Origin of the sequence: Devosia soli (assembly GCF_000970455.1) — a bacterium.
Classification (GTDB): domain Bacteria; phylum Pseudomonadota; class Alphaproteobacteria; order Rhizobiales; family Devosiaceae; genus Devosia; species Devosia soli.
Window position 1 is genome coordinate 282952 of record NZ_LAJG01000014.1, and the last position, 114533, is coordinate 397484.

The 114533-nt window shown below is 60.9% G+C and carries 108 protein-coding genes, 1 tRNA gene and 2 other RNA genes (2 of these 111 only partly in view); 26 read left to right on the top strand and 85 right to left on the bottom strand.

The annotated features are described in order from the left end of the window. On the top strand, positions 1–805 hold the 3' end of the coding sequence (locus tag VW35_RS05475) for an apolipoprotein A-IV repeat region-like domain-containing protein (protein ID WP_046141989.1). 5069 nt of this gene lie to the left of the window's left edge; the window shows 805 of its 5874 coding nt (coding positions 5070–5874); its start codon lies off the left edge, out of view; its stop codon occupies positions 803–805. Positions 806–931: 126 nt separating this feature from the next. Here VW35_RS05475 and VW35_RS05480 read toward each other — a convergent pair whose 3' ends face one another. The 5 genes from VW35_RS05480 to acs form a co-directional block, all read right to left on the bottom strand. Further along, complete coding sequence (locus VW35_RS05480) at positions 932–2275, bottom strand: MFS transporter (protein WP_342016402.1); 1344 nt, start codon at positions 2273–2275, stop codon at positions 932–934. Beyond that, positions 2161–3366: an MFS transporter gene (locus VW35_RS05485; RefSeq protein WP_046141991.1), complete on the bottom strand. Its 1206-nt coding sequence runs from the start codon at positions 3364–3366 to the stop codon at positions 2161–2163. The genes VW35_RS05480 and VW35_RS05485 overlap by 115 nt, the downstream gene beginning before the upstream one ends. A gap of 208 nt (positions 3367–3574) precedes the next feature. Continuing rightward, positions 3575–4375, bottom strand: a complete 801-nt coding sequence (locus VW35_RS05490) for a UDP-2,3-diacylglucosamine diphosphatase (protein ID WP_046141992.1) — start codon at positions 4373–4375, stop codon at positions 3575–3577. A gap of 90 nt (positions 4376–4465) precedes the next feature. Next, positions 4466–5548, bottom strand: a complete 1083-nt coding sequence (locus VW35_RS05495) for a glycoside hydrolase family 3 N-terminal domain-containing protein (RefSeq protein WP_052951521.1) — start codon at positions 5546–5548, stop codon at positions 4466–4468. A 211-nt stretch (positions 5549–5759) separates the two neighbouring features. Further along, positions 5760–7703 carry an acetate--CoA ligase gene (acs, locus tag VW35_RS05500; RefSeq protein WP_046141993.1) on the bottom strand — a complete coding sequence of 648 codons (1944 nt, stop codon included), beginning with the start codon at positions 7701–7703 and terminating at the stop codon, positions 5760–5762. 159 nt (positions 7704–7862) lie between these two features. On the opposite strand from acs, the gene VW35_RS05505 reads away from it, so the two are divergent. After that, positions 7863–8429, top strand: coding sequence for a GNAT family N-acetyltransferase (locus VW35_RS05505; protein ID WP_046141994.1), 567 nt, complete (start codon positions 7863–7865; stop codon positions 8427–8429). A gap of 120 nt (positions 8430–8549) precedes the next feature. Here VW35_RS05505 and VW35_RS05510 read toward each other — a convergent pair whose 3' ends face one another. The 5 genes from VW35_RS05510 to VW35_RS21245 all read right to left on the bottom strand — a co-directional run bounded on the left by VW35_RS05510 (position 8550) and on the right by VW35_RS21245 (position 12535). After that, the gene (locus VW35_RS05510; RefSeq protein WP_046141995.1) at positions 8550–9872 is read right to left on the bottom strand and encodes a lipopolysaccharide biosynthesis protein; all 1323 of its coding nucleotides are present in this window, start codon (positions 9870–9872) and stop codon (positions 8550–8552) included. Then, a complete protein-coding gene (locus VW35_RS05515; RefSeq protein WP_046141996.1) occupies positions 9869–11041 on the bottom strand; it encodes a lipid II:glycine glycyltransferase FemX in 1173 nt (390 codons plus the stop codon). The genes VW35_RS05510 and VW35_RS05515 overlap by 4 nt, the downstream gene beginning before the upstream one ends. 134 nt (positions 11042–11175) lie before the next feature. Continuing rightward, positions 11176–11871 carry a TerC family protein gene (locus VW35_RS05520; RefSeq protein ID WP_046141997.1) on the bottom strand — a complete coding sequence of 232 codons (696 nt, stop codon included), beginning with the start codon at positions 11869–11871 and terminating at the stop codon, positions 11176–11178. A 199-nt stretch (positions 11872–12070) separates the two neighbouring features. Further along, positions 12071–12146, bottom strand: a tRNA-Lys gene (locus VW35_RS05525). A 191-nt stretch (positions 12147–12337) separates the two neighbouring features. Further along, positions 12338–12535, bottom strand: a complete 198-nt coding sequence (locus VW35_RS21245) for a hypothetical protein (protein ID WP_152662492.1) — start codon at positions 12533–12535, stop codon at positions 12338–12340. 264 nt (positions 12536–12799) lie between these two features. Here VW35_RS21245 and VW35_RS05530 point away from each other — a divergent pair, with 264 nt between their 5' ends. Next, positions 12800–13912, top strand: a complete 1113-nt coding sequence (locus VW35_RS05530) for a pyridoxal phosphate-dependent aminotransferase (RefSeq protein WP_046142523.1) — start codon at positions 12800–12802, stop codon at positions 13910–13912. Here the strand turns inward: VW35_RS05530 and VW35_RS05535 are convergent. The 17 genes from VW35_RS05535 to VW35_RS05610 all read right to left on the bottom strand — a co-directional run bounded on the left by VW35_RS05535 (position 13897) and on the right by VW35_RS05610 (position 30738). Further along, the gene (locus VW35_RS05535; RefSeq protein ID WP_152662493.1) at positions 13897–14844 is read right to left on the bottom strand and encodes an endonuclease/exonuclease/phosphatase family protein; all 948 of its coding nucleotides are present in this window, start codon (positions 14842–14844) and stop codon (positions 13897–13899) included. The genes VW35_RS05530 and VW35_RS05535 overlap by 16 nt on opposite strands. 7 nt (positions 14845–14851) lie before the next feature. Further along, on the bottom strand, positions 14852–16411 hold the full coding sequence (locus VW35_RS05540; protein WP_046141999.1) for a 2-isopropylmalate synthase: 1560 nt from the start codon (positions 16409–16411) through the stop codon (positions 14852–14854). 115 nt (positions 16412–16526) lie between these two features. Beyond that, on the bottom strand, positions 16527–16652 hold the full coding sequence (locus VW35_RS22125; RefSeq protein WP_280136756.1) for a hypothetical protein: 126 nt from the start codon (positions 16650–16652) through the stop codon (positions 16527–16529). Positions 16653–16753: 101 nt separating this feature from the next. Continuing rightward, entirely contained in the window at positions 16754–17635 is an 882-nt protein-coding gene (locus VW35_RS05545) for a PhzF family phenazine biosynthesis protein (protein ID WP_046142000.1), read from the bottom strand. 1 nt (position 17636) lies between these two features. Continuing rightward, a complete protein-coding gene (locus VW35_RS05550; RefSeq protein WP_046142001.1) occupies positions 17637–18128 on the bottom strand; it encodes a heme-degrading domain-containing protein in 492 nt (163 codons plus the stop codon). Positions 18129–18131: 3 nt separating this feature from the next. Beyond that, positions 18132–18596 (bottom strand): GFA family protein, encoded by a 465-nt coding sequence (locus tag VW35_RS05555; RefSeq protein ID WP_052951522.1) that lies wholly within the window; start codon positions 18594–18596, stop codon positions 18132–18134. A 62-nt stretch (positions 18597–18658) separates the two neighbouring features. Continuing rightward, complete coding sequence (locus tag VW35_RS05560) at positions 18659–19378, bottom strand: hypothetical protein (RefSeq protein WP_052951523.1); 720 nt, start codon at positions 19376–19378, stop codon at positions 18659–18661. Positions 19379–19445: 67 nt separating this feature from the next. After that, entirely contained in the window at positions 19446–20465 is a 1020-nt protein-coding gene (ilvC, locus tag VW35_RS05565) for a ketol-acid reductoisomerase (protein ID WP_046142002.1), read from the bottom strand. 25 nt (positions 20466–20490) lie between these two features. Then, complete coding sequence (locus VW35_RS05570; RefSeq protein ID WP_046142003.1) at positions 20491–21144, bottom strand: TetR/AcrR family transcriptional regulator; 654 nt, start codon at positions 21142–21144, stop codon at positions 20491–20493. 267 nt (positions 21145–21411) lie between these two features. Continuing rightward, entirely contained in the window at positions 21412–23319 is a 1908-nt protein-coding gene (locus VW35_RS05575; RefSeq protein WP_046142004.1) for a glycoside hydrolase family 127 protein, read from the bottom strand. 154 nt (positions 23320–23473) lie between these two features. Then, the gene (locus VW35_RS05580) at positions 23474–24529 is read right to left on the bottom strand and encodes an ABC transporter ATP-binding protein (RefSeq protein ID WP_046142005.1); all 1056 of its coding nucleotides are present in this window, start codon (positions 24527–24529) and stop codon (positions 23474–23476) included. Continuing rightward, positions 24526–25353, bottom strand: a complete 828-nt coding sequence (locus tag VW35_RS05585; RefSeq protein ID WP_046142006.1) for a carbohydrate ABC transporter permease — start codon at positions 25351–25353, stop codon at positions 24526–24528. Before VW35_RS05585 ends, VW35_RS05580 begins: the two co-directional genes overlap by 4 nt. After that, positions 25350–26252: a carbohydrate ABC transporter permease gene (locus tag VW35_RS05590; protein WP_046142007.1), complete on the bottom strand. Its 903-nt coding sequence runs from the start codon at positions 26250–26252 to the stop codon at positions 25350–25352. The genes VW35_RS05585 and VW35_RS05590 overlap by 4 nt, the downstream gene beginning before the upstream one ends. 122 nt (positions 26253–26374) lie before the next feature. Continuing rightward, positions 26375–27604 (bottom strand): ABC transporter substrate-binding protein, encoded by a 1230-nt coding sequence (locus tag VW35_RS05595; RefSeq protein WP_046142008.1) that lies wholly within the window; start codon positions 27602–27604, stop codon positions 26375–26377. A 71-nt stretch (positions 27605–27675) separates the two neighbouring features. After that, complete coding sequence (locus VW35_RS05600; RefSeq protein ID WP_046142009.1) at positions 27676–28722, bottom strand: LacI family DNA-binding transcriptional regulator; 1047 nt, start codon at positions 28720–28722, stop codon at positions 27676–27678. 73 nt (positions 28723–28795) lie between these two features. After that, positions 28796–29692 carry a sugar phosphate isomerase/epimerase family protein gene (locus tag VW35_RS05605; RefSeq protein WP_046142010.1) on the bottom strand — a complete coding sequence of 299 codons (897 nt, stop codon included), beginning with the start codon at positions 29690–29692 and terminating at the stop codon, positions 28796–28798. 11 nt (positions 29693–29703) lie between these two features. Further along, the gene (locus tag VW35_RS05610; protein ID WP_152662495.1) at positions 29704–30738 is read right to left on the bottom strand and encodes a Gfo/Idh/MocA family protein; all 1035 of its coding nucleotides are present in this window, start codon (positions 30736–30738) and stop codon (positions 29704–29706) included. A gap of 145 nt (positions 30739–30883) precedes the next feature. On the opposite strand from VW35_RS05610, the gene VW35_RS05615 reads away from it, so the two are divergent. After that, positions 30884–31909 carry a LacI family DNA-binding transcriptional regulator gene (locus VW35_RS05615; RefSeq protein ID WP_046142012.1) on the top strand — a complete coding sequence of 342 codons (1026 nt, stop codon included), beginning with the start codon at positions 30884–30886 and terminating at the stop codon, positions 31907–31909. A gap of 6 nt (positions 31910–31915) precedes the next feature. Here VW35_RS05615 and VW35_RS05620 read toward each other — a convergent pair whose 3' ends face one another. After that, positions 31916–32800: an alpha/beta hydrolase family protein gene (locus VW35_RS05620; protein WP_046142013.1), complete on the bottom strand. Its 885-nt coding sequence runs from the start codon at positions 32798–32800 to the stop codon at positions 31916–31918. Beyond that, complete coding sequence (locus VW35_RS05625) at positions 32801–33703, bottom strand: hypothetical protein (RefSeq protein ID WP_046142014.1); 903 nt, start codon at positions 33701–33703, stop codon at positions 32801–32803. A gap of 199 nt (positions 33704–33902) precedes the next feature. On the opposite strand from VW35_RS05625, the gene VW35_RS05630 reads away from it, so the two are divergent. Both VW35_RS05630 and VW35_RS05635 read left to right on the top strand, forming a co-directional pair. Further along, complete coding sequence (locus VW35_RS05630) at positions 33903–35030, top strand: NADH:flavin oxidoreductase/NADH oxidase (protein ID WP_046142015.1); 1128 nt, start codon at positions 33903–33905, stop codon at positions 35028–35030. A gap of 149 nt (positions 35031–35179) precedes the next feature. Continuing rightward, the gene (locus tag VW35_RS05635) at positions 35180–35599 is read left to right on the top strand and encodes a hypothetical protein (protein ID WP_052951524.1); all 420 of its coding nucleotides are present in this window, start codon (positions 35180–35182) and stop codon (positions 35597–35599) included. Positions 35600–35636: 37 nt separating this feature from the next. Here the strand turns inward: VW35_RS05635 and VW35_RS05640 are convergent, their stop codons facing one another. The 7 genes from VW35_RS05640 to VW35_RS05670 form a co-directional block, all read right to left on the bottom strand. Then, entirely contained in the window at positions 35637–37559 is a 1923-nt protein-coding gene (locus VW35_RS05640) for a potassium transporter Kup (protein ID WP_046142016.1), read from the bottom strand. 175 nt (positions 37560–37734) lie between these two features. After that, positions 37735–38319: an NADPH-dependent FMN reductase gene (locus tag VW35_RS05645; protein WP_046142017.1), complete on the bottom strand. Its 585-nt coding sequence runs from the start codon at positions 38317–38319 to the stop codon at positions 37735–37737. A 233-nt stretch (positions 38320–38552) separates the two neighbouring features. After that, positions 38553–39299 (bottom strand): pyridoxine 5'-phosphate synthase, encoded by a 747-nt coding sequence (locus tag VW35_RS05650; protein WP_046142018.1) that lies wholly within the window; start codon positions 39297–39299, stop codon positions 38553–38555. A gap of 157 nt (positions 39300–39456) precedes the next feature. Beyond that, on the bottom strand, positions 39457–40011 hold the full coding sequence (ilvN, locus tag VW35_RS05655; RefSeq protein ID WP_046142019.1) for an acetolactate synthase small subunit: 555 nt from the start codon (positions 40009–40011) through the stop codon (positions 39457–39459). Positions 40012–40034: 23 nt separating this feature from the next. Beyond that, positions 40035–41804 carry an acetolactate synthase 3 large subunit gene (locus tag VW35_RS05660; RefSeq protein WP_046142020.1) on the bottom strand — a complete coding sequence of 590 codons (1770 nt, stop codon included), beginning with the start codon at positions 41802–41804 and terminating at the stop codon, positions 40035–40037. 391 nt (positions 41805–42195) lie between these two features. Further along, positions 42196–42471, bottom strand: coding sequence for a glycine zipper domain-containing protein (locus VW35_RS05665; protein ID WP_046142021.1), 276 nt, complete (start codon positions 42469–42471; stop codon positions 42196–42198). A gap of 79 nt (positions 42472–42550) precedes the next feature. After that, a complete protein-coding gene (locus VW35_RS05670) occupies positions 42551–42916 on the bottom strand; it encodes a DUF423 domain-containing protein (protein WP_046142022.1) in 366 nt (121 codons plus the stop codon). Between the two features lie 67 nt (positions 42917–42983). Between VW35_RS05670 and VW35_RS05675 the strand changes: the two genes are divergently transcribed. Beyond that, positions 42984–44405 carry an MATE family efflux transporter gene (locus tag VW35_RS05675; protein WP_046142023.1) on the top strand — a complete coding sequence of 474 codons (1422 nt, stop codon included), beginning with the start codon at positions 42984–42986 and terminating at the stop codon, positions 44403–44405. Here VW35_RS05675 and miaA read toward each other — a convergent pair. Next, complete coding sequence (gene miaA, locus VW35_RS05680) at positions 44402–45298, bottom strand: tRNA (adenosine(37)-N6)-dimethylallyltransferase MiaA (protein WP_046142024.1); 897 nt, start codon at positions 45296–45298, stop codon at positions 44402–44404. The two genes, VW35_RS05675 and miaA, sit on opposite strands and share 4 nt — an antisense overlap. Before the next feature lie 27 nt (positions 45299–45325). On the opposite strand from miaA, the gene serB reads away from it, so the two are divergent. After that, positions 45326–46198: a phosphoserine phosphatase SerB gene (gene serB, locus VW35_RS05685; RefSeq protein ID WP_046142025.1), complete on the top strand. Its 873-nt coding sequence runs from the start codon at positions 45326–45328 to the stop codon at positions 46196–46198. A gap of 93 nt (positions 46199–46291) precedes the next feature. On the opposite strand, the gene hflC is transcribed toward serB, so the two are convergent. The 8 genes from hflC to VW35_RS05725 all read right to left on the bottom strand — a co-directional run bounded on the left by hflC (position 46292) and on the right by VW35_RS05725 (position 52451). Then, positions 46292–47416: a protease modulator HflC gene (gene hflC, locus VW35_RS05690; RefSeq protein WP_083982468.1), complete on the bottom strand. Its 1125-nt coding sequence runs from the start codon at positions 47414–47416 to the stop codon at positions 46292–46294. A gap of 2 nt (positions 47417–47418) precedes the next feature. After that, positions 47419–48555, bottom strand: a complete 1137-nt coding sequence (gene hflK, locus VW35_RS05695; RefSeq protein WP_046142026.1) for an FtsH protease activity modulator HflK — start codon at positions 48553–48555, stop codon at positions 47419–47421. 63 nt (positions 48556–48618) lie between these two features. Next, positions 48619–49143 (bottom strand): dihydrofolate reductase, encoded by a 525-nt coding sequence (locus VW35_RS05700; protein ID WP_046142027.1) that lies wholly within the window; start codon positions 49141–49143, stop codon positions 48619–48621. Beyond that, on the bottom strand, positions 49140–49628 hold the full coding sequence (locus VW35_RS05705) for a GNAT family N-acetyltransferase (protein ID WP_425283746.1): 489 nt from the start codon (positions 49626–49628) through the stop codon (positions 49140–49142). Before VW35_RS05705 ends, VW35_RS05700 begins: the two co-directional genes overlap by 4 nt. A gap of 38 nt (positions 49629–49666) precedes the next feature. After that, positions 49667–50674: a DUF4424 domain-containing protein gene (locus tag VW35_RS05710; RefSeq protein ID WP_046142028.1), complete on the bottom strand. Its 1008-nt coding sequence runs from the start codon at positions 50672–50674 to the stop codon at positions 49667–49669. A gap of 74 nt (positions 50675–50748) precedes the next feature. Beyond that, complete coding sequence (locus VW35_RS05715) at positions 50749–51078, bottom strand: nucleoside triphosphate pyrophosphohydrolase family protein (protein WP_046142029.1); 330 nt, start codon at positions 51076–51078, stop codon at positions 50749–50751. After that, on the bottom strand, positions 51075–51869 hold the full coding sequence (locus tag VW35_RS05720) for a thymidylate synthase (protein ID WP_046142030.1): 795 nt from the start codon (positions 51867–51869) through the stop codon (positions 51075–51077). The genes VW35_RS05715 and VW35_RS05720 overlap by 4 nt, the downstream gene beginning before the upstream one ends. Positions 51870–51878: 9 nt before the next feature. Then, the gene (locus VW35_RS05725) at positions 51879–52451 is read right to left on the bottom strand and encodes a DUF1003 domain-containing protein (RefSeq protein ID WP_046142529.1); all 573 of its coding nucleotides are present in this window, start codon (positions 52449–52451) and stop codon (positions 51879–51881) included. Between the two features lie 125 nt (positions 52452–52576). Here VW35_RS05725 and VW35_RS05730 point away from each other — a divergent pair, with 125 nt between their 5' ends. The 6 genes from VW35_RS05730 (at position 52577) to VW35_RS05750 (ending at position 55796) form a co-directional block, all read left to right on the top strand. Then, positions 52577–52993 (top strand): RidA family protein, encoded by a 417-nt coding sequence (locus tag VW35_RS05730; protein ID WP_244465834.1) that lies wholly within the window; start codon positions 52577–52579, stop codon positions 52991–52993. Further along, on the top strand, positions 52990–53229 hold the full coding sequence (locus tag VW35_RS05735) for a YdeI/OmpD-associated family protein (protein ID WP_046142031.1): 240 nt from the start codon (positions 52990–52992) through the stop codon (positions 53227–53229). The genes VW35_RS05730 and VW35_RS05735 overlap by 4 nt, the downstream gene beginning before the upstream one ends. 86 nt (positions 53230–53315) lie before the next feature. Further along, positions 53316–54572 carry an alpha/beta hydrolase family protein gene (locus tag VW35_RS05740; RefSeq protein ID WP_052951525.1) on the top strand — a complete coding sequence of 419 codons (1257 nt, stop codon included), beginning with the start codon at positions 53316–53318 and terminating at the stop codon, positions 54570–54572. A 45-nt stretch (positions 54573–54617) separates the two neighbouring features. After that, positions 54618–54974, top strand: a transfer-messenger RNA (tmRNA) gene (gene ssrA / locus VW35_RS20915). Positions 54975–55089: 115 nt separating this feature from the next. Then, positions 55090–55572 carry an SspB family protein gene (locus tag VW35_RS05745; protein WP_046142532.1) on the top strand — a complete coding sequence of 161 codons (483 nt, stop codon included), beginning with the start codon at positions 55090–55092 and terminating at the stop codon, positions 55570–55572. Positions 55573–55583: 11 nt separating this feature from the next. Next, a complete protein-coding gene (locus VW35_RS05750) occupies positions 55584–55796 on the top strand; it encodes a ribbon-helix-helix domain-containing protein (RefSeq protein WP_046142032.1) in 213 nt (70 codons plus the stop codon). On the opposite strand, the gene VW35_RS05755 is transcribed toward VW35_RS05750, so the two are convergent. Both VW35_RS05755 and VW35_RS05760 read right to left on the bottom strand, forming a co-directional pair. Then, a complete protein-coding gene (locus VW35_RS05755; RefSeq protein ID WP_161796861.1) occupies positions 55781–59398 on the bottom strand; it encodes an AsmA family protein in 3618 nt (1205 codons plus the stop codon). The two genes, VW35_RS05750 and VW35_RS05755, sit on opposite strands and share 16 nt — an antisense overlap. 151 nt (positions 59399–59549) lie before the next feature. Further along, positions 59550–61724, bottom strand: coding sequence for an esterase-like activity of phytase family protein (locus VW35_RS05760; RefSeq protein ID WP_046142034.1), 2175 nt, complete (start codon positions 61722–61724; stop codon positions 59550–59552). Between the two features lie 193 nt (positions 61725–61917). On the opposite strand from VW35_RS05760, the gene VW35_RS05765 reads away from it, so the two are divergent. The 4 genes from VW35_RS05765 (at position 61918) to VW35_RS05780 (ending at position 66453) form a co-directional block, all read left to right on the top strand. Then, positions 61918–64251: an ATP-dependent helicase gene (locus VW35_RS05765; RefSeq protein ID WP_046142035.1), complete on the top strand. Its 2334-nt coding sequence runs from the start codon at positions 61918–61920 to the stop codon at positions 64249–64251. A 58-nt stretch (positions 64252–64309) separates the two neighbouring features. Further along, complete coding sequence (locus VW35_RS05770; RefSeq protein WP_046142533.1) at positions 64310–64627, top strand: heavy metal-binding domain-containing protein; 318 nt, start codon at positions 64310–64312, stop codon at positions 64625–64627. A gap of 80 nt (positions 64628–64707) precedes the next feature. Continuing rightward, positions 64708–65280, top strand: coding sequence for a hypothetical protein (locus VW35_RS05775; RefSeq protein WP_152662496.1), 573 nt, complete (start codon positions 64708–64710; stop codon positions 65278–65280). A gap of 36 nt (positions 65281–65316) precedes the next feature. Further along, positions 65317–66453 carry a GGDEF domain-containing protein gene (locus VW35_RS05780; RefSeq protein WP_046142037.1) on the top strand — a complete coding sequence of 379 codons (1137 nt, stop codon included), beginning with the start codon at positions 65317–65319 and terminating at the stop codon, positions 66451–66453. Here VW35_RS05780 and VW35_RS05785 read toward each other — a convergent pair whose 3' ends face one another. Further along, the gene (locus VW35_RS05785) at positions 66454–66747 is read right to left on the bottom strand and encodes a putative quinol monooxygenase (protein WP_046142038.1); all 294 of its coding nucleotides are present in this window, start codon (positions 66745–66747) and stop codon (positions 66454–66456) included. Between the two features lie 120 nt (positions 66748–66867). Between VW35_RS05785 and VW35_RS05790 the strand changes: the two genes are divergently transcribed. Beyond that, positions 66868–67737 carry a 50S ribosomal protein L11 methyltransferase gene (locus VW35_RS05790; RefSeq protein ID WP_052951526.1) on the top strand — a complete coding sequence of 290 codons (870 nt, stop codon included), beginning with the start codon at positions 66868–66870 and terminating at the stop codon, positions 67735–67737. Between the two features lie 133 nt (positions 67738–67870). Here the strand turns inward: VW35_RS05790 and VW35_RS22130 are convergent, their stop codons facing one another. Next, a complete protein-coding gene (locus VW35_RS22130) occupies positions 67871–68002 on the bottom strand; it encodes a hypothetical protein (protein WP_280114011.1) in 132 nt (43 codons plus the stop codon). Between the two features lie 120 nt (positions 68003–68122). After that, a complete protein-coding gene (locus VW35_RS22135; protein WP_280136757.1) occupies positions 68123–68257 on the bottom strand; it encodes a hypothetical protein in 135 nt (44 codons plus the stop codon). A 106-nt stretch (positions 68258–68363) separates the two neighbouring features. On the opposite strand from VW35_RS22135, the gene VW35_RS05795 reads away from it, so the two are divergent. After that, positions 68364–70181, top strand: coding sequence for an aminopeptidase P family protein (locus VW35_RS05795; RefSeq protein ID WP_046142039.1), 1818 nt, complete (start codon positions 68364–68366; stop codon positions 70179–70181). 118 nt (positions 70182–70299) lie between these two features. On the opposite strand, the gene VW35_RS05800 is transcribed toward VW35_RS05795, so the two are convergent. From VW35_RS05800 to ftsZ, 10 genes are all read right to left on the bottom strand, one after another. Then, positions 70300–70758 (bottom strand): DUF3828 domain-containing protein, encoded by a 459-nt coding sequence (locus VW35_RS05800; RefSeq protein WP_046142040.1) that lies wholly within the window; start codon positions 70756–70758, stop codon positions 70300–70302. A gap of 64 nt (positions 70759–70822) precedes the next feature. Next, entirely contained in the window at positions 70823–71332 is a 510-nt protein-coding gene (locus VW35_RS05805) for a hypothetical protein (RefSeq protein ID WP_046142041.1), read from the bottom strand. Further along, on the bottom strand, positions 71332–72609 hold the full coding sequence (locus VW35_RS05810) for a hypothetical protein (protein ID WP_046142042.1): 1278 nt from the start codon (positions 72607–72609) through the stop codon (positions 71332–71334). The genes VW35_RS05805 and VW35_RS05810 overlap by 1 nt, the downstream gene beginning before the upstream one ends. 16 nt (positions 72610–72625) lie before the next feature. Then, positions 72626–74827: an NAD-dependent DNA ligase LigA gene (ligA, locus tag VW35_RS05815; RefSeq protein ID WP_046142535.1), complete on the bottom strand. Its 2202-nt coding sequence runs from the start codon at positions 74825–74827 to the stop codon at positions 72626–72628. A gap of 78 nt (positions 74828–74905) precedes the next feature. Then, positions 74906–76576, bottom strand: coding sequence for a DNA repair protein RecN (recN, locus tag VW35_RS05820; protein ID WP_046142043.1), 1671 nt, complete (start codon positions 76574–76576; stop codon positions 74906–74908). 165 nt (positions 76577–76741) lie between these two features. Then, positions 76742–77407: a class I SAM-dependent methyltransferase gene (locus VW35_RS05825; RefSeq protein WP_046142044.1), complete on the bottom strand. Its 666-nt coding sequence runs from the start codon at positions 77405–77407 to the stop codon at positions 76742–76744. A 72-nt stretch (positions 77408–77479) separates the two neighbouring features. Next, the gene (locus VW35_RS05830) at positions 77480–77779 is read right to left on the bottom strand and encodes a hypothetical protein (protein WP_046142045.1); all 300 of its coding nucleotides are present in this window, start codon (positions 77777–77779) and stop codon (positions 77480–77482) included. Positions 77780–77904: 125 nt separating this feature from the next. Beyond that, positions 77905–78696: an outer membrane protein assembly factor BamD gene (locus VW35_RS05835; protein ID WP_083982548.1), complete on the bottom strand. Its 792-nt coding sequence runs from the start codon at positions 78694–78696 to the stop codon at positions 77905–77907. A gap of 142 nt (positions 78697–78838) precedes the next feature. After that, positions 78839–79795 carry a UDP-3-O-acyl-N-acetylglucosamine deacetylase gene (lpxC, locus tag VW35_RS05840; protein WP_052951527.1) on the bottom strand — a complete coding sequence of 319 codons (957 nt, stop codon included), beginning with the start codon at positions 79793–79795 and terminating at the stop codon, positions 78839–78841. Between the two features lie 112 nt (positions 79796–79907). Continuing rightward, entirely contained in the window at positions 79908–81590 is a 1683-nt protein-coding gene (ftsZ, locus tag VW35_RS05845) for a cell division protein FtsZ (protein WP_046142047.1), read from the bottom strand. 239 nt (positions 81591–81829) lie between these two features. Between ftsZ and VW35_RS05850 the strand changes: the two genes are divergently transcribed. Continuing rightward, positions 81830–82291 carry a VOC family protein gene (locus tag VW35_RS05850; RefSeq protein WP_046142048.1) on the top strand — a complete coding sequence of 154 codons (462 nt, stop codon included), beginning with the start codon at positions 81830–81832 and terminating at the stop codon, positions 82289–82291. Positions 82292–82337: 46 nt separating this feature from the next. Here VW35_RS05850 and VW35_RS05855 read toward each other — a convergent pair whose 3' ends face one another. From VW35_RS05855 to rsmH, 13 genes are all read right to left on the bottom strand, one after another. After that, a complete protein-coding gene (locus VW35_RS05855; protein WP_046142049.1) occupies positions 82338–82817 on the bottom strand; it encodes a hypothetical protein in 480 nt (159 codons plus the stop codon). A gap of 88 nt (positions 82818–82905) precedes the next feature. Then, the gene (gene ftsA / locus VW35_RS05860) at positions 82906–84204 is read right to left on the bottom strand and encodes a cell division protein FtsA (RefSeq protein ID WP_244465835.1); all 1299 of its coding nucleotides are present in this window, start codon (positions 84202–84204) and stop codon (positions 82906–82908) included. Between the two features lie 11 nt (positions 84205–84215). After that, complete coding sequence (locus VW35_RS05865; protein ID WP_161796862.1) at positions 84216–85100, bottom strand: cell division protein FtsQ/DivIB; 885 nt, start codon at positions 85098–85100, stop codon at positions 84216–84218. Beyond that, positions 85088–86008 (bottom strand): D-alanine--D-alanine ligase, encoded by a 921-nt coding sequence (locus tag VW35_RS05870; protein WP_046142051.1) that lies wholly within the window; start codon positions 86006–86008, stop codon positions 85088–85090. The genes VW35_RS05865 and VW35_RS05870 overlap by 13 nt, the downstream gene beginning before the upstream one ends. Positions 86009–86162: 154 nt before the next feature. Beyond that, entirely contained in the window at positions 86163–87584 is a 1422-nt protein-coding gene (gene murC, locus VW35_RS05875) for a UDP-N-acetylmuramate--L-alanine ligase (RefSeq protein WP_046142052.1), read from the bottom strand. After that, positions 87581–88696 carry an undecaprenyldiphospho-muramoylpentapeptide beta-N-acetylglucosaminyltransferase gene (gene murG / locus VW35_RS05880; RefSeq protein WP_046142053.1) on the bottom strand — a complete coding sequence of 372 codons (1116 nt, stop codon included), beginning with the start codon at positions 88694–88696 and terminating at the stop codon, positions 87581–87583. Before murG ends, murC begins: the two co-directional genes overlap by 4 nt. Continuing rightward, entirely contained in the window at positions 88693–89859 is a 1167-nt protein-coding gene (locus VW35_RS05885; RefSeq protein WP_342016453.1) for an FtsW/RodA/SpoVE family cell cycle protein, read from the bottom strand. The genes murG and VW35_RS05885 overlap by 4 nt, the downstream gene beginning before the upstream one ends. Positions 89860–90078: 219 nt before the next feature. Beyond that, positions 90079–91164: a phospho-N-acetylmuramoyl-pentapeptide-transferase gene (gene mraY, locus VW35_RS05890; RefSeq protein WP_046142054.1), complete on the bottom strand. Its 1086-nt coding sequence runs from the start codon at positions 91162–91164 to the stop codon at positions 90079–90081. A 28-nt stretch (positions 91165–91192) separates the two neighbouring features. Further along, entirely contained in the window at positions 91193–92584 is a 1392-nt protein-coding gene (locus tag VW35_RS05895) for a UDP-N-acetylmuramoyl-tripeptide--D-alanyl-D-alanine ligase (RefSeq protein WP_046142055.1), read from the bottom strand. A 156-nt stretch (positions 92585–92740) separates the two neighbouring features. Then, entirely contained in the window at positions 92741–94183 is a 1443-nt protein-coding gene (locus VW35_RS05900) for a UDP-N-acetylmuramoyl-L-alanyl-D-glutamate--2,6-diaminopimelate ligase (protein ID WP_083982475.1), read from the bottom strand. A gap of 3 nt (positions 94184–94186) precedes the next feature. Next, positions 94187–95923, bottom strand: a complete 1737-nt coding sequence (locus VW35_RS05905) for a peptidoglycan D,D-transpeptidase FtsI family protein (RefSeq protein ID WP_046142056.1) — start codon at positions 95921–95923, stop codon at positions 94187–94189. After that, positions 95920–96303, bottom strand: a complete 384-nt coding sequence (gene ftsL, locus VW35_RS20455; RefSeq protein WP_052951528.1) for a cell division protein FtsL — start codon at positions 96301–96303, stop codon at positions 95920–95922. Before ftsL ends, VW35_RS05905 begins: the two co-directional genes overlap by 4 nt. Continuing rightward, positions 96300–97301, bottom strand: coding sequence for a 16S rRNA (cytosine(1402)-N(4))-methyltransferase RsmH (gene rsmH, locus VW35_RS05915; protein WP_046142057.1), 1002 nt, complete (start codon positions 97299–97301; stop codon positions 96300–96302). The genes ftsL and rsmH overlap by 4 nt, the downstream gene beginning before the upstream one ends. 250 nt (positions 97302–97551) lie before the next feature. Between rsmH and VW35_RS05920 the strand changes: the two genes are divergently transcribed. From VW35_RS05920 to VW35_RS05930, 3 genes are read left to right on the top strand one after another with little or no spacing between them, the layout of a single operon-like run. Continuing rightward, positions 97552–99048, top strand: coding sequence for a sensor histidine kinase (locus tag VW35_RS05920; RefSeq protein ID WP_046142058.1), 1497 nt, complete (start codon positions 97552–97554; stop codon positions 99046–99048). Continuing rightward, entirely contained in the window at positions 99041–99484 is a 444-nt protein-coding gene (locus VW35_RS05925) for a response regulator (protein WP_046142059.1), read from the top strand. Before VW35_RS05920 ends, VW35_RS05925 begins: the two co-directional genes overlap by 8 nt. A 3-nt stretch (positions 99485–99487) precedes the next feature. Further along, positions 99488–100522: a histidine kinase dimerization/phosphoacceptor domain -containing protein gene (locus VW35_RS05930; protein ID WP_046142060.1), complete on the top strand. Its 1035-nt coding sequence runs from the start codon at positions 99488–99490 to the stop codon at positions 100520–100522. Between the two features lie 59 nt (positions 100523–100581). On the opposite strand, the gene VW35_RS05935 is transcribed toward VW35_RS05930, so the two are convergent. The 10 genes from VW35_RS05935 to katG all read right to left on the bottom strand — a co-directional run bounded on the left by VW35_RS05935 (position 100582) and on the right by katG (position 111198). Continuing rightward, entirely contained in the window at positions 100582–101862 is a 1281-nt protein-coding gene (locus VW35_RS05935; protein WP_046142061.1) for a saccharopine dehydrogenase family protein, read from the bottom strand. A gap of 45 nt (positions 101863–101907) precedes the next feature. Beyond that, a complete protein-coding gene (gene nspC, locus VW35_RS05940) occupies positions 101908–103008 on the bottom strand; it encodes a carboxynorspermidine decarboxylase (RefSeq protein ID WP_046142062.1) in 1101 nt (366 codons plus the stop codon). Between the two features lie 191 nt (positions 103009–103199). Beyond that, a complete protein-coding gene (locus VW35_RS21505; protein WP_161796863.1) occupies positions 103200–103346 on the bottom strand; it encodes a hypothetical protein in 147 nt (48 codons plus the stop codon). 145 nt (positions 103347–103491) lie between these two features. After that, positions 103492–103876: RNase P RNA component class A (rnpB, locus tag VW35_RS20550), an RNA gene on the bottom strand. A gap of 32 nt (positions 103877–103908) precedes the next feature. After that, the gene (locus tag VW35_RS05945; RefSeq protein ID WP_244465836.1) at positions 103909–104646 is read right to left on the bottom strand and encodes a J domain-containing protein; all 738 of its coding nucleotides are present in this window, start codon (positions 104644–104646) and stop codon (positions 103909–103911) included. A gap of 119 nt (positions 104647–104765) precedes the next feature. After that, positions 104766–105620, bottom strand: a complete 855-nt coding sequence (locus VW35_RS05950) for a hypothetical protein (protein WP_046142063.1) — start codon at positions 105618–105620, stop codon at positions 104766–104768. Positions 105621–105739: 119 nt separating this feature from the next. Then, the gene (gene metF / locus VW35_RS05955; protein ID WP_046142064.1) at positions 105740–106636 is read right to left on the bottom strand and encodes a methylenetetrahydrofolate reductase [NAD(P)H]; all 897 of its coding nucleotides are present in this window, start codon (positions 106634–106636) and stop codon (positions 105740–105742) included. After that, positions 106633–107592 (bottom strand): ArsR/SmtB family transcription factor, encoded by a 960-nt coding sequence (locus tag VW35_RS05960; protein WP_244465837.1) that lies wholly within the window; start codon positions 107590–107592, stop codon positions 106633–106635. The genes metF and VW35_RS05960 overlap by 4 nt, the downstream gene beginning before the upstream one ends. 79 nt (positions 107593–107671) lie before the next feature. Then, positions 107672–108808, bottom strand: coding sequence for a DUF2336 domain-containing protein (locus tag VW35_RS20460; protein ID WP_052951531.1), 1137 nt, complete (start codon positions 108806–108808; stop codon positions 107672–107674). Positions 108809–108978: 170 nt separating this feature from the next. Next, a complete protein-coding gene (gene katG / locus VW35_RS05970; RefSeq protein WP_046142066.1) occupies positions 108979–111198 on the bottom strand; it encodes a catalase/peroxidase HPI in 2220 nt (739 codons plus the stop codon). Between the two features lie 95 nt (positions 111199–111293). On the opposite strand from katG, the gene VW35_RS05975 reads away from it, so the two are divergent. Next, positions 111294–112196, top strand: a complete 903-nt coding sequence (locus VW35_RS05975; protein WP_052951532.1) for a hydrogen peroxide-inducible genes activator — start codon at positions 111294–111296, stop codon at positions 112194–112196. A gap of 12 nt (positions 112197–112208) precedes the next feature. Here the strand turns inward: VW35_RS05975 and rarD are convergent, their stop codons facing one another. After that, entirely contained in the window at positions 112209–113156 is a 948-nt protein-coding gene (gene rarD, locus VW35_RS05980; RefSeq protein WP_052951533.1) for an EamA family transporter RarD, read from the bottom strand. A 188-nt stretch (positions 113157–113344) separates the two neighbouring features. Between rarD and VW35_RS05985 the strand changes: the two genes are divergently transcribed. Continuing rightward, on the top strand, positions 113345–113794 hold the full coding sequence (locus VW35_RS05985) for a host attachment protein (protein ID WP_046142545.1): 450 nt from the start codon (positions 113345–113347) through the stop codon (positions 113792–113794). A gap of 83 nt (positions 113795–113877) precedes the next feature. Here VW35_RS05985 and VW35_RS05990 read toward each other — a convergent pair whose 3' ends face one another. Beyond that, a protein-coding gene (locus VW35_RS05990; protein WP_046142067.1) for an alpha/beta fold hydrolase crosses the window boundary here: on the bottom strand, positions 113878–114533 show its 3' portion. 205 nt of this gene lie beyond the right edge of the window; the window shows 656 of its 861 coding nt (coding positions 206–861); its start codon lies off the right edge, out of view; it ends in the stop codon at positions 113878–113880.

Sequence of the window (114533 nt, forward strand, 5' to 3'; positions counted from 1 at the left end):
CGTGGCCGAGCAGATCGAGGCCCTCAGCGAACTCAACGCCATCGTCCGCAACCAGCCGGCGACGCACGATCTCACCGACCGTCGCAGCACTCAGCCGCGCCAGTCGGCCCCGGCCCGCCAACCCGAGCCGGCGCCGTACCAGCCACGCCAGCCAGAACCCGCGCCCGAGACCTACCGTACCGAGCCACAGCCCACCCAGACGCTTGTCGATCCGATCCGCACACGTCCCGCTATCGACACTGTGCGGCCGACTGTTCGTGCTGCTGCACCGGTTCAGCAACCTGCCCCGGCTCGCGCCGACGTGCAGCCGCGCCAGGCCGATCCGATCCGCACCGAACCCGTGCGCACTGCGCCGGCTACCCCAGCCCCTGCACCCCGTCAGGAGCCGGAAGCTGGCGAAGGCAGCGGATGGCTGCGGGACGTTTTGCGCAACGCATCAGCAAGCCAGGCCGGCGCCCAGCCGGCCCAACAAGGTCTTTCGACGCTGACTGAGGAAATCGCCCGCGCCATCGACGATAGTGCCCTGGCAGACGCCTGGGCCCGCTATCAGGCCGGGGAATCTAACGTCTTCTCGCGCCGCATCTATTCGCTGACGGGCCAGAGCACCTATGACGAAGTCCGCAAGCGCCTGCAGCGCGATCAGGATTTCGCCCGCACCGCGCAGGCCTATATGAGCGATTTCGAGCAACTCCTTAAGCGCGCCGCCGCCGGCCCGCGTCCGGCTGCCGAAACCCGCGAATACCTGTTGTCCGATCGTGGCAAGGTCTACACCACCCTCGCCCATGCGAGCGGCCGCCTCAGCTGAGGGCGACCAGCTCATGCGAAAGGCCCCGGAGCGATCCGGGGCCTTTTTTTATATCTTGAGAACGGCGAGATCTGGAACGTCATCCTCCAGCCCATGCCACTGATATCATCAGTGCATCCAGATATTTCAGCTCGCCCGGGCAGCCTTCATCTGCATCGACACCCAGATGCATCCCGCCCCTGCCAGTGCGAACCCTGCAGCCACGAAATAGGCTTGTCCCCCCATGGACGGCACCAGCCAGCCGAACCCAACCAGAGCCACCGCCGACAATAGCTGTTGTCCGACGACGAATAGGCTTTGGGTTTCCGCCGCGATATTCTCGCTGGTCCAATTGGCGATGAAGTGAACGCAGCCAAGATATCCTACGGCAAAGGTGATGCCGTGCGAAAGCTGCAGCGCAATGAGCACGGCGACATTGGGCTCGAACCCCATCAGCAGCCACCGGAAGACCGATGCCACGGCAGATACGAGCATGATGCCACGAGCCGAAATCCGCCCGCCGAGCCGCTTCCACAAAAACATCACTGCCGCCTCCGAAGCTGCGCCCAGCGCAATCAGCGGTCCGATCACATCCTCTGGGATACCCTGTGCCTTCCAGAGGAGTGAGCCGAAGGCATTGAGCACGGTGTGCGTGCCATAGATCATGCAAAAGCCGAAGAGAGGCAGGATGAACCATGGTTTCGCAACCTCCCGCAGGCTGCCGGTTTTGGGAGCGGCAGCAGCAACCGATATAGTCAGCTGCTCCGCCGGCGCGCGAAACGGGGGCAGTTGCAAGGACGCTGCCGCTCGCAGGATGGCCAGCCCGACAAAGAGCGGCACGAAGATTGCCGCGCCGAACCAGACGACAAGATAACCCGTCAAGCCGTTGAAGAGCATGTAGCCGACCGTACCCCAGGCCCGCATGACGCCAAAATCGGTGCCGTTGCGCCGCGCCAGTCGCATGCTTGCGGCATCGAGCACGGGGCCGATCGCGCCGCCAGGAAGGCTGGCCAGCGTCCAGAACAGCAGGATGCCCCAGAATTCGTTGACGAAGAACAATCCTATGGGGACGATGCCGCCAATCAGCGCCCCGATAACGATCACTTGCCGCCAGTCCCTGGCGCGATCCGCCACGCGACCAACGATCAGGTTGAAGGCAAGGATGACGATGATCGGCACCGCATTGATGAGTCCTGTCTGCTCGGCGTGATGCCCTTGCCACTCAGCCAGATCGGCAGAAACATCACGGCTGCGCCGCTGCCGGTGAAGAAAGTGCCATAGAAGATTGACGTGCGGACTTCGGGCGTCAGGCGGGCGGAGCTCTGGCTCATGCGTATGACCGGCAGGTGAGGTTCGAGGCGATGCTGCCTCGGCAATCAATTGGCGCGAACAGCGTCCTTGGGGGGACGGAGCCGCAGCGAGACGATCACGCAGACCATGGCGATCGAACACGTCACCGTTGAAGCGAAGAACGCTCCAGAGCCAAACCACTCCATCAGCCAGCCAAAACAGATCAGCATGACCATGGCTGCGCCCTGGTTGAGCATATTCGCAAAGCCCTGTGCTTCGGCTGCATTGGATTCGTGAGTCCAGTTGGCGATGAAGTGGACGACCCCGAAATAGCCCATGCCGAACGTGAAGGCGTGAAGAAGCTGCACAACGAAGAGAATCTGAACCGGCGGCGCAAACGCCAGGATGGTGAAACGCAGGACACCCGCGACTGCAGCGGCAAGAATCATGTTTCGTGCCGTGACGCGCCCACCAAAGCGCCGCCAGCCGAGCATTAGCGCAGCTTCGCCCACGGCCGCAATGCCGAGCAGCGGACCGAGGAAGTAGCTCGGCACGCCATGCTGATTCCAGAGCAGCGCGCCAAAGCTGCCGATCACCGCATTGCTCGAGTTGACGAGCGAAAAAGCCACGAGTGGCAGTACGAACCAGAGCTGCAGGGAATCCTTGAGCCGCGGCCGTGCCACGGGCGACGCCGCCGGCACGTCTGCAAGAGTCACTTCTGGTGCCGGGGCACGAAAACGGGGCAGCAAAAAGCCGAGCAGAGCCCGCAGGATCGTCATGATTAGGTAGAGCGTGACGAACGCTCCGGCCCCCAAGAAGGTGATGGACGCACCGATACCCGCAGCACCAACCACATAGCCGATCGTGGCCCAGGCACGGACGGCGCCGAAATCGGTGCCATTGCGGCGCGTCATACGGACGGTCGCTGCGTCGATGATCGGAGCTATGAGGCCGTTCGACATGGCTGTCAGCGCCCAGATCAGCAAGATCCCCCAGAATTCCGAAACAAAGTAGAGTCCGACAGGCGCGAGCGATGCGACAAGCGAAAGCGCGATGATGGCCGTACGCCAGTCGTCTGCCCGGTCGGCAATCCGCCCTATGACCATGTTGAGCAGCAGGAGCCCAAGCATCGGCAAGGCATTGATGAGACCGATCTGATCGGCAGGAATGCCATGCTGGCTGAGCCAGATCCCAAGAAAAACGGACTGCACCGCGCCCGGAAGATAGACCGAAAATTGGTATAGCGATGCGCGCGCTTCGGGCGTCGTGAAGCGCGATAAGACGGCGGACATGGAAAAGACTCCGGGCACAATAGCGCCCCGAAACTCTCAGTGCCTCGCTAGAGCACACATTGCAAGCAGCAAATGCCCACACTGTGCAACGATACAAAAAGCGCGACGGGCTGTGGCCCGCGGGCGACAAAAGGCGCGATATCAGCCGGCTTGTCCTCGCGCCACCAACGCGGCAATCTTTGCTCGCGAGGACGAAGCCAACCGGACTCTACTCGGTGGCAGCCCGACGAAGTCTGGCCTTGCGCGGCTCGCCGACGATCATTTCGGTCCATTTGATCATCTCGAAATGCCCGTCGTGATTTTCGACCACTGCCGTGCAGCTCTCCACCCAATCGCCGGTATTGATGTAATGGATACCGAGGCGATCGTGCATGTCGGCAAAGTGGATATGGCCACAGATGACGCCATGAACGCCTGACTCCTTGGCCTCGTGCACCAGCGCTTCCTCGAAGCGCCCGATAACGGAGACGGCGTTTTTGACCTTCTGCTTGGCCCAGGCGCTGAGCGACCAATATTGAAGCCCCAGCCGCCGCCTCACCCAGTTGATCAGGATGTTGACGCGAAGCGCAAAGTTGTAGGCCCAGTCACCCACATGGGCGAGCCACTTGGCGTTCATGACGACGACGTCGAACTGATCGCCGTGAATAACGAGATAGGTCCGCCCTGTCGCCGAGGTGTGTACGGTTCGGTCCACGAGCTCGATCTCGCCAAAGTAGGTGCCGAGATATTCACGCAGAAATTCATCGTGATTGCCGGGCAGATAGACGACGCGCGTTCCAGCCGTGGCCTTATCGAGAAGAATACGCGCCAGCACATTGTAGTCCTCGGGCCAGTGCCAGGCCTTGGCCAGGCGCCAGCCATCCAGGATGTCGCCGACGAGATAAATCGTCTCGGCATCATGAACACGGAGGAATTCGATAAGCTGCTTGATCCTGGTTGGCTTCATGCCCAGGTGCACGTCGGAGAGGAACAACGCCCGGACTTGCCGGACCTCGCGGTCATCCGTCATTGCCCTCAAGTCCTCCAAATCGCCCGCGCACCTTAGCTTCGGACGTTGCAGGAGGAAACTGGCATCATTAGAAAGACGTGGAAAGCCAGGCTATTTCAGCCTTTCCTTGAGCGCCACGATCCGTCCATAGCTTTCCTCGATCCGCGCTTTGAATGCTGGATCGGCTGCAGCTTGCGTGAGAAGAATGTCCAAAACTTCCTTTGACAGGGTCGGGCGCTGATAGCCGGTGTTGGAAAACAGCAGGATATCCATTCCCGCCCTCACACCCTCGACCACAGTCTGTTTCAGCGTGAAATGATCGCGGATAGCACCCATTTCGAGATCGTCGCTGATCACCACACCATCGAATCCGAGATCGGTCCGCAGAACGCCGTCGATCCAGCGCTTCGATAAGGACGATGGCGTCTGTTCGGCACCATCGGCGTAGTCCGCATGATAAAGGTGACCGACCATCACCATATCCACAACCCCCTCGCCGATCAGCGCGCGATAAGGTTCCAGTTCGTCCTCGCTCCAGGTCTTGGTGATATCGACGAAGCCCTCATGGCTATCGGCCGTCGAGGATCCGTGTCCCGGAAAATGCTTGAGCGCCGTGGCCAATCCGACCGCATGGTGCGCCGCGATAAAGGCCCGATCGTAATCGACGACCGTCTTGGGATCGGCACTGAAAGCCCGGCCAAACTTGGCGATGACCTGATTATCCGGGTTGCTGTTGAGGTCCGCCACCGGCCCGAAATTGACGGTGAAACCCTCTTTGACGATCCCCTCCGCCATCTTGCGATAGATCGCCTCGGCCTCATCCGGCGTATTTTCGGCGGCGATGACGACGGCGCGCGGAATTTCGGTAAAGCCGACATCCTCGGTCAGCCGCTCCACCGCCCCGCCTTCCTGATCGAGCGTAATGAATGGCGGCAAGTCCGGCGAGGCGCCACGGAAAGCCGCATTCATCTGCTCGACCGCAGCAAGGCTCGCGACATTCTTCTTGAGATACATGACGCCGCCTAGCCGCCCGGCCTTCAGCTCCGCCGCAACGGCCTTGACGCTCGCGTCTCCAGCGTCATCGCCGTCAAAGCCCACGACGATCATCTGCCCCGCCATCTCCTCGAGCGTTGCAGCATGTGCAGGCACCGCAACGGTCAGGCATGCAAGGGCGGCAAAAAATAGCGTGCGCAAATCAGGGCTCCGGCAATCGAATCTGCCCGCACATTGCTCACGGAAAGCGGGCGAGACAATGACTGAGGTGACCGACCCAAGGCCACCCAAGTCCAGCCTCGCCCCAAAGGGGGAGGTGCACATCACGTTTTGGATGAGATCGAGTCCCAATCACCGGCCGACACCTCCCTCCTAGATCGGGTAGGCTGGCAGGAGATGATGGCCCATCGACCTACTTATTTTGCCGATTGCTGATCAGATCATCCACCACGGCCGGATCTGCCAGCGTCGACGTATCGCCCAAGGACCCGAAATCGTTCTCGGCCACCTTACGCAGGATGCGCCGCATGATCTTGCCCGAGCGCGTCTTCGGCAGGCCTGGCGCCCACTGGATCAAGTCCGGCGTCGCAATCGGCCCGATTTCCTTGCGCACCCAGTTCCGGAGCTCGCTGCGCAATTCGTCCGAACTCGCCTCGCCCGCCATCAGCGTCACATAGCAATAAATGCCCTGCCCCTTGATGTCGTGCGGATAACCGACGACTGCCGCTTCCGACACTTTCGGATGTGCCACGAGCGCGCTTTCGACCTCGGCGGTCCCCAGCCGGTGCCCAGAAACATTGAGCACATCGTCGACCCGCCCGGTAATCCAATAATAGCCGTCGCTATCCCGCCGGCAGCCGTCGCCGGTAAAATAATAGCCTTTGTATTGGGAAAAATAGGTGTCAACGAAGCGCTGATGGTCGCCATAAACGGTCCGCATCTGCCCCGGCCAACTGTCGGCAATCGCCAGCACGCCCTCGGCTTTGGTCTGGTTCTGGACCACCCCTTCCGGCGACAGCACGACCGGCCTGACGCCAAAGAATGGCTTGGTCGCCGAACCCGGCTTGGTCGGAAAAGCGCCGGGGAGCGGCGCAATCATGTGCCCGCCCGTTTCCGTCTGCCACCAGCAATCGACGATGCCGCACCGCTCCTTGCCGACGTGCTTGTAATACCACATCCAGGCTTCTGGATTGATCGGCTCGCCCACCGTGCCCAGAAGGCGCAGGCTCGGCATGTCGTATTTGTCGGCGAATTCGGCCCCGGCACCCATCAACGCGCGGATCGCGGTCGGCGCCGTATGGAACACGTTCACCTTGTGCTTTTCGACGACCTGCCAGAAGCGGCTCGCGTCCGGATAGCTTGGCACGCCTTCGAACATCAGCGTCGTCGCCCCGTTCGCCAACGGCCCATAAACGATATAGGTGTGCCCGGTGATCCAGCCGACATCGGCCGTGCACCAGAACACTTCGCCATCGCGATAGTCGAAGGTCAGCTCATGGGTCAGCGACCCATAGACGAGATAGCCTCCCGTCGTGTGCAGCACGCCCTTGGGCTTGCCGGTCGAGCCCGAGGTGTAGAGGATGAAGAGCGGATCTTCCGCATTCATCGGTTCTGGCGGGCAATCCGCACTCACCTTGGCCGCCTCGTCGTCATACCAGACGTCGCGGCCCGCCTCCATGGCGACGGCATTGCCGGTCACCTTGGTGACGATTACCCGTTCGACGCCGCCGACCTTGGACAGCGCCGCGTCGACATTCTTCTTGAGCGCAATGGTCTTGCCGCCGCGGCGGCCTTCGTCGGCCGTCAGAATGATCTTCGAACCGCAATCCTCGACGCGGCCGGCGATGGAATCGGGCGAGAAACCGCCAAAGATCACCGAATGCACCGCGCCGATGCGCGTGCAAGCCAGCATGGCGACAGCTGTGTCGATCACCATCGGCATATAGATCGTGACGCGATCGCCCTTCTTGACGCCATTGGCCTTGAGGACATTGGCATAGCGGCAAACGCGCTCATGCAGCTCGCGATAGGTCGCCTTGCCATCCGTGCCCGGCGTGTCGCCTTCCCAGATGATCGCTGTCTGGTCGCCGCGCTTTTCGAGATGCCGGTCGAGGCAATTGTAGGAGACGTTGAGTACCCCATCCTCGAACCATTTGATCGAGATATCGGGATAGGCAAAGCTCGTGTTCTTGATGGTCTTGGGGAAAGTCACCCAATCGAGGCGCTTCGCCTGCTCTGCCCAGAATCCATCGGGATCGTCGATTGAGCGCTGATATTGCGCTTCGTAGTCGGCTTCCGTGGTTCTGGTATGCGCGAGTGCAGCCGCATTGGGCTGGAACAAGAGCTCGTCGCTCATTGTCGTCCTCCTAGTCTCTCCCGGCCCCCGTTCTAAAGAGCCCGGCAACTGCCCGCAACCCCTTGACCATTCGAGGCAAAGCTGCGGGCAAATGCCACGGTCCATTAACGGCCCTCGGCTATTCTTGCCTCTCGCAGGTATGCGCAAGGGAAGAGATCAATGGCAGAAATGACCATCCGGGCCGCCGAGCCCAAAGATATCGACCTCATTCACGCCGAACTGGAAGACGTCATCGCGACCTCCCCATTCTATAATGACCGCTTCAAGGCCTATGAAACGGCACGGCTCAACAAGACCTATCTGCAAAATCTTCTCGCCATCGATCCCTGGCACATCATGATCATGTGCGCCGATGGCGTCCCCGGCGGCGCGATGGTTTCCGGCCCCGAATTCGGCGCCGTCTTCCGCTATTGGAGCTGGGTGTTTCCATCCCATCGCCAGACAAAGCTGGGCATGTTCGGCATGCGCGCCTTCGACGAGCACTGGAACGAAAACCGCTTCCATAAGGCCTTCACCTTCGTACGTCCCGAAAACGAAGTCGCCCGCATGCTCCTCAAGCGCTACGGCTACAGGGAAACGGCACTGCTCGAGCAGCATATTTTCGGCCAGGATTATCTCTTGATCGAAAAATTCTACACCAAGGTCGGCGACGACTACGACAACGGCGTCAACATCGGTCGCCTCGGACGCTTGAGAAACAGCATCAAGGGTTTGGTGGGAGCCTAAGCACTTCCCGGCGCAGCCGCGCACATCCCTGGATCCATAAAAGTACTCACGAGAGGTGGCTTTAACGCTGTCTCAAGATCGATCCCAGCCTCCGCCGGCATGAAACCTAGTCAGCTCCCGCTACTCGGCAGCTACCACGACGCGACGGGTTCTGAACCACTGCATGATCGACACATCGACATGCGCGGTCCGCAACGCTGTTAGCCACAGCACCACCGACCAGATGCTGATCGCCAGGATCGCCGCCAGCGACGCGCCAATCAGCCCGAATTTCGGCACCAGCACCAGATTGCAGACGAACAGCGAAACGATTCCCATAGCGATCGCCGGCAGGCTCGCCCATGGCCGATCATGGATCGACAGCACGATGGCAGCCGGCCCAGTCACAGAACGCACCACCAGCGATAGACAAAGAATCGCCAGCGGCATTGCGCCGGCCGCAAATTCCGGTCCGAAAAGCGTCAGGGCGATAGGCGCCCCGATGATGGTTATAAGGAACAGCATGATAGCCACGCCGCTCGCCACCGCATTGGCCTCTCCCACCTTGCGGTTGAACGCCAGGCGATCGGCCTTTGCTTCGCTTTCGAACATATCCGGCATAGTCACGGCATAGACCGCCGCGACGCCGAATGACGCCAGCGAGAAGATGCGGGTGCAGACCCCGAAAATCGCGAGGTCCTCGCGGCTCAGTTGATGGCTGAGCAGCAGCAGGTCGATATCGAAAAAAAAATCCGTCGCAAGGCTGATGATCACCCATGGCAACGCGAAGCGCCACCAGCGCCGGCTTTCCGCCGTCTGCCCCGCTTCAGCTTCCGGAATGGTCTTGAGCCCGCTTAGCACGAACCCAAACTGAACCAGGGACACCACTATATAGCCGACCCCGATGATCCAGAGCATCTGGGTAAAGCCGGCATCGGCCACGCCGGCGCCAAGCGCGATAAGAAAAGCGCCAAGCACGATCATTGGCCGCAAGAGAGTGTCGGCAAAGAAGCCGGCAAACGGACGCTTGATACCCACCAGCACGGCGCCATTCACGTAAACGATCGCCGTCCCGAACGTCAGGAGCGCAAACGGCACGAAGTGCAGCGCCACCGCGCCCTGCCCCTGACCGATCCATTCGAGCAACATCGGTCCGGCAACGACCAGTCCGGCAAAGGCAAGGACCACATAGCCGTAAGCTCGGATCAGGAATGCGATAAGCTGTTGCCTGTTGCCGCGTGCCCGGTACTCGGCCGCAAAATAGGTACCGACGGTATGAAAGCCGAGCGGCATGACCACCGACACGAGATTGACCGTTGCTACCACCAGCAGGAATTCGCCCAGAAGTTCGGCGCCCCAGAGCCGCGCGATCAGCGCCTGCGTGACGAAGATCAGGCCAGCGCCGAACAATCGCGCGCCGAAAATGACCGAGGATTGCGACGCCAGTTTCCGCGCAAGACTCATTTGAGGTACTCGGGCCAGACATAGGGCGTCTGGTCCGCCCGCGCCTTGCTGCTGATGAGGCCGTTGATGTGCCGCCGCGCATGCTGGGCCACATCGCGCGCCGTGAAGGCGGCAGTGCCGAGGAGGCCCGACCACTCCGATCCGGCATAATTGAGCACCGGTGGCACGGGGCGGATGATTCCCGCAGTACCCACCATCCCCGTCTTGAATTGATGGAGGCCTTGGAACCCATCGGTTCCACCCAAGTCATACCATTGCGCCCGTGTATGGTCGCGCAGCCAGCGGATCACCTGCCAGTGGAGGAAGTAGCCTGCCCGAAGCGGCAAGGCCTTATCGTTGGTCGCCCCATAAAGGTAAACGGCCCGCTCGCCAGCCTTGAAGATCAGTGCGCCGGCGACAGTCTCATTGCCTTGCCTAACGAAAAACAGCTCGGGCCGCAGTGGCTCGTCGAGCGTCATCAGAGCATCGATGGTCTCGTAGGCGGAATGATCTGGAAATTGCTTCCGCTCGGTCATTGCCGCATAGAGCGCCTTGAACGCACCGATCTGATCCGGCTCGGCCCGGCTGAACTCAAGCCCGGCTTTGTCTGCCTTATTGAGCTGGCGGCGCCACGTCTGGTGGAAGCTTTTCCGCTGCTCTTCGTCTGAAAGCCTGAGTTTGACCAAATAGCGATCGGGAAACAGCAGGGTCGAGCCGCGCTTGAATCCGCGTGCCCGCAAATCGAGGTAGCCTTGGTTGATGTCGCCCGGCGCGGCATGCAGCAGCACCGAAAGCATCATCCGCCGCTTTTCGGCATAATCGGCGACCAGTGCTTCTGCCATGGCGAGCCTCAGGGCATCCGCATCGGGCTGGCGGCTGGACGCCAGCATCGGCGCCCACTTGACCACGGCAATCTCGCCGAGCCCGAGAGGCAATGGCTGGATCATCACAAGGACGCCACCGACGACAGCGCCGTTGCGCGAAAAGATCAGCGGCTCCTGGCGCACGCCTGGCCAGCGGATGGAGGCGAAAGCGTGCATCTGCTCCTGGCACACCTCGTCGAAGCTGCCGATGATCGCATCCCATTCGGTGCCGGAAACCTGCTTGACCCCCAGCATCAGTCCAGCGCTCGCAGCGCGCGGCTGCGCAAAAGGTAGCGGCTCCAGCGTTTGTTCGGCGATGACGGACATGAAAATCCCCGCAGCGTAGATATCTGTGGGGACGCTAATGGGTGCAGGTGTGCAAATCCCTATCGCCAAATGCGCACGGGGCCAAAACTCGGCCCCGTGGTTAGCGAAAGATCAAACGCTGGCCGGTAATTGCATCAATGCGCCGCGGCTGCCGTTGCGTGCGGCGTGTAGAGCAACGGAATTTCCGGAATGGTCACGAAGGCTCCAGCGCCCTCAAGCACCATGCGCACGGCAACGAACAGGATGATGAGCAGGCCGATCCAGGCAATCCAGCGGAACCGATGCAGCAACCGCGCAATGAACGTTGCCGCAACGCCCATCATGACGACAGACAACGCCAGACCGAAAATCAGCGCTTCGGTGTGGTGCTGCGCAGCGCCGGCGACGGCCAGCACATTGTCGAGCGACATCGAGACGTCGGCGATGATGATCTGGGTGACTGCCTGGCGCAGCGTTTTGCGCGGAGCCTTGCCGGCAACGGTGCCATCGGCGTTGAGATCGTTGCCCGAAAGCGCTTCGGTGGCCTCGCCCTCTTCTTCGTGGCTGACGCTCAGCTCGCGATACATCTTCCAGCAAACCCAGAGCAGCAGGATGCCGCCGGCGATCAATAAGCCGCCGCCGAGCGCCAGAAGCTGGGAAGTGATGAGGGCGAAGATGATGCGCAGGACGGTTGCGGCAGCGATACCGACGAGAATGGCCTTGCGGCGCAGGTCGGCCGGAAGCCCGGCAGCCGCGAGACCGATGACCACGGCATTGTCCCCCGCCAGCACCAGGTCAATCATGATGACCTGCAGCAGCGAGCTGAAGAAACTCGGATCGAGACCGAACATATGAAGATGACTTTCAGGTGAGCTAATCTGTTGCGGCTATACGACGCGCGATCCGCTGAGAAAAGCGCCACCTGGCCGAATTAGCCCAATTATCTATCTGCAAGGTCAGATGTGAACAGGCAAAGGCGGCCCGAAGGCCACCCAAGTGACCCCGCCTGTTACGGCAAGATTTTCCACGATAATGGAAATTGGGAGACTTTGGTGGGCGCACAAGGGCTCGAACCTTGGACCCGCTGATTAAGAGTCAGCTGCTCTACCATCTGAGCTATGCGCCCGTCTTTGAAGACCGGCACCAAAGTGGCGCCTCTCTACCAAGCGAGTTTTCGCCTGTCCAGCCCATACCGTCACATTCTGTGGATAAAATTCTGGGAGTGTTCTTCTCCCGGCTCACGCAGCGAGGCCCGCCCCCAGCGCTGTCGCTAAAAATCCCCAACCTGACGCTTCTTTCGGGCTGGGGATAAATGTTTCAGCTGCGCAGATGGCGGTATTCGGAGAACTGGTAAACATTGGCGGGCGGTTTGGGCTCGTCTGGCAGGGCATCTTCCATCAGCCCGATCGTGCGCTCGATAATGTGGCGCAACTGGCGGGATCGCTGATCCGCGCCCTGCAGGATGACCGCTGCGCGCTGTAGGTGGTCGCGTGCGAGCAGGTAAGTTGGGTTCACGCTATGCTCCTTTCTGTCCGGCTGAGAATCGGCCGTTGTCCGGCGCCCTTTGAGGGTGAACCCGCATAGTTGTCGGTAACTTGCTGAATTGTTGGGGTTTTATTTCAAATGCCAGATATCGCCAGACGCCCACCCCATGCGGCTCTCGCGGGTCTCCACAGGTTTCGCGCCTGTGCAGAACCCATCGGGCTCGTCCAATATTCTCCTCTCCACCCGGAGCGAAGATGGGCTAGAACACACCAAGCCCTAGTGCGGAGCAGCCGAGTGACTGGCCCCAGACTGACCGATATTGCCGAAAACCTGCCCGAAACCGTGCCCTTCGTCGGCCCGGAAGCGATCGAAAGGCGCACCGGCATCAGGACCCGCGCGCGAATCGGCGCCAACGAGTCCGGCTTCGGCCCGAGCCCCAAAGTCATCGAAGCGATCAAAGCCGCGACCGAGTGGATCTGGAAATATCCCGACCCGGAAAACTATGACCTCCGCGTCGCCATCGCCGATTTCCATAACGTCTCGCCCGATGAAGTCGCCATCGGCGAAGGCGTCGATGGGTTAATGGGCCTGATCGTCCGGCTTTTCATCGCTCCCGGCGAAACGCTTCTTACTTCGCTTGGCGCCTACCCGACCCTCAATTACCACGTCATCGGCCACGGCGGCCGCCTCGAATTCGTGCCCTATCGCGGCCCCTTTGAAGATCTCGACGCGCTCGCCGAGGCGGCCAGGCGCCTGAAGCCGCGAATCGTCTATGTCGCCAATCCCGACAATCCCATGGGCTCCTTCTGGTCTGCGGCTGATATCGAACGGTTCATAGCCGCCGTGCCGGATGAAACGCTCATCATGCTCGATGAAGCCTATGGCGAACTGGCGCCCGACGGCGCCCTCCCGGCCATCGATACCGGCAAGGCAAACCTCCTCCGCCTCCGCAGCTTCTCAAAGGCCTACGGGCTCGCTGGCATTCGTGTGGGTTATGCCATCGGCCCCAAGCGCCTCATCGGCGCCTTCAACCGCATCCGCAATCACTTCGGGGTCAATCGCCTCGCCCAGGCCGCCGCCATCGCCGCCCTTGCCGATCAGGACTATCTCCAGTCAGCCAGAGCCTCGATCAGCGCCGCCCGCGAACGCATCGCCGGCATCACGCGGGCGAACGGCCTCACCCCACTGCCCTCCGCCACCAACTTCGTCGCCGTCGATTGCGGCCGCGATGGCGCCTATGCGCTAAAAATCCTCGAAGGCCTCGCGCAGCAGGGCGTCTTCATCCGCAAGCCGGGCACGCCCGGCCTCGATCACCATATCCGCATCAGCGTCGGCCCGGAGCCCGATATGGCACTGCTCGAAGCGGCGCTGCCAAAGGCCATCGAGGCGGCTCAGGGCGCTGCGTAAAGTCCGATCTTGGCGAGCAGATAGCGGTGGTTCGAGCCGAAACTGTTCTCGCCAGCCGCGATCTCGAGAATGCGCGCTTCACCCTTGGTGAAAATGTTGTCGATCGGCACGCCGAGCGCACCAAGCTCTACCGGCCAGGTCGCCGGATAAGACGGTCCAGGAATGAGATCCTGCGTCCGCCCCAGCCGCGCCAACGGCGCCGACCAGATCGACGCATTGAAATCGCCTGAAAGAATAATCGGCCCTGTGATTTTCGACAGCACGTAGCGCAAATAGCCAAGCTCTTGCAGCGACGCCTCGTCGAAATACGGCTTTGAGAGGTGGATGCCGACCACGGTCACCTTGGTCCCCTCGATCGTCATCGGCGCAATCACGAGACGCGATCGGTTAAAGGGCGGTATCGTCCGCAGCTCTCCGTTCTCGATCGGAAAGCGCGAGAACAGCGAAATATCGCAGGACGCGACCCGATCGCAGCCGAGCCGATTGGGCATGGCCCTCTCGATCTCGGGCAAGTATTCGACGACGCCCGGCGTCTCGAGAATCAGAGCCACATCCGGCGCTGACCTTACGATAAACTCAGCCGCCTGATCCGCTGTCTGGTTGGATGCGAGTACGTTGTAATTGAGAAACTTAATCTCGGCCTTGAGCGGCCCCACCGGCGCCTCGCGCCGCATCTGGAACTCGCGGACGTAATAGGCGCCATGCACGAAGGCGCCTGCCAGGAAAACGAGGAACAACATCGCGCGCCAACGCGCGCCAAACAGCGCCATGGCGAGCGCCAGAACCACACCCAGTGCCACAAGATGGAACCGCAGCGTCTGCAACAGCAATTCGCCGGGAATACCCGGCGAAAACGAAGTGATCAGAAGAATGACGGCAAGCACGCCACTCAGGGCGAGGGCCGCGCCTCGAAACTCTGCCCGGCCCCACATGCCCCGTCTAACCGGCCAGCGCGCCTTGTGCGGCCGCGCCGCGTTCTATCATCACGCGGTTGAGCGCATTGAGATAGGCGCGGGCAGAAGCCACCAGCGTATCCGGCTCGGCGGCATTGCCCGAAGCGATCCGGCCGTTCATTTCGAGACGCACATGCGCCGAAGCCTGGGCATCGGTGCCGCCGGTAACGCCATCGACGGCATAGAGCACGAGGTGCGGATCCTGTCCGGACGCTTCCTTGATGGCATTGAAGATCGCATCGACCGACCCGGTGCCTTCATAGGATACGCTGGTCTCGACCCCATCGATCGTCACCACCAGGTTACACTTGTGCACGCCGCCGGTCTTTGAAACGACTTCCATATCGACGAGCTTGATGCGATCACCCACCGACCCCACTTCGTCGTCGACCAGCGCGATAATATCAGCGTCATAGACGTGCTTCTTGCGGTCGGCGAGGTCCTTGAAGCGCTGGAAGGCTTCCTGGAAGGCGTTGTCGCCCAGTTCGTAGCCCAGTTCCTTGAGCTTGTCCTTGAAGGCGGCGCGGCCGGAATGCTTGCCCATCACCAAGGTCGTTTCCTTGATGCCGACGCTTGCCGGGGTCATGATCTCGTAGGTTTCGGCATTCTTCAGCATACCGTCCTGGTGGATGCCGCTCTCATGCGCAAAGGCATTCTTGCCCACGATCGCCTTGTTGTATTGCACGGGGAAGTTCGACGCGGCCGAAACGATGCGGCTGGCGCGCGAGAGCTGAGTCGTCTCGATCTCGGTGAAATACGGCATGGCATCGCCGCGTGTCCGCAGCGCCATCACCACTTCTTCGAGCGCCGCATTGCCTGCTCGTTCGCCCAGGCCATTGATCGTGCATTCGATCTGGCGCGCGCCGCCGGCAACACCGGCCAGCGAATTGGCGACAGCCATGCCCAGGTCATCGTGGCAGTGCACCGAGAAGATGGCCTTGTCAGCGTTCGGCACGCTTTCGATGATCGTCTTGAACATGCGGAAGTGCTCTTCCGGCACCGCATATCCCACCGTGTCGGGCAGGTTGATCGTCGTCGCGCCGGCCTTGATCGCGGTATCCACGCAGCGCTTGAGGAATTCGAGCGGCGTGCGCGTCGCGTCCATTGCCGACCACTCGACATCGTCGACGAGGTTCCGCGCCTGCGCCACGGTGCGCGCAATGATCTCGATCACCTCGTCCTCGGTCTTTTTCATCTGGTGAGCCAGATGGATCGGGGATGTCGAAACGAAGGTATGAATGCGCCCCTTCTGCGCATGACGCACGGCCTCTCCAGCGCGGTCGATATCGGCAGTGATTGCACGTGCGAGGCCGGCAACGGTCGCGTTCTTCACCTGCTTGGCAACGGCGACAACGGCTTCGAAGTCACCATTGGACGCGATCGGGAAACCGGCTTCGATGATATCGACGCCCATTTCGTCGAGCGCGTCGGCAACCTGCAGCTTTTCTTCCAGCGTCATCGTCGCGCCGGGCGATTGCTCGCCGTCGCGCAGCGTGGTGTCGAAGATGAAAACGCGTTCTTTGTTGGAGTTCGCGGTAGCGGTCATGTCAGGCTCTTTCCTATCGGCCCCGAGGCAATGGCTCGTCGGACCGGACATTTTTGATGTTCGGTTTGTGGCGATATCCCCTGACGACCCGCTCGCTAATCCGAGCTGCCGGTGATCAGGGGCTGATAAGAAGGAGGAGAAGCGCGGCCGGAAGCAGCAACATGCCGGCAGCAATCATCAAGGCGCGGTTACGCTCCTGAGTCTGTGCGATGGCAATAGCTTTGGCGCGGCGGCGCTGCATGGAGAAACTCTCGATTTGTGAATACAATGATCCAAATCACTGTCTGAGGCAAGTGCGGAGACACCAAAGACTTTGATTTTATCTATCGGCACCAGACCCCGTCAGAGGTCGAGCGCCCCTTCCCCGACAATGACCGCATAACCACCGATCGCCCCATGCGTCAGCATTTCGGCTTCCTTCCGCAGCTGCAGGGTAATGCGGCAAAGTCGGCCCATTTCCTTGCCTTGCCGCAAAATATAGTCCGCCTGCCCCGTGCCAAAATCGGCGTTGTCCGAGAGAAGTCCGATCAGCGCCGCGGCAGCAGAGCCCGTGCCGGGGTCTTCCCCCAGATTCATCCCGAACATGCGCGCCGCGATATCGTTGTCCCTTTCCTCCGGCGTCAGCGTGAACAGGTAGGCCGAGTTGTGGTCATGCGAGAAAATAGTCTTGAATAGGGCCTGGTTCGGCTTGGCTCGCGCTAGCACTCGGGCATTGCGCACCGGCACCAGGTGAAACGTCACGCCGGCCGTGTAGACCGCCGGCGCAAACACGTCGCAGCCGATATCTTCCGGTTCGATTCCCAGCGCCTGGGCCATTCCGAGACGATCATCGAGATCGGCCAGCTTGAGCGGCAAGCGCGGAAGCGTAAACCGCGCCTCGCCGGAGCGCTTGTCGGCCTTTTCGAACAGCGCCGTGACGAGCCCGACCTTTTCTTCCATGCGCAGCGCCGTCCGCTCGCCCTGCAATCCGAGCACCACGGCAGCTCCCACCGTCGGATGCCCAGCAAACGGCAGCTCCTGATAGGGCGTAAAAATGCGAACGCCGGCCGAATTGCGCTCGTTCTTGGGCCTGGTCAAAAACACGGTTTCGCTGAGGTTGAATTCCCGCGCGATTGCCTGCATTTCATTGTCCAAGAGGCCATCCCCCTTCAGCACGACGGCAAGGGCATTGCCCTGCAGCCGTTCACGCGTAAAGACGTCGAGCAAGAGATAGTCGAGCTTCATTTCAGGCCTCAGGCAAAGCAAAATCGGCGCGGTTGCGGCCGAGATGGTCGCAGAGGGCGTCCACAGCCACGGCGTGGTCTTTCCGTCCGGGAAGCCCGGAAATCGTCAGCGCGCCGATGACGCCTGCGCCGGGCACGCGGAGCGGGAAACCGCCGCCAGCAATCACATAGTCTGCCGGATCGGCACCCGACTGCGGCGAAAAAGGCGCCTCGCCACGTTCCAGCACCATGCGGTAGCTCGCCCGGTGAAAGCGCTTGACCGTATTGATCTTGCGCCGCACCCATTCGGCATTGTCCGCGCTTGTGCCCGCCGTTGCGGCAAAGAAAAGCTGCCGATCCCAGGTGCGAATGTCGACCACGAGCGACAGACCCTCAGCCTGGGCTCGCGCGCGGATTGCGGAGCCGATTTCGAAAGCGACGGTCTCGTCGAGCGCCGGCAGAACCAGCTCCATTTCCTGGCGCTTCACCTGCGCGATATCGTCTTCGGTGCTCATCGATCAGTCCTGATGCAAACGGGTAAAGGCTTCGAATAAAGGTGTCCGGTCCACTGCGCCTTTTGAAAATTTGACCTGCGCCGGGTCGATCTTGGCCCATGCAGCCTTGCTGTCGGTCCAGATATTGCCCACCGGCTCGGCCCAGTCGATATCGTCGAGCGTTCCAGCGCGCACGACCTTGATGCCTGGCGCGGGTGGGTCGTTCCAGAGCCAGCCGTGGCAATGCGCGCAAAAGTTCATGACAATGATATTGCCGCTGTCGGCTTTGCGATCGTACTGGTCAATATCGCCCGAAATCAGCTCGAAATTTTCTTCGGTCACGATCATCGACGTCGACCAGCCCGCGCCCGAAAAGCGCTGACAGTCCTTGCAGTGACAATTATAGACCGAGCGTGGCGCGGCAGTCAGCCGATAGCGCGCCTGGCCGCATTGGCAGCCGCCTTCGACCGGAAAATTCGGCAGAGTCATCCGTACTCCTCCCCACCTGCTTGCAGCAGTTTTACTGCAAGCGTCCATTGAGGCAAGCGCGCTTAAAGCGCGATCCGTCCATCCTGCCAGGCATCGAGAATTTCCGCAGCATAGGCCATCACGTGTCCCCTGCTCGCGGCATCGGCAGCGCGTCGAAGCGCCACGACGTCGGCAAGCTCACGGTGCTCCTGCTGCTCGAGATTGGCCCTGATCCGCATGACCAGTTCGTCAGCGGTATCGCTGAAATGAAAGGCCTGGCCGATCGAGATGCGTGGACCATCGAGAACAGCCACAAGATTGCCCCGGCGTGCCTCGGCGTGATCGAGTCCCGTTTCCTCTTTCAGTTCCCATTCTGTCGATCGCGCCACATCGATCCTCCCGTCGGGTAGAACGTCGCGCGGCTCCAGTGATCCGCCGGCCGGATAGATTCGTCCGGCATTGGCGGTATTCTTCCCCATCAACCCATAGAGCATGAAACCGTCCGACGAAATGATCAGCGCCGACCCGAAGAGATTGCGAATGCCGATCTCGGGAAACCCGGCTTCGCGCCAGGTCAGGAACGCGGAAAAGGCATCTTCCCGCGCCGATGCGCGCAAATGGCCATCCTCGTCGATGACAGGTGGCGTCACCCCGATAATCCGCCCATCCCAAAGGTGTGGATTTTCGGCCAGCATGGCCGCCCAGCGCTCGCCGACGGAGGCCCGCAGATCTCGGGGCAGTTCCCACGTCCCTTCGACAAAGCGGATGTCGACGCCCTTGATGGGGACGATGCTGATGCTCATGAAATCACCTGGCTGAGAAACAAAAACGGGGGCCGAGGCCCCCGTCGCTAATGACCAATTATGGCAATTAGTTCTTGGCCTTGTCGACCAACGCACCAGCCTTGATCCACGGCATCATGTCGCGGAGCTTGGCGCCGACTTCTTCGATCGGATGCTCGTCGGCGAGGCGACGGGTCGCCTTGAAGCGCGAGGCGCCGCCCTTGTATTCCTGCATCCAGTCCGAAGTGAACTTGCCCGACTGGATGTCATGGAGCACGCGCTTCATCTCGGCCTTGGTTTCCGAGGTGATAATGCGCGGGCCGGTGACATATTCACCCCACTCGGCCGTGTTTGAGATCGAGTAGTTCATGTTGGCGATGCCGCCCTGGTAGATCAGGTCGACGATCAGCTTCACTTCGTGCAAGCACTCGAAATAGGCCATTTCTGGCGCATAGCCGGCTTCCACCAGCGTCTCAAAGCCGGCACGGATCAGTTCGACGAGGCCACCGCATAGCACGGCCTGTTCGCCGAAGAGGTCGGTTTCGCATTCTTCGCGGAAGTTGGTTTCGATGACGCCCGAACGGCCGCCGCCAACGCCCGAAGCATAGGCAAGCGCGATGTCATGGGCATTGCCCGAAGCGTCGTGGTGCACGGCGATGAGGCACGGCACGCCGCCACCCTTCTGGTATTCACCGCGCACGGTATGGCCCGGACCCTTCGGCGCAATCATGATCACGTCGACGGTCGACTTGGGTTCGATCAGGTTGAAGTGCACGTTGAGGCCGTGCGCGAAAGCGAGCGCTGCGCCGTCACGGATATTGGGCTCGATGTCCTTCTTGTAGATATCGGCCTGCAGTTCGTCCGGGGTCAGCAGCATGATCACGTCTGCCCATGCGGAAGCCTCGGCAACGCTCATGACCTTGAGGCCTTCGCCCTCGGCCTTCTTTGCCGACGGTGAGCCAGGACGCAGACCCACGGCGACATTGGTGACGCCCGAGTCGCGCAGGTTAAGCACATGGGCATGGCCCTGCGAGCCGTAGCCGATGATGGCGACCTTCTTGGCCTTGATGATGTTGATGTCAGCATCACGATCGTAATAGACGCGCATGGGTATCTCCCCTCAACTGCGATTTTTAGATGTTTGCCTTGGCCCCGTAGAGGGCCAAAAATTGATCCGTCGCGGCCTTCACATCGGCTTCGATATTGGCTTCGACATTGGATTGGGTCAGCGCCTTGTCCCCGAGCAGCAGACGGATCTGTACGTCGCGGACGACCAGGCCGAAAAAAGTGCGATAGGCATCTTCGCTGGAATTGAAGCGCAGCAGCCGCGCATCCCGCGCCGCCTCGAGGATCGGCTTCAGCCGCCGGCGAATAGCCAGCGGCCCATTCTCGAGCACGATATTGCCCAGGCTATCCTTCTCCTGCGCCGCATGCGTAATCGCCGTGCGATTGAGCGTAATGGAAACCTCGCCGACAATCGTCGTGAGAAGATCGCGCGCAAACTGCTCGAGGCTTTCGCGCAGCACTTTCGCGCTGAGATGGCTCCGGTCGACCGTCGGCATACGCACCTTGGCCGCCTGCCACTGCACGGTCGCCGTGAGCAGCCCATCGCGATCGCCGAACCACTTATAGAGCGTTTCCTTCGAGCACGAAGCCCGCCGCGCCACCGCGGTCATAGTCAGCCCATCGCCATTCTCGACCAAAAGATCGAGCGCTGCCGTCAGCACCGCCTGCTGGCGGGGCGTGAAGGTCTCTTCACTGATCTTGATCTGCACAGGCACGCGCAACCCTCAACGAACAGCCGAACGTTTTCGGCATTTTCCGTCCGCTGGCGTACCGTACGGTACGGTTCCGCGCAAGAGGGATTCTGCGTCGGCTCGATAGATTTTGGTGGGTGCCGAAGTCACCCCCTCCCAGCCTCCCCCATTATGGGGAGGTGCAGGAACAGAGTTCTTGGCGAGATACTGCGTAAGACTCGATGCGGCACCTCCCCCTGGATGGGGGAGGCTGGGAGGGGGTGTCGGCACACACAGCGGTGCGGGACTGCCCAGACCTCACACCACCTCCGGTATCCACACCACCATGCTACCCCGCCCGCGATTGGCCCAGAGATAATACGGAATCGCCGTCAGGCTCGACTCCCTCTCGACCGGCGGCTTGCTCCGGTAGAGGCCTGACCACTCACTCTCGTCGATCGCGGTCGCCGGAGCCTTGAGCGTCACGACACCATCGAACAGGCCCGGATCGGTCTTCACTTCCACTTCAGCATCGCGCTTGATCTTGAGCCGCTGCACGCGTCCGCCCGGGTTGTCTGCCTCCTCGATGCAATAAACGAGCGGTCCACGCTTCAGCGCCACGCGCCCGGCATTCATGATCACGCCCGGATGCGAATAAAGCCGCTCCGCCGGCATCGGCTGGTCCAGCGCAATCGTATCGCCCTTGGCCCAGGTGCGGTGAATGGTGACATACCCCTTCTCCGCCTTCTCTTCGACCGCCTGCCCATTCACCGAAATGGTCGCCCCATGGCACCACCCCGGAATGCGCAGTTTTACGTCGAACGCCGCCGGCGTCTCCGGATCGAGCGAAATCCTGATGTCGCCCGACCACGGATAGTTCGACACCTCCTTGAGCGCCACGCGCGTCCCGCCGATTTCGACCGTGGAGCCGATCCCACCATAAAGGTGGAACGCCACGCCGTCCTCGGACGTCGACAGAAAATACCCGCCCACCGACGCCACCAGCCGCGACACGTTCATCGTGCAACACGGGCAGGTGTGCCATTCCCACCGCGTCGGCGTGCCGTCGCTTTCGAGCGGATTGGCATAAAAATAGTGCTCGCCATCCCGGCTCAGTCCCGAAAGCGCGCCATTGAACATGGCAAGCTCGAGAATGTCTGCATACTTCCCGTCGAGATCGAGATGCAGCATCCGCTGCGCCCAGAAGATCAGCGCCACCGAGGCACAGGTCTCGGCATAGGCCGTCTGGTTCGGCAGGTCGAAATCATCGGTAAAACCCTCGTTATGCGCCGAGGGCCCAAGGCCCGCCGTCACATACATCTTGGTTTCCATTACATCGTCCCACAGCACCTCGCAGGCCCGCTTCAGCGCCGGATCGTTGAGTTCGGCCGCCAGATCCGCCATTGCCGTATAAAGATACATGGCGCGCACCGCGTGCCCCACGACCTTATCCTGCTCGCGCACCGGCTTGTGGCTCTGCGAATATTCGTAATTCGCAAAGACATAGCGCTGCTTGGCTTCTGCCCCCTCGCGCGCCTCCCGCTCGATGTCGAAATAGTGCGGCGGCTGCTGCCCGCGCTCGTTGATGAGGTAGGTGGCGAAGTCGAGGTGCTTCCGCTCCCCAGTGAGGTAGTAGAGCTTCATCAGCGCCAGCTCGATTTCCTCGTGCCCGTCATAGCCGCGCTTCTTGCCCGGCTCGGTGCCGAAGGTGGCATAGATGTGCTCGAGATAGCGCTCCATCACGTCGAGAAACCGTCGCCGTCCGGTTACGCGAAAATAGGCGATGGCGCCTTCGAGCAGGTGCCCGGCATTATACATCTCGTGATTATCGCGCAGGTTCGTCCAGCGGTTCTCCGGCTCGTGGCCGAGATACCAGCAGTTAAGATAGCCATCCGGTGCCTGCGCCTTTTCAAGATCATCGATCGCCGCCTCGATCTTGGCCTCGATATCCTCATTGCGTCGATGCGCCAGCGCGTAACTTGCCGCCTCGATCCACTTGCCCACGTCGCTGTCCCAGAAGACCTGCACCGTAAAGCCATTGGCATGGCGCGGAAAACGCAGTGGCGGCGGCGGATTGGGCAGCTTCAGCGAGTCGAGAATGCCAACCTCGGCCAGCTTCTTGTGCTGGCTCGGCACTGTGCGGTCGAGCACCGTTTCGAGCCGCTCGTGCCAGAATTGACCTTCCAGCCGCACATCGGGAAAGGGAACGGGCGAATAGCGAGACATGAGAAAACCTTTTCTCTTTCAGACCTTTAGACGTGAAGTTCCAAACAACCCGCCCCCGATTGTCACCCCGGTGAAGGCCGGGGCCCATCTTGAAATCTCAGGATGGATCCCGGCCTTCGCCGGGATGACACGCGGTGGGAGTTAAAAACTGTAGCTAAATCCGCTTCCCACTCTGCGGATCGAAAAGATGGATCTGCGCCGGATCGATCGACACGCCAACCCGATCGCCCACGGCGCGATTGGCACGCTCGCTCTGCACCAATTGCAATGCGCCATCGTCCGACGTCAGATACGTCGCAGACCCGGTCGACTCGATATTGCCGATGGTAAAGTGGAAGCTCGGCGGTCCATTGGCAATCGTCAGGTTTTCCGGACGCATGCCGGCGGTCACCGCTCGATTGGGCTCGACCTGTCGCGGCAGTGCGATCCTTTCGCCGGTCTTGAGCACCAACGTCGTTCCGTCTTCGGCAATTTGCGCCTCGACGAAATTCATGGCCGGCGAACCGATGAACCCAGCAACGAACCGATTGACCGGGTGATCGTAGAGATCGAGCGGCCGCCCCTGCTGTTCGATGATGCCATCGCGCATGACGACGACCCAGTCCGCCATGGTCATGGCCTCGATCTGATCATGCGTCACATAAACCGACGTCGCCCCCAGCCGGTCGTGCAGCGCCCGGATTTCCTTTCGCATCTGCACGCGCAGCGCCGCATCGAGATTGGAGAGCGGCTCATCGAAAAGGAAGGCCTTGGGGTTGCGGATGATCGCCCGCCCCATCGCCACGCGCTGCCTCTGCCCGCCCGAAAGCTGGCGCGGATAACGCGGCAGCAATTGCGAGAGGCCCGTTGTCTGTGCCACCTCGGCGGCCTTTGCCTTAGCCTCGGCTTTCCCAACGCCATGTAGTCGTAGCGAATAGGTCAGGTTTTCTTCCACTGTCATGTGCGGATAGAGCGCATAGCTCTGGAACACCATGGCAATGTCGCGATGGCGCGGCGGCACGCCGGTCATGGTCTTGCCCGCGATGGACAGTTCGCCAGAGCTGATGGTTTCGAGCCCGGCAATCGAGCGCAGCAGCGTTGATTTCCCACAGCCAGAAGGCCCGACCAGCGCGACGAAGCTTCCCTTCTCGATCCTCAGGCTCACGTCTTTGAGGGCGTGAAACGACCCATAGTGTTTCTGGATATGCGAAAGTTCGATCTGGGCAGTCATTTGAGGGCTCCCGAGGTGAGGCCGGAAACGATGCGGCGCTGCAGCAGCACGAAGACAGCAAGGATCGGCGTCACATAGATCGCCGAGTAGGCCATGATGGAGTTCCAGTCGGTCGAATTAGGTCCGAGGAAGCCGGAAAGCCCGACGCTCGCCGGCTGCAAGGCTGGGCTCTGGATAATCGACTTGGAATAGATGTATTCGCCGAAAGAGCTCATAAAGGTGAGGATGGCGCAGACCAGAATGCCGTTCCGCGCTAGCGGCAGGACGATGGAAAAGAACGCGCCGACGCGCGAATTACCATCCACCAGTGCCGCCTCTTCGAGCTCGCGCGGCACGGTCATGAAGGTCGCACGGACGAGGACGACGAAGAACGGCATGGCCTTGGCCGCAGCTGCCAACACCACCGCCGTCCGCGGATAGTTGAGCAGGCCGAATTGGTTGAAGGCCACAAAGAGCGGCGTCACCATCACGGATGCCGGCAAAACCTGAAGCATCAGGATCGAGAAAAGCCCGATATCGACCCACACATTGCGATAGCGCGCCAGCACATAGGCGCATCCCGTGCCGAAGATCACCGTGATGGCGGTGACGCCGGCAGCGATCAGCGTCGAGTTCCAGAGAAACACGTGCATCGTTCGCCGCGTCCACACGTCGGGATAGATCGACGCATCGATGTCGCGCGGCCAGAAGGTCGGTGGATTGGCGAAGATTTCCGAGCCCGATTTGAAGCTCGTGACATACATCCAGTAGAGCGGGAAAAGGTAGACGGCGGCCAGCGCCAAAGCGACGGCAAGCAGCAGCCAGGGAATAAAAGGCCGGGTCATCCGCGCACCTCATGGCGGGTCGAGCGCACATAGATGATCGAGGCGAAGAGCACGAGCACCAGCATCATCACCGAGATCGTCGCGCCCTTGGCGAAATCGTAAAGCTGGAAGCTCATTTGCCAGGACCAATATTGGGCCACCGTCGAGGTATTGGCGGGGCCACCCTCGGTGATGGCGGGAAAGAGGTCGAACTGCTGCAGCGTGCCGATCAGCCCGAGAGAGAGCACTGCGCCAATGGTCGATCGCATCATTGGCAAGGTGATGGTCCAGAAGCGCTGGAAGGCATTGGCGCCATCGAGTTCGGCAGCCTCATAAAGGTCGCGGGGAATAGCGGCGAGCCCGACCGAGAGGAGCAACATGTTGAAGGCAAGACCCAGCCAGATATTGGCGATGACCACGGCCCAGATGGAAAACGCCGGGTCCGACTTCCAGAAGACGGTCGATTGGATGATCCCGAGGTTTCTGAGGATCGTGTTCAGCACGCCAAAATCGCCAGCCAGGATCCAGCTCCAGATAGCGCCGACGACCAGCCCAGGCATAACCCAGGAGACGAGAAACAATCCGCGAATGGTCGAGGCACCCGGAAAATTCTGCGCAAAGAACAGCGCCAGCGCAAAGCCGAGAACGAATTGCCCGGCCATGGAGAAGAACACGAAGATGACCGTATTGCGCGTCACGAGCCAGAACTCGGGTGCCCGCACCACGTCGATATAGTTCTGGATTCCTGCAAAGGGACGAATGAACGAGCCCAGGGTGAACATGTCCACCTGCTGAAAGCTCATCAGCACGTTATAGATCAGCGGTAGGCCAGCCATGGCGACGAGAAAGATCATCGCAACGGTCACCAGCAAGATATCGAACCCGACGCCGTCGCGCAGGCCAGCAAAAAATCGTCCCACAAATCCTCTCCTGATCGGTTGATCGCGCAATCGCGTCACAGGCGCGATCGGCACCTCCCCTTGATGGGGGAAGATGGGAGGGGGTGTTGCCGCGGCAACAATCCCCTCTCACGTTGCAACCGTTACTTCCCGAGAATGCCGTCGATCGTGGCCTGGGCTTGGTTGAGTGCGTCCATGGACGACATCTGGCCGGTCAAGGCAGCCTGCTCGGCGTCATAGATCGCCTTGGAGATCTTCTGCCATTCCGGATGCGGACCGCGCGGCTGGGCATATTGAAGCTGGTCGAGGAACACCTTGAGCGCCGCGTCCTTCTTCTCGTTGCCGGTCACCGGCAGGTCGATGTCGCTGCGTGCCGGGATCGAACCGAATTCTTCAAAGATGCGGTTGTCCTGGGCAGCAAAGTATTCGAGCGCGCGGAAGGCTTCATCCGGGTGCTGGGTGGTAGACATGATGCCCCAATCGAACCCACCGAGAGCCGACGAACGCTCGCCGCCTTCAGTGATGGTCGGCAACAGCGCCACGCCCCAGTCAAACTTGGCGTCTTCCGACATGCGGTCCACTTCCCAAGGGCCGGAAATCGCCATGGCGGCATTGCCCGAGTTGAACACACCGGTCGAGTCCCACTGGCCAAGGCTCAGCACATCGCGCGAAGCATAACCCTTGTCGATCAGGCCCTTCCAAAGGTCCAGTACTTGAGCTGCGCCTTCGGTGTTGACCTTATCGTAGCCGCCGCCGGACATCTGGATGATCGGCAGGAACTGGAATGTGCCTTCTTCGCCGGCACGCGCCGAGAAAGTCACGCCATAGACGTTGTTGGCCGGGTCGGTCAGCTTTTCGGCGTATTCTGCCAGCTGCGCCCAGGTCTTCGGTGGCTCGGTGATGCCGGCCTTGGCAAACAGGTCCTTGTTGTAGAAGACGCCGATCGTGTCGGTATATTTCGGAATGCCGAAGAGCTTGCCGTCCCATTTGACCGAGTTCAGCGGGCCTTCGAAATAGTTGGCTTCCTTAATCACGCTCGAATTGGCGACGCGATCGGTGATGTCGAGCATGGCGCCGCGCGAGGAGAAGAGCGCGAAGTCCGGATTGTCGAACGAAACGATATCGGGCGCGTTGCCGGTTGCGAAGGCGCGCAGCGTTTCCTGCACCAGATCGTCGAACGGGACGGCGCGATATTCGACGACGATGTCGTCATTGGCCTCATCGAACTCCTTGGAGAACGTATCGGCGATGCCGACGCGGTCGACGCCGTCGATCGACCAGATCTTCAGCGTCACCTGCGCGAAAGCGGGCGATGCCAGTGTCATCGCGCCAATGCTGGCGGCAGCCATAAGAGCAGCTAGATGCAGTTTCATGTGGTTCCTCTCCCAAGCGGCACAAGCGCCGCGAAATGCGCTGAAACGGGCCCTCCTGCCCTGCCCAGCCTTTACTCGACGGTGGCTTCTACCCCTCCGCGTCGATGCGTAACCGCGGCGCTACCGCCGCATGATTGTCTGACAACGAGACTGCACGGCAGCTTCCGGATCCCCGGCTCGACTGCCCTGCCCTCCGCCAATTCCAAAACCAGCCGCCCGGCCTCACGCCCGATGGCCTTGAGATTCATGTCGACCGAAGTCATCGGCGGCCGTGTCTGGCTCGCAACGATGTCCCAATTGTCGAAGCCGACCACAGCGACATCCTCCGGCACCCCGACGCCGCGCTCGCGCAAAGCATCGACGACGCCGCGCCCAATCTGGTCATTGCCGCAAAAAATCGCATCCGGCCGCGCGCCTTCCGCGGTCCACAACAGGTCGACCGCCGCATGCCCCCAATGCTCGGACCACTCCCCATGGAGCACGATACCCTCGCCGCCCACAGCCGCCCGATACGCCGCCGCACGCTCCCGAACCGAAGCAAAACTTTCAGGACCCGTAACATGCACGATACGCTTCCGCCCGAGCCGCTTGAGGTGTTCGACCGCTTCGGTCGACCCCTGCGCATCGTCGGACACCAGCGTCACCGATCCCTCATGCCCCTCGGTAAAGGCATAGACCACCGGCACCGGCAGATTGCTGAGATCGACCGGCAACTTCCGATCCACGCGCTTGCCCGAGGCGATGATCCCATCAACCTGCTTGTCGAGCATGGCATCGAGATGCAGCTTTCCAAGCGCCGGGTCATCATCGACCCCACAAAGGAAAACCGACACGCCCTGATCGACCAGTGCCTCCGAAATCCCCGCCATCACCGGCAGCGTAAAGCGGCCATAGGTGTCATTGGTCAGTAGCCCGATGGTAAAGCTCCGGCGCTGGATCAGCCCCCGCGCCATGGCGTTCGGCCGGAACCCCAACTGCGTCGCCGCAGCCTTCACCTTGGCCCGCGTTTCATCGGTCATCCGTCCGGTGTCGTTAAGCGCCTTGGAGGCCGTCGCAACGCTCACGCCAGCGAGGTGCGCGACATCGTAAATGCGAACTCGACCTCCCCCAGCGCTCACGACATCCTCCCGAGAAACCGTTTTCTCAATGCAGAGAAAACGTTTTTCTTGCCCACGTCAAGTTAAGTATGACTTATCCTGCGACAAATTCTCCACCCCGGCTCGCCTTGAGATAATTGAGCGCGTGCACCTGCCCCGTCATCTCAAGCTCGCCGCGATAAACCGGGTCATGCCAGCCCTCGATATCGATCGAGCCCTGGTATCCCGCGAGCCGCAATTCCGAGATCACATCGGTCCAGTTGCTATCGCCAAAACCCGGTGTGCGCATGAACACGAACTTTTCCTTGCCGAAGACGCCATGCTCCTTGATGACCTCCCAGCGGATCGTCGCGTCCTTGCCGTGCACGTGGAAGAACTTGTGCGCCCATTTCCGGATCTGCGGCATCGGGTCGATCAGATAGACCATCTGATGGCACGGCTCCCATTCGAGCCCGATATTGTCGTCCGGCGTCTCATTGAACATCAGCTCCCACGCATCGGGATTGTGCGCGATGTTCCAGTCGCCGCTCGCCCAATTCCCGTCCATGGCGCAGTTTTCGAAGGCGATCTTGACGCCCTTGTCCGCCGCGCGCTTGGCCAGTTCGCTCCACACTTCCTTGTAGCGCGGCAGGCTATCGGTAAGCACCTTGTTACGAATACGCCCGGTAAATCCGGCAACGCACGTCGCCCCAAAGTGGTGCGCATTGTCGATACACTGCTTCCAGCCTTCGAGCGTTTGCTGATCCATCTCCTGGTCTTCCAGCGGATTGCCGAACATGCCGATGGTCGAGATGGTGATGTCGCGATCGCCGATCGCATCGAGACAGCGCTTGCCCAATTCGGCCAAGTCCTGGCCGTTGGTCGTCTGCCAGAAGAATGGCTCAAAGCTCTCAAAGCCCAGGTCGGCGATTTTTGCGATATTCTCCGGCGCCTTCCCCTCCGTGGATTGGATCATGGTGCCGATGCGGATGGATTTGGCGGGGTTGGACACGAACGAAAACCTTAAGCTGAAATCTGAACACGTTGTTTGAGCCGCGCGCTTTCGATGGCCCCAAAGACCATGGCGAGGCTGCTTATGTTGTCGCTGCCCACCGTTTCCGGCGCAGCCCCGGCCTCGATGGCGTCGAGGAAATCGGCAATGACGCTGGCATGCCCCTCGGTCTTCGACGCATCCGGCATTTCGGGAATGTCGAGCGGCTGCAAGTCGCGGAAGAAGCCTTCGGTGCCCACCACCTGGTGCGCTTCGAACCGGTCAAAACCGTCCCAGAGCAGCGTACCCTTGGTGCCGACGATCCGCCAGGAGGCTTCCCAGCTCGTATTGGCGCCCTCGGCGCTCCAGCTGCCGCGATAGTTGAAGACGATATCGTCTTCGAATTCGAAGATCGCATTGGCCGCCGCCCCATGGGCATACCAGGAGCCCGGCGGATTGACCTCGAGGCAATAGACCGCCTTTGGCGCCGTGCCGGCCATGAACCGCGCTGCGTCGAGCGTATGGATCGCCATATCGAGCAGCAGCACGTTTTCCATCTGCTCGCGGAAACCGCCGAAATGCGCGCCAACAAAGAAATCGCAATTGATCGACGTCAGCTGGCCAAGCGCCCCGCTCTCGATCAGCTGTCGAATGCGCCGCACGCCCGGCACATAGCGCCGGTTTTGTACCACGGCATGGATTTTCCCGGCCGCCTTCGCCTCGGCCACCATCTGCCGCGCGCTTTCAAGCGTCGGCGCCATCGGCTTTTCCGTCAATACGTGACAGCCATGGCGCAACCCCGTCGACACCAGCGCCGGCCGGGCATTAGGCACGACGACGTCGAACAGCAGGCCTGGCTTGGTCTCGGTGAGAACCGTATCGAGATCGCTACCGATCACCACATCGGAGAGAGCAAATTCCGCTGCCCGAGCCTCGGCCACCTTCCGGTCGAGATCGACAAGCCCGACAATGCGCACGCGCCCTTTAAGCAAGGGGTGCTCGGTCAATGCGTTGAGCCATCCTTTGGACATGGCTCCGCAACCCGCGAGAACGGCCGTAAACTGCAAAGATCCTCTCCCCTGCAACAATCGGCGAGCCCCTTATGGGGCATTCTGCAAGTGTTGCCGTAAACGTTTACGACGCTACAATCGCGAACGATTTCGTGTCAAGACATTGCCGTAAACGTTTCTGGAAATTTCTCTGGGGGGCCAAGTGAAGGGCATCAGACGGCTCGCACAGGAGCTCGACATTTCGATCGGCACGGTCTCGCGCGCCCTCAACGGCCGGGCTGATGTGAGCCCCGAGACGCGCCAGCGCGTGCTGGAAGCCGCAGCCGCCATGGGTTATGTGCCCAATCAGGCGGGCCGCAGCCTGCGCCAGGGCAATACCAATGCCATCGGCTTCATGATCGAATTGGGCGCAGATGCCAACGGCGGCAACGACAACTTCTTCATGGGCGTCTTCGATGGCGTCCAGTCCGTGCTCGCCCGCCATCATCTCGATCTGGTCGTCCTGCCCTGCCCGACAGGCGAAGACCCGGCGGTCTATCTCCAGCGCATGATGGCCCGGCGTCTTGTCGATGGCCTCATCATTTCCGCGACGCACCGCAAGGACGCGCGCATCGATATGCTCACCAAGATGCGCATACCTTTCATCACGCTCGGCCGGTCGAACACGCCCGGCGATTATCCGTGGATCGATCTCGATTTTGATGGTGCCGCCCGCCGCGCGGTCGACCGCCTCGTTTCAGCCGGTCACAGCCGCATCGCCATTGCCGTGCCCAGCAACGACATCAATCTCGGCTTCATCTTCCTCGATGGCTATAAGGCCGCCCTCGCCCGCCATGGCCTTGCCTTCGATCCGGCATTGGTGGTGCGCGTGCCCTCTTCGGAACTCGGCGGCTATCAGCTGGGCCACGAACTCCTCGCCATGAAGGAGCGCCCGAGCGCCGTCATTCTCAATTACGAGCTCCTCGCCCTGGGCCTTTACCGCCAGCTCGGCGAAGCCGGCCTTCAGGCTGGGCGCGACCTCGCCGTCATCGGCTTCCGCGAGAACCCCGTCTCCCGCTACATGTCGCCCCGGCTCACCTGCTTCCGCCTCTCCCTCACAGGCCTGGGCGCCGCTATCGGCGAAGCCCTGCTGGCCACGATGCCGGCTTATGCCGAGGCCTATCCCTTGGGCCGAACCCAACGGATTTGGCCGATGGAATTGGTGCCAGGCGAGAGTGACGGCGCTTAAGACCGCTTACCCCAACCATTTCCCAAAAAACGCCAATACTGCCTCGCGCATCCGAGGGGTCTCCTCGTGGCCCACGCCCGGTTCGCTCAAAAGTTCCAGCTTACCTGGAGCACCTGCATAAGCCGGCTCCAACTCTGCCCAGGCGCGCTGTACCGCCAGTGGCGGGCTCAAATGATCGGCCTCGCCAACGCAAATGAGTTGCGGACGTGGCGCGATCAAAGCTGCAATCGTCCCGCCATCCGCTTCGCGCAACAGGCCCGGCACGGTCAGATAAATCCCGTGCCCGTCATGCGCACCGAGTTCGATCATGGTTCTGAAATCGGCAAAGCAGCAGAGATGCGCGACGGCGGCAATCCGATCATCGAGCGCCGCGAGCCAATAGCTCAGCACACAGCCCATCGAAAGCCCAAACGCCCCAATGCGGCTGGCGTCGACGTCGTCACGCCCGGCAAGGTAGGTCAGCGCCGCGCCATGATCGGACAGCATTTCCCCGAACAGCGATTTGCCATGCCAGAGCAAGGCCTTGGCTGCAGCGCTCTCGCTCACAATGGCGCGTTCGCCAAAGATCGGCATATCGATGCAAAGCGTGACGTAACCCGCCCGCGCAAAGAGCGGCCCGAGCGGCCCAACCAGATATTCGCGCCCATCGAGCAATTCCCGCGCGCCGATCGAATAACCGCCGCCATGGGAATGCCCGTAAAGGATAGCAGGCAAAGCCCCCTTGGCTTCGGCAGGACGCGTCAGAATTCCACGCACATCCTTGTCGCCGATCCGCAGTCGCAAATGCTCGATGACATAGTCGCCGTGCGTCTCCTCTTCCATGCTTGTGCAGACGGCCATGCGCTCCTCGAAGCCGAGAAGCTCGCTAAATCGTTTCGCGGAAAACGCCATCTACGCCCTACTCTTTGCGGGACGATCACCGACCCAATTGTTGAAACGCGCCAGTGCCAGGCCAAAGACGATCAGCAACACGCCGCCACCGAGGATCGACAGGGGTTGTGTGCCGAGGATGGCAAACCACTGGGTGAAAAAGTGAATGGCTGCGAAAACGGCGACGCTATTGACCACCCAGCGCCTGTTCGCCGCAACAGCCCATGCGCCGAACGCCAGCATCGCCACGGCCCAGATGATCGAGAACCAGGCGGAACTGATTCCGGCGCTGTCATCGCCGAAGATCGACCCGAGAAAAAAAGCGCCGTTTACGAGCACGATCGCCGTCCGCATCGCAACGATCGCGAGCCCCTCGTCTGCAGGCTTAAGCCGCAACGAAAGCAAATAGAGCGCAAGGATCAGCGCACAAAGCCCGACGATTACGGTGACCATCATGTGGTTCGGCGGCCACGGCACGTCGTTAAAAGCCAGGACCGTTGAAAAGCCCACCACCGCCAAGGCAGCGAGAAGGCCCGACCGCGCGACGGTCGCGGCCGCAGCCAGGCCCAGTGTCAGCCCGACGCGCGCCAGCGGATTATCGCCGTAAAGCCCGCCGATACCGCAGCACAGCGCCAAAGCGCCGATGGTCATGATGATCTGAGCGAAAAGCTGCATTCGTGGCAGAGCGCGCAGCCGGACAAAAAGCCCCCCGGCAAACAGCACCGCCCCTAAAGCCGCCAGCGTCTCGAGCGTCGGCAGCAATGCCGCAATGCCGCCGGCAACAGCCGTTGCACCCAAGGCGAAAAGGATATTGGCGCCGAGCGCACCCGTATCCGCCGCAGCAAAACCCTTGAGGCGCTCTGCCTCTTCCGGCGTGATCTTGCCGGCAGCCAGAAGCGCATCGAGGTCTAAAGTAACCTTCATTCTGTCCTCCCGTGCCCGGTCCGACGCTAGTGCAATTGAGCGATTCTGCCCATCTCCGCGGCCATTTCACCGAGCCACCACATGCCCGCATTGCTGCAATGCCGTTACACAAAACCGTTCATCGGCACTTGCCGATGAAGACGCCGAGGTGCATTTATCCGGCAATGCCGCATATAGCGACGCCCTTCGAGAGAATTTCATGACTGACCTTTTTTCACCCATCGCCCTGCGGGATCTCACCTTGCGAAACCGCACCGTGGTCGCGCCGATGTGCCAATATTCCGCCATCGACGGCTTTGCCAACGATTGGCACTTCGCTCACCTGTCGCGCTTTGCCATAGGCGGTTTTGGCCTCGTAATTTTCGAAGCCACGGGTGTCGTGGCCGAGGGCCGCATTTCTTATGGTGACCTGGGCCTTTGGAAAGACGAGCAGATTGCCCCGCTCGCCCGGATCGTCGATTTCATCCATAGCCAGGGCGCCGCTGCAGGCATCCAGTTGGCCCATGCGGGCCGCAAGGCATCGACGCCTGTGTCATGGCGTAAGCCCGAGGATCTCGCCACCGAAGAACAGCGCCGCGCTGCCGGCTATGAGCACTGGCAACCGGTCGCTCCCTCGGCCGAATCCAACAACCCCGATGACCCCACCTTCCAGGTGCCGACCGCACTCGATAAGGCCGGCATCAAGCATGTCATCGACGGATTTGTCGCGGCCACGAGGCGCGCGGAAAAGGCTGGTTTCGACACGGTCGAAATCCACGCCGCGCACGGATATCTGCTTAATCAGTTCCTGTCCCCCCTCGCCAATCACCGAACCGACGAATATGGCGGCTCGCTCGAAAACCGCATGCGGCTTGTTTTGGAAGTGACCGAAGCCGTGCGCGCAGCCTGGCCGGCACAAAAGCCCCTCCTCGTCCGCCTTTCGGTCAGCGACAATGCCCAAGGGGGTTGGACGGTCGAGGACAGCATCGTACTCGCGCGCGAATTGAAGGCGCGCGGCGTTGATGCCATCGACTGTTCGAGCGGCGGCTTCGCCCAGGGCCGCATCTCAGCCTCGGCCGGATATCAGGTGCCCTTTGCCAGCGCTGTCAAAAAAGGCGCCGATATCCCAACCATGGCGGTGGGCCTGCTTGGCGATGTCGAATCGGCAAACGACATCCTCGCTAAGGGCGACGCCGATTTCATCGCCCTTGCCCGCGGTGCCCTGAACGACCCCAATTGGCCCGTCCACGCCCAGCGCCAGCTTGGCAGCAAGGACTATTCCCTCTGGCCGGTCCAGGCTCGCCGCGTGTCCGAACACGATCGCGTCCTTGGGCTCCAGGCCTCCTGAAGTTAATCGACGGAAATAGTTGCGGCGGCAGCACCACGCTGCCGCCGCAACTATTTCACCGCTCCATCGAAATTTCGCCGCACGGCGACAACACCCTTGAGCTTGACGACGCCAGTACCCACGTTCACGTCATCGAGAGGGAAGAACCAATGGATACCAAAGCCGCCATCATCGCGCTTATGAGCGTTTGGGGAGTCGGCACTGCAGCGTGCTTGCCCGCTCAGGCCGAAGAAACCGCCATCGAAGACGAAGGCGACGCCGACAATCCGCTCCTCAACCGCGTCTGGATCCAGCAGGGCGATACGGCGAGCCCCGGCGCCGCCCAGATCTTCCTCGCCGACGGCACGCTCGTCACCGACAGCTGCTGGGAAACCTACCGCCTCTCCAAGTGGCAGCAGGTGTCCGACACTGCAATCTCCTGGGACGAAGACGGCATGACCATCAATGCCGACATCGTCAGTGTCTCGCCGAGCGAACTCGTTCTCACGCTGCATCTCGTGAGTGAAGACGTCGAACAGCGGTTCGTGCCGGCCGAAGTTCCTTACCTTTGCCCGGAAATGCCGCGCTAGATTACTAGCGCGGCGTCAATGGTAACGGAATGCTACCCTAAAGCACCACTTGTGTGCCGATCTCGACCACGCGCCCGGTGGGAATGTGGAAATATTCGGTGGCATCGCTGGCGTTACGCGCCAGTCGAACGAAGGCCCGATCCTGCCAGAACCGCAGCATGCCGCTCTTGTTGCCAATCTTGAGAGAGCGACGCGACAGAAAGAACGACGTCGACATAATATCGAACTTCCAGCCCAACTTGCGCGCCAGCGCCAATGCTTTGGGAATATTTGGACTTTCCATATAGCCAAAGGTCACGACGACGCGGAAGAAGAGTTCGTTGTAAGCGTCGATCGTCACCTTCTCATCGTCCGGCACACGCGGCGACGTCGAGGTTCGAACCGTCAAGATGACATTCTGCTCGTGTAACACCTTGTAATGCTTGAGAGAATGCAACAGCGCAGTAGGAGCTCCCTCGATGTCGCTGGTCAGGAAAACAGCCGTCCCCGGCACCGTTGTCGGCTTCTTCTTGGCTAGGTTATCGACCAGAAACTGCAGCGGAACCTCATCCCGCCGCGTCTTCTCCGCCAACCGCCGCCGCCCCGCCATCCAACTCCACATCAACATCGCCACCACCAGCGCCACCGCCGCCGGCACCCAGCCGCCTTGAAAAAGTTTGGACACGTTGGACGCGAAAAAGCCGCCGTCGATGCAGACATAGACGATGCCGAAGGTAACGACGACGATCGGATTCCACTTCCAATTGCGCCACATCACGACAACCAGCAGTGATAGCGTTACGATCATCACGCCAGACACGGCGATACCGTAAGCGTTTGACAACGCTTCAGAACTCCTGAACGCCGCAACGAGAACCAGGACGCCGATCATCAGCATGGTGTTGATTTGCGGCATATAGATCTGACCGCTCTGCGTGGCGGAGGTGTGGTGGACCACCATGCGTGGCAGCATGTTGAGCGCGATCGCTTGCTGGGTGAGGCTATAGGTTCCTGTGATCACCGCCTGGCTGGCAATGATGGTCGCCAAAGTCGCCAAGGCCACGAAAGGCAACAGGCCCCACTCCGGCACCATCTCGAAAAACGGGCTCGCTACATTGTCGACCCCATGCCCAATTACATAGGCGCCCTGCCCGAAATAGTTGAGCAGCAAACACGGAAACACGAGGCCAAACCAAGCCAGCACAATCGGCTTTCGACCAAAATGTCCTAGGTCGACATACAGTGCTTCGGCACCCGTTACGGCGAGAAAGATTGCCCCGACGACCACAAAGGCGATGCCGATATGCGTCACCAAAAATTGCAATCCCAGTAATGGGTTAAGCGCCCACAGGACTTCCGGATTCTGGACGATGTTGGTCACACCGGCGATCCCGAGGGTCAGGAACCAGACGGCTGTCACCGGCCCAAAAACGATCGAGACCTTTGCCGTGCCAAACCTCTGCACGGCAAAAATGCCAAGAATGATGACGAGCGTGATCGGCACGACCCAGCGCGTCATCCCCGGCTGAACCAGCTCTATACCTTCAACGGCCGACAGCACGGAAATCGCCGGCGTGATTATGGCATCGCCGTAAAAAAGCGCGGCCCCCAGGACGCCGAGGGCCGTGATCCAGATTGGCGGATTGGTAAAGGTCTTTCGCGCAAGCGCCATCAGCGAAAGCGTACCACCTTCGCCATTGTTGTCGGCGCGGGTCACGAAAAACACGTACTTGACCGTCACCGTGAGGGTCAACGCCCAGACGATCAGCGAGAGAAGCCCGAGGACTTCTATGTTCGATGCAGCAGCGCCGGGCCGCACTTGCATCGCCTGGCGGAACGCATAGATCGGGCTGGTACCGATGTCCCCATAGACGACGCCAATCGCACCGAGTGTGAGAATGGGTAGATTGTGCTTTGCGTGGTCGACCTGGTGGGTCGATTCGACACCGGCTTCATGGCCGGTCGTGTCCGCATGCGTCATGAGCTTTGGGGCTCTCGCTGTTAAGGGCGGGCGCCGCTATACACCCGCCCATCCACACACACAACACCATTAGAGTTACCGAACTCCAAAGGCATGCAGGGGTCGCACCTTTCGGCACAACCCCTGCAAGGCAAACGAGACTTGGAGGTCCTCGTTGATTTTTTGACGCCGCAGCTTAGCCGCGAGCGGCCTTGGTGGCATTGCCCCACCAGATCAGCTGATCGAGCATATCCTTGGTCGAAGCACCGATCGAAGGCTCGATATCGGACATCGGCTTGTTCTGCTGACCAAGCGGGTGCACGGCGAAGAAGTCACCGCCACCGATGTGAACGGCCGAGCGGGTCGACACCATCTGGAGTTCGACACCGATGGTGCGGAGATTTTCGATAGCGCGAGCAGCGCCGACAGTGCCATAGCCGACAGCACCGAAAGCCTTCTTGTTCCACTCGACATAAGCCTGGTCGAGAGCGTTCTTCAGCGCACCGGTGATGGCACGGTTGTACTCGGCGACAACGAAGATGAAGCCGTGGAATTCACCAATCTTCTTCTGCCAGCGGACAGCTTCCGGGTTCTGCGACGGCATCCAGGCGTTTGACGCCATTTCGTCAAAAAACGGCAGGTCGAAATCGCGGAGGTCGACCAGCTCAGCCTCGATTTCCGGGCGCTCGTTGGCCTTTTCGAGGATCCACTTGGCGGGGACATCGCCAAAGCGGGTGGGACGGGTGGACGAAATGATGACGCCGATCTTGAGCTTGGACATTGGAATGCCCTCCTTGGTAACAAAACGTAACTGAGGCGTAATATGTGCCTGCCGAACGTTTCCTCAAGAGGGCACCATGGTGTGATCCGGGGACATAGAAGTCACCCAGTCACATTTATGTAAGCATCGACAAAATATGAGCTTTTTGTGATTTTTTGCGAGATGCATCGTCCGCGTGCAAGCTATGTCTCCGCCGCACCGACATACCGTTCGAAAAGACGATACAATCTTGCTTAGTTGTCGGCGAGAGCGGCTATGTAAAGTCGCGTGGCTTCCTTAAAGCCAAAGATGAGAGCGTCCGCAGTAATACCGTGGCCAATGGATGCCTCAGCAACGCCTTTGACCGCGTGCTGGAAGGCAGGCAGATTCTCAAGGGTGAGATCATGCCCAGCATTCACGCCGAGGCCAATGGCCATCGCGGCTGAGCAGGTTTTAGCCAGCTTCGCCAATTCCTCCGAAGCTCTTTTGGGGTCGTCGTAACAAGCGCCATAAGGACCGGTGAACAGCTCGATCCGATCTGCGCCGGTGGCCTTAGCGGCCAAGACACCAGATTCGCCTGCATCGGGATCGCAAAAGAGCGAAATACGCCGATCCGGGCGCTTCAGGAGCTGCACGACTGACGTCAGGAAATTACCCTTCCCCGCAAAGTCCCAGCCGTGGTCCGATGTTGCCTGGTTGGGATCGTCTGGGACGAGGGTAACCTGCTGCGGATTGACCTCTTCGATTAATCCCAGGAAATCCTCACTGGGATAGCCTTCGATGTTAAATTCGGCATCCGGATAGTCGGAACGGAGCAGTGCACTGAGGTCATAAACGTCCGCGCGGCGGATATGGCGCTCGTCAGGCCGCGGATGAACCGTAATGCCGCTCGCGCCAACGTCGAGCACAACGCGGGCTAGGCCGGTAACACTTGGCCAGGGCAAGTCCCGGCGGTTGCGCAACTGGGCGACGGCATTGAGATTGACGGAAAGCAAGGTCATGGCAAGGTCCCGAATGATTGACTTTGCCTTACACCAGACCGAGCTCTTCGCCCAAGCCAACCTTTTTGATGCCCCCGATCAGATTTTGTGACCGAAGACAAATTCGGACAAAACGGGAAGGATAAACGCCGCCGCAATGTGCCGCGGCGTTTTGCGATCACATCCCTTCAGCACCGCGGCCAATGGCGGCGAGGCCCGTACGCACGACTTCGACTAGCCCAAGCGGCGTCATCAGCGCGATGAAGCTGTCGATCTTGTCCGGCTTGCCGGTCACTTCAAACACGAAGCTTTCGACTGTCGCGTCGATGATATGGGCGCGGAAGGCATCGGCTAAGCGCAAGGTTTCGGCGCGGTGATCACCCGTGCCCTTCACTTTGATCAGCGCCAGCTCGCGTTCGACGTAATTGCCTTCAGCGGTCAGGTCATGCACGCGATGCACCGGGACCAGCCGCTCAAGCTGAAGCTTGATCTGCACGAGCGTCTTGGGCGTCGCGATCACCACTACGGTAATTCGGCTAAGTCGCCGGCCATGCTCGGTTTCGCTGACAGTCAAGCTTTCGATATTGTAGCCGCGCGCCGAAAAGAGCCCTACGACCCGGGCGAGAATGCCCGGCTCGTTATCAACGAGAACGGAAAGGGTGTGACGCTCGGTTTGTTGGGTCTCTTGCGTCAAGAAGTATGCCGAGCCTGTCGGCTGGAGATGTGCGTTCATATCAAAAATCCTCCGCATCCGGCCTAGACCAGCGCGCGTCCCTTCTCGTCGATGATCGACCCGATATTGGCAGTGTCGGGCAGAATGATCTCGTTGTGCGGCTTGCCCGATGGGATCATCGGCAGGCAGTTCTCGTCTTTTTCGACGATCACGTCGAAGAGCACCGGGCCGTCATAATCGAGCATTTCGGCAATCGCGGCATCGAGCTCTGCCGGATTTTCGCACCGGATACCTTTGCCACCATAGGCTTCGGCGAGCTTGACGAAATCAGGCAGCGATTCCGAATAGGAATGGGCGTAACGCGAGCCATGCAGCAGATCCTGCCACTGCCGGACCATGCCCATGCGCTCGTTGTTAAGAATGAAGATCTTGATCGGCAGGCGATATTGCACCGCCGTCGAGAGTTCCTGCATTGTCATCTGCACCGAGGCTTCACCGGCAATATCGATCACCAGAGCATCGGGATGAGCAACCTGCACACCGACCGCGGCCGGAAGGCCATAGCCCATCGTGCCGAGACCTCCGGAGGTCATCCAGCGGTTGGGCTTGTCGAAGTGGAAATGCTGGGCAGCCCACATCTGGTGCTGGCCGACTTCGGTCGTGATGAACACATCTTTCTGCTGCTTCTTCGTCGCTTCATAAAGCCGCTGGATAGCCCACTGGGGCTTGATGACCGTGTCGGAGTTCTTGAAGTTGAGCGATCCAACCGCGCGCCACGTTTCGATCTGCTTCCACCAGGGCGCGATCGCTTCCGTGCGCGGCTGGTTGGTCTTGCTGCGCCAGATGCGGATCATCTCCTCAAGCACCCGGTTGCAGTCGCCGACGATCGGAATATCGACCCGCACGATCTTATTGATCGAGGATGGATCGATATCGACATGGATTTTGCGGCTATTGGGCGAGAATGCATCCACACGCCCGGTGATACGATCGTCAAATCGTGCGCCGATATTGATCATCACGTCGCAGTCATGCATCGCGAGATTGGCTTCGTAGGTGCCGTGCATGCCAAGCATGCCCATCCACTGCGGGTTCGAAGCCGGAAACGCGCCCAGGCCCATCAGGGTCGACGTGACCGGAAACCCGGTGAGCTCTGCCAACTCGCGAAGGTTTTCGGAGGCCTCTGGGCCGGCATTGATGACACCGCCGCCGGTATAGAAAATTGGCCGCTCGGCCTTGAGCATCAGATCGACGGCCGCTTCGATCGCCTTGACGTCGCCGTCCACCCGCGGACGGTACGAGGCGTGACGCAACGTCTCGCTTTCGGGCTTGTAATATTCGCCCACCGCGAACTGAATGTCCTTCGGAATGTCGACGACCACCGGACCAGGACGGCCGGTTGTCGCGATGTGGAAGGCCTCGTGCAGCACGCGCGGCAGATCCTTTATGTCCTTCACCAGATAATTGTGCTTGGTGCAGGATCGGGTGATGCCGACGGTATCGCACTCCTGGAACCCGTCGGTACCGATCAGCGTGGTCGGAACCTGAGCGGTGATGCAAACCAGAGGAATGGAATCCATCAGCGCGTCGGTAAGGCCGGTCACGGCATTGGTCGCCCCCGGGCCGGAAGTCACCAGCACGACGCCGGGCTTGCCGGTCGAACGGGCATAGCCTTCGGCCATGTGGGTTGCGCCCTGCTCGTGGCGAACCAGGATATGCTGGACGAAATCCTGCTGGAACATCGCGTCGTAGATCGGCAGGGCGGCGCCGCCGGGATAGCCGAAGATATGTTCAACACCTTGATCCGCAAGCGCCTGGATCACCATTTCCGCGCCGGTCATTTTCTCGGCCATTTGCGCTTTCCTACTCCTCGAGCCCTAGCGTACCGGGCGTTACGTTCCTTGACGCCTTAAAACCGCTTTTGCGGAAAAAAGGCAATAAAAAAGGCCCCTTTCGGGACCTGTGTTCGGCGCACCAGCTATCGCGCGGGGACTTACCCCACGTTGCCGATGCGCCATCGTACTACGAGAATGAGTGCCCGCACGGGACCTCTCCTAAAAATCATATACGAGTTGATAGGGGCATTTGAGCGGAACTGTCAAGGCTCGCATTCCGCAAGCATAAAGGCGATCGCCTTACCTATTGGTGGGTGCAGACGACAAGATGCCCAGTCGGTGGGGGCTCCGACTGGGCATCTTGTGCACCACAATGGCGGCTCTGGGACGAGAACCGCCTCTGCGAAACTTAGCCCTGCGGGCAGGTATCGACGTAGCGGGTACCGTTCGGGCGCTGGTAGACGCAGCGATCATTGGTGCCTTCCACACGGCCGAGAACATCACCAGCAGCAGCGCCAACGACGCCACCGATGCCGGCACCCACAGCGGTCCCAACGAGACTACCGCCAGTAGCGGCAGCACCAACAACGGCACCGCCAAGAGCGCCAACCGTAGCGCCCTGCTGAGTGGTGGTGCAGGCGGTCATCGAGAGTGCTGCGGCGGCAATAATCAGGAACTTATGCATGGGAACCTCCGAGGAAACTGATCGGACACTTAATGCTTCGGCAATTCGTTGGTTCCGGCCGTCTTCAAGAAAGTTTGAATCAATCGTGAACCAAATTTTTAGAAGCGGCCGAAAGCGCAATCCCAACCCAGCCGAGAATTAATGCTCCACCACCGATTGGTGCCGCGCCCGGAAAGAGTGAAGAGCTGAGCCACTGGCGCATGGCCAGATCGGCGACGAACACGCCGCAGCCGCCAGCCAGAACCAATCCAGCAATGGTTATCACCCTGCCCCGGCCAGCCAGGGCAAGCAGCAATAGAACCGGCGCATGGGCGAGCGCCATTGCCGATATCGCCGTAAGGTTGCGAACATCCTCGCCATGCGAGGCCATTGCCGCCGTACCAACGCCAATGGCGCCCAAAACCCCACCAGCCGCGATCAACAGCCGCCGCATCCAAATTGGCATCTTCGTCTCCGTCTTCCATGCGCCATGGCTTTCGACTAGAGCATGCAGGCGTGTGTGGGAAAGACAAATGAATGAAAATGCCGCTTCGTCGCTGCAGGCGGCGGGCAAGATCGACGGACCGTCTTCAAGCTGGGCAAGTGAGTTTAGGGCCACCTTTGCGCTCGCATGGCCATTGGTCATCGCCCAGCTGGCGCAAAACGCCCTGCACACGACCGACGTTATTCTCCTGGGCTGGTTGGGTTCGACCTACCTCGCGGCCGGCACTCTGGCCACCACGTTCCTGATGCCATTTCTTGTGGGCGGCATCGGCGTTGTCGGCGCTGTGGCGCCACTGGTCGCGCAAGCCCGAGGCTCACGCGATATCAAGGCTGTTCGGCGCATCGTGCGCCAAGGGTGCTGGGCAGCAATAGCGCTCGCCGCCGCGCTCGTGCCGATCGTCCTGCAGATCAAACCGATCTATCAGGCGTTGGGTCAGGATCCAGCAGCCACCGAGCTGGCCGATCAGTTTATTCAGATCGCTGCTTGGTCGCTTTTCCCGGCCTTGGGCATCATTGCGTTTCGCTCGCTTTTGTCCGCCTTCGACGCCACACGCGCAATCCTTGTCATTACCGTCTTCGGTGTGCTGATCAACGCGCTGACCGCCTATGTCCTGATCTTCGGACACTTTGGCTTCCCGCGGCTCGAATTGCGCGGCGCTGCCATCGCGACCACGCTCACCAACGTCTTCATGTTGCTCGCGATGGTGCTTTATGTCATTCGCCACCGGCGCTTGAAGCGCTTCCATGTGCTCCTCAGGTTCTGGAAGCCGGATTGGCCGCGCTTTCGCGAGATTTTCCGGATTGGCACACCCATAGGCCTCACGGTCCTGGCCGAGGTCGGCATGTTCACCGCTGCCGCGCTGCTCATGGGCCGCCTCGGCACCGATGAGGTTGCGGCCCATGCCATAGCGCTGCAATGCGCCTCCATCGCCTTCATGGTGCCGCTCGGTCTGGGTATTGCCGCCACAGTTCGCGTCGGCATGGCCTATGGCCGCGGCGACGTGGAGGGCGTACGCAAGGCCGGGTGGACATCATTCGTGATGGGCACAGCATTCATGACTTTTTCCTGTATCTCCTTCCTGACGTTCGGGCCGCACATCGTAACGGTATTCCTCGACCCACATGTCGAGGCCAATGCCAATTCCCTGACGCTGGCAGCATCCTTTCTTGTCGTCGCCGGCATTTTCCAGCTTGTGGACGGCGCGCAGGTCGTAGCCGCCCATTCCTTGCGAGGACTGAGCGACACGAAGGTGCCGATGCTGCTCGCGATCGTGGGCTATTGGATGGTCGGGCTGCCAATCGCCTATGTGCTCGGCTTTGTGGCGAACATGCGCGGCGTCGGTATCTGGATCGGGCTAGCAGCCGGCCTTGCCTTCGTCGCCGTCGTGCTCGTGACGCGTTTTGCCATGCGTGAGCGCCTGAATTTGCTCAACGGCATGCGCCCGGCTTAAGTCGGACGCGTTCCGCCGAGGCCAAGCCGTGGCCATTCGCCCATGCGATTGCGAAACCAGGTGCGCTGGCGTTTGGCATATTGTTGGGTTGCGATGGTCGCGAGCGCTATTGCCTCCTGCCGCTCCATGACGCCATCGAGCCAATCGCCGATTTCGCGGACCCCAATTGCTTTCATGACTGGCAAGGACGGATCCAGATTCTGCGCCCGCAAGGCTCGCACCTCCTCGACAGCCCCACCGGCAAACATCGCTTCAAAGCGTAGCGCAATGCGTTCACGCAGAACGTCGCGATCAGGCGCTAGGACATATCGCTCGACCGCCCAATCTTCGACCAGGCCTTTTTGCAGATCGTCCTGGAAGGCTGAAAGCGGCTTGCCTGTGGCACGTTTCACCGCCAGCGCGCGGATGACGCGCTGCGGATCGGCCACCTTGAGACGATGCGCTGTCGCTGGATCTTCCGCCAGGAGCAGGCGCATGCGTTCTGCCTCATCGAGCAGCTTGATTTCGGCCTCGACCTGCAGCGTCAGCTCTGGCGCAATCTCGGGAACGTCAGCGAATCCTTTTGTGAGCGCATCGAAGTAAAGCCCCGTCCCGCCGACGAAAATGGCCTCCCTGGCTGGGTCGAGCGTGTCCAGGATTTCCTTGACCGCATTGAGCCACTGGCCCGTCGAAAATCGCTGGTTGGCTGGAACCGTACCGTAAAGGCGATGATCGGCCTGCGCTTCATCGTCCGCTGATGGCCGGGCAGTGACGATACGGAGGGTGTCATACACCTGCATGGAATCGGCGTTGATGATGACGCTACCGCGATCACGGGCGCGCGCCAGCGCCATGCTCGACTTGCCGCTGGCAGTAGGACCCGCTATCAGGACGGCGCTTCTCTGGCGCGTCACCCTAGTCTCCCGAAAGTCTCTTTCGCCATGCCGGTTCTCAGCCTCATCGCCAATCCCGCCGATTCCGATCTCGACGTCTCGCTCGCCGCGGCAGTCGTGCAGCAAACAGGCGGAGAACTCAACTGGCTGACGCATCAGGTCGCGTGCGACATCATCGAGCCCAAGGCGCCAGAGGCGCTGAGCATCGCGCGCGAAATCATCGGCACCCGCCGGGTCGATGCCAATCTCGTTCCCACCGAAGGCCGCCGCAAGCTGCTGCTCATTGCCGACATGGACTCAACCATGATCGAGCAGGAATGCATCGACGAACTGGCGGCAGCGCTCGATCTCAAGCCGCAGGTGGCTGAAATAACCGAGCGCGCCATGCGCGGCGAACTCGATTTCGCTCAGGCGCTCGACACGCGCGTCGCACTCCTAAAAGGTCTCGAGCGCGCCACTATCGAGGCCGTTCGCCGCGAAGCCATCACGCTGACGCCGGGCGGCAGAGTGCTTGTCCATACGATGAAGGCTTTTGGCGCTTATACATCGCTTGTGTCGGGCGGCTTCACTTTCTTTGCGGACTATTTTGCCAAGCGGATCGGCTTTGACGAAGCCATCGCTAATGTCCTGCTGTTCGATGGCGATCAGCTAACCGGCACTGTGCAAAAGCCGATCGTTGACAAGAACACCAAGCGGGAGCGGCTCGAGACCCTGTCAGCCGAGCGTGGCGTCAGTCTCGATCAGACTATCGCTGTCGGCGATGGCGCCAACGATCTGGACATGATCACGATTGCCGGATTTGGCGTCGCGCTCCACGCCAAGCCCGCCGTTGCCGCGACGGCAGGATATCGGGTGGATCATGGGGATCTAACCGCCCTGCTCTATCTGCAAGGCTATGCCGACGAGGACTTCGTCCGGTAGGCATCCTTGAGGCGCCAAGCTTAGTTTGGTCGAGCGCTAAACCGTACCTCAAGCAAAAAGCCCGGCAATTCTGCCGGGCTTTTGCTTTTCCGCTTACTGCGCGGTAGCAGGAGCCGTCGTCGTGACCGCCGGATCCGGCGCTGGGGTTGCCGGAACTTCGACGGGCGCCGGTGCTTCCGTGCCGATGGTCGGTGTCAGCTCCGACCCGTCTTCAAGCGTCACCGCCGGCGGCGTCACCGACTCCTCGATTCCGAGGCCATCGAGAGCCGGTTCGGTGCTTGGAGTGGCGCTTTCGGGAACCGGCTGCGGCGCGATTGGCGTCGAGAAGTTGGTGTTGGCCGGCGGGAGTTCGCCGCTCGAACCGAAATAGCGGAAGAAGGCGCTATCGGGGGAGAGGACCATGGTGGTGCCAGTATTGGCCAGTGCCGTGCGATAGGATTCCATCGAGCGGTAGAACTCGAAGAATTCCGGATCCTGGCCATAGGCCGCCGCGAAGATGCGGTTGCGTTCGGCATCGCCCTGACCGCGGATGATTTCGGCGTCACGCGTTGCCGCGGCGACGATTTCAACGGCCTGACGATCGGCAATAGCGCGAAGGCTCTGGGCCTGTTCTTCACCGCGAGCGCGGAGGAGAGCTGCTTCGGCGAGACGTTCGGCGCGCATACGCTCGAAGGTCGTAGCGGAAACGTCGGCATCGAGGTCGGTCCTGAGGATACGCACGTCGACGACGTCGACGCCGATTTCGGCAAGGTCCGGACGGATAAGGTCACGGGTTTCCTGCATCATCTGAGCGCGCTGGTCCGAGAGAGCCGCGTTGAACTCGCGGGCCGCATAGACCTGGCGAAGGGCCGAGTCGAGGTTGGCGCCGATACGATCCTCAACCACCGAAAGCTGGCCAGTAGCACGCTGACGGAAGAGACGAGCGTCCGCAATGCGGTAGGTCAGGAAGGCATCGACCTGATAGAAGGCGTTGCCCGAAACCTGAACGCGCATATTGGCGATATCGTAGCGCAGCAGCCGGTCTTCGACGAGCTGCACACGATCGACGAAATCGGTCGGGATCTTGAAATAGACGCCCGGCTCGGTGCGGATGTCGGTAATCTGGCCAAAGCGCGTGACGATGGCCTGCTCACGCTCATCGACCACGTAGATCGAGGAGAAGAGGACGTAGAGGGCCGCGATGATGACGGCACCGATGATAAAGAGGCGGTTCGTCATGATCAGTTCCCCGTCGTGGTGTTCGGCGTGGTCGTCGTTGTGCGCGAGCGCAGCTCAGGCAACGGCAGGTAAGGCACGACGCCGGAACCATTGGCGCCGTTTTCGAGCAGGACCTTTTCGGAGCCGCCGAGCACTTCTTCCATGGTTTCGAGATAGAGACGCTGACGTGTCACTTCGGGCGCGTTGACATATTCGGCATAGACGGCGTTGAAGCGCTCGGCTTCACCGGTTGCTTCCTGCACTACGCGGTTGGTGTAGGCGGCGGCATCTTCACGCTGGGCGGCAGCACGACCACGGGCATCGCCGAGGAGCGTGTTGGCATAAGAGCGAGCTTCTTCCTGGAGCCGTGTTTCGTCTTGTCGGGCACGCTGCACTTCGTTGAAGGCGTCGATGACTTCGGCCGGCGGACCGGCGTTTTCGATCAGCACCTGCGAAACGTCCACGCCAAGGCCATAGCTTTCGGCAACGTTGCGGATGATGGCAAGGACTTCCTGCTGAATGCCGGCGCGGTCATCGCTATAGACTTCCTGAGCCGGACGGCGGCCGACGACTTCACGCATGGCGCTCTCGGCGGCGTAGCGGATCATCGATTCCTGATCGCGGACATTGAAGAGATAAGCGATGGGGTCGTTGATGGCCCAGAAAACAGAGAACTGCACGTTGACGATATTCTGGTCGCCCGAGAGCATCATGCCTTCGCTGGCGGTAGAATTGCTCGCCTGAGGGCGGTTCGACGTGGGCGTAGCATTGCCATTGGCCGTGCCGATTTGGGTCTGATTAAGGGTAAGCGGAACGCGCTCGACCGTCTCGATCGGCCAGATGAGGAAGTGAAGGCCTTCCCCGGACAGTTCGGGCTTAGGCGCGCCGAAGCGCAGTTCGACGCCGACTTCACTCGAGTTGATCGTATAAACCGAATTTATACCCCAGAAGGCCAACAGCGCGATCACGCCGCCGACAATGGCCCAGCGGCCGCCGGGCACGCCGCCGCGAAACTGATCGCGGCCACGATTGAGAATGTCTTCGAGGTTGGGAGTGTTTCCACCTGGACGGCGCGGGCCGCCGCCACCTCCACCGGGTGCCTGGCCCCAGGGACCGCCATTATTGCGGCCACCTCCGCCTCCGTTATTCTCCCAAGGCATCTCGTTCCTTTCGGTTCCTGCGCATTCTAGTTGGAAACATATATAGGCAAGGCAGAAGAACGATCAATGCGTGGCCTCGGCCCGTCTTTCGTAGACTTTGATCGCATAGGACGCGGCGTCCTTTTCAGACGGAACAACCTGCGGCTCGTCGACAACAGCCCAGATTTCCGGGTCAATCGCCGGGAACACTATGTTTCCTTGGGGTTCCAGATCGACATGAGTGATGTAAAGCCGGTCGGCAAAAGCAAGCGCCTGCGCGTAAATGTCGCCCCCGCCGATGACCATGATTTCATCGGTGTCGAGGGTTCTCGCCTGAGATTCCGCCAAGGCGAAAGCCGCTTCAATATCGTGAACCACATCGACGCCAGCGGGCGCATATTGCTCTTGGCGGGTAACGACGATATGGGGCCGGCCGGGCAAGGGTTTGGGAAAGGTCTCGAACTGCTTGCGGCCCATGATCATGGGCTTGCCCATGGTGGTCGCCTTGAACCAGGCGAAGTCAGATGGAATACGCCACGGGATATCGCCATCGCGGCCGATCACGCCATTGCGCGCCACCGCCGCGATGAGAGAGCGGCGTATGCTCATGATGTGCCTAGCGCTTCGAGCGCCTCCCCATCGATGCGTACCTTGGTCCATTCGTCCTGCATGACGCCACCCTGGCTCTCGTAGAATTTGATCGAGGGCTCGTTCCAGTCGAGCACCCACCACTCGAAACGCCCAAGCCGTTCACGAACGCAGCGCTGGGCGAGGCTGACCAGCAGCGCCTTGCCGATGCCTTTGCCGCGGATGGCCGGATCGACATAAAGGTCCTCGAGCCAGATGCCATGACGTCCCTGGAAGGTCGAATAGGTGTAAAACCAGAGCGCAAAGCCAACCGGCTGGGCGTCCCACTCCGCTATCTCGCAGAAGACCTTCGGATCGGCACCGAAAAGATCGCGCACGATGTCTGTTTCGGTCGCCTGCACCTCATGCAGGAGCCTTTCGTACTCGGCCAGGTCCTGGACGAATTTGAGGATCAGCGCAGCGTCGCTCGCGACGGCGCTGCGGATATTGAGTACAGGTTTGATCAAGGCATCAGGCCCGCCCAGGCGGGCGTCTCCGTGAGCGTTCAGTTCTGGGTGTGGCGTTCGAGAATAAGGATGTTGAGTTCTTCCTTGGGCCAGAAATCGGTCTTGACCATCTCGAAGGTTGTCGGCCCGATTTTCTTGATGCCATCGCCGCAGAAAGACACGAGATTGTCCGGACTCCCCTTGTCGACAACGAGACGGAATTTCTCGATGCCGCCGCCGGCCCAGTTCCCACCCGTGGTCAGGATATAGGAAAGCCAGGTCTCAAAGAACGGCGCCGACCATGGCTCTTCAGGGTTTGTCAGGGTTTTTTTGACCGCCGCGACGAAGGCATCGTCGGTGCAATATTTTTCGCGATATTCAGCTGCAGGGTCGTAACGCTCATAAGGCTCGGAGAGAAACGCTACCCCGACCGTGCCGCCTACGCTTGGCTTATAGCGATGTTCAACGGTTACGGTTTTCCCGGCCGGAAATGTTGCTTCCCAGGTATAGGCTGCACGATAGGTCCAAGCGGGGTAATAGTGCTTTTCCCACCCATTGCCAGCGTCGTATTCGTCAGGAGTGACCAAGCCGAGATGCAGCAGCTCTGCAATGGTTTCTTCGTCTAGCGCATCGGTCGCCTTTGACGCAGCCTCGGTGAAGGACGCTATCGGCAGCCGGAGCTGACGCACGAGCTTGGTACGGTCCACTCCCGCGGCAAAAGCATATTCGTGCAGCTCGGCATCTACCGGCTCACCGTTAAACGTCGTCTCGAACACGAAAAGATTGTCGGCGGGACCGGTGGGATAAGACACGGGCGAATAAAAGTCTGGATGAATGTCCGGCATCGGGAAGGCGACGAGGATGTTGTGATCCTCGGTGCCGTCATTTCGGAAATGATAGACGACGCGTATTTCTTCCTTGGAGATGAAAAGTTCCTCGCTCTCCATGGCGATTTCGCCGTGGGTGACGAACTCCAAGCCGCCCGTGGTGATGACAGCCGTGGTGTCATTGGCCACAGAGGGCAGGCTCAGCGCGCATAGCGCAAGCGCAATACCGATCGAACGCATGTCCCCTCCTCGTCCCCAAAGGATCTTTGGTGCTTCGCGCCGCGCAGGCTCTTCGCAACATAAACCTGATCGTTCTAGCCGCTTTCCGAAGCCGGGCGAAGATAGGAGAACCATTTTTGCTCGAGCGCTGCGTCGAGATCGATGCCGTTGCGGCGCGCGTAAAGCAAAAGGAACGCCAGAAGGTCAGCGGCTTCGTCGCTACGCGCATCGCGGATTTCGGAATCGCTGAGGTTCTTTCGCCGCCCCCGCCCGGTCAGGCGCAGGTGTTCGGCGATCAGTTCACCCAGTTCTTCCTGCATCTTGAGCGCATACCAATCGTCATCGCGCCGGACGCCCGTTTCTGCCTCGTACATGTCGGAGACGGTGGCAACGAGTGCTGTGAGATCGGCAAGCGTGCGGGTCATACCGCAACATCAGCCTTGATATGCGGATGCGGATCGTAGCCTTCGAAGACGAAATCCTCGTAGACAAAGTCCTCAAGGCGCTTGCGTTCAGGGTTCATGACGAGCTTGGGCAAGGGCCGCGGTTCGCGGGTCAGTTGCAGGCGCGCCTGGTCGAAGTGATTGCTGTAAAGGTGCACATCGCCGAAGGAATGAACAAAGTCGCCGACTTCCATTCCGGTCACCTGCGCCATCATGTGGGTCAGGAGCGCGTAGGAAGCGATATTGAACGGGACGCCGAGGAAGGTGTCTGCAGAGCGTTGATAGAGCTGGCAGCTCAGCTTGCCGTTGGCGACATAGAACTGGAAAAGGCAATGGCACGGCGGCAACGCCATCTCATCCACCTCGGCAGGATTCCACGCACTGACGATGTGGCGACGGCTGTCAGGCTTGGTGCGGATCGATTCGACGACATTGGCGAGCTGGTCAATATGGCGGCCATCGGGCGCGGGCCATGAGCGCCACTGCGAGCCGTAGACGGGGCCGAGATCACCATTTTCGTCGGCCCACTCGTCCCAGATTTTGACGTCGTGCTCCTGCAGCCAGCGCACGTTGGTCTCGCCGCGGATGAACCAGAGCAGTTCATAGACGATGGATTTCAGGTGCAGCTTTTTCGTAGTGACCAGCGGAAAGCCCTTCGAAAGATCGAAGCGCATCTGGTAGCCGAAAAGGCTCCGTGTACCCGTGCCGGTGCGGTCGGACTTGTCGGTGCCGGTTTCGAGAATGTCGGAGATGAGTTTGAGATAGGGCTGCATAGCCCTACTCTACTTCGATTCCGCCGTCTTGAGATGCCCCTCGACGAGCTTCGTCAACAGCTCGATTTGCTGCTGCTGCTTTTCGATAAGCTCGTGCATCTCGGCATTGCGCATCTGATCGAGCTTTTCGTGGAGCGCCATGATCTCGATCTCTGCCTTGAGATTAACCTCATAGTCATGGGCCGAGACCTCGCGATCCTTTGCTGCCTGGCGGTTCTGGCTCATCATGATCACCGGCGCCTGTATGGCGGCGAGCATGGACAGCATGAGGTTGAGGAAGATGAAGGGGTACGGATCGAAAGCCCGCGACATCAGCGCAATATTGAGGCCTGTCCAGAGCAGGAGAAAAATGCCGAAGCCGGCTATGAAGGTCCAAGAGCCGCCAAAAGCGGCAACGCCGTCGGCAAGCTTCTGGCCAAATGTCAGTCGGTCGTCGAATGCAGCGGCGGGATCGCGCGCCAACGTCCGCCGGCCGACCGCTTTTTCAAGCGCGGCGCGCTCCGCGGCAGTCAGCGTCGAGGCCGTCTTGCCCAGAAAAGTTTCGGCAATGTGAATCAGCTTTGCAGACTTGTCTGTGGTCATATTGGACTCGCAACAGCGCTCGGGGAGCGCCATCCTAGCGTAATTTCAGCCAGCTGTTTCCGGTAACGGAATACCGGCCGGAATGCTGACTGCGGTTGTCAGTAGCAGGTGCCGATGATGAAGCGATGCCAGAGGAGATCGACATGAAAGTCGAATTTGTACAGCCAGCCGGGATGTATCACAGCCCCGTCTTTTCGCAGGGCATTATCATTCCGGCGAGCGCCCGAATTCTGATCATCGGCGGCCAGAACAGCGTCAACGAAAAGGGTGAGGTGATGCATAAGGGCGATGTAGCGCAGCAGACCGCGCTGGCACTTTCCAATCTCCAGAAAGTTCTCGAGGCCGCAGGCGCGGGACTCGAAAACCTCGTCAAAACAACCATCATCATGAGGGCCGACATCGATCTTGGTGCAGCGTTTGCAGAATGGATGAAGGTCTGGGGCGGGCGACCGAATCCGCCCACAGTCACAGCGCTGCGCGTCGCGGGCCTGGCTAACCCTGACTTCCTCATCGAGATCGAAGCGCAGGCCGTTTTGCCATGAGCCCGCAATTGCGACCGCTGCGCAAGCGCGAGGACATGCCCGACTTTGTTGCCGCAGCGCTCGAATCGCGCGGACTGCGCGGAAAATACGAGGCGCGTCCGCCTTACCAGCGAAACGATTACCTCCTCTGGATCAACAAAGCCAAGCAGGAGGACACTAGGCAGAAGCGGCTAGAGCAGATGCTCGACGAACTTGAGGATGGTCACGTCTATATGCGCATGGATTGGAAAGGCTGAGCCCACAAGCGAGGCGACAGGTAATTCCGCGAGAAGCTTGTCATTTGGTTTCGGCAGAATACCCTTGAGGAAAGAGGGAGGCAGGCATGAAATGGATTCTGACCGCGGCGCTTCTGATTACTCTGGGAGGAACCGTTTTGGCTGACGGAAACCGTATCGACATCTTGCGTCCGGATGCTCCAGCCCTCGCAGCGCTTGGGCCCAACGCCGTTGGCGTGCGCACGTTGACATTCGTCCACAAAAACCAGGCCGATGTGTTGACCGGAGATGGCGCAAGATACGACCGGCCGCTGAAGATCGAGGTTTGGTATCCCGCCGATCTGGAGGGTGAGACAGCGGGCGGCGATTATCCGGACGTTCAGATGGCCAATAGCGACTTAAAGATTATCTTGCACGGTCGCGCAGTGCGCGACGCCGCTCCGGATCGCACCCAAGGCCCCTATCCGCTCGTCATCCTGTCTCACGGCTATCCGGGAAATCGCTTTCTCATCGCGCATTTCGGCGAGAACCTGGCAAGCAAAGGCTATGTCGTTGCCAGCATCGACCACTTCGAAAGCACCTACGAAAACAAGCTTGGCTTTGCCAGCACGCTCGCCAATCGCTCGGCGGATCAGCTTTTCGTGCTCGATAGCATCGCCGCTCTGTCGGCGAAGCAGAACCAATTCCTATTCGGTCTTGTCGATGCCGACCGCAGCGCTGTTATCGGCTATTCAATGGGTGGCTACGGCGCGGTTATAAGCGCTGGTGGGGGCCTCTCGGATGCATCGTTGACCACGGGCCTGGCACCCAATGAAGCCTTTGCACCGCTGTTGGCCGGTAGCGAAGCTTTCGCGGATAGTCGCGATCCGCGGCTAAAGGCAGTGGTTGCCATTGCGCCCTGGGGTGGCCAGATCGGACTTTGGGACGACGTCGGTTTGGCTGGCATAAGGATGCCACTCCTGATGATGGGCGGAACGCTCGATGAAGTGTCCGACTATCAAAATGGTATTCGCCGTATCTTCAAAGGCGCGGTCAATTCGGACCGCTATCTCCTCAGCTTTCAAGGCGCTGGCCATAACGCAGCAGCCCCCATGCCTCCACCGGACGAAGCAACGACTGGCGGTCCAGGCAGCCCCTACGAGCACTATGCCGATTTTGTCTGGTCAAATGCCCGCATGAACAACGTCGCGCAGCATTTTGTAACGGCTTTCCTTGGACTTTATCTCAAGGGTGATGGCGATATGGCGCCCTATCTGACCGTAGGGTCTGACGACTGGAGCGGGATGGCAGGAGATCGGATTTGGGCTGGTTTCGGCGAGCGCACGACACGCGGCCTCGTCTTTGAGCATCTCGCGCCGCAATAGCAGCGCTGCATGGCGTAACGAACAAAATAAAGGAATGCGTCCTCAACGTTTGCATCGGCCAAACGGCTCACCTATATAGGGACTGCCCGCAAGGGCTATGGCGATAAACTGTCATTGTAATAAACCCATCGGACCCGGGGGCAGTACCCGGCGTCTCCACCATCTCCCCTCCTTGAGAGGAGCCAATGGGGACGAAACAGGATCGACGAGGGCGTAAAGAGTGTGCTTTCGCTCGGCATGGTACCGCCGTTATCGGGCTAAAACTTATAGTTGCCAATGACAACCATAAGGCTCCGGTCGCTCTCGCCGCGTAAGCGGTGCTAGCACTGGGAATTAAAGTCCTCCGCTCCTAGCCGGGCGACAGGCGGGGTTCGCAGGCACCTGGCAACAGAAGCCTGCACTTTTCCCCGTTTCGTGCCTGCTTTCCGTCGCCTTTGTCCTTGAAATGTTCGGGAACGTGAGGCTGATATGGGCCGATCCGGATTCTATCCGACTGCATGACCACCAAGGGATCAAAATGGCCGAAGATCATCTGCGCTATGACATTCTCGCCCAGGAAGCCCTGCGCGGCGTCGTGCGCAAAGTTCTGGCCGAAGTTTCGCGCACCGGCCTGCCCGGCGAGCATCACTTCTTCATTTCCTTCGCTACCCGCGCCCCTGGCGTACGTCTCAGCGAGAAGCTGCTGACTCAGTACGACAAGGAAATGACGATCGTGCTGCAAAACCAGTATTGGGACCTGAAGGTCAACGAGACCGGGTTCGAGGTCGGGCTTAGCTTCGATGGCGTGCCGGAGACGCTGGTTATCCCCTTTTCGGCGATTAAAGGCTTTTTCGACCCTTCCGTGCAGTTTGGCCTGCAATTCGACCCCGCTACCGCTGCGCGCGATGACGGCTCGGAAGACGAGGCGGATGCGGATGCCGAACGCGCTGAAAAGGGCGAAAGCGGCGAACAAAGTGGCGAAAAGGTCGTCAGCCTCGACGCGTTCCGCAAAAAGCCCTGATTTTTGAGGCGATGCAGAAGCGAAGCCTCTCCATCGCCGGCCATCGCACCTCGATCGCGCTCGAACCAGAATTTTGGGCCGGGCTGGAGGCTATCGCCGCCGAGCGAAGACTGAGCCTTGCATCTTTAGTGCGCGAAATCGACGAGACCCGGACCGTCCAAAACCTCTCGTCGGCCTTGCGGCTTTTCGTCCTCGCGTTTTATCGCGATCAGCGTATCGGCTGATTGACTGGCGGCCCCTGGAAGACATTGGGCTGCAAAGTAAGATCAAGCGGCCCTGTAATCGGCGCATCGTCTGGCGTCACCTCGAATGGCGGCGCAGCTTGCTGTTGTTGCTGCTCGATTTCCTGCTGGCGCGCGGCTTCCTCTGCTGCAGCGCGTGCGGCGGCTTCCTCGGCGGCCTTTCGCCGCTGTTCTTCGACGAGACGATTGCGCTCTTCGGCGGCTTCGCGCTGCCGAGCTTCGTTTTCAAGCCGCAAGGCTTCGAGCCGATCGACTTCGAGTTCATTGGCACGCACCTGGATGGCAGCGACCATTTCTGTCAGATCGATCGACGTTTCCGGCGCCGCAAGCGTACCGGTAATTCGCGCGACGATGCGTGCAGAATCAGGCTCGATCAGTCCGCTCTCGTCTTGGTAATTGAAGGGCGTCAGGACGAAACTGCCGTCAAGACCTAGGGACGGTAGTGTCAAGTTGAGCCCGCCAGCAAGACGTGCGCCGGTCCCTTCGATGATGAAATTGGCAAGGCGCACCGTGCCGCCGGCAATGGTGAAAGCACCGCTAGCCGTGGGCGCTTCGAATGCGCCGCGGCCCAGGGCCTGGTCGACGAGAATGGTCAGCGCATCCTCGTCAATATTGAGAACGTCGGTGAGGCCGGCCACGGCGGGATAGACGCCTGGGCTGAGGCGATCGACGGCCAGATTGGTTAGCGAAAGATTCCCCTCGCCAGCCAGGCTGCCGGCTACTTCTTCCAGGCTTGCGCCAGTCCCTTCAAAGGCGACGCTGCCAGTGAGGAGGCCTGCCAGGCCCTGCGTTGTTGCCGCTGGAGCCAATGCCTTCAAGTCGACACTTTCAAGCGACATCCGGCCCGTCACGGTTCGATCGGTCAACGGACCCGCGCAGCATTCGCCGAAGGTCGCCGACAGCAAGCCGCCACCAATAGTGCCCTTTAGATCGGCGAGCTGCAGGTTCTGCTGGTCCCATTCGACCTTGAAGCTCGCACCAGTCAGACGCGTGTCACCCGACACCAGTTCACTTGCAGTCGCCCAGATCGTGCCGCGCGTGGGGCGCTGGGTCGTCGTCACAGCCAACGGACCGACCGGCCAGACGCCATCCCCCTGCAACAGCCCTGCATTGGAGAAGAGCACTCCGGCGAGACTTTCCGCCGGAAGGCTGTCGAAGGCAAGGGAGCCTTCGATACTGGGACGCTGCGCGACCTGCTCGATCGACAGATCGCCGGAGAACGCCGATCCATCGCTGTCGCCGGTGATGCCCGTTATGGACATGGATTGAGCGCCATAGAATTCGACACCAGCACTAGCTGAAAACTTACCGAGACCGATGCCCCCACCGCCGACCATAGCAGCGAGCCCGGCGCCATCCTCGAGGTCAACATCGACTGTCCCGGTTCCGGCAACGACACCGCCATCCATGACCGACACTTCGCCGGCGTAGGCAACAAGCTCTTCGCCCTGGCTCAGCGACAATCGCGCATTAAAGCCCGCCGCCGGATCGCCTTCCGCGAAAAGGCTAAGGAAAGCCTCCCCGTCTCCGGCAAAAAGTGGCGTTTCGGCGAGGCCGAGCTGTCCCATCAATCCTGCCCCGTCCTCGGCCTCTAGCGAAGCAACGACCTTGGCCTGGCTGCTGGCGATACCGGCAAGACCCCGGGTAAGGTCGAGAGACATATCGAGCTTGGCGACGCCCGCATCGCCATTGAGCGTCAAGCGTTGCGAGCCAGGCTCATCGCCAGATGCGAGACTGACGTCGAGCGCAGCCGGCGTAGATCGATTGATGCCGTCGCGCCATCCCTGAGGCACCCCGAGAAATTCGTAAAGCGCCGGTAAGGCGGCAGCCGACCCATCTTTGACCGAAACGCGACCGGAGCCGGACAAGACCGGCGCCGTGAGCGTACCGCCGAAAGTCCCCTGCGCGTCTATGCTGAGGCCACCCCAATCGCTGCTGACGAGGCGGGAAAAGGTCATGCCCGCGCCCGACCAGCTGCCTTCGGCCTGAAGATCAGCGGCGTCGAGGCCAAGAAGCCTGATCTTCTGGCTAGTGAGCGAGAAACTGCCCTCGGGAAAACTGACGCCGAAAGCTGCGTCAGTCCCGGGGTCCGGCAACATGGCGGCGAGGATCGCACTGTCGCCAGGGCCGAGATCGTCGAACCTACCGACAAGATCGAGCCTTGGTTCGCTGCCGAATCCCAGGCGAACCTCAAGGGCATGGGTCTTTCCGTTAAGCCCGAGCAAGCCGTGATTGAAGCCAAGTGCGTCTCCTGCGAGCAGAACCTGACCAGAGAGTGTCGCGGGCACGTTGAAGAGCGGCGTGTTGTCGTCCGCCTTGCGCCAGAGCTGGCTCAACGCGTCGAGACGGTTGGTCGACATTTCAAGGTTGCCGGTAAAGCCGACCCGACCATCCTCATTACGCAGGGTACCGGATAGATTGATCGCGGTGTTGCCAGGCAGTTCCGCTCCGCCGCGACTGACAATCCAAGTCTTGCCATCGGTCGTGGCATCCACACGCACATTCCGCAGCGCGGCACCGCGTAGGCCAATTTCAGCCAGGTCGACACCGATTTCGCCTGGGATGGGTGGCAGAGGTGGCGCCGGCAGTTCGCCGAGCAGCCGCACCAATTCGTATGGCATCTGACTCGCAACTTCTTCGGCGTCGCGGGGCGGCAGGGTGAAAACCCCACCGGAAACGACTGCTTCGAAGCTATTGCGTGCACCCAGCTGAACGCTTGCAGCACCCGTGAGGCGCACACCGGCGCGGTTCTCGTCAGGCAGCAGCGTATAGCCATTGAGAACGATCCGGTCCGTCGATGCGGTGACCTTGCTTTCGAGCACGAGATTGCCGCGGATCTGGTCCGCCTCGGTCGCCACAGGCGGCGACTGGCGGAGCACCATGTTGCCGTCGAACTTCGGCGCCAATCCTGCAGTCAGCGACCCGTCGAGAGTCAGCGATGTCGAACCATTCGTCTCAGTGATGAAAGCAGAAAGCCGGGAGATACCGTTTTCGTCGAGCACCCCACTGTTGACGCGGATGCCGATTGGCGTGCCGCCATAGACGACGTTGCCCTGAAACTGGAATGGCCCGGAAAAACTGCCGAGACGCACGTCGCCATTGATGTCGGTCAGATCATAGGTTTTTCCGGCCCGCCGATCGGTCAGAGAGATCTCGCCATTCTCGATCCGCGCCTGATCGAGCGCGACGCCATTGCCTGCGCCGGAAAGGTCAAGATCGCTGACGAGAAGGCCGTTTTCGTCGAGCGCTAATGCGATCGATGGCGACTTCAGCACCAGAGCCGAAAGGTTGTATTGATCGCGCAGGAAGTCCATCAGCATGAAGCGCGCTTCAATGCCGCCAACGGTGGCCGCAGGGGCATCGGGCGGGCCGACAACAACGTCTGTGAAGGACAGCCTCGGCTCGGGCAGCAGGGCAAAGTCGATGCCTCCCCGGATGGTCACATCCGTACCGAACACGCCTTCGGCCAGCACTTCCATGCGATCGCGATAATCACCCCACTGGATAAAACGCGGAACGATAAACGCCGCAGCCAACGCCGCGATAGCAATCAGGCCGACAACGATGTAGATGCGATTGAGCACGCTTGCCAACTGCCTGTCAGAGTCTTGGGCGAAGTGTAGGCACTTGCCGCCCTCGCGCAAGTGCGCCTAAGCCAAATTCAGCAAGAGATTCCGACGCTAAAACGGCAACGGCCGGGCTTTCGCCCGGCCGCAGCAATCGCTCACGCAAAAGCTATTCGAGGTCGATGGACCAGAAGAAGGTTTCGCCCGATGAGTCGTCGGTGCCGTCATTGTCGGTGATGACAAAGCCCTTGCCGGTCGAGTCGATGGCAAAGCTTTCGACCTTATCGACGACATAGCCATTGTTGGCGGCAAGGTCGGGGATCAGGTCGCGGACCAGCTCCTTGGTGACGACAGGCAGTTCGCCGCCGAGTTCGGCGCCCTTGAGGTCGGCAACCGGCACGCGGTAGATGGCCTTGAGACCAGCCTTGTCGGCGATCTGGTTGTCGCGTTCGACCACATAGGCATAGTCGCCGTGGACGGTGATTTCGCTGAGGCCAACCCAGCCGCCTTCCGGCGCGGCTTCGAGCGGATAACGGACGGCAGCCCATTCCTTAGTGGCCGGGGTGTATGACAGGAGCTTCACGAAGCCCTTTTCGTCGTGGCCCCATTCACGCTGGACCGCGACCCAGAGGATCAGGTCTTCGCCCGAACCGATCGCTGCGACGCCCTCGGCGCCAAAGCGCTTCTGGCCGGCGAGGACATCGACGGGGAAACCGACTTCGGCCTGGATGGCGCCTTCGGCATCGACATGGATCAGAGCGTGCGGCACGAGCTTGTCGCTATCGCCTTCATTGGCGAGCCAGAAACCGCCTTCGCCATCGAGCGTGATGCCTTCGAGATCGAGCTTCTGGGCCGTTTCGCCCTTGCGGGTGATAACGGTCTTCTTGACGATGCGGGCCGGCTGGGCGGTCGCGTCGATTTCGTAGATCGCCGGTTCGCCATAGAGCACGCTGTCGCTGACGGCATAGAGAATGTCGGGCTTTTCAGCATCGGCAACGGCGCCGGAAATGGCGGCCCAGCCGATCGGATGACCGTCTGCGTCGAGATCGGAGATGAGCTGCGGATAGGCGGAGTCGCCTTCGCCGAGCTCATAGATCATAACATGCGAGCCGGCGAGACCATCTTCACGCAGATCGGCTTCGTTGGCAGTCGCGAGGAGATTACGCTCCGGAATAGCGACGAGGCCTTCGGGCGAAATGCCCGAGGGGACGGACTGGACGAATTCAGGCTCGGCGCCAGTGTCCTTGTAGATCGCGATCAGCGAAGAGCGTTCTTCGGCGATGAAGATGTATTTGGCTTCGTCGAAGTTTGCGACTTCGAGGCCTTCAGGCTCGACGCCCTTCTTGTTGCGGAAATCTGGATAGTGGCCCATCTGGGCGGCATTGACGTCGAGCGCATTGCCAGAGTCGAAGGCGATCGAACCATCGCGATTGAAGATGGTGAAGCCGCGCGAGCCGCCGTTCCAATCGCCCTCATTGGCAATGATCAGGCGATCATTGTCGAGCCATTTGACAGCATCGGGCTCCCGGGGAACGACCTTGAGGTCGGCCGAGAAATCGATGTTGCCATCATTCTTGGTATCGACGCCGGCAACACCGGTTTCGCCCGCTTCGAAGCCGCCAGTGACGGTGGCCGTCTTGGCGTCGACGATCACGACGTAATTGTTTTCCTGCATGGTGACGGCGACTTCGTCATTGTCGTTGAACGAGACGAATTCGGCCTCGGCATCTTCCGGAGCGATCTTGGAAAGGCCGGTCAGTTCGACCTTCTTGATACCGGCTTCGGTGACAGCGCCATTTTCGAGAGTGACGAGGGTCAGGTAGCCCGAGGGAGCCTGCGGGATAGCGCCGTCGTTCACGTCTTCATCGCGCTCGTTTTCGATGGCGATGGCAAGGATGGTGTTGTCCCTGTTGTGGGCGATGGAATCCGGCTGGCCGCCGAGATCGAATTCACCATCGACGGACTGGCCGGCGATGTCGACGACAACAAGCTTGCCCGACGGTTCAGTGAAGGATTCCGACGTGTTGACGGCCACGTAAGCCTTGCCGCCGATAACGGTGACCGAGGTCGGTTCGCCGCCCATGTCCATATAGCCGGCCTGCTTCGGCGCCTTGGCGTCGGTGATATCGACAAAGCCGATGCCGCCATTGGGGCTATCGGAATAGATCAGCGTCATGCCATCGTCAGTGGCGGTGATGATTTCGGCCGAGGTGGCTTCGGCTTCGGGCGCATTGAGCGCCACTGGGAAGCTCGAAACACGATTGAAGTATTCGGCGGCGTGCGCGCCGGCTGTCGAAAGCAGCAGCGCTGCGGTCAGCGCGCCAAGATGCTTGGAAGCATGCATTTGCGGGTCCCCTATAAGATGCCCGCTCCGCTTATGGTCGGCGCAAAACAAAGCCATGACGGGCTTGTGACGTTTGGGTGACGATCCCGGCTTCTATACATAGGCGCCTCGCATCCCTATATTGCGACGAGAACAAAATGAGATTCGTCAAGCTCGCCGCGCTGCCCCCTGCGACGGTCTGAAAGATTTGCCCATGGTCGAACCCGCCCCTCTGCCCCGCCCCGCCGGCGGGCCGATCACCAGTCAATTGAACCGGCAAGCGCCGGATTATCTGCGCGGGCTGAACCCCGAACAGAAAGACGCGGTAATGACGACCGAGGGTCCGCTGCTGGTGCTGGCTGGGGCAGGCACGGGCAAGACACGCGTGCTGACGACGCGCATTGCGCATATTCTCAACCAGCGGATGGCTTGGGGCAGCCAGATCCTCGCGGTGACCTTCACCAATAAGGCCGCCAGCGAGATGAAGAAGCGCATCCATGAATTTGTGCCCAATTTCGAGGGCCTGCCGTGGATGGGGACCTTTCACTCTGTTTCGGCGCGCATCTTGCGCAGCCATGCCGAACTGGTCGATCTGAAACCGCAATTCACTATTCTCGATACCGACGACCAGATCCGGCTTATCAAGCAACTTCTGGCGGCGGACAATATCGACGAAAAGCGTTGGCCCGCGCGGCAGTTTGCCAACATGCTCGACGGCTGGAAAAACCGCGGCTGGCTGCCCAAGGACGTGCCGGCTTCGGAAAGCGGATACTTCGCCAATGGCAAGGGCGGACAGCTCTATTACGATTATCAGGCCCGGCTGAAGACGCTGAACGCCACCGATTTTGGCGATCTGCTGCTCGAATGCATCCGGCTGTTCCGCGAAAATCCGGAAGTGCTCGCCGAATATCACCGCAAGTTCAAATACATGCTGGTGGACGAGTACCAAGACAGCAACACGGCCCAATACCTCTGGCTGCGGTTGCTGGCGCAGGGGAAGCCGGCACCGGAAGCCAATATCTGCGTTGTCGGGGACGATGACCAATCGATCTATGGCTGGCGCGGGGCGGAGGTGGACAACATCCTCCGCTTCGAGAAGGATTTTCCCGGCGCCAAGGTCATAAAACTCGAGCGCAATTACCGCTCGACGGCCAATATCCTCAAGGCTGCGTCGACCCTGATCGCCTTCAACGAAGACCGGCTCGGCAAAACGCTCCACACCGATATTGCCGAAGCGGGCGAACCGATTTCGTTCACGCAAGTCTATGATTCCGAAGAGGAAGCGCGGACGGTTGGCGAAGAGATCGAGCAGTATCAGCGGGCCGGCGAACCGCTTAATTCCATGGCGATCCTGGTGCGCGCCTCGTTCCAGATGCGTGAGCTTGAAGAGCGGTTCATCACGCTCGGGCTGAACTATCGAGTCGTCGGCGGACCGCGCTTTTATGAGCGCAAGGAAATCCGCGATGCGCTCGCCTATCTGCGTCTCGTCGCGCAGCCGGCCGATGATCTGGCATTTGAGCGGATCATCAATGTGCCAAAACGCGGACTTGGCGATTCCACGGTGAAGACGCTGTTGGAAACAGCGCGGCACCAGAACGTGCCGCTGCTGTCGGCAACGCGCATGCTGATCGAGACCGAGGAACTGAAACCCAAGCAGCGGACGACGCTGCGGGGGCTGGTGGACCAATTCGACAACTGGGCCTATCGCTCGGAAAACCTCGCTCCCTATCAGCTCGTCGAGCAAATCCTCGAAGAGAGCGGCTATATGGATATGCTGGCGGCCGACAAATCGGCGGAATCGCAGGGGCGCAAGGAAAACCTCAAGGAACTCAGCCGCTCGATGGAAGAGTTCGAAAGCCTTGGCGGCTTTCTTGAACACATCTCCCTCGTCATGGACCGGGACAGCGCCGAGGCGAGCGACGCCGTCACCATCATGACGCTGCACTCGGCCAAGGGGCTGGAATTCAACACGGTTTTCTTGACCGGCTGGGAAGAAGGCACGTTTCCGAGCCAACGCTCGATGGACGAAAATGGCCGCGCCGGACTCGAGGAAGAGCGGCGGCTGGCCTATGTCGGCATTACCCGCGGCCGCAAGCGGGTGCGGATTTCCGCAGCGCAGAACCGGCGGATCCATGGGCTGTGGCAATCGGCCATGCCCTCGCGCTTTGTCGATGAACTGCCGCCCGATGCGGTCACCGTCACTGATCGGGGCTCAGCTTATGGCGGATACGGCTATGGCGGTGGGGCGACGTCGCGCTTCAATAAGGCTGATCCCTTTGAGAGCCTTTATGAGACGCCGGGCTGGCAACGAGCGCGGGCAAATCAGGCCAATCGCAAGGGCGGCGGGCCAATGACGATCGAGGGGGAACTCGTAGCGCGGTCGGTCGATCTGGGTGGCCAGTCGAGCGGTTATGCGGTCGGCGAGCGGGTGTTTCATCTCAAGTTCGGCTATGGCGACGTGAAGAATGTCGAGGGCAACAAGCTCACCATCGACTTTGAAAAAGCCGGGATGAAGAAGGTGCTCGAAAGCTTCGTGCAAAAAAGCTGAGGCCATTGCAGGCCGGGGCGCCCTTCCCCATCTGACAGCAATTCAGATGGAGGACCGCATGATCATTTCGACCACACCGACGCTCGAAGGCCAGCCGATCCGCGAATATCTCGGGGTCGTCACCGGCGAGGTTATCGTCGGCGCCAATATTTTCAAGGATCTGTTTGCCGGCATCCGCGACATCGTCGGCGGCCGATCCGGCGCCTATGAATCGACCCTGCGCGATGCCCGGCACGAGGCATTCCGCGAGATCGAGGCCGAGGCCAAACGTCTCGGCGGTAACGCCGTCGTCGGGGTCGACATCGACTATGAAGTGGTCGGTCAGAACGGTTCCATGCTGATGGTCTCCATCTCTGGTACAGCTGTAAGAGTGTAGATATTTCAGACTGTTAACCAAGCGCGTTCATCGCTTGTCAGAGCCCCCTGTGCATTGTGGTGCAAATGCGCGAGGGACCAGTGTTCAGAATACAGCACTTGCAATGGCTCGGCATCGCCGCGGCAGCTATCGGCTGCATTCTGCTCGGCGGTGCCTCCATCCTCGGCAACTTCGCCGATCATCAGCGACATCGCCAGGGCATTGCCGAACTTGAGCGCTTCGTCGTGCTGCTCGATGCCGTCAATGCGGTGAGCGCCGAGCGCGGTCCTTCTAATTCTGCGATGGGGGCCAGCGACGCGGAAGCGTCCGAACTTCGGGCAGCGCTAGAGACGAAGCGCGCTCAGACCAATCTGGCTCTCGATGCCGTGGCGTTGCGTTTTGACGGCGATCTCGAGCGCAATGACGGCGTCAACGCCCTGACCGTGCTGCGCGAAAGCCTCGCCGCAGGGCGGGCAAAGGTCGACATCGCGATCATGACGCCATCTGAAAATCGGCAGGCCCTCATCATTGGCGAAGCGATAATGGCCATGTTTGCCGCGGCCGACCGGGCCGGCGAACTGCGAGATCTCATCGGCGGACACATCATCGAAGAGACACCGCAACTCGCAGGCGAAGTGTTTCTTGCCAACAGCGCAAGCGCAGTGCGCGATTAGGAAGGCCGGGTCGGCTCCTATGCAGTCGGGGTCCTCGTGGCACCTCCGGAACGCGACCAAGCCTATATGGCCCGCATGCGCAGCGCCGAAGGCATCCTTCGCACGCTCTGGTCCAACAGCGTCGGCATGGCCGATAAGCTGCTGCCTAATCCTGAAATCACCGCCCTGCTCGCCGATGTGCGCCGCGACTTCTTCGAAAACGGCCTGGCTCTTCTCCATTGGGCGGTCGACGAGCATGGCGCGAAAAATTCCCTGTCAGCGTCCGATCTAGCCGCGGAGTTCGTTCCCTATCTGCAAAGCTCCGAGCAACTGCGTACCGCCATCGTGACCCAATCGATCCGGACTCTCGAACGAGATGCAGCCAAGGCTCTGGGATCGTTAGTGAATTCCGCGGCGCTTACTCTCGGCATTCTAGCTGTTCTCGTCGTTGTCGCCGTGTTTTTCAGCCGGGCTCTGTTTTCGCCCCTTATGCGCCTTCATAGCGACGTGCTCGCACTGGCAAATGGCAATAACGACACGCCTCGGCCTGTCCCCGCCATGGCCCAAGAGGTCGACGACATCTTTGCCGGGCTTGCGATTTTGCGCGATCATATCGGCGCCAAGCGCGCTCTTGAGGAAGAGCAGCGCCGGCTCAATCGACGTTTGCGCCGGCTTGCAGAGACCGACACGCTGACCGGTCTGCTCAATCGCCGGGCCCTCCTGACCAGAATCGACGCCGTGTTCCGGCGCGCCGACCGGATCGGGGAAACGCTCGCTGTGGCGCTGTTCGATATCGATCACTTCAAGCTCGTCAACGATACACATGGCCACGCTGTGGGCGACGAAGTGCTGGCCGGCGTAGCGCGCCTCGTCGAAAGTACGCTTCAAAGCGGCGATTTCCTTGCGCGCATCGGCGGCGAGGAATTCGTAATCATCCTCCGTCACATGGACGAAACAACAGCCTTCGGACGGCTCGAACGCATAAGGCTCCTGCTGGCCGAAACGCCTGTCCAAACCGCGACCGGCCTCTCAGTCACGGCGAGCTTCGGCATGGCCATGCGGCCTGCGGGCAGCGAAATCGATTGGGACGGAATCTTTTCGCTGGCCGATCAGCGGCTTTATCTTGCGAAAAACAATGGCCGCAATCGCGTGGTCGTCGACGGCATATCGCCCGAAACGCGTCGCCGCGCATGATCAGCCAAGACCGATACCACCTTCGGGCTCGGTCTCGAATCGCTCGGCAAAGCCGGCGATCATCGGCCGTGCCTTGGCAATAGTTTCCTTGACGTGGGGCAGATCGAGCGAGGCCTGATGGGCGGAGCTATCGCTCCAGACTTCAGTAATCCAGATGCCATTGTCGCTAGCTGGATCGCGGGCAATGACATAGCTCAAACAGCCCGGCATTGGCCCAATTCCGGCTAGCATAACGGCCATCAGCTCCTCGCGCTTGCCATCCGCCGCCAACATTCGACCAATAAGACCATGCATGCGTCCGCCTCCATAGGGAACATAAAGTGAACGGAATGACTTGAAAAGTCAAGTGCAATCGCCATTGACTTGGCATACGGGCTGGCCCAACTAGGGCGAAATCATTCGGGACCCACCGCCATGTCAGTCGACCAGCTCTCCGTCACGCTCACCAAGGAACAGGCCTATGCGCTGGTCGACGCGGTGATGGAGCGGGACGATCTGGCACTGACGGCGTCGGCGCACGAGATCGAAGAGACTGGTGAATGGGTGTTCGAGGCCACTTGCGATCGTCCGCCCGATGTCGAGGCTTTCAACGCTCTTGCGCAGCAAGTTCTTGGCGGTGCTGTCGAATTTTCGGTCGAACCGATCGACCCAGAGATCAACTGGGTGGCAAAGTCTCTTGAAGGTCTGGCGCCGGTAACGGCGGGCGGTTTCTACGTTTATGGAAGCCATGAGACGGGACCCATCCCGGCCGGGCTGACGCCGATGAAAATCGATGCAGCGCAAGCCTTTGGCACAGGACACCATGAGACCACCACGGGTTGTCTCGAAGCCATCGAAATGCTGCTTGCCTCGACTACGCCGCAGCGGGTTATCGATGTCGGCACGGGGACTGGTGTCCTCGCCATTGCCGTCGCCAAGCGCATCGGCGGAAAGATCCTGGCGACCGATATCGACCCGATCGCGGTAATGACGACCATTGAAAATGCTCGCGAAAATGGCGTCGCGGACAATATAGACGCCATCGAAGCGACTGGTCTCGACCATAGCGAAATCGCTGCCCGCCTGCCCTATGACCTGATCATCGCCAATATTCTCGCCGGTCCGTTGACCGAACTGGCGCCGGGCATGGGCGGCATTGCGCAGTCGGGTGGAACGGCGATTCTGTCGGGGATTCTCAACACCCAGGCTGATGGCGTTATTGCAGCCTACGAGCTTGCTGGGTTCCGGCTGGTCGATCACCTGAAGCGCAAGGATTGGACGACGCTGGTGCTGGAAAAGCGCTAGATCGGGTAGCACTCCGTTAGCATCGAGAAGCCGATAGCGGTCTTTCGGCTGCGGATCCGATAATCGGGAAAAACAAAATCCCCGAAGCAGGCTTCGGGGATCGTTTAGATCGTCGTTGGTGACTAGCTGCCGCTTAGGGGCGCTTGGTGACCGCGCCGATCAGCTGATGCTGCATGCGGTAGCTGACCTGGCGGGACGCTTCGCGACCACGAGCGTCAATCAGACCACCCAGTGCGTTGCGGAAACCGTTCTTGCTCTCAGTCATCTTTCACTCCATGCGACGCGAGGTCTGTTGCCTAGCGTCTGATTAGCTTTTTATCCAATTCCGCAGCCTTGCGTTAGAGGCCTAGAGACAAACCAGCCATGCCGGTCATGCAAAGCGCGGTTAACGCTCGTTCACCTTAGTTTCAGAAGAGGCATCTTCGCGCCAATACTGGGCGATATAGCGTTCGGCCTGGCGAGTGCGGCCATCGATGAGGGCCGTGAGCGCACGCCGGAAGAAATTGCTCTTGTTGCTCATTTTTCGTCTCCTGATCGTCTCCGATAAGATAGGGTCCGGGAGAGCGGATACCACCGCCAGACTGACAGGCCAGCCATGACGGCGGCGCAGTTATCTGGACAAGACCATGACCCCATCCCCCTTCCCTCCTGCCCAATTTCAAAGCTTCGAAGAAAAAAGCGACCCAACCAATGTCGCGCCGCGGCTTGCCGCGTTGCGCAAGGCCATGAAGGCGGCAGGTGTCGACTATTTCCTCGTGCCCCGCGCTGACGCCCATCGCGGCGAATCCGTACCGGTGAGCGAAGCGCGACTGGCTTATGTGACGGGTTTTACCGGCTCGGCAGGTTTAGCCCTGATCGGCCTCAAGGACGCGCATCTCTTCGTTGATAGCCGCTACACGCTGCAGGCGCCGGCCCAGACCGACACTGCGCTGGTCGAGGTACACGAGGTCACGAGCCTTTCCATCGACGCCCGGCGATACGTCAAGAAAGACGCGGTGGTCGCCTATGATCCTTGGCTGCACACGCCGGGCGAAGTGCGCGACCTTGCTGAAAAGCTCAAGGGCTACGCCAAGCTCATCTCGCACGACAACCTGATCGACTCGATCTGGCACGATCGCCCCGCGCCACCCGTCAGCGCCATCGAAATTCTTGGACATAACCGCGCTGGCAAGACTGCGGCCGATAAGATTGCAGACCTTCAGGCGACGCTCGCCGATGACGGTGCCGATGCGGCGGTATTCACGCTGCCCGAATCCATTTGCTGGCTGTTCAACATTCGTGGGCGCGACGTGCCGAACACGCCATTCGTGCTCGGGTTTGCCATGGTGCCGAAAAAAGGCGAACCGACGCTGTTTCTCGATCCTGCCAAGGTGACGCCGGAGCTGACCAGGGCGCTCGACGGCATTGCGAGCATCGAAGCCACGAAGAAGCTGACCAAGACGCTCGAAAAGCTCGGCAAGAGCGAAAAGGCGGTGCTGGTCGACCCGGCTTCGGCGCCGACGGCGATCGTCGATCTCCTGGGCAATTCCGGGGCCAAGCTGATCGAAAAGCGCGACCCCGTTCTACTGCCAAAGTCGCGCAAGAACGAGGCCGAGCTCGCAGGCATGCGGGAGGCCCATCGCCTTGATGGCGTGGCGCTGGCGAAGTTCCTCCACTGGTTCGACGGCGAAGCCCCCAAGGGCGAACTGACGGAGATCGGCATCGTCACGGCACTCGAAGCCTTCCGCCGGGAAGACGAAAGCTGCGTCGACGCCAGTTTCGATACGATTTCCGGAGCCGGACCCAATGGTGCCATCGTCCACTATCGCGTCTCGACCAAAACCGACCGCCGGCTCAATCCTGGCGAACTGATGCTGGTCGATAGCGGGGCGCAATATCTGAGCGGCACCACGGATATTACCCGCACGCTCTGGACGGGCAAAGCGAGCGCCGAGCAGAAGGACCGGTATACGCGCGTTTTGAAGGGGATGATCGCCATCTCGATGGCGCGATTCCCCAGGGGCACGAGCGGCGCACAGATCGACGTTCTGGCGCGGCAATTTCTCTGGGCCGATGGCGTAACCTATAACCATGGCACCGGCCACGGTGTCGGCGCCTATCTCGGCGTCCACGAAGGTCCGATCGGCATTTCGTCGCGCTATTCGCTGCCGCTCGAAGCGGGCAACGTGATCTCGAACGAGCCCGGATATTACAAGGCCGGCGAATATGGCATCCGCATCGAGAATCTGGTGGTAGTCAGGGATGCGGAAGGCTTTCCGGGCTATCTCGAATTCGAGACGCTGACGCTGGCGCCCATCGACACCAGGCTGATCGAGATGACACTTCTATCCGACGCCGAACGCGCCTGGCTCAATGCTTTCCACAAGCGCATCTGGGATGAGATCGGGCCACGCGTGAGCGGCGAGGTCAAGGACTGGCTGCATCGGGCAACGGCAGTGATCTAGGCGAACGCGCTCGTTCGACGGCCCGATCTGGCGCACTCTCCCCTTTCGGGGAGGGTTTAACGATAGGGATTGGCAGGAACCATGAGACCACCGCACAAGCGGGGTCGGCCGCCATTGCCTAGCCTCTCGCGGCTTCGAAGATTTCGCTCAGGCGATAGCTGAAATCGGCGTTTTCGCCCTCGAGATCGTCGATGCGCCAGCCGTTATTCTCATAGACGAGATCATAGGTGATCGTCGTTGGCTGGCCCATGTTCTTGAAGGTGACCTCAACGGTTGCCGTTTCCTCGCCAACCTCCAGCTCGTCGATATTGAAATCGGTGATCTGGTAATCCTGGCCGTCGATATAGGGATCGAACTCGATGGCGCCCATTTCGCCTGCCGGCGTTGCCTCTTCGTCGGCCTGATAGAGCGAATTGAGCCACTCGGACCTGAAACCCTCCTGATCGTCCGGGAGGTCACCGGCGATATAGGGCTTGTAGAACGCCTTGAGCATCGCGCTAGGCGAATCATAGTCTTGGGCCAGAGCGGGGCCGGCAGCAAGCGCGGCCAGCGCCGCAGCCAGAATGTGAAGACGCATCGAGAACTCCGGAAGAGATGAGCTGAGAGTGGACCGGCGCCGCAAGACTGTCCATCGCTTCCGATCAGCTCGCGGGCAGGCTTTCCAAATATTCGGCGAGCGACCAGGTGCCGCTGCTTTCGATATCGGGCAGAAGGATATCGTCGATCTTCCAGCCGCGCGTACCGTCTTCGATCAAGTGAAAGCCGATGGTGTAGAGCAGTGCGCCTTCAAGGATGATGTCGACATCGGCGACGGCGCGCTGGCCTTTGATCTTGGGCTCGTGGACGGTGTAGCTGAGGCCGCCTGTGTCCTGGCCGTTGATAAAGGGCGAAAAGTCGAGTGCTCCCATCTCATCGCCGGTTGCCTTGACGCGCGCATCGGCCCCCTCGAGCCTTGCCTTGAGATCGGTCGAATAAGCCTCCGTCTCATCGAAATAGTCATCTGGATTGTAATCGTGTGCAGCCTCGATCGCCTCATATTGCCCATAGATCGCTTCGAGCAAGGGTTTGGGCGTATCGAACTTCGGCAGTTCGGCAGCAGAGACGGCAGCGGAAAAGACCAGCGAGGCGAGGACAAAGGCGGTGCGCAGCATCAGTTGAACCATAGGGCAAACATGGGCCAATCATCGCCCATGACGCGATTGATCTCAGCAAAGCTCTCTGCATCGGCAATCGGACCATCGTCTAGGAACGGCAGTGCGCCGGAGCCCGTGAAGAGCAGGACCAAATCGGTTTCTTCCGCGGTCTCGAAATAGGTCTTGAGATTGAAACCCTGCTTGAAGCGCCAATGGGGGATCAGCAAGTCGCCGTGGAGGATTTCGTCGACCGAATCGAGCGCCTGCCGCCAAGCCGCGACGACGTCTTCGGTCACCTCGCGGCCCGGAACAAGCGACGTCTGGCGCGGTGAGGGCACGAGCTCCCGGTCGTCGTCCGTTTCGGCGAGGATGGCGTCCCAATTCTGGCGCGAGAGCATGATGATATTCGCGAGGCGAACGAGGACGGCCGAAAGCCGCCCCTTGTCGATCACCGGAAAACGGGACGTATGAATGGCTGCGATCGCATCGGCGAAGAATGCATCGCTTTCGGCATCCATGAACATCGTGCCCGAGCCGCGCGAATACTCCTCCATCGGCAGACCGGCCTCGGGAAAGATGCGATGGAAATAGTTGTCGAAAAACGCCGAAAAATCATGCGCCAGCGCGATTTCGACGGGCGCCGCGGTGACATTGGCATAGCCCGCGAACCAGAACCCGTCCGCATTATCAAAGCCGATGGTCAGATCGGCCGCGGGGGACTTGGTCTTGACCTTGCCCGAAGGCGGCTGCGCGTCCGGGCTGGGAATATCGAAATAGCCGCCGGCCTGATAGAGCAGCGTGCCGAGCGTTTCGGTCTCGCCTGCTGTGCCGTCACCATCGAAATCGATGCGCACCTTGAGCGGATCGATCGGGACGACGAAGTCCGACCCCTGCCCCGCTCGCATCATATATCTGCCGGCCGCGTCGAGATCCTTGCTGAACCCATCGAGAATGTCGCGGAACTGCCGATAGCTCAGCGGCTCAGGGTCTGGATTGCCGGGCGTCGAGATGGTCTCGCTGCCGAGGCCAAGAAACAGCGACAGTGGTCGCGCATCGGGCGTGACGGCGCCGTGGCGATAGAGGGCTTTCGCAAAGGTTTCGTAGGCTGAAACGAGGCCAGCCATACCGAGGGCGAAACAGGCGTCTCCCTCGCCAAGATCGCATTGAGGCGCGAAGGCGGCAGCAAATGCGCCGGACTGGCCCTCGTAGAGACTTTGCGCGAGCCCGTCACCCGCTTCTCCCGCCCATGCAGGGGCTGCAAGAAGGCTGAGTCCGGCTACGATCCAGGTCTTCATTCGTCCTCCCTGCCGCCTAGCGGCCAACACGCACAAACCACTCGTCTTCACTGATGACTTCGACGCCAAGCTCCTGCGCCGTCTTCAGTTTCGAACCTGCGCCGGGGCCGGCGACGAGAATATCGGTTTTGGCCGAAACCGACCCAGCGACCTTTGCCCCGAGACGTTCGGCCATAGCCTTGGCTTCGGATCGTGACATTTTTTCGAGCGTGCCGGTGAAGACCACGGTCTTTCCGGCAACGACGCTGTCTGCCGAAATGGTGACGACGTAATCCTTGGGGTGGACTTGCTCCAGCAGTGCATCGAGGGCGTCGATATTGCGCTGATTGCCGAAGAAGCTGACGAGCGCCTCGACGACGGCCGAGCCTATGCCGTCGGTCGACGGGAAAACCGTCATCGGATCGGCAGCGGAAACCATGTCCTTGGCCGCCTCTTCGAGCTTTTCGATGGAGCCAAACGTGCGCGCAAGAATAGCAGCGGTGGTTTCTCCGATATGGCGGATGCCCAGCGCAAAAATGAAGCGATCGAGTTCGGGCTCGCGGCGGGCATCGATGGCGGCAAAGAGCTTGTCGAGACCTTCATAGTTCCGGTCTTCGACGCCCCGGACGTTTTTCCGCGCCTTGCCCGAAGCGGCTTCGCGCGCGCGGGCCTGCTCCTCGCGGCGTTCAGCCAGAGCGCGCTGCACGTCTGGGCGCCGCTCCTTCAAGGTGAAAATGTCGGCGGCGGTGCGAACGAGGCCGGCATTGAAGAAGAGATCGATGTTCTCGGCGCCGAGGCCCTCGATATCGAGCGCACCGCGCGACACGAAATGGCGAAGGCCTTCGACGGCCTGGGCGGGGCAGATCAGCTCGCCAGTGCAACGCCGGCGCGAATCTTCCTTGCCGGTCTTTTCGTTGATCTCTCGAATGGCTGGCGAACCGCACACCGGGCACGTATGCGGCATCTCATAGGGCTCGGCGTCGGCCGGACGCTTTTCGAGCACCACATCGACGATCTGCGGGATGACGTCCCCTGCCCGCTGGATGGTGACCGTATCGCCGATGCGGATATCCTTGCCATCACGGATCGGCAGGCCATTGCTGTCCTTGCCCGCGATATAATCCTCATTGTGAAGCGTCACGTTGACGACAGTGACGCCGCCGACGCTGACCGGGTCAAGCCGGGCGACGGGCGCCAGGGTTCCGGTGCGGCCGACCTGGATCTCGATATCGCGCACTTTGGTTGTCGCGCGCTCGGCAGGAAATTTGTGAGCGACGGCCCAGCGCGGCTCGCCGGTCACAAATCCCCAGCGGCGCTGCAATTCAAGTTGGTCGACCTTATAGACGACGCCATCGATGTCGTAGCCCAGCGAGGAGCGCTGTTCCTCGATGCGATGGTAATGCGCGATCAGCTCCTCGACGGACCTGGCGCGCGCCATCAGCGGGCTGATCTTGAACCCCCATTCAGCGAACCTTTGCACCGCATCGTACTGCGTGGGCGCAGGGTCCTCTGTGGTGGCGCCCCAGGAGTAGGCGAAGAATTTAAGATTGCGGCTCGCAGTGATGGTCGGGTCTTTCTGGCGGAGCGAGCCCGCGGCGGTATTGCGCGGATTGACGTAGTTTTGCCCGCCCGCGGCCGCCGAACGCTCCTTGAGCGCCTGGAATTCGGCATAGGTCATATAGACCTCGCCCCGGATCTCGATGGTCTTCGGCCAACCCGTGCCATGGAGCTTATGCGGAATGTCGGCGATGGTCTTGAGATTTGCCGTGATGTCTTCGCCAACCGCCCCATCGCCTCGCGTCGCGCCGCGAACGAAAACACCGTCTTCGTAGAGGAGCGAGGCGGAAAGCCCGTCGATCTTGGGCTCGGCCGTAAAGGCGAGTTCCAGGCCTTCGTCCTTTTGAAAAAAACGCCGGCCCCGTTCGATGAAATCGACGACATCTTCATCGGTATAAGCCTTGGCCAGGCTCAGCATGGGTACGGCGTGGCGCACCTTGGCAAAGCCTTCAGCCGGCGCAGCGCCGACCCGGCCCGTGGGCGTATCGGGCCGGACGAGCTCGGGAAAGGCCTCTTCGAGTTCGCCATTGCGAATGCGCATGGCGTCGTACTCGGCGTCGGTGATCTCGGGCGCGTCGTTCTGGTGGTAGGCGACATCGGCCGCCGCGATGGCGGCAGCGAGCCGTTCGAGCTCCGCACGCGCTTCGTCTTCGGAGAGGTCTGCGACGGGCTTTTGGGACAGGTCGGACATGGCTCGCTCACTCGGCACTACGGAACGCGTCTATTTAACTGCGGCGACGATGCCGCGAAAGCCGGCAAGCTATTTCACGGCGCCGAGCAATTTCTTGGCAGCAGCGCGCGCCTCACTGGTGATCTCGGCACCGGCGAGCATGCGCGCGACTTCCTCCTGCCGCGCATCGGTTTCGAGCGGGCGAACATGCGTGCGCATGAAGGCGCCCTCCTCCACCATCTGCTTTTCGATGAGCAGATGCCGATTGGCGCGGGCTGCGACCTGGGGTGCATGGGTCACGGTCAAGACCTGGACATTCTTTGCGAGCCGCGCGAGCCGCCGCCCGATGGCATCGGCAACGGCGCCGCCGACGCCGGTGTCGATTTCGTCAAAGATCAGGACCGGGGCAGACCCACGATCGGCCAGCACCACCTTGAGCGCAAGAAGGAAGCGGCTCAACTCGCCCCCCGAGGCGACCTTGAGCAGCGGACCGGCAGCCGTGCCCGGATTGGTCTGCACATGGAAGGCAATCTGGTCAAAGCCGGTCGACGCCACGCGGTCGGTGTCGATCTGATGGTCGACAATGAACTTGGCAGCAGCGAGCTTGAGATCAGGCAACTCGGCCTCGACTGCCTTGCTCAATGCCTTGGCGGCCTTGGCCCGGCCGGCCGAAAGCGTTTCGGAGGCTTCCCGATAGCGCGCCCGCGCCTGCGCCTGCTCGGCTTCGAGAGCCCTCAGCCGGCTTTCCCCACTTTGCAGCGTATCGAGATCGCCTTGGTATTTTTCAAGCACCGCCGGCAGGTCGTCCGGCGTCGTCTGATGTTTGCGCGCAGCGGCACGCAGGGCGAATAGCCGCTCCTCTACCGATTCGAGCTCTGCCGGATCATAGGCCATTTGACGCTGCAGGTCGGTCAGCGCTTCGCCAGCTCTATCGAGCGTGACCAGGGTAGTATCGAGCGCATCAACGATGGGCTGGAAGAGCTCGGCGCCACCATCCACCTTCCGCAGGAGGCGCCGCATCAGGCCAGACAGAGCCGGCGACGGCGCATTAGGTCCATTGAGCAATTCGTCGATTTCGATGAGGTCGGCAGCCGATTTTTCCGCCTGCTGCAGTTGCTGCCGGCGTTCTGCCAATTCAGCTTCTTCGCCCACGGAGGGCTTGAGCTTGCCCAGTTCTTCGACCGTGTGGCGCGCATAGTCTTCAGCCGCGACGGCCTCGGCAACCTTGGCCTGTTGTTCCTTGACCGCCTGCTGCACTTCGGCGAGATCGGCCCACGCTTCGCGCACGGCAGCAGCCGGTACTGCGAGTTCACCGAAGGCGTCGAGGGCGGCGCGGTGCGTCGCGACGTCAACCAGGGCACGATCATCGTGCTGGCCGTGGATCTCGATGATCTGGCTGCCGATCTTTTGCAGGAGCGAAGCCGACACCGGCTGGTCATTGATGAAAGCCCGGGTGCGGCCATCGGCGAATTGTACGCGGCGCAGAATGACCTCTTCGTCATCGGCGATGGCATTGTCGCGCAGAAGTGCGCGGGCCGGATGCGACGAGGGCAGCTGCACCATGGCGACGACCTGGCCGCTCTCCTGACCATGGCGAACGAGCGAGGCATCGCCGCGCCCACCGAGCGCCAGCGTCAAAGCGTCAAGCAGGATCGACTTGCCGGCGCCGGTTTCGCCCGTCAGCACGGTCATGCCGGTGTCGAGCGCCAGATCGAGCTGGTCGATGAGGACGATATTGCGGACCGAAAGCGCGTTCAGCATGCGGGATCTATCCAGAGACAGCCGGTCGATTTAGCCCCGGTTCTAGCATTGGCGCTGGAAGAGGCGTCGGCGGCAATTCACTTTCGCACAGGATAGCCAAAAAGAACAAAATGGCAACTGGTCGAGCGACGCTGTGGACGAAGATGTTGGAAGCCAAGTCGGACTCTAAGCGGCATAGCCAATCCACCCGCGAAAACTATAGGCGGCGTAGAACAAACTGACGTCGCGAAAACCGGCTTCGCGCAGCAGCGCTTCGTCTTCCTCAGGCGAAAGAATCATGAGCTTGGATGCCATCGTCGCCGCAGACTGCTCGACCCGGGCTGGATCGACGGCATCTGTCGAACCAAAGGCGACGTGGCGTTTGAGCCAGGTTGAACGATCCGGCTCGCCTGCAGCGATGCTGATATGGGCAACGACGAATGGCGCCCCGGAGCGAAGACGCTGATGGATCTGTCGCAGGGTTTCGAGGCGTTGGTCACGTGGCACGAAATGGAACGTGAGAAGACAGGTCGCTGCGTCGAAGGGACCCCGAGGCGCTGCATCGATATAGCCGTTGTGGAGCTTGACCCGATTACCCTGCGATCCAAGTGTCGCCCTGGCGATCTCCAGCATTTCAGCGCTCGGATCAACACCATCGAACGACCAGCCCGGCGCGAAATCGGCAAAGGCCTTGAGCTCGAGCCCACCTCCCGCGCCAAGGACCAGAACTTGACCGGTGGGCGGCATGGTCTCGGCGAGCAGCAGATTGGTCATCCGATGGAGCGAAGCGAAACCCGGCACCTGGCTTGGCGGGCCATCGACATAGGCGTGCGGGGATTTGGATGGGACCATGTCGACAACTCAAGCTAAGTTCGTAACAGATGATGTTACGTATGAAAGAGTGTCAAGAGTTGGACCCGCAGATCAAGCAGTCTTTGGAAAAGCGCGTTGCAGCTCGCAGAAGAGCAAGGACAGGACAAGAGCGGGAACGAGCGTGAGCGCCGTATCTTCCAGAGCACCGCCGAACCCAGCTCCATTGAGGTTCTCGACGAGGTCGACGGTTTCGTTGGTCAACTGAAGAGATACGACAATGGCAAGAGCCACGATCGGCCGTCTCAGGGCCAGCGCCAAGCCAAGATAGACGACAGTGCCCACGATGAGATGCAGGACCGGATCGGTCAGGCCCGTCATGTCCTTGATCAGCATTTTCGCAAAGTGCCACATGGCAGGTCCGCAGGAAGGTCGACGCTGCCATCTAGCTTAGCGCAGAAGTCGTGAACGCGCGGTATCGGGAAGACGTAAATGCAAAAGGGCCCCGCAGGGCCCTTTTTAATTCAGTTCGCAAAAGCTCAGTTCTTGTGAGCGGCGAGCCAGCTGCCGGAATTGAGCTGGGGCGCAAGGCCCTGCTTACCCAAAAGTTCGAAGGCGCGCTTGTACCAGTCGCTCGAGGGATAGTTATGGCCCAGGACTGCGGCAGCGGACATGGCTTCGTTGGTGAGGCCAAGCAGCAGGTAGCCTTCGGTCAGGCGATAGAGCGCCTCTTCGATATGAGTGGATGTCTGCCACTTCTCAACCACTTCCCGGAAGCGGTTGATGGCGGCGGTATATTCGCCGTTGCCCAGATAATAGCGGCCGACGGACATTTCCTTGCCGGCGAGCTGGTCATAAGCGACGAGGAGCTTTTCCTTGGCGTCCTTGGCGTGCTCGGAATTCGGATAGTTGGCGATCAGCAGGTCATAGGTGTCGATCGCATCGCGTGAAAGCTGCTGGTCGCGGGTGATGTCCTTGATCTGGCCGAAATAGGACGTGCCCTTGAGCCAGAGGACGTAAGGCACGTCCTTGCCATTGGGATAGAGCGCCAGATAGCGATCGGCGGCCAGAATGGCCTCGTTGAACTTGCCAATGCGATAGTGGGCATAGACCTGCATCAGCTTGCTCTTCTCGGTCAGCGCATCGCGCGGATGCTGGCGATCGAGCTGTTCGAGCTTCTTGATGGCGGTTTGGTAATATTGGCGATCCATGTCGTCCAGCGCGCCCTGATAGAGGGCAGCGGCCGGAACGATCGGTTCTTCCTTGATCTTGGGCGGGCCAAACAGGCCGCCGCCGGCACAGGCGGTCAGAACGGCAGCGAAAAGACCCATGGCGACAAATCGGACAGCCCGGTTTGTCATCTGCCTTACAACGTTAAAAGTCACGCAGTGCCCCGTTCTTCAATCAACCACAATCGCTTGCGGCGTAATTAGCAATTGGATCAAAACTGTGGCGCAGCCAGCAGCGGAGCCGTCAGCGCACCGAGCGTAGATAGTGGCGAACCCCCAGGCCTTCCGGCTGATCGTCGAAGGCTTCGACTTCCAGCGGCAGATCCTCGGCGTTGACTATCTCATAATTGGCCTCGCTCGAAAAGAGACCGGCCAGGACGTGGGCATTGAGCGCATGCCCGCCCTTGTACGAGCGGAACCGACCCCAGATGGGCAGCCCACCGAGCGAAAGATCGCCAATGGCATCGAGCAGCTTGTGGCGCACGAATTCGTCTTCGTAGCGCAAGCCATTGGGATTGAGCACGCGGTCTTCGTCGACCGTGATGGAATTATCAAGGCTCGAGCCCAGCGCATAGCCGGCCTGGCGGAGCGCCTTGGCATCGCGAGCAAAGCCGAACGTGCGAGCCCGGGAAACGTCTTCGAGATAGCGGCGCGGCGTCCAATCGAAGATCATGCGCTGGCGGCCAATGACCTTGGAATCGAAGTCGATCTCGAGATCGAGCGCGCGGCCGTTATAAGGCTCGAGCGCAGCGAAAGCGTCGTTGTTGCGCACGGTGACGGCGCGTACGATCTTGAGGAATTTCCGATGCGCCGGCTGAGTTTCGAGGCCGACTTCCATTATCGCGGCAGCGAATGGAAAGGAGCTGCCATCGAGAATCGGACATTCGGGTCCATCAAGGGTGATGAGCGCGTTGTCGACGCCCATGCCGGAAAGGGCCGACGTGACGTGTTCGACCGTCGCAACGCTGACGCTGTCACCAAGATCGAGCGTGGTGCAGAGCGTCGTGCGGCTCACACGGGAAAAATGCACGGAGACCGGTTGGGTGACGCGCCCTTCCCCAAGATCGCGACGGATCAGGAAGCCACTGTCTGCCGGAGCCGGCGCCAGGGTCAGAGTAACGGGCGCTGCCGAATGCACGCCATAACCGGAAAACGAGACTTCGCCGGCAAGCGTGCGCTGGCGCGTGGACATCTTTTTCATACTCTAATTACTCCACCCCCAGAGGGCTTCACGCTCACATACCTGTTAGCCAAAAAAAACTCGGCGCGGAAGTCGCGCCGAGTCACGTTTTCACGGATGTATTGCCTAGAGCTTAACCATGCTTGCGAAGGAAGGCCGGAATCTCGAGGCTATCCTTCTGCGGAGCAGCGGCGGGAGCACGGCCATGCGCATCGAGGTTACCACGGGCGCCCTCGACCGCCGGCGGAACCCGCGAAGTCCTTGCGCCACCTGCTTCAATGGCGCTGCGGGCAGCAGCGTCGTCAGCCACGGTGGATGCCGGTTCGCGGCGCGGCTCGGCCTGCTGCTGACCCAGGTTGAGACCGACATTTGAGGCCAGGCGCTTGAAGAGCGCGCGAGCATTGCGGGGCTCTTCAGCCTGACGATCCTGCGCCGCCTGTGACTGGCGTGCAACAACCGGAAGCTCCTCGGTGCGCGGCATGCGGCGGTAACCGTCCGGACGAGCAGCATGAGAGGGTACATAGACGCTTGGAATCGGCTTTTCTTCGGCCATCGGCGCCTCTTCCGGCTCGGCCATCATTTCGGCAGCCGGGACGTAGGGTTCGACAACGATTCCATCATCTTCCATCATCTGCTGCGCCATGGTCGGCACGGCAGCCGGACGCTCGGCGGCAAAGGCCTGGGCGACGGCTGATTCGACTTCAAAGCCGATGTCTTCGATCATAGCCGGAGCCGGCTCGGGCGCAGGAGCCGAAGCGGCAGCGCGGGCCGGTTCGACCGGCACGTGGCGGCGGACGGCGAGCGGGGTGCGCGATGCATGCGGCTTGGCCGGCTCCATGGCCTGGACCATGGTGGCATCGGTGCCGGTGGCAACGACGGAGACGCGGATGGTGCCGGTGAGGTCCGGATCGTACGTCGCGCCGAGGATGATGTTGGCGTCTGAGTCGACTTCCTCGCGGATACGGGAAGCGGCTTCGTCGACTTCATAAAGGGTGAGATCGGGGCCGCCGGTGATCGAGATGAGGAGGCCACGGGCACCCTGCATCGAGACATCGTCGAGGAGCGGATTGGCGATCGCGGCTTCGGCGGCGTGGCGGGCACGATCTTCGCCGGAGGCTTCACCGGTACCCATCATCGCCTTGCCCATGCCGCGCATCACGGCGCGAACGTCGGCGAAGTCGAGGTTGATCAGGCCCTCTTTGACCATGAGGTCAGTAATACAGGCAACGCCGGAGAACAGAACCTGGTCGGCCATCGCGAAGGCGTCGGCAAAGGTGGTCTTCTCGTTGGCAACGCGGAAGAGATTCTGGTTCGGGATGACGATGAGCGTATCGACATGGCGATGCAGCTCGTCGATGCCATCCTCAGCAAGGCGCATACGGCGATTGCCTTCGAAATTGAACGGCTTGGTGACCACGCCAACCGTCAGTATACCCTGTTCGCGGGCTGCACGGGCGATAACCGGGGCAGAACCGGTGCCGGTGCCACCACCCATGCCGGCGGTGATGAACACCATGTGCGAGCCGGACAAGTGGTCGTTGATTTCGTCCCAGCTTTCTTCGGCAGCAGCGCGACCAACTTCGGGGTGCGAACCTGCACCGAGGCCTTCGGTGACACCGACGCCGAGCTGGATTATGCGCTGGGCCTTGGAGAGCGAGAGAGCCTGGGCGTCCGTATTGGCAACCACGAAATCGACGCCGCTGAGACCGGACTCGATCATGTTGTTAACGGCGTTACCCCCGGCGCCGCCGGCACCAAACACGGTAATGCGGGGCTTGAGTTCCTGGATATCGGGGATCGTCAGATTGATGGTCATTTATGGCATGGCCCCATAGGTGGCGTGGTTGATTAAGATTTACCCGCCAAATCGTTAACCAGAGCCTAACAATTGTCCCGCCAGCGTTAACTTAGCCGCAATTTGCGAGACATCGCGCATCATCGTTTACTCCCCCTTAACCGCCGAAACAGCCGGGAACCGGCTTGACACGACACTTTTTTGTACATAACCATTATTTCATATAGCTATTAAGTTATGTTAACGCACAGGGGAGCGAAATGACAAAGTTGATGACGTGCCTGTGGTTCGATGATCGGATCGACGAGGCGATAAGGTTCTATACGGCAACGTTCAGGGATTCGCGGGTGGTGCACATCGTCCGTCAAGGACCCGATTCTGCCGCCTTCACCGCCGTACTCGAATTGGCGGGGCAGCAGATCTTCCTCCTCAATGGCGGACCACAGTTCAAGTTCACCGAAGCCACCAGCATCATGATCGAATGCGATGGCCAGGAAGAGGTGGACTATTATTGGAATGCCCTGACGACCAACGGCGGCACCGAAAGCATGTGTGGCTGGTGCAAGGACAAGTTCGGCTTTTCCTGGCAGGTGGTTCCCAAACAGATATACGAAACGGTTCTCGGGCCAGATAAGGACGGCGCTGGCCGGGCAATGCAGGCGATGATGAGCATGGGGAAGCTTATCGTTGCCGATCTCGAACGCGCCTATGCCGGCAATTAGCCGCGGCTGGGGGCGACTTGATGATCGCCCCTGACCGGGCCAGAGATCAGCGATGATGTTCGATCGTCTTTGGCTGCATCAGCTTGGGATTGGCAACGAGGAGGCCCGTCCCGAAGACCAGGGCGTCTTCGACGAGACCTGTCGTTGTCTGCCCATAGCGCTTCATAGTGGCCATTCGGATGCGCCAGCCGACATAGGACGATAGCAGCGCCGTGCCCACGGCAATGGCGGCGCCCGCGGCGCGCTGGTCGCGTGGCGCGAGCGCCGCGCCGGCATAGGCAGCGGTGACGCTGCGAACGGCAAGTCCGATGGGCACGATGCGATCCGGCGCGGTTTTCATCTTGTCGCCGACCATTTCCGCGCCGGCAAAGGCGGTCGCGCCGGCTGTGAAGAGACGGCTCCTGAAAAGCCTTTGAAACGGCAAGGACGCGGGCACTTCGCGCCGGCGTGTGGCAATGGCGATGGCGGCAAGCGGGGTTATCCCGCGCTGGCCGGCAACGAGCCCGATAAGAAATGAACGAAGCATAATGTTCTCCGAGGCGGATAATCCCCGGAGTAACGGCGGTGGCTTGGAAACGATCCTGGACCGCGCGGCGCTTTGGAACGGAGCCGGATCAGAAGCTGTGGCGCAGCCAGCTGCCGACGCGGGCAATATAGCCATCGGTGCCGGTCAGCTTCCGCGTACCGCGCGGCTCGGTATATTCCTGCGAGCAGACCTGGGGATAGACCAGCATGCCAGCGACGGTCGAAAAGGCGGCGCCCTTGGCGATCTCGGGGAGGCCGGCAATGCCCATCGGCCGGCCATTCCGGACGTTGCGCGCGAGCGTGCGCCGGGCAACTTCCGGCAGGCCGGTCAACTCGCTGCCGCCCCCGGTCATGACGAAGCGGCGGCCACACACGTCCATCATGCCGGTTGCCTGCATGCGATCGCGGATGGCGGTAAGGATTTCCTCGATGCGCGGACGCATGATCCGGGTCAGCACCGAGCGAGCCACCTGCCCCGGCGCTTCATCGAGCGCGGCACCGACCGGCTGGATCGGAATCATGTCTCGTTCGTCGGCCTGGCCCGGCAGCACGGAGCCATAGAGCGTCTTGAGACGCTCGGCGTCGGCAACGCTGACGGAGAGCTGGCGGGCGATGTCGAGGGTCAGGTGATGGCCGCCGATGGCGATGGCGTCGGCGTAGACCAGGTGTCCGTCGTTGAAGACGGACACAGTCGTCGTCGCACCACCGAAATCGAGACAAGCGACGCCAAGCTGGGCTTCGTCATCGACGAGGCTCGCAAGACCCGATGCATAAGGCGTTGCGACGAGCGCTTCGATCTGCAGATGGCAGCGGTGCAGCACCAGTTCGAGATTGCGCATGGCAAGCGTTTCGGCCGAGACGACCGCGACATCGACGCCGAGCTTTTCGCCGACCATGCCCTTGGGATCGCGAATGCCCTTCTGACCGTCCAATGCGTAACCGATCGGCAACGCATGGACGATCGAGCGTTCGGGACGGACCGAGCGCGAATTGACGGCCTTGAGAACGCGGACGATGTCGGTCTTTTCCACTTCCTGGCCATCGAGCGAAACCGCGGCGGAAAAGGTTTCCGAGCCCAGACGGCCCGCGGTGACGTTGACGAGGACCGATTCGAGCGTCAGCCCGGCGGCGCGCTCAGCCATGCCCACCACATTGCGGATCGCATGTTCGGCTTTTTCGATATCGGTGACGACGCCGCTCTTGACACCCGAAGACGGCCCGTAACCAAAACCGATCACTTCGGCCCGGTGCGAGCGAGCGCGAAGGGCCTTGCCTTCGGACTGCGGCACGAGCCGCGCGATGACGCAGCAGATCTTGGTCGATCCGATGTCGAGCACCGCAACAAGGCTGGCTTTGCCTGGCTGGACGGGTCGGAGCCGAGACGTCATGGCATCGGTCATCATGATTTTTCAGGGTCTTCTGGTGGAGTGGTCGGCCGGACGGCGACGACGCTATCGACCCGAAGGTCGATGACGGTGACGTCGCGATCGAGCAATTGATATTGCGCCTGGTAGAACGAGAGCTTGCCAAGTGCCTGAGCGACCCCCTGCTCGGGCAACTGGATTCGCAGACCAGTATCGTAGATCATATCCCAGCGCCGGTCGGCTATGCGCGAAAGCGCGACGAGCCCCTTGCTGAGGTCGGGAAAATGGTCGAGCGCGCGGATCATCACCATGGCGTCGTCCGCGGCACCATCGCCGATGACGAGCGGCAGGTCGCCATAGGCGCCCCGGTCTTCGCCGATCTGCTCACCTGCGGCATCGACGACGAAGGTGACGCCATCGACACGCCAGCGCGCAACCGGCACCTTTTCGCTTATGGCGACAGTCACTTCGGCCGGATAGGTCTTGCGAACTGTCACAGATTCGACGGCGGGCAATTCGGCAATGCGCGAACGCGCACTTTCCACATCGAAGGCCAGGGTCGAAGTATCGGGCTGAATGCCGAGAGCATCAAAAATCGCCTGCTCGGACGTCAGCGTCTGACCAGTTATCGAGATTTCACCAACCGCGAGGCCAGCATCGGCAAAGTGACCCTGCGCAAAAGTCGAGAGCGCGGCGAACCCGGCGCCAATCGGCTCGCGCACCTGGATGAGCGCGGTGGCGGCTACCAGCAGCACGGCAATGGTCACGCCGCGCCGGATTCGCCAGCCATGAAGAACGAATGCGCGGTTGAAGCGATTGTTGACGCGCTGCAGCGGTGAGCGGCGCGCAGGGACAGGCAATGTGCGGGGATCGACGGGACGTGCCCCGGCGAAAAATGCCTCGCTTCTTACCTGTTGCAACTCGCATCCTCCACCAGCCAGGCGCATAGCTCCGAATAGGAGTGGCCTGCATGAGCAGCTTGTTCGGGCGCCAGGGACACCTCGGTCATACCCGGCTGGGTATTGATTTCGAGCAGCACCAGTTCGCCATCTTCGCCGGCCGCGTCGTTGTAGCGGAAATCGCACCGCGTCAGGCCGCGACAGCCAAGAGCCGCATGAGCGGCCAAGGCAAATTGTTGCACTTTGTCGTAAATTTTCGGTTTCAACGGCGCGGGAAGAATGTGTGTCGCGCCACCATTGCTGTACTTGGCTTCGTAGTTGAAAAAGGTTCGGTCGGTGACGATCTCGGTGACGCCAAGGGCCACGTCGCCCATCACGGCGCAGGTCAGCTCGCGCCCGGGAATGAAGCGCTCGACCATCATTTCTTCGCCCGACGTCCAATCTTCGCGCAGGAGTTCTTGCGGCGGATGGCTGGTTTCAGCCTTGACGATGAAAACGCCAAAGCTCGATCCGTCGGCAATCGGCTTGATGACATAAGGCGGCGCCATGACATGAGCACGAGCCGCCTCACCGCGCGAGACGACGACGTGGTCGGTGACCGGAATGCCCGCCGCCTTAAAGAGGATTTTTGCCTGGTGCTTGTTCATCGCGAGCGCCGAGGCGAGAACACCCGAATGGGTATATGGGATTTCGAGAAGTTCGAGCACGCCCTGGATATAGCCGCCCTCGCCAAAGGGGCCGTGAAGAGCGTTGAAGGCGACGTCTGGCTTGAGGCGCGCGAGCACATCGGCGATATTCCGGCCAACATCTACTTCCGTAACCTGATAGCCAGCGGTGCGAAGAGCCGCAGCGCAGCCCGCGCCCGTCATCAGCGACACCGGACGTTCGTTATTCCAACCGCCCATTAGAACGGCGACATGCTTGGTCATGAGGTGGCTCCGTGGGGTCCGAGCGTGGGGCTTACCCCCACCCAACCTCCCCCTGATAGGGGGAGGAGTTGATACTGTGGTTTTGGCTGGACGAAGTCACAAACTGGATGCGACCCCTCCCCCTTGCAGGGGGAGGTTGGGCGGGAACAACCGATCACTTCGCCTCGTCCCCAACACCAAGCGCTTCGAGCTCACCCGGCAGCGCTGCGGCCCACTGGGTGATGTTGCCGGCGCCGAGGCAGACGACATAGTCGCCATCGGTAACGCGGGAAGCGAGGAGCGGAGCAAGTGCCTCTGGGCGATCGATGACGCGGGCATCGCGGTGGCCGCGGTTGCGGATGCGGTTGACGAGTTCCTCGTGGGTGACCCCGGCAATCGGCTGCTCACCCGCGGCATAGATAGGGGCGACGATGACGGTGTCTGCATCGTTGAAACAGGCCGCGAAATCGTCGAAGAGGTCATTGACCCGGCTATAGCGGTGAGGCTGCACCACGGCGACGACGTCGCGGCGAGCCGACTGGCGCGCGGCGCGAAGCACCGCAGCGATTTCCACCGGGTGATGGCCATAGTCGTCGATGACGGTCACACCACCGACTTCGCCGGTCCTCGTGAAGCGGCGCTTGACGCCCGTAAAACCCTTGAGGCCCTTGCGGATGGCTTCGGCCGGGACGTGAAGCTGGTCGGCGACGGCAATGGCGGCCGTGGCATTGAGCGCATTGTGGATGCCGGGCATCGGCAGCTCCAGGCCGTCGATGCGCAACTGCGTCTGGCGGATACGATCGCGAATCTCGACCGAAAAATGCTGTACGCCGTTCCTGTTCTCGATATCGACTAGGCGCACGTCTGCCTGCGGATTGCGGCCATAAGTAATGACGCGGCGATCGCGGATTTCACCGACCAGCGACTGCACGATCGGATGATCGAGGCACATGACGGCAAAGCCATAGAAAGGCACGTTTTCGACGAACTGGTGGAAGGCCTTTTTGACGCCGTCGAAGTCGCCATAGTGATCGAGGTGCTCGGGATCGATATTGGTGACGATGGCGACGTCGGCGGGCAGCTTGATAAAGGTGCCGTCTGATTCGTCGGCCTCGACCACCATCCATTCCCCTGCCCCGAGGCGCGCATTGGTGCCATAGGCATTGATGATGCCGCCATTGATGACGGTGGGATCGAGATTGCCGGCATCAAGGAGCGTTGCGACCAGGGTCGTCGTGGTCGTCTTGCCATGGGTGCCGCCAATGGCAATGGCGGTCTTGAAGCGCATGATCTCGGCGAGCATTTCCGCGCGGCGCACGATGGGCAGCGCCTTGGCGCGCGCAGCGACGAGTTCGGGATTATCCTTCTTGATGGCGGAAGACACGACCACGACCTCGGCCTTGCCGAGATTATCACCGCTCTGGCCGATCTCGACCGTAATGCCCATGTCGCGCAGGCGCTGGACATTGGGATTGAGCGAAGCATCCGAACCCTGAACTGTGTAGCCCTGGTTATGCAGAATTTCGGCGATGCCGCTCATGCCGATGCCCCCGATGCCGATGAAGTGGACCGGGCCGATATTGCGGGGCATTTTCATGAATGGGATTCCAATGTGCTTGTGCCCTGACCGGCGAGGCTTTCAGCCAGGTCTGCGAGCTTTTCGACGGCGCGGGGCTGACCGAGCGCCTGGGCGGCACGGGCAGCCCGGACGAGGGTTGAGGGATCGGTAAACAGGTCTTCGAGGCGAGTGGCAAGCGATTGCGGCGAAAGCGCGGCCTGCTCCATCACCCACCCGCCGCCGCCCGCTTCAACCACGATTGCATTGTTCTTCTGGTCGGCATCAAGCGATCCCGGGAGCGGAATGAGGATCGAGGGCCGGCCGATGACGGTCAGTTCGGCAATTGTCGACGCGCCGGACCGGCCGATGACGAGATGGCTCTGGGCGATGCGTTCGGGAAGATCGGTGAAAAACGGCGCGAGTTCGACGCTGGTGCGCGACTGGCGATAGGTTTTGGTGACGCGGTCGAGGTCTTCCTGACGCACCTGTTGAACAATGCGGAGGCGCGATCGAAGCGCGTCGGGCAAAAGCGCGATGGCCTCGGGCACGATATCGGAAATGGCGCGCGCGCCCTGGCTGCCGCCGAAGATGACCAGATTGATCGGCCCGGCCGGGCCAAGCTCAGGATAGGGCGCGCCGGCAATGGCCCGGACCCGGTCGCGGACCGGATTGCCCGTCAGAACCTTTTCGATGCTCTGGCCGTCGGCAAAGCGGGTCTTGGCAAAGCTCGTTGCAAGGATATCGGCGAACCGGCCCAAAGCGCGATTGGCTCGCCCCATGACGGCGTTCTGTTCATGGAGAATTCCCGGGACGCTGAGGAGACTCGCCGCGATAAAGGGCGGAAAAGTTGGATAACCACCAAAGCCGATGACGGCATCCGGACGCAAAGCGCGCAGAATGCCGAAGGATTTGGCGACGCCTTTGGCGATGGTAAAGCTCGCGCCGGCAAATTTGATGGGGTTGGAAAGGCTTGGCGTCGCCGAGGGGATCATGTGGATCTGCCGGGCCGGAAAATCCTGGCCGTAGCTTTCGACGCGATGATCGGTCATCAGCTCGACGGCATGGCCGCGGCGCAGCAGTTCCTGCGCCAGAGCCATGGCCGGAAAAAGATGGCCGCCGGTGCCGCCGGCCATAAGAACGAAGGTCTTCATTCGGCAGGAGCGACCACGGCGCTGCGATAGGACGGAATACCTGTGGTCATGCGCTCCTCGGGCTTGGTTCGTGTCATGGCAAGCATCAAGCCCATGCCGAAAGCGACCGCAAGCATGGACGTCCCGCCATATGAGACGAATGGCAGCGTCATGCCCTTGGGCGGAATCAGGTTGAGATTCACGGCGAGGTTGATGCCCGATTGCATGGCAAACTGGACGGCGATTGTGGAGGCGGCAAGGCGAGCGAAAAGGCTTTGCTGGCGCTGGGCGCCGATCATGGCGCGTAGCACGATGAAGGCAATAAGGCCGACGAGCCCGATGCAGAAGACGATGCCATATTCGCCGGCGGCAGCAGAGAACACATAGTCGGCGTGAGCGTCGGGGATGAGCTTCTTGGCGATGGATTCGCCGGGACCGCGGCCAAGCCACCCACCTTCGGCAAGAGATTCGAGGGCGCGGTCGATCTGATAGGTGTTGCCGCCGCCTTCGGGGTCGAGGAAGGTGTCGATACGGCGAGCGAAGTGCGGGAAGAAAATGTAGGCGCCCATGAGGAGGCCACCGGCCGCCCCGCCCATGCCGATGATGATCCACCAGGAGATGCCGGAGAGGAACATCAGCGTCGCCCAGGTCGCCAGGATCAGCGCCGTCTGGCCGATATCGGGCTGCAGGAGAAGGCCCGAGACGATGGCAAGCATGATGCCGGTCGCGATCAGGCGCCCGGGCACATTGCGGTGGATCATGAACTCGGAAAAAAGCCAGGCGCCGATAACGGCAAAGGCTGGCTTAACGAATTCGGAAGGCTGGACCGATTGGCCGGCGAATGTCACCCAACGCCGGGCACCCTTCACTTCAGTGCCGAAACGCAGGGTGGCCCAAAGCAGAAGAGTCATGATGATCAGCGTGCCCAGCGCGGCGAAGCGCGCCTGCCGGTGACTGAGGAGCGACGTGCCCAGCATGACCGGGACAGCCAGCGCGCAGAACATGGCGTGGCGAATGACGAAGTGCCATTCGTTAAGGCCGATGCGCTCTGCCACGGGCGGACTTGCAGCAAGGCTCAGCACCATGCCGCAGATCAGCAACAGGATCAGCCCGCTGAGAAGTTCGCGGTCGATCGACCACCACCACTCGGCCAGGGGCGTTTTTTCGGCGCGGGAGAACATCATGGGACTGGGCCGGCTACTCGATACAAACTGAAAGCAATTGTATCGGACGTTTGGTTACCGATTTCCCAAGGGATTCGCGTTTTGCGATTCAGGCGGGTCTAATCGAAGCGTACAGGCTCAATACCACCGTCACCACCGGGGTGTCCCGGTGGTCCATGCAGCGGCGGAATGGATTGCCCGGACAAGCCGGGCAAAGACGATTGACGGTGAAGTCCAGATTTACCGAAGCTTGAGGCTCGACAGGCCGATCAGCGCCAGCACGAACGAGATGATCCAGAACCGGATCACGACCTGGCTTTCGGTCCAGCCCAGGTGCTCGAAATGGTGGTGGATGGGCGCCATGCGGAAGACACGTTTGCCGGTCAATCGGAACGAGGTCACCTGTACGATCACCGAGACCGTTTCGAGCACGAAGAGGCCGCCGATGATGGCAAGAACGATTTCGTGCTTGGTGGCGACCGCAATGGTGCCGAGCGCGCCGCCGAGGGCCAGCGAGCCCGTGTCGCCCATGAAGATCTGCGCAGGTGGCGCGTTGAACCACAGAAAGCCCAGACCCGCGCCGATCAGGGCACCGCAGACTACGGCGAGTTCGGCAGTGCCGGGGACGGGATTGAGGAACAGGTAGTCGGCATAGTTTTGCGAGCCGACGAGATAGGCGATGAAGCCGAAACACGCGGCGGCGACCATGACCGGCACGATGGCGAGACCATCGAGGCCGTCCGTCAGGTTTACCGAATTGCCGGCAGCGACCATCACGAAGCCACCGAACAATATATAGAAATATCCGAGGTTTATCGCGAGGTCTTTGACAAACGGAAACTGCAGCGAAGTGCCATAGGCGCCCGAAGCGAGCTGGGAGATGGCAAAGGCGGCGATGCAGCCGATCACCACCTCGATGGCGAGGCGCTGCTTCGAGCCAAAACCCTTGTGGCTCATGCGCTTGACCTTGAGGTAGTCATCGTAAAAGCCGATGGCGCCAAAGCCGATGGTGACGAAAAGCACCACCCAGACATAGCCGTTGGAAAGGTTGGACCAGAGCAGCGTCGAGATAACCGCACCAGAGAGGATCATCAGCCCGCCCATCGTGGGCGTGCCCTTCTTGGTCAGCAGGTGTCCCTGCGGGCCGTCTTCGCGGATCGGCTGGCCGCGGCCCTGCTTGAGACGCAGCAGCGCGATCATTCCCGGACCGAACATGAAGACGAAGAACAGCGCCGTGATCACGGCTCCCGCTGTGCGGAAGGTGATGTAGCGGAACACGTTGAACGCGGCGAGGGTGTCACCCAACTGGCCGAGGAAATAGAGCATGCTCTTCTTACAGTCCTGCTTGGGCGTCTTAGCGCTGTTGGAACTTGTCCTTGATGGCAGTAACGAGCTTGCTCAGCCCGACGCCATTCGACCCTTTGACCATAACTGCGTCACCATAGGCAAGGGTCGCCAGCACCTCGGGCATCGCCTCGTCAACGGTTGTGAAATGCCGGGAAAACGCGCCATCGCCGAGCGCTTCGCCGAGCCGCGCCATATTGGGGCCCACGAGATAGGCGGCGTCGGCGCGGCTATCGCGTACGGCATCGGCCAGGCCGGCGTGATGAGAGGGCGCCGCCTCGCCCAGTTCGAGCATGTCGCCGAGGATGACCATCTTTTTGCCCGAGGGCGCAGAAACGGAGCCGAAGACCTCCAGAGCCGCGCTCATCGAGGCGGTATTGGCATTGTAGCTTTCATCAATCAGCAGCAGCGGCTTCTCGCTGGGGCCGAGGGCGATACGCTGCCCCCTGCCCGGCTGCGGACCGAAACCAGCGAGTGCCTTGAGGGCAACAGCAGGATCGACGCCGGCAAGCGTCGCCACGGCTAGCGCTGCGGTCGCATTGCTCAGCATGTGCCGGCCCGCCACACCGATGGCGAGAGCGTAGCGTTCGTTGCCGTTGACGATAGTGGCAAAGCTTCGATCGCCTGCGGTTTCCGCTTCAAGGATTTGCCAATCGACGCCGCGCGAAAACCCAAAAGTCACAACCTGGCCGACACCGGCCGCCTTGGCGGCCTCTAGGAGCAGATCAATCTGCGGATGGTCGGCGTTGATAACCGCTATGCCGCCAGGCTCAAGACCTTCGAAAATCTCGGCCTTCGCGCGGGCAATGGCTTCGAGGCTCCCGAGCTTTTCAAGATGCGCCGGTGCGATCGTGGTGATGACGGCGATGTGGGGACGGACGAGCTTGCTCAGGGGACGGATTTCGTCCGGCGCATTCATGCCCATCTCGAAGACGCCGAACTGCGCCGTCTCGCGCATGCGCGCCAGCATCAGCGGCACGCCCCAATGGTTGTTAAAGCTCTTTATCGAGGCGTGGGTTTGCCCTGCCGCTTCGAAGACGGTGCGGAGCGCTTCCTTCGTCGTGGTTTTGCCGACGCTGCCGGTAACGCCGACGATGAGGGCTCGGCTGCGGGCACGAGCGGCCTTGGCGAGGTCGACAAGACCACCCAGCGCGTCGGGCACCATGATGCGATTTTGTCCCTCGCCGCGGCTTACCAGTGCGGCCGCTGCCCCGTTGGCCAAAGCGGTATCGACGAAATCATGGCCATCGAAACGATCGCCCTTGATGGCGACGAAGAGCGCGTCGGGGCCAAGGTCACGAGAATCGATGGAGATGGAGTCGATGGCCTTGGCGGAAACATCGCTGGCCTTGCCGCCTGTAGCCGCCAAAATGGCGTCGAGGGTGAAGAGAGGTTGGGTCATAAAGGCCTGCCACACACGCGGTTCGAAACACTCTCCCTTGTGGGGAGGGCTGGGGTGGAGGTGTTCTTATGCGGAAATTCCGCGCGAGGCCACCACCCCCTCCCATACTCTCCCGTCAAGCGGGAGGATGGGAGGGGGTAGTGAAGCAAATCAGGCTCAGCCCTTGATCGCTTCTGCGACAACTTCATGGTCTGAGAAGTGGTGCTTGGTAGTGCCGATGATCTGGTAGGTTTCGTGGCCCTTGCCGGCGACCAGCAGCACGTCGCCTTTTTCGAGCGATTTGACGGCGGCTTCGATGGCCTTCTTCCGATCGGCAATTTCCCTGGCCCCCTTTGCTTCGGCCAAGATCTGGGCCCGAATGCTGGCGGCGTCCTCGGTGCGCGGGTTGTCGTCCGTCACGATGACGTCATCGGCAAGTTCGCTGGCAATTGCGCCCATTTGCGGGCGCTTGCCCTTATCGCGGTCGCCGCCGCAGCCGAAAACGAGGCGCAGTTTGCCTTTGACATAGGGACGCAGCGTGTTGAGCGCCGTACGCAGGGCCTCAGGCTTGTGCGAATAGTCAACGAAGATTGCCGCACCATTATATTCGCCAACGAGTTCGAGACGCCCGACGGCGCCCACTAGATGCGGCAGCGCTGCAAAGGCATCGGCCTTGTCGACGCCCGATGACATGGCGAGGGCGGCGGCGATCAGTGCGTTCGAGACCTGGAATTCGCCGGGGATATTGAGATGAAAATCGACCAGTTCGCCAATGTGGCGGATCTGGACGCGCTGGCCATAGCCTTCGGGCTTGATCGAGATGATCTCGATGTAGGCGCCTTCCTTGCCCACAGTCAGCAGGGTCGCATTGGCCGAGAGCGCCGCGAACATGAAGGGTTCGTATTCCGGATCGTCGACATTGACGATAGCGGCGCCGCCATCGACAAGAAGGTCGGTGAATAGACGCAGCTTGGCGTTGCGGTACTCGTCCATGTCCTTGTGATAGTCGAGGTGGTCGCGGCTGAGATTGGTGAAGGCCACGGCTTCGAAATGAATGCCATCGAGGCGGCGCTGATCGAGGCCATGGCTCGATGCTTCGACGGCAACATGGTCGACGCCTTGGGCGCGAAGGGCGCGAAGGGCCTGATGCAGCGTACGCGAATCGGGTGTGGTCAATGCGCCTTCGATGGTGCGCTTGGCAGTCTGTACGCCCAGCGTGCCGACGCTCGCGCCGGGCACGCCGGCATAGTCCCAGATCTGCCGCGTGAATGAGGCGACCGATGTCTTGCCATTGGTGCCGGTCACGGCCACGGCAATCTCGGGCTGCGGTTCGAAAACGCGCGACGCTGCGCGGGCATATGAGGCTCGCACGTCCTTGACGACGATCACCGGCACGCCGACTTCGCCCACCGGCATGGTGTCGGTGACCACCGCCAGAGCGCCGCGATGGACGGCGTCGGCGATGAATTCATTGCCGTGAACCTTCTGGCCCGGTAGCGCGAAAAATATGTCGCCCGGCTCGATGCGTCGGCTATCCGAATTCAGGCCGAATACGGTGCCCAGACCCTTTTTGGGGCGAGCGCCAGAACCCTCGAGAAGTTGGGATACGCTGAGAGACACCGATTAATATCCTTCTGGAAAAATTCGCCGAACTTCTGGCGGTACGATCTGCTGATCGAGCACTTGCTCGAAATCGGGGGCGATGCCAAGCATCGGCGCCACGCGCTGCACCACACGGCCAGTCAAGGCGCCGGCGTTCCAGCCAGCGGTGGTGCCGGATTGCGGGTTTTCCGCCTTTGGTTCGTCGACCATGATGACCATGGCGTAGCGCGGATTGTCGAGCGGGAAAGCCGACGCGAAGAAGTTAGTGACCTTGTTGGACGAGTAGCGCCCTTCGACCACCTTTTCGGCCGTACCGGTCTTGCCGCCGACCCGATAGCCAAGCGCGGCCTTGTTCATCTGCGAGCCCGAACCGCCCGAGGAAATGGCATTGAGCCGCATCAAGTAGCGCAGGTAGGCGCTGGTCTGCGGCTGGATCACGCGTTCATAAAGCGGCTCCGCCTGGGCGACGCTGCGCTTATAGAGCGTTGGCGCGATATAATTGCCACCGTTGACGAAGGCCGCATAGGCCGTGAGCATGTGGAGCGGCGACACCGACAGACCGTGTCCGAACGAGGCCGTCGCGGCGCCGACTTCGGAAAGCTCCTTAGGAATGCTCGGCACACGCATTTCGGGAAGTTCGAACTGCACGCGCTGGTCGAACTTCATGCGGGTCAGAAAGGCGCGATAAGCCTCCTTGCCCATGGTCTGCATGATGCGGATGGTGCCGATATTTGAGGAGTACTTGTAAACCTCCGGCATGGTCAGGATGCGGTGCTTGCCGTGGAAGTCGTCGATGGTGTAGCGGCCGAATCGCACGCCGTAGCGCGCGTCGAACTCGTCCGTGATCTTGGCCGTACCCTCATCGAGCGCACCAGCGAGCGTAACCGTCTTGAAGATCGAGCCAGGCTCGAAAATGCCGGCGGTGACGCGGTTGAACGTATCCTTGACGAGCGCCGAAGACGGATCGTTCGGGTTGAAATCGGGTACGGAAGCAAGGGCGATGATCTCGCCGGTGTAAATGTCCATCATGGCGCCGGCCGCCGCAATCGCTTGGTAGCGCGTCATCGCATCCATCAGCTGATCGTGCAGCACATGCTGGACGCGCATATCGACGCTAAGCTCGACCGGCGTCAGCGCATTGCCGCGAGCAAGCCCGAGATCCTGCAGCAGCGCGATGGATTCGGTATCCATATGCCGCTCGATGCCGGCAATGCCCTGGTTGTCGACATTGGTCGAGCCCAGGATATGCGAGGCCTCGTTCATTGCCGGATAGAAGCGCTTGGATTCGGTGATGAAATCGACGCCCGGAATGCCGAGGCGCATGATCTGGTCTTCGATCGCCGGCGTCAGCTCGCGTTTGATCCAGACAAAGCCCTGATTGCCAGACAGGCGCTTGCGCAGCCATTCCTCGTCGAGATCGGGCAGGACGGTACGGATCTTGGTGACCGCTTCTTCGACATCGATGATGCGGCGCGGCTCGGCGAAAAGCGAGGGCACCCGGATATCGACCGCCATTTCAAGGCCGTTGCGATCAAGGATCGGCGGCCTCGTCGCGGTGATGACGTCCCGGGTCTGGCCTTCGATGGTCGTGTCGGTTTCGACCATGCCGAGCTGCACGAGACGGCCGCCAACGGCAAGAAACCCCATGACGACGGCCAGCGTCATCCAGCGGATGCGGGCCTGCGTGAGGTTGCCACGCGCCTTGCGTACGCCATCGAGCGAAATGGTGGGAGAGAGATCGTCGGCAGTGATCGTCATTCGATCCCCTCCAGCTCAAGAATGGCGTCGATCGGATCAATGCCGGCATCGATGGCCTGGAACAATGCGTCCATGGCCTGCGTATCGGGTTCGGCCGGACGCATGGGGAGATCGGCAAAGGAGCCGAACTGTTTCTGCTGCACCTGGTCGATGGCCAGCTCGGCCTGATGTCGCCGCACGATGGGCTCGATATAGCCGGGCTGGTTGAGCACCGCCCAATCGGCCTTGAGCGTTGAAAGTTCGTCTTCCTGCTCGGAAATATGAGCGATGAGACCGGTGCGTTCCGAGGCTGTGCCTTCGATCGAGAATTTGAGCATATAGACGCCGACCAGCATGACGATGCTGGTGCAGATCAGAAAGATATTGAGCCGCCGGATCATGCTGCACCCCTGACGACGGGCACGCCGAGCTGATCGTAGTAAGGCTGGCGCGGAGCGATCCCGGTGCGAACGGCACTGCGCAATACGGAGGACCGCGCGCGCTGATTGCGCTCGAGTTCGCTCGCGCCGGGCTTGATGGCCTTGGCTACCGGATCCCAGCGGCGCGGATCGAGCGTCACCTGCGGCAGGTGCCGCGACTGCGCCGGGCCGCCCTTGTCCGGATCGAAGAAGCGTTTGACGATGCGATCTTCGAGCGAATGGAAACTGACGACGGCGAGCACCCCGCCCTCGCCGAGGAGACGCTCGGCGGCGAAAAGGCCCTCGACGAGCTGGTCGAATTCCCCGTTGACTGCGATCCGCAACGCCTGGAACGAGCGGGTCGCCGGATGCGCATCGCCCGGCTTCCGGCCGATGGCCTTTTCGATGATGCGGGCCAGCTCCAGCGTCGTCGTGATTGGCGCCGACTCGCGGGCCGCGACGATGAATTGGGCAATTCGGCGTGATTTGCGCTCTTCACCGAAGGCATAAAGGAGATTGGCGAGCTCTTCCTGCTCGAGCCCGTTGACGATGTCGGCAGCGCTTTCGCCCGATTGGCTCATGCGCATATCGAGCGGCCCCTCGCGCATAAACGAAAAACCGCGTTCGCTTTCATCGAGCTGCATAGAGCTCACGCCGATATCGAGGACGACACCATGAATTGGCGCATAGGGCGCGGCGAGCGTATCGAGTTCAGAAAACGTGCCAGCAACGAAGGTGAAGCGATCTGGAAATTCGGCCGCGAGACGATCGGCATGGACTTTTACCGACGGGTCGCGATCAATGGCGACGACATACGCCCCCGCCTCCAGCAAAGCGCGCGAATAGCCACCGGCGCCGAATGTCCCATCGACGACGCGCCGGCCAGCAAGCGGCGACAGCGCAGCCACAACCTCGTCCAGGAGAACGGGGATGTGCGGCGCATTCACCAACGGGGATTCGGGCAGGTTACGCTTGCCCATACTGTCCTAACTCCACTTTCGGCCGCGGCAGCCGACCATGCAGACGAGCCCGACAATTGCATGGCGACGTTTAAGATTCTGTTTCCCATTCCGATTTTGATCCGCGTAAGGCTTTGGGCAGCAAGGTTTAAGACACCATCCCTGTCCAAAAACGCATCGAGCCTTAGGAAAACCTGGCTTCGAGGCATCCAATGATATTGCTCTTGCCCGTCATTCGCGCGATGAAGGCGCTCTATCAGCGGGACTTTTCATGCCGATCACCAGCAAGACCTTCGTCAGGTCCACAGCGCTGCTCCTGCTTGTCGGCCTTCTGGCCCTGCTCGGCATTGTCGGCACCAATATATGGCTGGTCGAGCGCTCGCAGGGCTATTTCGATGAAGTGATCGAGGGGCGCTTGGCGCGCCGTGTCGCCGTCGATCTGCGCACCCAGCTTCAGGACATGGAAACGGGCCAGCGCGGCTTCATCATCACGCTCGACGAATCCTATCTCGAGCCCTATCGCGAAGCGCTGCCACTGGTCGATGAGCAGCTTGAGCGGCTCAAGCAGGTGCTGGCGCCCTACCCCGAGGCCGAAGCGCCTTTGCGCCAGCTTGAAACCGACATCGGCTTCAAGATCGAAGAGATGAACCGCACCATCGAGGAGGCCCGAAACGGCAATCGCGATACGGCAGTTGCGCTGATCAATACCAATGAAGGCAAGCAGGCTATGGATCGCAGCCGCACCTTCATCAACGCCTTGATCGAAGCCGTTGACGTGCGCCTGACCGACGGCGTCGCCAATCAGCGGGGCACCATCGAGGGCCTGCGCTGGGTCTCGATCGGCGGCGGCATCGTCATTCTCGCTGTGATCTCGGGAGCGATCTGGGCGGTTCTGTCCTACACCGCAGAACTCGCCAAGGCCCGGCGCGAAGTCGAAGCGGCCAATACAACGCTCGAAGAACGCGTACGCGAGCGCACATCCGACCTCGGCAAGGCAAACGAGGAGATCCAGCGCTTTGCCTATATCGTTACGCATGACCTGCGCGCGCCGCTCGTCAACGTCATGGGTTTTACGAGCGAGCTCGAAACCAGCATCAACACGCTTAACGAATATATGGCGTCCAAGCCGGCCGAGGATGATCCTTATTTCATCGAGGCGCGGCAAGCAGCTACCGAAGATCTGCCCGAGGCGATCACGTTCATCCGCGCCGCAACGCGCAAAATGGACGGACTGATCAACGCCATCCTCAAGATCTCGCGCGAAGGCCGCCGGCAGCTCAAGCCCGAGCTGGTCAATATCCGCGATGTCGCGGAAGCCACGGCCAATTCCGTGCACCACCAGATCGCCGAAGGCGGTGGAGCCATCGAGATGGATATCCGCATCGGCAAGATCATGACCGACAAGCTCTCGATCGAGCAGGTCCTCGGCAATCTGGTCGACAATGCCGTAAAGTATCAGCAGCCTGATCGGCCTTTGAAAGTCACGATCCGCGCCATGCATGTGCTGGGCAATCGCGTCCAGATCGAAGTGGAAGACAATGGCCGCGGCATTGCCGACACCGACCACGAGCGGGTCTTCGAACTCTTCCGCCGCTCGGGCGCTCAGAGCAAACCCGGCGAAGGCATTGGCCTTGCTCATGTTCGAACCATGGTTCGGGCGCTGGGCGGCGACGTCACCTTGAAGTCTACCCTCGGCGAGGGCACCACCTTTATTGTCAATCTGCCGCGCGACCTGCGCAGCCACCTTGGGAGTTCCGGCCATGAATGAAGCCCGGCCCGTTACCATCATCATGATCGAAGACGATGAAGGCCATGCCCGCCTCATCGAAAAGAACATCCGCCGCGCCGGCGTCGCCAACCAGATCGTGCCCTTCACCAACGGCACCGAGGCACTGGCCTATCTTCTTGGTCCCGATGGCACGGGCGCGGTCAATAAGGGCCGGCAGCTTCTCGTGCTGCTCGATCTCAACCTGCCGGACATGACCGGGATCGACATTCTCGAGAAGGTCAAGGGCAACGAGCACACCAAGCGCTCGCCCGTCGTCGTGCTCACGACCACCGACGACCAGCGCGAAATCCAGCGTTGCTATGATCTCGGCGCCAATGTGTATATTACCAAGCCCGTCGATTACGAAGGATTCGCCAACGCCATAAAGCAGCTGGGACTCTTCTTCTCGGTCATGCAGATCCCCGAGGCCGAATAAAATATGCCCAACCGCACGCCGCATGTGCTCTATGTTGATGACGACCCTGGCCTCGCCCGGCTGGTCGAAAAGGCCATGCAGCGGCGCGGCTTCGCCTTCAATCATGCCTCGAATGCCGAAGAAGGCCTGGCGGTCATCCGCGAGGGCGATATCGATGTGCTCGTGCTCGATCATTACCTGCCCACCGGCACTGGCCTCGACATGCTCGCGTCCCTCGCCTCGTTCGAGGACAAGCCGGCCGTCGTCTATGTCACGGGCTCTGCAGAAACCGCAGTGGCCGTTGCGGCGCTGAAATCGGGCGCCACCGACTATGTGCCCAAGACGCTCTCAGAAGAATTCATGGAGCTCCTCGTCGCGGCGATCGAGCATGCCATCGAGCGTGTAAAACTCAACCGCGCCAAGGCAAAGGCCGAGCGCGACATGCTCGAAGCGCGGGAGCGGGCCGAGATGCTGCTTGGCGAGGTCAATCATCGGGTCGCCAATTCGCTGGCCATGGTCGCGGCCCTTGTGGGACTTCAAGCGAATGCCGTCACCGACGCAGAGGCGAAAAGCGCACTGGCCGAAACCCAGGCCCGCATCCACGCAATCGCCGGCGTCCATCGCCACCTGTACACTTCGGACGACGTTCGCTCTGTCCAGGTCGCCGATTATATCAGTTCGCTGGTTGCCGAACTCGAAGCCAGCGTCCAGCTCGAAGGGAAGACAGCTGCGCTCAAGGTCGATGTCGAGCAATTTCCGATGCCGACAGAAAAGGTCGCCTCGCTTGGCGTGATGCTGACCGAGCTCGTCACCAACGCGCTCAAATATGCTTATACCGGCCGTGACCTGGGCGAAGTCCGTATCGCAATGCGCCGTACCGGGGAGCAGATCGAATTGCGCGTCGAAGACGACGGCATCGGCTGGAGCGGCACTGGCAAGCCGCAAGGCACTGGCCTCGGCAGCCGCATCGTTAAAGCCATGGCGCATAGCCTCGAGGCCACTGTCGCTTATGAAAATGCCGGCGGCGGCACGACCGTGCGGGTCACTTTCAGCGCCTGATTGCGCCTATTGCGGCTTTGGGTCATTCCCGCTCGCGCGGGAATGACGGATGCCTGGAATCAGGACGCGCCCAAACGCGCCGTCTTGCGTGCCGGAAGCTCTTCGTCGGCATAGCTGCGATCGCCCGCCCCGTCGCGCAGACGCGTTGGAAGCCCCATGACTTCGAGAAGATCGAGGAAGGGCACCGGCGGGAGTTCCTCGATATTGGCCATGTGGTGGCAATCCCATTCGCCTTTGGCAATGAGCATGGCCGCAGCGACGGCTGGCACCCCCGCCGTATAGGAGATGGCCTGGCTGCCGGTTTCGGCAAAGGTCTCTTCGTGGTCGCAGATGTTGTAGATCAGCATTTCTGCGGCTGCGCCACCGCGGTGACCCTTGATAAGGTTGCCGATAAAGGTTTTGCCGGAATAGTCCGGGGCGAGCGACGCTGGATCAGGCAAAACGGCTTTGACAACCTTGAGCGGCACGATCTCCTGGCCTTCGGCCGTCACAACGGGCTTCTCTGAGAGCAGCCCGAGGTTTTTGAGAACGGTGAAGACGTTGATGTAGTGCTCGCCAAACCCCATCCAGAAGCGGATGTCGGGCACCCCGAGATTGGCCGAAAGCGAATGGATTTCGTCGTGGCCGGTAAGATAGGTCTTGTGCGTGCCAACGACCGGCAGGTCATCGGTTCGGCTGACCTCGAACATGGCATTGGCCGTCCACTGGCTCCGCTGCCAGCTCCACACAGTACCGGTGAATTCGCGGAAATTGATCTCCGGATCGAAATTGGTCGCGAAGTACCGGCCGTGGCTGCCGGCATTAACATCGATTATGTCGATCGAGTCGATCCGGTCGAAATAATGCTGGGCGGCAAGCGCGGCATAAGCATTGACGACCCCCGGATCGAACCCCGCGCCGAGTACGGCCGTGATCCCCTTGCGCTCGCATTCGTCGCGATGCGTCCATTCATAATTGCCGTACCATGGCGGCGTCTCGCACACCTTGGATGGGTCTTCGTGGATGGCCGTGTCGATATAGGCGGCACCGGTCTCGACACACGCGCGCAGCACAGACATGTTGAGGAAGGCCGAACCAGCATTGAGGACGATCTGGCTCTTGGTGCGCAGGATCAGGGCCTTGGTCGCCTCGATATCCATGGCGTCGAGCGCGTGCGCAGCGATCAAACCGGGCCGTTTGAGGCCCTTACGATCCAGAATACCGGCAATGATCGCCTGGCATTTTTCGATTGTGCGGGAAGCAATGTTGATGTCGCCGAGGACATCGTTGTGCATGGCAGCCTTAACGGCGGCGACCTGCGCGACGCCCCCTGCCCCGATAATGAGAATGTTCTTTTTCAATTGGCACGAAACACCTTTTTGGAGGCGGACAATTCCAGGCCCCCCTCAGGAGAGGCTGGAGACATAATCGGCATAGCCGAATTCTCGAATGAGCTCGACCTGGCCATTGAGGCGGCGGATGGCAATGGCGGGCATCTGCACGCCGTTGAACCAGTTCTTCTTTACCATCGTGTAGCCCGCTGCATTGAGCAGCGACACTCGGCTACCAACGCGCAAAGGCTCGGGAAAGTCGAACTCCCCAAAAATATCACCAGCAAGGCATGACTTTCCGGCAATGACGTAGCGATGCGGTCCACTATCCGGCGCGACGGCAGCGCTCTGGCGATAGATCAGCAGATCGAGCATGTGCGCCTCGACGGCGCTGTCGACGATCGCGATCGCTTTGCCGTTGTCGACGACATCGAGGACGGTGGTTTCAAGCGTTGCCGTTTCGGTCACGACGGTATCGCCCGGCTCGAGATAGACCTGCACCCCGAACTTTTCAGAAAAGGCGCGGAGGCGAGCGGCCAGCGCCTCGATGGGGTAGCCAGGCTTGGTGAAATGGATGCCGCCGCCGAGGCTCACCCAATCAACCCGGGCAAGGTGCGATCCGAGCTTTTCCTCGAACTGGTCGAGCAGCGCTGAAAACGCCTCGAGCGAGTCGTTCTCGCAGTTGCAATGGAGCATGAAGCCGGAGACGCGATCCATCACCGCTTCGATCCGCTCCACATTGCCTTCGCCCAGGCGGCTGAACGGACGCGCGGGATCGGCAAGATCGAAATGGGAATGACTGACGCCGGGATTGACCCGCAAGCCGATCGGTAAGTGCGCTGCCTTATCGCCGAACCGTTCGAGCTGGCTGATGGAATTGAAGATCATCTTGTCGGCCTGCGCGACCGCCTCGTCGATCTCCGCATCCGACCAGGCAACCGAATAGGCATGCGTCTCGCCGCCGAATTTTTCGCGGCCGAGCTTCACCTCATTAAGCGACGACGAGGTCGTGCCGTCCATGTGGGGGGCGATCTGCGCGAAGGTCGACCAGGTGGCAAAGCATTTGAGCGCCAGGAGGCACTTCGCGCCAGACGCAGCCCGCAGCCGATCGACCAGCGCCAGGTTACGCGCCAGCGCCGTTTCGTCGATCAGATAATGGGGAGTCGGCAGGTCCATGCGCGGGCATCTCCGGGAGGAACCGGCCCACGCCGGCAGAAACAGGAGGCCTGGATGTAAAGCCACTGTCAGCTTATCGCAAGGCTTGGGACCGAAGACCTGCCATGACCCAACAGGAATGAGCCCCTGGACACGGGTCCAGGGGCGTCATCGGGGCCACCGATTTGGAGGTCGAGATCGGTGGCGCGATTTCAGTCGCCAGTGGTCGGGGAGAGCGATTCGGTGACGCACATGGTCTTGTCCTTGAAAGCGCAATGATCGGGCGCAGCAGCGAACGACGGGGTGGCGACGCCGGCAACCATGACCGAGGCGATAACAAGCGCGAAAATCTTCTTCATTTGGTGTCTCCGTGTTTTTGTTGACGAGGACACATTGCGCCGCGTGGATTGCGGCTACATTGCACAGAGAAACAATTATCTATTTAAATCATGAACTTAGCGCAATGTACTGGCAATGTACATGACCCAAACATTGCGGAAGGTAAACGCCAGTTGACCTATAAGCCGGGTTCTGTAGGGCCGCGTTGCCGCGACGTGGTGACCATTCATCTGAAGCGCCTGTTGCCAGGACGCTCGTGCAACCAACCCGGATGACATGGCCTCAAAACCGGCTGGGGCAGAACCCCGCGTCATCCCTATTTGGTCTTGCTCCCGGTGGGGTTTACCGTGCGGCCCCTGTTGCCAGCGGCCCGGTGCGCTCTTACCGCACCCTTTCACCCTTACCCCGGCGAACCGGGGCGGTTTGCTTTCTGTGGCACTTTCCCTGGGGTCGCCCCCGGCGGCCGTTAGCCGTCACCGTGTTTCGAAGGAGCCCGGACTTTCCTCCGGCATGAGGTTACCCTCATGCCAGCGGTCACCCGGTCAACTGGCGCGCCGATGTAGGGGCGAGGCCCGGCTGCCGTCAAGCCGTAAGAAGCGTTTGAGGCTTGGGTTTGGTAATCGCCTGATAGGCAAGGTTGATCGCTGCCATGCGGGCGGTGGCAACATCGATCAGCTCTTCCGGAACGCCCTTGGCGATCAAGCGGTCCGGATGGTGCTCGGCTACGAGCCGGCGATAGACACGCCGCACTTCTTCGGGCGGAGCATCGTGGGAGAGGCCGAGGACAGTGTAAGGATCAACGCCGGCTTCCAGCATCACATGCTGGGACGCGATCTGCTCGAAGCGCACTTCGTCGAAGCCGAAGATCGAGCTCACCGAACGCAGATAGTCGAGCTCGGCTTCGTGCACCAGGCCATCGGCCGTGGCGATGAAAAACAGACCATCGAGCACATGCTCGAGCGTTTCGGGCGTGTTGGCAAAAAAGCGCGCGACCTTGCGGGCATAGGCTTCGTAGCCGGCGACGTCTTGCTTGGCGAGGTTGAAAAGGCGCTCGACCTGCGGCTCCTGACCCTTGGTGATCTCGACCGTCGCATTGAAGGCACGGACTTCCGACGCTGTGACGGCGCCGTCGGCCATGGCCATCTTGGCTGAGAGGGCAATCAGGGCGAGCGTAAACGCTGCCTCGCGGCCCCCCGGGAGCCAATTGTCCGGATCGAGCAGATCGGCGACATGACCGACAAAGCCGGTACGGCGCGAGAAGGAGCCGAAAAAATTCGACAGCTTCTGCCACACATCCCGGTTTTCTTCGGCCTTGCGCACGCAGCACAACATCTGACGGTCCTCGACAAGGGTCTATCCTGAAAGAGCCAGCAGATTATCTGCCGTGGAGCCGGCGGTCCATGCCCTCACGCGCATGGGAGCCGTCCGCAGGTCAGGTGTCAGAATGGCAGATAATAGACTTCGTCATCATTGCTCGGGAGCCGGCGGATCGCGCGATCGCCACTGGGCACCTGATCGAGCCAGATCCCGCCTTCGTTGTAAACCGGCTCGGGCGGCGGCGCCTGCTGGACGTTGTAGGTCGCCGAACTCTGCTGGCCGCGGCGCGCGAGGAAGTCGCTGAGCGGACCCGATTCCCAATCCTGGAGGTCATCAGAGGTGATGATCTGGTCTTGCGGCTGAATGACCGGCGCGGACGGCAGCGCCGCTTCATCGACGATGAGCGCGGGTTGGTTGGTCGCGAGCGGCACGGTGACCGGCCGGGGCCGCATGGAGAGCGGCATGGGGATCGGCGCCTCGCGCGTGGGGGGAAGTGCCGCGACCTGCTCGGTTGCAGGCGGCGTAGAAGCGAGCGTCACCGGCGACGGGGTTGCCGCGGTGGCCGGCTGCGTAGCGGGCGCGGCAGGCGTGGTTGGAGACGGCGTGGTCGCCTGCCAGGCAGTAGTCGCTGGTTTGGCAACAGCAGCAGGCTTTGCCGTCGACTCGCCACCAGTGATGTAGCTCGGCAGCGGCTTGCCGGACTGAACAAACGCATCGACGGCGGTGCCGGTCGAGGCGGTGGTGATCTCGGGCCGCGTCTGCGGCACCGGCGCTGATGGCTTGGGGGCCGCGGCTGTCGGCTTCGGATCGACCGCGGCCGTCTGAACCACAGGCTCCGCAGCTGCATCGACAACGGCGAGGCTGGCATTGGACGGGCCGGCAAATGCCGCGCTCAGATAATCGGCGGCAGGAATGCCAACGACGAGTAGCGCCCCGGCCCAGGCAAGGCCATTGCTCAATCGGCGATCGATTTTCATCAGTCCATTAGGCTCCGCATTGCGTCGCAATTGATCGGGCGATCAATGCAAACATGGTGGCCATTTTATGAACCACCTGTTCACAAGCTATTGCGAGTCGCCTGAACGGAGCCTGAACGTCATCTCGGTCGGCGTCCGAGGAGCCGTGCCAGCGCCAAGACCAGATTGGCCCGGTTAAGCGTATAGAAATGGAATTCGGTGACGCCCTCGTCGAGAAGTTCGGTCACCTGTTCAGCCGCCACCGCCGCTGCGACGAGCGCGTGCGTTTCCGGATCATCTTGCAGGCCTTCGAACCGATCGGCCAGCCAATCGGGTATGGAAGCGCCGCATCGCGCAGCAAAGCCCGAAATCTGCTTGAAGCTGTGGATCGGCTGAATGCCCGGCACGATCGGCGCCGAGATACCTGCCTTGCGGGCGCGTTCAAGGAAGCGCAGATAGTCCGCATTGTTGAAAAACATCTGCGTAATGGCACGATCGGCACCGTTGTCGATCTTGCGCTTGAGGTTGTCGATGTCCTCGTCCCAGTTGGCGCTCTGTGGGTGCTTTTCGGGATAGGCGGCGACGGAAATGTCGAAATCGCCCAGCTTGCGGATACCGGCCACAAGGTCCGCCGCGTTTTGATAGCCCTCAGGATGCGGCGTAAACGGCTGGCCGATGCCTTCCGGCGGATCGCCACGCAGCGCCACGATACGATTGACGCCTACGGCCTCGAAGCCGCGGATCACGTCGTTGATCTCGGCCTTGCTCGCACCCACGCAGGTCAGGTGGGCAGCGGCTGGCACGCCGGTGTCGGAGGTGATGTGACGTACCATGCGTAGGGTGCGCTCGCGCGTCGAGCCCCCTGCCCCATAGGTGACCGAAACAAAGCGCGGCCCGAGCGGGGCGAGCTTGTTGATCGATTCCCAGAACTTTTCTTCCATCGCATCCGTCTTGGGCGGGAAGAATTCGAAGGAAAGCTGGAGGTCGGGACGCTTGTCGGCAACGAGCCGGCTGGCGCGGAGATGGTCTTCGATCATTCTGTCTTTCCAATCTTTTGACGCTCGCCGAGGTGCCAAAGGCACACTGTCAGGCCGCCATCCATGTTCTTGGCCGGAAATTCACGCACCGAGCGAACTTCGAGGCTCGCCGCTTCCGCCCATCCGGTCACCTGTTCGCGCGACAGGCCAAGCCGCCGATGGGCGTGGTCGGTGCGCAAGAATTCGAGATTGTGCGGGGCGAAATCGACGATCAGCACTTCGCCGCCGCTTTTCAGCAGGCGCCGCGCCTGCGCCAGCATTCGGCCTGGATCGTCGAAATAATGCAGCACCTGGTGAATGACGAGGACATCTGCCGGGCCTATTGCCGGATCGAGCCCACCAATATCGCCAAGCCGCACCTGCGCATGGCTGATGCCGGATGCCGCCAGGCGCGAGCGGGCGACCGCGAGCATCTCCCGGCTCGAGTCGATGCCGATGGCGCGCTTGTAGACCGGCGCCAGAACCTCAAGCATGCGCCCGGTGCCCGTCCCCAGATCGACCAACAGATCGACCACCCGGCCGGCCAGTGTTTCGAGTATCGCATGCTCCACGGCGTCTTCGGGCACGTGAAGGGTCTTCAGCAGATCCCAGCTCTCGGCCACCTTGGCAAAGTAGGCGGCAGCGATCGCCTGCTGCGCCGCAATGGCTGCTGCCTGACGATTGCGGTCGCGCTCACGTGCCGGATCACTCGGATCAATGCGGGCGACGAGCCAGCGCGCCAATTCCGCGCCATGTCCGTGGGGCGCGAGGCCATAATAGGCCCACGCCCCTTCGGCATGACGCTGTATCAACCCCGCATCAGCTAGCAGCTTTAGGTGGCGCGAGACGCGGGGCTGGCTTTGATCGAGAATTTCGGTAAGGTCTTTGACCGAATGGTCGCCATCGGCCAAGAGCGCGAGGAGCCGCAAACGCGTGCTCTCTCCCGCTGCCTTCAAAACCCCGACCAGATCCGCCACGTCCAACTCCGCTAGATATAAAGATATCTTTATATCCGCTCGCGCGGCGGGTCCAGTAAAGTTTTTACGTCTTCCAGCGCTAAGCGGTCATCGCCTGCCGATCTTCCTGGCTAGCAGCATGGCGCTTGCGGAACGAGTGAGCGCGCCAGAGCTCGAAGATATTGCGCGCCTCTTCTTCCTCGAGCGCCTCGAAGCGGCTCGTGACCATGCGCTGGTGATCCTCGGTCGGCAGGTCGCGCCAGGGCAAGGTTGGAGCGATCGCCCCAAAAAGGTCCGGCTTGAGGCCTGCGGCGCGCAGGGCAACCGTCACCGCGGCATAATCCTGGCTCGCGAGCCATTTGACCACCGTTTCCGGCCCGACACGCAGCATCACGGCCATCGCCGCCGCAGCGTGGTGCCCATAACCGAAGCGGGCGAACCGGGCCAAAGCACGGTCATCGAGCTGCTTGCGGTCGGCCAGGGCGCGAACCTGATTATAGGCAACCTTCCATTCCTGTGCATTGAACCCAGCGCGGTTGCGCATGCGCTTATAGACGACCGCATTGACCTTGCCGGCGGTGATGGGATCGAACCGTCCATCGACCTCGCCCAGGGTTTCGAGCACCTTATCGGCCACCGAGTCGATCTCGCCGCGCAGCGATTTCCAGTCGATCTCGGCGCGGTTGCGCAGGTCTTCCGCGATCGCCGCATCGCTGGTCGCGCGCGCCACCAGCTTTTCGAGTGCCGCCTTGCCGATTTCGGCATTGGCATTGCGTACGAGCTTGATGACCGATGCGGTGTCGCCATGTTCGACAATCGCCTCGCCGACACGTTCGGTGACGGTGGCGCGACCGGCAATAGCCAGACGATGGGCCTCGGAATGCTTTTCGATGATGTCGATCAGGTCGTCATCGCTGAGCACGTTGGAAAATTCGAGCAGCGGCCGTGCGACCTCGATATCGTCATTGGCGAGCTTGACCACGACCGTGCCGGGGGCCCTTTGCAGGGGCGCGAGGATTTTCGCAACATGGGCACGCGCTTCGACCTCGACGAGTTCGGCGAGGAGGCATAGCGCCTCGTCATATTGGGCGACCTGCTCGTCCTCGCACCGATCGGAAACGAAGCTGAAGAGCTTGGCCATGTTGCGGAACAACTGGTCCCGCTCCGAATGGCTGTCCTCGCCATTCAGGACCCGAAAGCTCGCAAATGCACGGCGGCCTTCTTCGAATTCACTCATAACCCACTCCGGCGAGGAAACGCATCGAAATGGCACGTTGCGCGGCAACTCGCTTGAGAGTGCTGAAGGCAATGAAGAGCAATTAAGTCAAATTGCCGAAATCCTAACGCATTAAAAAACCCCGGAGATTTTTCTCCAGGGTTTTCGCACCCTCGTATCTATCCGGATGCCTAGCGGAGGTCGAACCGATCCGCGTTCATGACCTTCACCCAGGCCGCAATAAAGTCCTTGGTGAAGCGCGGTTGCGAGTCGGTCTGCGCATAAACTTCGGCAAAGGCGCGCAACTGCGAATGCGATCCGAAGATCAGATCGACGCGTGTCCCGGTCCACTTGAAGGCGCCGCTGGCGCGGTCATGGCCCTCATAGACGCCTTCTTCGCCCGCCTTGGGCTGCCAGACGGTGTCCATGCTCAATAGATTGAGGAAGAAGTCGTTAGTCAGCGCTTCGGGCCGCTCGGTGAGAATACCGTGGTCATTGGTGCCGATCTTGAGAACGCGCAGGCCACCGACGAGCACGGTCATTTCCGGCCCGGTCAGGCGCAAAAGGTGCGCCTTGTCGACCAGCGCCTCCTCCTGCTCCATGAAGCTGCGCGCCTTGTTATAATAATTGCGGAACCCATCGGCCCGCGGCTGCAGCGCCTGGAAGGAAAGAACGTCGGTCTGCTCCTGCGACGCGTCCACCCGGCCCGGCGTGAAGGGTACGGTGACCTCCTGCCCGGCCGCCCGCGCCGCCTTTTCGATGCCGACGCCGCCAGCAAGCACGATCAGGTCGGCCAGCGAAACCTTCTTGCCGCCGAACTGCGCCGCATTGAAATCCGCCTGCACGCCTTCGAGCTTGGACAAGACAGTCGCCAGCTGAGCCGGCTTGTTGACCTCCCAATCCTTCTGCGGGGCAAGCCGGATTCGTGCGCCATTGGCGCCGCCGCGCTTGTCCGAACCACGATAGCTCGCGGCCGAGGCCCAGGCCGTTCCCACGAGTTCGGCAACGGACAGGCCGGTATCGAGAATCTTCTGCTTGAGGACGCTGACGTCAGCGTCGTCGATCAGCGGATGATCGACAGCTGGGATGACGTCCTGCCAGATCAGGTCTTCCGCCGGCACTTCCGGGCCGAGGTAGCGAACCTTGGGGCCCATATCGCGGTGGGTCAATTTGAACCAGGCGCGGGCGAAAGCATCGGCGAACTGGTCCGGGTTTTCGAGGAAGCGACGGGAGATCTTTTCGTAGATCGGGTCGAAGCGCAGCGAAAGGTCGGTGGTCAGCATGGTCGGGCGATGCTTGCGCGCCGGATCGAACGCGTCGGGAATGACGTGATCGTCGGTCTTCGCCACCCACTGCTTGGCGCCGGCCGGGCTGGTCGTGAGTTCCCACTCATACTTGAAGAGGTTCTCGAAGTAGAAGTTGCTCCAGGTCACCGGCGTCTGCGTCCAGGTGACTTCGAGACCCGAGGTAATGGCATCCTTGCCGACACCCGTGCCGAATGAGCTCTTCCAGCCAAGGCCCTGGTCCTCGAGATCGGCGCCTTCCGGTTCGGCCGCGATCAGTGACGGATCGCCTGCACCATGGGTCTTGCCAAAGGTGTGTCCGCCCGCGATCAGCGCCACGGTTTCTTCGTCGTTCATCGCCATGCGGGCAAAGGTTTCGCGAATATCGCGCGCCGCCGCGACCGGGTCGGGATTACCCGCGGGACCTTCGGGATTGACGTAGATAAGGCCCATCTGCACGGCGCCGAGCGGCTCTTCGAGCTGGCGTTCGCCCGAATAACGCGAATCGCCGAGCCAAGTGCCTTCCGGACCCCAATAGAGTTCTTCCGGCTCCCAGACGTCGGCGCGGCCACCGGCAAACCCAAAAGTCTTGAAGCCCATCGATTCGAGCGCGACATTGCCGGTCAGGATCATCAGGTCGGCCCAGGAAATCCGGTTGCCGTACTTCTGCTTGATCGGCCAGATGAGGCGCCGCGCTTTATCGAGGCTGGCATTGTCCGGCCAGGAATTAAGCGGGGCAAACCGCTGCTGACCCATTCCGGCGCCGCCGCGCCCGTCGGTGATGCGATAGGTGCCGGCGCTGTGCCAGGCCATGCGGACGAAGAGCCCGCCATAGTGACCGAAATCCGCCGGCCACCAATCCTTGGAATCGGTCATCAACGCATGGAGGTCAGCCTTGACCGCCGCAAGATCGAGCTTCTTGAATTCCTCGGCATAGTCAAAATCGGGGCCGAGCGGATTCGAAAGCGAGGAATTGGCGTGGAGCTTGCCGACGTCAAGGGAAGTCGGCCACCAGTCGCGGTTGCTATGCCCGCGCCCGCGGCCCTTGCCGCCCTGACCGCCATGATCGACCGGACACTGGCCGCCGGAGGCTTGGGCGTGGGGATCGGTTGATTGCTTGTCGTCCATGGTGGGCTCCTACGTGCTGCTAACGCGGGTTATATTCAGGTGACTTCCATTAGGCCAATCGATAAATCTTTCCCTGCCGATAGGAGGAGCTTATCGTGACGGTCACCCTCAAGCAAATGAGATACGCCATCGCTGTGGCGCGAACGCGACATTTCGGACATGCCGCCAACGAATGCGCCGTTTCCCAGCCTGCCTTATCCCAGCAGATCATGATGCTCGAAACCGTATGCGGAACACCGCTCTTTGATCGGCTCAGATCCGGCGTGCGGCTAACCCCCTTTGGTCGCGACTTCGTTGAACTCGCCAAGGCGGCTCTGAGCGCATCCGAAGCGCTCGATGATTTCGCGCTGCGCCGCAAGGGCAAGCCCAACCGCCCGATCCGCTTCGGGCTCATCCCCACGGTAGCGCCCTATCTCCTGCCCGAGATTTTTCCCGCGCTGACCGACCACCTGCCGGACCTCAAATTCATCGTCAGCGAGGCGCGCACCGAAAGCCTCCTCGAAGGCCTTGGCGATGGCAGTCTCGATATCGCCCTGATTGCCTCGGATCCGCCCGCTGGCGGTCCGCGGCTCGTCACGGCGCTGCTTTTCGAAGACGCATTTGTGCTCGCCACCCCGAGCGCCGAACCGACTTCGGAGCCCGTATCGCTCGAAAAGCTTCCGCCCGATCGCATCCTGTTGCTCGATGAAGGCCACTGTTTCCGCGATCAAACGATTTCCGCCTGCCGGCTCGAAGGCGAACGATCGACCCGCACCTTCGCAGCCACCTCGCTCTCGACCATCGTCGAATTCGTGGCCAACGGCCAGGGCGTTACCCTCCTGCCCCAGATTGCCCTGCGTAAGGAGGCGAGCGATCCACGCATCGCCGTCCATCGCCTCGACGATCCCCATGCCGGGCGGCAACTTGCCCTCGTCTGGCGCGAGGGAACGCCTCTCGGCGAAACATTCGAGGCCATCGGCGATGTCATTCGTAAAAGCCGGCCAAACGCGCAGGCATAGGGCGAACGACGCTCAGGCCCCGCGGGCGAAGTTCCGCTGCCGAAAACTATCGTAGGAAAAAACGGCCAGCGACAGCCAGATCAACGCAAAGCTCAGGAGCCGCGTCGCGTTGAGATGTTCGCCAAAGAGTAGAACAGCGACCAGAAACTGGATCGATGGCGCCAGATACTGAAACATGCCGATCGTTGTCAGCCGCAACCGCCTTACGCCATAGGCAAAGAGCAGCAGGGGAACCGCGGTGGCCGGTCCGGTCAGGACGAGAAGACCCATCGTCATCGGATCGGCATGCGGACCCAACCCATTGCTCGCGATATTGAAGATCACGTAGCCCAGCGCAAATGGCGCCGCGACCACGGTTTCGGCAAACAGCCCCGAAGCCGGGCCCGAAGGCGCCGTCTTGCGGAAGAATCCATAAAAGCCGAAGGTCAGCGCCAGGCTGATGGCGATGAACGGAAATTTGCCGAGCCCAACGGCTTGGATGGCGATTGCGACCACGGCAATGCCGATCGCGATCGTCTGCAAGCGATTTTGCCGCTCGCCTAGAATCAGCATGCCGATGGCGACGTTAACCAAGGGATTGATGAAGTAGCCAAAGCTTGCTTCCAGGACCTGCCCCGTCTCGACCGCCCAGACATAGAGCAGCCAATTGATGACGAGCAGCGTCGTCGCGAGCGCGATGATCCGGAATGTTTTCCAGTCGGTCAGCAGGCGCCGCACTTCCTGGAAACCACTGCCAGAAGCCAGGATCACCGCCAGCAGGACGAGCGAAAACAGCGTCCGCTCGGCAACGATCAGCACCGAGCCGGCGGCTTCAAGCACGTGGAAGAGGATCGGCAGAAACCCCCAGAAGAGATAGGCGCCAAGCGCCGCTACCACGCCTTTGCGGGTCTCATTGGGATCGGCAGGGAGGGGCGTCGAGACGGGCGCGACGACGTCTGGCGCCTGTTCGGGCAAGGTCATGGAAGAACTCCGCTCCACCTGGAGCGCCGTCCACACCTAGCAAGCCACCACCCCGTGGACCAATGATAGTTTGTGATCGAGAGGTCCCGCTTTGCTGATGGCAAACGGCCAACCTTTTGCCGCGCCGCTGCGTTTGGCTATGGGTCCGCGAAGCGCGGACCGGATCAAAGAACATGCAGGAGCTGCAGATGAAAAAGACCGTTACCTGGATTTTGATCGCCGATGGCACCCAGGCCCGTGTTCTCGAACACAATGGCCCTGGCAAGGGCCTGTCGACCATCAAGGATCTCGATTGGTCAATCGAGCCGCTCCAGAGCCAGGATATCGACAGCGATAAGCCCGGACGCGGCCATTCTTCCGCCGGCTCGGCGCGCTCATCGATGGAACCCAAGACCGATCCGGCGCAGCACCGGGAAGCCGAGTTCGTGCGCTCGGTGGCCGCCGTGCTCGACAAAAAAGCCAAGGAAGGCGCCTTTGACCGCCTCGTCGTCGCGGCAGCGCCGATCGCCCTCGGCAATTTCCGCAAGGCCATGTCCGATCACGTCAAGAAGGCGATCGTCGCCGAACTCGACAAGGACCTGACCAACCTGCCGACGCCCAATATCGACAAGCATCTCGACGGCATCATCGCCGTCTGACGGAAAAGGCCGGAGCGAACCTCCGGCCTTTTCTTTTTTTGCCTTCAGGCATTTACCCGCTTATCCAGATTAGACTGTGGAACTCACTCGGGCGGCACTTCTTCGCTCTCTTCATCCACATCGAACTCGCCTTCGTCGCCAGCCAGAGCATCGAGGAACTCCTCGAGCATGCGGTTGATCATCTCCGGCTGCTCGATGCTCGGAATATGCGCGGCGCCCTCGAGCACAGCGGCAAACGAATTCGGCATGGTCTCGGAAAGGTGCTCGTGCCGCTCGATCAAGGCCGTGAAATCTTCGTCGCCGACGATCAGCATTGTCGGCGCAGTCACCTGACCGACGCGCGACCAGGCATCCGGCTCGTCCTCGATCTGCGTTAGGGCCGGCTTGGTCAGTGCCTTGGCATTCATGTCGAAAAACAGCTCGCGCACCGCGCCGCCGACCCGCCCGCTCTGCGCCCGCGGCCCGTCGAGCCATTCATGCGCCTGCACCTTGTTCATCATTTCGAGGTCGCCGCGCTCCCAGGCGTCTTCCTCGACCATTTCGATGCCGCGCTCTTCCTCTGTCGCACTCCAAGGCGCTCCGGTGATCGAGGTTCCGATCAAAACGAGCCCGATCACCCTGCCGGGATGGCGCAGGGCGAAATCTACCGCGACACCGCCTCCCAGCGAACAGCCGACAAAAATGGCGGCATGAATATCGAAGGCGTCCAAGACCGCTTCGAGATCGTCCACATGGCTGA

What these genes read in the sequence shown, in the direction of transcription:
- VW35_RS05850 (WP_046142048.1), top strand. Translation starts at nt 81,830, where the DNA reads ATGACAAAGTTGATGACGTGCCTGTGGTTCGATGATCGGATCGACGAG.
- VW35_RS05895 (WP_046142055.1), bottom strand. Translation starts at nt 92,584, where the DNA reads ATGACCCAACCTCTCTTCACCCTCGACGCCATTTTGGCGGCTACAGGC.
- VW35_RS05540 (WP_046141999.1), bottom strand. Translation starts at nt 16,411, where the DNA reads ATGACCGCTACCGCGAACTCCAACAAAGAACGCGTTTTCATCTTCGAC.
- VW35_RS05625 (WP_046142014.1), bottom strand. Translation starts at nt 33,703, where the DNA reads ATGAAGGTTACTTTAGACCTCGATGCGCTTCTGGCTGCCGGCAAGATC.
- VW35_RS05560 (WP_052951523.1), bottom strand. Translation starts at nt 19,378, where the DNA reads ATGAGCATCAGCATCGTCCCCATCAAGGGCGTCGACATCCGCTTTGTC.
- VW35_RS05665 (WP_046142021.1), bottom strand. Translation starts at nt 42,471, where the DNA reads ATGCATAAGTTCCTGATTATTGCCGCCGCAGCACTCTCGATGACCGCC.
- VW35_RS05720 (WP_046142030.1), bottom strand. Translation starts at nt 51,869, where the DNA reads ATGCAGCCCTATCTCAAACTCATCTCCGACATTCTCGAAACCGGCACC.
- VW35_RS05515 (WP_046141996.1), bottom strand. Translation starts at nt 11,041, where the DNA reads ATGTCCGTCATCGCCGAACAAACGCTGGAGCCGCTACCTTTTGCGCAG.
- VW35_RS05770 (WP_046142533.1), top strand. Translation starts at nt 64,310, where the DNA reads ATGATCATTTCGACCACACCGACGCTCGAAGGCCAGCCGATCCGCGAA.
- VW35_RS05660 (WP_046142020.1), bottom strand. Translation starts at nt 41,804, where the DNA reads ATGGCCGAGAAAATGACCGGCGCGGAAATGGTGATCCAGGCGCTTGCG.
- VW35_RS05715 (WP_046142029.1), bottom strand. Translation starts at nt 51,078, where the DNA reads ATGACCCGCACGCTTGCCGATCTCACAGCACTCGTTGCCACCGTCTCC.
- VW35_RS05835 (WP_083982548.1), bottom strand. Translation starts at nt 78,696, where the DNA reads ATGGGTCTTTTCGCTGCCGTTCTGACCGCCTGTGCCGGCGGCGGCCTG.
- VW35_RS22130 (WP_280114011.1), bottom strand. Translation starts at nt 68,002, where the DNA reads ATGACTGAGAGCAAGAACGGTTTCCGCAACGCACTGGGTGGTCTGATT.
- VW35_RS05740 (WP_052951525.1), top strand. Translation starts at nt 53,316, where the DNA reads ATGAAATGGATTCTGACCGCGGCGCTTCTGATTACTCTGGGAGGAACC.
- VW35_RS05905 (WP_046142056.1), bottom strand. Translation starts at nt 95,923, where the DNA reads ATGACGATCACTGCCGACGATCTCTCTCCCACCATTTCGCTCGATGGC.
- VW35_RS05645 (WP_046142017.1), bottom strand. Translation starts at nt 38,319, where the DNA reads ATGTCCAAGCTCAAGATCGGCGTCATCATTTCGTCCACCCGTCCCACC.
- VW35_RS05745 (WP_046142532.1), top strand. Translation starts at nt 55,090, where the DNA reads ATGGCCGAAGATCATCTGCGCTATGACATTCTCGCCCAGGAAGCCCTG.
- VW35_RS05535 (WP_152662493.1), bottom strand. Translation starts at nt 14,844, where the DNA reads ATGTGGGGCCGGGCAGAGTTTCGAGGCGCGGCCCTCGCCCTGAGTGGC.
- VW35_RS22125 (WP_280136756.1), bottom strand. Translation starts at nt 16,652, where the DNA reads ATGCAGCGCCGCCGCGCCAAAGCTATTGCCATCGCACAGACTCAGGAG.
- VW35_RS05670 (WP_046142022.1), bottom strand. Translation starts at nt 42,916, where the DNA reads ATGCCAATTTGGATGCGGCGGCTGTTGATCGCGGCTGGTGGGGTTTTG.
- VW35_RS05870 (WP_046142051.1), bottom strand. Translation starts at nt 86,008, where the DNA reads ATGACCAAGCATGTCGCCGTTCTAATGGGCGGTTGGAATAACGAACGT.
- VW35_RS05855 (WP_046142049.1), bottom strand. Translation starts at nt 82,817, where the DNA reads ATGCTTCGTTCATTTCTTATCGGGCTCGTTGCCGGCCAGCGCGGGATA.
- VW35_RS20460 (WP_052951531.1), bottom strand. Translation starts at nt 108,808, where the DNA reads ATGAGTGAATTCGAAGAAGGCCGCCGTGCATTTGCGAGCTTTCGGGTC.
- VW35_RS05930 (WP_046142060.1), top strand. Translation starts at nt 99,488, where the DNA reads ATGCCCAACCGCACGCCGCATGTGCTCTATGTTGATGACGACCCTGGC.
- murC (WP_046142052.1), bottom strand. Translation starts at nt 87,584, where the DNA reads ATGAAAATGCCCCGCAATATCGGCCCGGTCCACTTCATCGGCATCGGG.
- VW35_RS05795 (WP_046142039.1), top strand. Translation starts at nt 68,364, where the DNA reads ATGACCCCATCCCCCTTCCCTCCTGCCCAATTTCAAAGCTTCGAAGAA.
- VW35_RS05640 (WP_046142016.1), bottom strand. Translation starts at nt 37,559, where the DNA reads ATGACGCATGCGGACACGACCGGCCATGAAGCCGGTGTCGAATCGACC.
- VW35_RS05825 (WP_046142044.1), bottom strand. Translation starts at nt 77,407, where the DNA reads ATGGTCCCATCCAAATCCCCGCACGCCTATGTCGATGGCCCGCCAAGC.
- VW35_RS05950 (WP_046142063.1), bottom strand. Translation starts at nt 105,620, where the DNA reads ATGAAAATCGATCGCCGATTGAGCAATGGCCTTGCCTGGGCCGGGGCG.
- hflK (WP_046142026.1), bottom strand. Translation starts at nt 48,555, where the DNA reads ATGCCTTGGGAGAATAACGGAGGCGGAGGTGGCCGCAATAATGGCGGT.
- rsmH (WP_046142057.1), bottom strand. Translation starts at nt 97,301, where the DNA reads ATGGGCAAGCGTAACCTGCCCGAATCCCCGTTGGTGAATGCGCCGCAC.
- VW35_RS05750 (WP_046142032.1), top strand. Translation starts at nt 55,584, where the DNA reads ATGCAGAAGCGAAGCCTCTCCATCGCCGGCCATCGCACCTCGATCGCG.
- VW35_RS05550 (WP_046142001.1), bottom strand. Translation starts at nt 18,128, where the DNA reads ATGAGCACCGAAGACGATATCGCGCAGGTGAAGCGCCAGGAAATGGAG.
- VW35_RS05545 (WP_046142000.1), bottom strand. Translation starts at nt 17,635, where the DNA reads ATGAAGCTCGACTATCTCTTGCTCGACGTCTTTACGCGTGAACGGCTG.
- hflC (WP_083982468.1), bottom strand. Translation starts at nt 47,416, where the DNA reads ATGACGAACCGCCTCTTTATCATCGGTGCCGTCATCATCGCGGCCCTC.
- recN (WP_046142043.1), bottom strand. Translation starts at nt 76,576, where the DNA reads ATGCTGAACGCGCTTTCGGTCCGCAATATCGTCCTCATCGACCAGCTC.
- VW35_RS05885 (WP_342016453.1), bottom strand. Translation starts at nt 89,859, where the DNA reads ATGATGTTCTCCCGCGCCGAAAAAACGCCCCTGGCCGAGTGGTGGTGG.
- VW35_RS05595 (WP_046142008.1), bottom strand. Translation starts at nt 27,604, where the DNA reads ATGAAACTGCATCTAGCTGCTCTTATGGCTGCCGCCAGCATTGGCGCG.
- VW35_RS05485 (WP_046141991.1), bottom strand. Translation starts at nt 3,366, where the DNA reads ATGTCCGCCGTCTTATCGCGCTTCACGACGCCCGAAGCGCGCGCATCG.
- VW35_RS21505 (WP_161796863.1), bottom strand. Translation starts at nt 103,346, where the DNA reads ATGAAGAAGATTTTCGCGCTTGTTATCGCCTCGGTCATGGTTGCCGGC.
- VW35_RS05730 (WP_244465834.1), top strand. Translation starts at nt 52,577, where the DNA reads ATGCCAGAGGAGATCGACATGAAAGTCGAATTTGTACAGCCAGCCGGG.
- mraY (WP_046142054.1), bottom strand. Translation starts at nt 91,164, where the DNA reads ATGCTCTATTTCCTCGGCCAGTTGGGTGACACCCTCGCCGCGTTCAAC.
- VW35_RS05830 (WP_046142045.1), bottom strand. Translation starts at nt 77,779, where the DNA reads ATGTGGCACTTTGCGAAAATGCTGATCAAGGACATGACGGGCCTGACC.
- metF (WP_046142064.1), bottom strand. Translation starts at nt 106,636, where the DNA reads ATGATCGAAGACCATCTCCGCGCCAGCCGGCTCGTTGCCGACAAGCGT.
- VW35_RS05575 (WP_046142004.1), bottom strand. Translation starts at nt 23,319, where the DNA reads ATGTCTCGCTATTCGCCCGTTCCCTTTCCCGATGTGCGGCTGGAAGGT.
- VW35_RS05985 (WP_046142545.1), top strand. Translation starts at nt 113,345, where the DNA reads ATGAAAAAGACCGTTACCTGGATTTTGATCGCCGATGGCACCCAGGCC.
- nspC (WP_046142062.1), bottom strand. Translation starts at nt 103,008, where the DNA reads ATGGACCTGCCGACTCCCCATTATCTGATCGACGAAACGGCGCTGGCG.
- ftsZ (WP_046142047.1), bottom strand. Translation starts at nt 81,590, where the DNA reads ATGACCATCAATCTGACGATCCCCGATATCCAGGAACTCAAGCCCCGC.
- VW35_RS05810 (WP_046142042.1), bottom strand. Translation starts at nt 72,609, where the DNA reads ATGAAGACCTGGATCGTAGCCGGACTCAGCCTTCTTGCAGCCCCTGCA.
- VW35_RS05635 (WP_052951524.1), top strand. Translation starts at nt 35,180, where the DNA reads ATGGATACCAAAGCCGCCATCATCGCGCTTATGAGCGTTTGGGGAGTC.
- katG (WP_046142066.1), bottom strand. Translation starts at nt 111,198, where the DNA reads ATGGACGACAAGCAATCAACCGATCCCCACGCCCAAGCCTCCGGCGGC.
- VW35_RS05725 (WP_046142529.1), bottom strand. Translation starts at nt 52,451, where the DNA reads ATGACCACAGACAAGTCTGCAAAGCTGATTCACATTGCCGAAACTTTT.
- ilvN (WP_046142019.1), bottom strand. Translation starts at nt 40,011, where the DNA reads ATGAACGCACATCTCCAGCCGACAGGCTCGGCATACTTCTTGACGCAA.
- VW35_RS05760 (WP_046142034.1), bottom strand. Translation starts at nt 61,724, where the DNA reads ATGCATGCTTCCAAGCATCTTGGCGCGCTGACCGCAGCGCTGCTGCTT.
- VW35_RS05790 (WP_052951526.1), top strand. Translation starts at nt 66,868, where the DNA reads ATGTCAGTCGACCAGCTCTCCGTCACGCTCACCAAGGAACAGGCCTAT.
- VW35_RS05765 (WP_046142035.1), top strand. Translation starts at nt 61,918, where the DNA reads ATGGTCGAACCCGCCCCTCTGCCCCGCCCCGCCGGCGGGCCGATCACC.
- ftsA (WP_244465835.1), bottom strand. Translation starts at nt 84,204, where the DNA reads ATGACGTCTCGGCTCCGACCCGTCCAGCCAGGCAAAGCCAGCCTTGTT.
- VW35_RS05520 (WP_046141997.1), bottom strand. Translation starts at nt 11,871, where the DNA reads ATGTTCGGTCTCGATCCGAGTTTCTTCAGCTCGCTGCTGCAGGTCATC.
- lpxC (WP_052951527.1), bottom strand. Translation starts at nt 79,795, where the DNA reads ATGAAAAAGATGTCCACGCGCCAGCGCACGCTTGCCGGCGAAGTCTCG.
- VW35_RS05490 (WP_046141992.1), bottom strand. Translation starts at nt 4,375, where the DNA reads ATGACGGATGACCGCGAGGTCCGGCAAGTCCGGGCGTTGTTCCTCTCC.
- ftsL (WP_052951528.1), bottom strand. Translation starts at nt 96,303, where the DNA reads ATGATCCGGCGGCTCAATATCTTTCTGATCTGCACCAGCATCGTCATG.
- VW35_RS05785 (WP_046142038.1), bottom strand. Translation starts at nt 66,747, where the DNA reads ATGCATGGTCTTATTGGTCGAATGTTGGCGGCGGATGGCAAGCGCGAG.
- acs (WP_046141993.1), bottom strand. Translation starts at nt 7,703, where the DNA reads ATGAGCGACGAGCTCTTGTTCCAGCCCAATGCGGCTGCACTCGCGCAT.
- VW35_RS05700 (WP_046142027.1), bottom strand. Translation starts at nt 49,143, where the DNA reads ATGAGCATACGCCGCTCTCTCATCGCGGCGGTGGCGCGCAATGGCGTG.
- VW35_RS05505 (WP_046141994.1), top strand. Translation starts at nt 7,863, where the DNA reads ATGGCAGAAATGACCATCCGGGCCGCCGAGCCCAAAGATATCGACCTC.
- VW35_RS05920 (WP_046142058.1), top strand. Translation starts at nt 97,552, where the DNA reads ATGCCGATCACCAGCAAGACCTTCGTCAGGTCCACAGCGCTGCTCCTG.
- VW35_RS05925 (WP_046142059.1), top strand. Translation starts at nt 99,041, where the DNA reads ATGAATGAAGCCCGGCCCGTTACCATCATCATGATCGAAGACGATGAA.
- VW35_RS05805 (WP_046142041.1), bottom strand. Translation starts at nt 71,332, where the DNA reads ATGCTGCGCACCGCCTTTGTCCTCGCCTCGCTGGTCTTTTCCGCTGCC.
- VW35_RS05650 (WP_046142018.1), bottom strand. Translation starts at nt 39,299, where the DNA reads ATGACCTTGCTTTCCGTCAATCTCAATGCCGTCGCCCAGTTGCGCAAC.
- ilvC (WP_046142002.1), bottom strand. Translation starts at nt 20,465, where the DNA reads ATGCGCGTCTATTACGATCGTGATGCTGACATCAACATCATCAAGGCC.
- VW35_RS05800 (WP_046142040.1), bottom strand. Translation starts at nt 70,758, where the DNA reads ATGCGTCTTCACATTCTGGCTGCGGCGCTGGCCGCGCTTGCTGCCGGC.
- serB (WP_046142025.1), top strand. Translation starts at nt 45,326, where the DNA reads ATGCCGGTTCTCAGCCTCATCGCCAATCCCGCCGATTCCGATCTCGAC.
- rarD (WP_052951533.1), bottom strand. Translation starts at nt 113,156, where the DNA reads ATGACCTTGCCCGAACAGGCGCCAGACGTCGTCGCGCCCGTCTCGACG.
- VW35_RS05620 (WP_046142013.1), bottom strand. Translation starts at nt 32,800, where the DNA reads ATGGCGTTTTCCGCGAAACGATTTAGCGAGCTTCTCGGCTTCGAGGAG.
- VW35_RS05580 (WP_046142005.1), bottom strand. Translation starts at nt 24,529, where the DNA reads ATGACTGCCCAGATCGAACTTTCGCATATCCAGAAACACTATGGGTCG.
- murG (WP_046142053.1), bottom strand. Translation starts at nt 88,696, where the DNA reads ATGAAGACCTTCGTTCTTATGGCCGGCGGCACCGGCGGCCATCTTTTT.
- VW35_RS05510 (WP_046141995.1), bottom strand. Translation starts at nt 9,872, where the DNA reads ATGAGTCTTGCGCGGAAACTGGCGTCGCAATCCTCGGTCATTTTCGGC.
- VW35_RS05675 (WP_046142023.1), top strand. Translation starts at nt 42,984, where the DNA reads ATGAATGAAAATGCCGCTTCGTCGCTGCAGGCGGCGGGCAAGATCGAC.
- VW35_RS05630 (WP_046142015.1), top strand. Translation starts at nt 33,903, where the DNA reads ATGACTGACCTTTTTTCACCCATCGCCCTGCGGGATCTCACCTTGCGA.
- VW35_RS05555 (WP_052951522.1), bottom strand. Translation starts at nt 18,596, where the DNA reads ATGACTCTGCCGAATTTTCCGGTCGAAGGCGGCTGCCAATGCGGCCAG.
- VW35_RS05710 (WP_046142028.1), bottom strand. Translation starts at nt 50,674, where the DNA reads ATGCGTTCGATCGGTATTGCGCTTGCGCTATGCGCGCTGAGCCTGCCC.
- VW35_RS22135 (WP_280136757.1), bottom strand. Translation starts at nt 68,257, where the DNA reads ATGAGCAACAAGAGCAATTTCTTCCGGCGTGCGCTCACGGCCCTCATC.
- VW35_RS05585 (WP_046142006.1), bottom strand. Translation starts at nt 25,353, where the DNA reads ATGACCCGGCCTTTTATTCCCTGGCTGCTGCTTGCCGTCGCTTTGGCG.
- VW35_RS05735 (WP_046142031.1), top strand. Translation starts at nt 52,990, where the DNA reads ATGAGCCCGCAATTGCGACCGCTGCGCAAGCGCGAGGACATGCCCGAC.